Genomic DNA, 111,323 nt, shown 5'->3' with positions numbered 1-111,323 from the left:
CGTTTGAAAGAACGCATTTGGCGTGATGCGATAGCGGTTTTGGTTGATCGTCTCCTCCACGTAGCCTTTCCCGCGGATTGTTTCGAGCACGCCCACGTGGGACACGTCGCTCTCTGTGTCGTTCACGGACCAAATGATCTCGCACGTGTTCGAGCGAGGAACGAGGAGGGCAAGCGACGAAGCAATTTTTTGCCGCTCATTCTCGGCCGGTTTGCTTGTCACAATGGTGATCATCGCATCTCCTGTTGTTGTGGCGCGGATCACCGCGTAACGCAAAAGTCCCGTGTGTGCTTTTCGGTCGTAAAAAGAAAGACCGCAGGAGTGCACCCATTCGCGCACAGCGACAAAGAGCTCCTCAATACGCTCATCCCCAAGAAAACATGTGTGGTTATCAATGACTTTCCACCATTTGCCCTTTTCTCGAAGTCCGACACGGCCCTCGAAGTCAATCACAAAATCCATCCGGTTACGGTAATGCTCGATTTTTGGAGAGGGAAAGATTTCTTCGACACGGGTAGCGAGTTTCTTCAACTTAAACGAGCCATTGATGTCGGAGAGCTTTTGCTGGAGTTGCTTAGGATAGGGAATATGCGCCCACCCGCACGATCCACAGACGTCTGGTTTTGGACAGAAGGGCATAGCGGGTTCAATGCTATACTGTTTATGTCTCTATGCCAACCCTCTCCATTGTTATTCCTGCTTACAATGAGGACCGGGAACTGCCAGAGCTCCTTCAAGGGATCCGCGCGCAGACCTATCAGCCGATCGAGGTAATTGTGGCTGATGCGCATTCAACAGACCAGACGTGCAAGGTTGCCACAGCGTTTGGCGCACGAGTGGTTGACGGAGGGTTGCCGGCGCAAGGACGCAACCGCGGAGCAAAAGCAGCGTCCGGCGACATTCTCCTTTTTCTGGACGCCGACGCAAAATTTCCCGACAAGTTTTTTTTGGAGCGTGCACTCGCGGAGTTTGTCTCTCGACGCCTCGATATTGCCTGTCCCGACATCCAAGCGACACGTGGTCGTCTTGCGCGACTTTTCTTTTCTGCCTACAACACCTATACACACCTCTTGCTCTCGATACATCCTCATGTTATCGGCACATGTATTTTTGTCCGCCGCGTATTTCACGAGGGACTTGGCGGTTTTGATGAGGCTATTAAACTAGCCGAAGACAACGACTATGGGGTTCGAGCCAGCAAACGTGGGTCCTTTGGTTTCCTTCATGAGTTGATTTTCACTCCGCCCCGCCGTTTCGAACGTGATGGGTATCTCCGCTCTGCAGCAGTCTACACTCTTTCTGGCATCCACGTTCTCTTTTTCGGGCCGATCCGCTCGGATCTATTTCATTATCGGTTTGGTTACAAGAAAAAAGTGTAAGAATTTGGTACACTATCACCCATGAGTCAGAACAACGTGAAAGGGAGGAAGTTCATCTGGCACCACATCAACGGACTTGATTCAGCCGATGTGGAATTTTTGCGTACACAGTTTCAATTTCACGTTCTCGACTTTGAAGATCTTGCGCAAACAAACTCTATTCCAAAACTCGATGTCTACAAACATTACTTGTTTGCCGTGTTTCATATTCCACGCTTTTCGGACGGGGGGCGGATCATCACGGACGACATCGAGATTTTTCTCGGGTCAGAATACTTGGTCACTGTCACAAAGCGGCCATTCGATGCTCTGGAGCGCTTTTTCCTACGCGCCTCTCGCAATCCGAAATTTCGCGCGGACGTGATGGGTCGTGATCCTGCCTATCTTCTCTACCGCATTTTGCGCGTACTCTTTACGCAGTCGCATGACGTTGTGGAGGAGCTGATGACACACGTCACAAAGGTGGAGGATGGCGTGTACAACGAGCGGGACCGCGCGACAACGCTGGAGCTGGCGCGCATTCGTCGCAACGTTCTTTTTTTGCGCACAAGCTTGGACCCAGAGCGCGTGATGCTGGGGAATATGATTACGATGGAACGCGAATACCTACCGCCGGAGGCGCATGTGTACTTTGATGACGTACGTGACATTCTCGACTCCATGTGGGCGGCGTCGGATAATATTAAGCAAATCATTGACGGCCTCTTCGAGGTCAACGAAGCTCTTCTTACGCACCGCACAAATGAAGTTATGAGTATTTTTACGGCTATCGCGGCCGCATTCATGCCCCCAACCCTTGTTGCGGGGCTTTACGGCATGAATGTGCCGTGGCTTCCCTTCATCCAGCACCCGCTTGTCGTCGCCCTGCTTCTTATCATTTCCTTTTTCACAACCTTCTGCTTGTTTTATTTATTCCAGCACCGTCCGTATGGGCACACTGTTGCACCAGAGCATTCCCGTTGAAGCTCAGACCCCGCATGTGCACTTGAGCGAGCGGCACGGCCGACTTTTATTTGGGGAAACGCACGCCTTCTCTTTTCTGCGTCCGCGTCCGTATCTTGACGGACAGTTTGTGTATCGTGAAGATGTGCGGGTGGCAGGTCCGAGCGGTATGTTGGCACATGTGACGATCATCGGTCCCGCGTGGGAAGAAACCCAGCTGGAACTTTCTCTTGGGGATGCACGTGTGCTTGGTCTTGAAATTCCCGATCGTGATTCCGGTGACACAAGGAAATCTCCGTCTGTCCGCTTGCAAGGACCGGCAGGTGCCATAGATCTCACGCAGGGTGTACTGATTCCACTTCCGCACCTTCACCTCTCGCCAAACGACGCGGAAGATTTTCATGTACAAAATGGCCAGCGCGTACGCGTCTGCCTTGCGCATGATCCACGCGAGACATTTGACAACGTCCTTGTGCGCATCCATCCCTCTTATCAAAGCGTCTTTCACGTTATGCTGGGTTCAGCTCCTGGGGCATGGCTCTCTCCCGGTGTCCACATTCAACTTGTTCATACCTAACTCGCCAGGTATCCTTGTGCCTATATGCGCATACCCGTTCTTACCGTCCTGTTTCTTGCCTTTCCTTTTTTTGCGCACGCCGCGGCGGAAGTGCAGATCCTCCCGGAGGTGACTTTTTCAAAAGACATTCTGTACGTGGGGGACACCGTGCGTGTCTATGCGACACTGAGAAACACCGGCGATGTGGATGTCACGGGGGATGTGAGTTTTTATATCGGGACGGCGATCAGCGGAACTCCGCAGGTGATCTCGCTTCGTGCCGGTGGCGTGAAGGAGGAGGTGTTTGTGGATCTTCTTATTCCGGAGGGGACGTTTAATGTCCGCGTGGAGGTGACGAACGTAGATCCGCCGGACACGAACAAGAATGATAATGTCGTCATCACGGCGCTTGCGACTCCCGTTCCGGACAAAGACCGTGACGGGGTGCTGGATCAAAATGATAACTGCCCGGCAGCAACGAATGCAGACCAAAAAAACATGGACACAGATACGGATGGAGATGCTTGCGACGCGGATATTGACGGCGACGGACTTTCCAACGAACAGGAGGCCATGAAGGGAACCGACCCGCGTGATGTCGATACCGACGACGATGGAAAATCCGACGCGGTTGACACAACGCCGCTTGGGGAACCGCCACCGGCCCCAAAGCCTGCTCCTGTACCTCCCGCGCCAGCACAATCTCCCGCAAAGACAACGACAACCACGCCGCCCACGAGCGCGGACGCGGCTCCCGCTCTGTCATCTCCTCCTGCACCAGGAGAGGAGCAGGCGGTAGAAGTCACGGGAGACACGGAGGCATCTTTGGCAGAAGAGAGTGACGAGACGACTGCTCAAGAGGAATCTGAAGCAACCCGCGGATCGTCACAGGATACAAAGTTTTCCTTTGAACAGGTGCGCTGGTCTACGTACAACTTCTACGCCGTTGCCCCAAGCCGCGACGAAGGATATGCATACAATTGGGATTTTGGAGACGATACAACGTCACGCCGACGCGAAGTTGTACACACATATGCTGAGTCAGGAGAGTATCTTGTCACGCTGAAGATGACGTCGCCCGAGGGTGACGTTGTAGAAGACCAAGTGGAGATTTTCGTACCATTCTTCGACTTAGAGAACGGCACCGTACGCATGCTGTTGATTGTTCTTGGTCTTGCTATTGTGTTGGGACTTGTGGCTGCGTATCGGAGTGCGCCCACGAGTACGGGAGTGGCCCCTGCGTCAAAACGGCCACGTAAGAAGATAGAGCCACCGCATGCTTAGTTGGTTCCAAAAGCCTATAGAAAGTTTGGCTGGTGGAGCGCTTGTTCTAGGTTTTTTTTCCTTTGTAAGTCGTCTATTTGGACTATGGCGCGATCGTGTCCTGGCAGGGACATTCGGGGCCGGAGATACGCTCGATGTTTACTATGCGGCATTTCGCATTCCCGACCTTCTTTTTGCTCTGCTGATCACGGGTGCGCTCTCCGCAAGCTTCATTCCGCTCTTCGTCCGTCATCTCCGCTCTGATGGAGTGGCAGACGAAGGATGGGCGTTCACAAATCGCATGCTCATTGGGCTTGGGGTACTTTTCGGCGCCGGTGCGCTCCTGGGCATTCTCTTTGCTCCTCTCCTCGCAGAGCTTGTTGCACCAGGTTTTTCGTCTGACAAGCAGCAGCACGTGGCGTTCTTTATGCGCGTGCTCTTTCTCGCGGAAGGACTCATCGCCGTCTCCTCTGTCTTCAGCAACGTTCTTCAGGCGACGCAGCGATTCGCCCTGTTTGCGCTTTCCCCCGTTCTCTACAACATCGGTATTATTCTTGGAGCCGTGTTTTTTGTCCCCGCTGTGGGTGCTATTGGTCTCGCATGGGGTGTAGTGCTTGGCGCCTTTCTCCATATGGCGATTCCCGTGTGGGGATCGTGGAAAATGGGGTATCGCCCTCATTGGCCAAAACCGTGGTTTCACGCCGACGTGTCTTCAGCGCTTCTCTTGTTTGGGCCACGTGTACTCGGCATTGGCATGTCACAGATCCAGTTCATCATTCTTGGCGTTCTCGCCTCGGCACTTGCCGCGGGCAGTGTGACGGTCTTTCAATTTGCCTACAACCTTACCTCGCTTCCGGTCGGCATTCTTGCCGTGAGTTTTGCCATTTCTGCCTTCCCGCTTCTTAGCCGTGCGGGAGTGGAGGGGGACACATCTCGCTTTGCCGATATAATGTCTGAAGCGGTGCGCCAGATTCTCTATCTCATTATTCCTGCCACGCTCTTCCTTCTGCTCTTGCGTGCGCAAACGGTGCGTCTCGTACTTGGCGCGGGAACATTCGGCTGGGAGGAGACGCTTCTGGTCGCTGACACGCTTGCCTTCTTAGTTATGAGCCTTTTTGCGCAAGCACTCAATCTTCTTTTCATCCGCGCATTTTTTGCCTATCGTGATTCTGTCACTCCGCTTGTGGCTGGTGCACTCTCCACGCTGGTACTCCTTTTGAGCGCCGGCCGCCTTACAGAGATGCTGGGTATTGTCGGTCTCGGTATTGCTTTCTCGCTGGCGCAAGTGGTGGAGCTTATCTTGCTTTGGGCAATGCTGCGTGTAAAAGTTGGTGCCATTCATGAATCTAAACTTCTCCGGAGCCTTCTCAAGATGACTGTCGCAGGGCTTTTTATGGCCATCGGTATGCAAGTTTCAAAACCGCTCACCGTCTGGTTCGCGCCCCTGGACACTTTTGCCGGCGTCTTTCTTCAAACAGCCGTCGTTGGAAGCATCGGCACCGCTATCTATCTCTCGCTTTCCTCCCTATTTCATGTCGAAGAGTTTGGCGAACTCCGTGCCCTCGTTCATCGCCATCTTTTCCGTCGCTTCCGCCCCGCCGAGGCCCTGCCTGTTGCCAATAACGAGCAAGTTTTGTAGGGTGAAGAAAGAAGGGAATACGTCATGCAAAAAACCGCGCTTTTTTCCGCTGTCTTCCTCTTTCTTGTCACGCTCTCCCTGCCGCTGCCGGCAGTGAGCGGGGAGGCCGGAAACCCCATCGTCGTCCCTCTCTGGCAGGCCGCAACCGAGGACCTGGCGGCAGAGTTCTTCCGACTGAAGAGCGAGCACGACGCGCTCATCGACAAGGCTGCGGTGATCCGCTCCCGGATGGAGGAGATCGTCATCGAGCTCAAGAAGCGTGAGGCACCGCCGACGGCAAGGAGCAGGCAGCTGATCATTGGGAACACGATCGGAATCGGCCCTCTCGTTCCCAATCTTCTCTCGGGCGATCCGAGAACCGCAGATCCGTTCTACCAGGTTGTGGATAAGGCCGAGAAAAAACTGACGGCCTGCTTCGCCTTCGATCCGGTTGTCGACAGGGTGAGCGGATTCGTCCGTCTCATCATATATCTGCGCATCAGGGTAGACGGTAGTGTAGACGGCGCCAACGTGGAGACGAGCGTGTCCACAACGCCAACGGTCGAGGAGTGCGTCACAGGCATCTTCAAGCAGATGACGTTTCCGACAAGAGCAGAACGTTCCCTGATTGAACTCGTCCTTGCCTACGAATAGGCAAGGAGCAGCTCACCCTTTCTTTTACCACCCCACAGGGTGGTTTCGTCTTGTTAAATGTCCGCAAGATGATAAACTGCCCCTTATTATGACAGCGCAGGAACTTCGAGAGAAATACATTTCTTTCTTTGAATCTAAGGGCCACAAACGTATCCCCTCGGCTTCCCTTATCCCAGAGAATGATCCCACCGTGCTGTTTACGACGGCCGGTATGCACCCGCTGGTGCCGTATCTTTTGGGCGAGCCTCATCCTGCCGGCAAGCGTCTTGTGGATGTACAAAAATGCGTGCGCACGGGCGATATTGACGAGGTGGGAGATAGCACGCACCTCACGTTTTTTGAGATGCTTGGCAACTGGTCTCTTGGAGATTATTTCAAACGTGAAGCTATTGAGTGGAGCTTTACTTTTCTCACGAAGGAGCTCGGCATTCCGCTTGAAAAACTTGCCGTGAGTGTCTTTGCCGGTGAAGAGGGAATCCCGCGCGACGAAGAATCGGCCGGGCTATGGAAGTCGTTTGGTGTGCCGGTGGAGCGTATCGCTTATCTTGGACGGAAAGATAATTGGTGGGGGCCGGCAGGACAAACGGGACCCTGCGGACCAGACACCGAGATGTTTTATTGGACGGGCGCCGAGACGGCACCAGCCACTTTTGACTCAAGCGACAAACACTGGGTGGAGATTTGGAATGACGTATTCATGCAGTACAACAAAACAGCCGACGGACGCTTTGAGCTTCTCGCAAAACCCAATGTAGACACCGGCATGGGTTTTGAGCGCACCCTTGCGGTTCTTAACGGGCACACAAGTGTCTACGAAACAGAGCTTTTTGCTCCCATCTTGAAAACTATCGAGCGCGTAACAGCCGCACGTGCCAAAGGCCATCTGCGCTCTTTGCGCATCATTGCTGACCACCTACGTGCGGCGGTGATGATCGTTGCCGATGGTGTTGAACCTTCGAACAAAGATCAAGGATACATCCTACGACGCCTCATTCGTCGGTCTATTCGTGAAATCTCGCGTCTTGCACACGCTCCTGCAGAAGTTCGCGAAATCCTTGACGCTATTATTGATACGCTTAAGGAACCCTACCCGATGCTTGTCGAAAAAGCTGAGCATATTGTTGGGGTTGTTGAGCAGGAAGGAAAAAAGTTTTCTGGAACACTTCAAAAAGGTCTCAAAGAGTTTGAACGAATCTTCTCCGCAAAAGAATTTGTCAGCGGGGAGGATGCTTTCACTCTCTACACGACCTTTGGGTTTCCTTTGGAGCTTACAGAGGAGCTTGCCCGTGAGAGGGGACAGACGATCGATCGTGCCACCTTCGAGGCCGAGTTTCGTAAACACCAAGACCTCTCCCGTGCGGGATCGGAGCAAAAATTTACTGGTGGACTAGCTGATCATTCGGAGGAATCCAAGCGTCTGCATACTGCAACGCACCTGCTCCATCAGGCCTTGCGTACTGTTCTTGGAGATCATGTAGAGCAGCGTGGGTCTAATATTACCCAAGAGCGACTTCGTTTTGACTTCTCGCACCCGCAAAAAATGACCGAGGAAGAAAAACAGCGTGTCGAAGAAATCGTTAATGAGCACATAGAAAAGACTCTCCCGGTCCGTTTTGAAATGCTTACATTTGAGGAAGCAAAAGCGAGAGGAGCTATTGGGCTGTTCGAGGATAAATACGCACAGATTGGCGAGAAGCTGAAAGTTTACTTTGTTGGAAGTGAGGAGGCCGGACATTTCTCTAAAGAAGTTTGTGGCGGACCGCATGTGGAGAACACAAAAGAATTAGGGCATTTCCGTATCTTAAAGGAGGAGGCTGTTTCGGCTGGCGTTCGCCGTATCAAGGCAATTTTGAGTGCTTGACAGCAGAAAACAGAACGCGTAACCTATCGGCACTTCGCCCTATCCACAACTCTCTTGCATTTTTTGGCTAAAATGATAGACTTCCGCAAGCCTATGGATTCGAACAAGCAGTTTATTGAGGTTCGCGGAGTCGTGGAGGAGCTTTTACCAAGTGCGCAATTCAAGATTCGACTTGAAAGCGGTCAGGTGATCCATGGTCACTTGGCGGGAAAAATGCGTATGCACCGCATCCACCTATTGCCGGGGGATGAGGTCAAAGTTGAAATGAGCCCGTACGACCTAACGAAGGGTCGCGTGGTCTATCGTTTCTAAGGGCAAGACGTGAACATGAAAGTCCGCGCCTCTGTAAAAAAGATTTGTCGTGATTGCAAAGTCGGCCGTCGCAACGGCCGCGTCATTGTTATTTGTAAGAATCCTAAACATAAGCAGCGTCAGGGCTAACCTATGGCAACCGCACGTATCGCCGGCGTCAGTCTTCCTTCCGAAAAGCCCATTCACATTGCGCTTACGGCTATCTATGGAGTCGGCCGAGCAACGGCAGGCCGTGTGCTCTCGCAAGCGGGCGTGGACGCCAAACTCCGCACAAAGGAGCTTACCGACGTGCAGGTGACGAAAATCCGCGACCAGATTGAAAAGAAGCTGCGTGTAGAAGGGGAATTGCGCCGTGAAGTACTCGGCAATGTGAAGCGCTTGCGAGAAATCGGCAGTTATCGCGGCTCGCGCCACGGGAAGAACCTTCCTGTTCGCGGACAACGGACACGAACCAACTCTCGCACCGTGCGTGGAAACGTCCGTAAGACTACCGGATCTGGACGCCGTGTGCTTACCAAGACTTAATCTGTATGTCAGAAACCACACAAGCACAACCAGCAGAGATCAAAGAAGGCAAGGCGAAATCGGCCGCGCCTGCTACACGAGCAAAGGCGCGCAAGAAAACCATGCGCCAGGTGAGCGTTGGAAATATGTATATTCAGGCGACCTTCAACAACACGATTGTGACGGCTACCGATTTGAATGGGAACGCACTTGCGTGGGCGAGCTCTGGGAACTGTGGATTCAAGGGGCCGCGGAAATCCACACCTTATGCGGCAACGGTTATTTTGAAAACACTTGCCGAAAAGCTGAAGGACACCGGACTCAAAGATGTACACGTGTTCGTGAAAGGTATAGGTTCCGGACGCGACTCCGCGGTGCGCAGTATTAATGCACAGGGTTTTAACGTGCTCTCCATTAAGGATCTGACCCCTATTCCGCATAACGGCTGCCGTCCTCCGCGGCCCCGCCGTCTCTAAACCTTATGGCACGCATTCTCAAACCCATTGGAAAGATGAGCCGCCGCGAGGGAGTGGCGCTCGACGATAATCCAAAGAACGCCGCGCGTCGCCGCCCGGGAGGTCCGGGCCAGCATGGGGCTGTGCAGGCACGTCCAAAGCGTTCTTCTGGATACGGCATTCAGTTGCGCGAAAAGCAAAAAGCAAAGCGTCAATACGGTATTCTGGAGCGCCAGTTCCGCAACTATTTTGAGAAAGCAACGCGGAAGAAAGGAAATACGTCAGAGTATTTGGTTCAGGCGCTTGAGATGCGCCTTGACAATGTTATTTATCGTCTTGGATTCGGTCTCTCTCGCCGGCACGCTCGTCAGTTGGTAAATCATGGATTTTTCATGGTGAATGGGAAGAAGGTTGACATCCCGTCCTACCACACGGGTGTTGGAGACACGGTCACCATCAAAGAGAACAAGCGCCAAAAGCCTGTCTTCTCCACGCTCTCTGAGCGTCTTGCAAAGCAGAAAACACCCTCATGGCTTCATGTGGATCCGGCAAGCACTACAGGAAAAGTAACCTCTATCCCTGCGGGCGAAGACCTCAAGCAAATTTTTGACCCAACACTTATCGTGGAATTTTATTCCCGCTAATTTTATGGAGAATATTCTCTTGCCAACCAAGGTGAGCGTAGAGGAAGGCGCCACCCCCCGTGAGGCCCAGCTCGTTGTCGAGCCATGCTTTCACGGCTATGGAACGACTGCAGGCAATGCGCTCCGTCGCGTTCTTCTCTCCTCGCTTGTCGGGGCTGCGGTGACGGCGGTGAAAATTAAGGGCGTGACGCATGAGTTCCAAGCGATTCCGGGCGTGAAGGAAGACGTGCTCCAGATCATTTTGAATTTGAAGCAGCTGCGTGTGCGTTTGCACACGGACGAGCCGGTAAAGCTCATGCTGCGCGCGACAGGAGAAGGAGAAGTGACGGGGGCAAGTATCGAGCCGAATGCCGAAGTGGAAGTCGTTAACCCCGCGCACGTGCTCTGCACCATGACGGAGGCAAAAGCAGGGCTGGAAATGGAAATTACGGTGGAAAAAGGACGCGGATTCCGGCCAACGGAAAAAGTGCGCAAGGGTGGGGAAGATCTGGGCACCATCGCGGTGGACGCTCTCTTTTCGCCCGTCCGCAATGTGTCTTATCGCGTAGAAGCGACTCGCGTAGGGGAGATCACGGATTACGACAAGCTCATCATGACGATTGAGACGGACGGAACAATTTCTCCAAAAGATGCTGTGCGCGACTCCACAAAAATTCTGATGGACTACTTCACAACGGTATCAAACGGTCTTGGGGAAACGGAGGCGACCTCCTAACTATGCGTCATCGAAGCACAAAAGTAACTCTTGATAGAAAAAGCGCCGCGCGCCGCGCGCTCCTTTCCGGTTTAGCGCAAAGCGTTATTCTTTACGAAAGGGTTCAAACAACCCGCGGAAAGGCAAAGGCGGTGCGCCCGTATCTGGAACGTTTGATTGAATACGGAAAAGAAGGCACGCTTGCCGGCCGGCGGAAACTTTTGGCGGAACTCCCAGACGAGCTTGCGGTAAAAAAGACTATTGAAGTCCTCGGTCCGCGGTATATGCAGCGTACGGGCGGATATGTTCGTCTAACAAATCTCCCCCCGCGCAAAGGAGATGGCGCGGAAGTTATGCAAATCGAGCTTCTGTAATTATGAATCGTCCAACGGAAACACATACGATTGATGCCTCCGGACGCGCCATTGGACGCGTGGCATCGGAAGTTGCCCACATTCTCCAGGGTAAGCATCGTCCGGACTACACGCCGCATATAGACAGCAGTGACGTCGTCGTGGTTTTGCATGCAGGCCAAGTGAAGCTTGATGCGAAAAAAGCGGCCGAAACTTTCCATATTCGCCATAGTGGACATCCGGGCGGATTTCGGAAGGTGTCGCTTTCGCGCGTGAAAGAAATGGATCCCACACAGTTGATTTCGCACGCGGTGTACTCGATGCTCCCACAGAATAAATTGCGAACCAATCGCATGAAACGGTTAAAATTTGATTCCTCCGTATGACGACAGCAGTGACCAACAACGATCATGGTATTGGACGGCGCAAGCGCGCGGTTGCGCAGGTGAAGCTTGTCCGAGGAACTACAGGCGCTATTCATGTCAACGGCCGTGACGTCAAAGCGTATTTTCCACAGCTTGCCTACCAAGCTATGATTACTGCGCCTCTGCGGCAAACCGGCATGGAAGGGCAGGTCGAGGTGGCTGTGAAGACCTCCGGCGGAGGTGTTGCCGGACAAGCGGGAGCGATCCGACTTGGTATTGCGCGCGCTCTTATTGCTTGGAATCCGGACTTCCGACCCGTCCTCAAAAAAGAAGGGATGCTCACGCGTGACGCGCGCCGAAAAGAGCGGAAAAAGTACGGTTTGAAAAAAGCTCGCAGAGCTCCGCAGTGGGCAAAACGCTAGAAATTGGGTACCATACGGCCATGAGCCGGCTTGGGAAAAACACCCTGCAATTAACGCTAGCCTCTGTCGTACAGAAAGCGCTGGCGTTTTTGTATTTTCTTTTTCTCGCTCGTCTGGTGGGCACAGAAAACACCGGGGATTACTTCTTGGCGCTTTCTGTTACAACGATGTTCTCTGTTCTTACAGACATGGGTCTTCAGCCGGTCCTGATTCGCACGGTTGCAAAGGGCTCAGAGAGTTGGCGAGAGATGTTCGCACAAACTATTACCCTGAAAGTGGTTTTTTCCCTTCTTGCGGCACTTCTTGTCCTGCTTTTTGTCTCGGCAATGGGTTATGCGGAGTCTGTGCGCGCACTTGTGGGAGTTGCAATCCTTGTCATGCTTGTGGATGCCATTACCCTTACCATGTACGGGCTTCTTCGGGGCGTACAGGTTCTCACATTCGAGTCTGTTGGGATGTTCGTGGGGCAGGGGATCACGGTTGTTGTGGGAGTAATCGCTCTTATCCTCCATGCTCCGCTTGTGTGGCTTGTGGTCGCCCTTCTTGCCGGAAGTGCATGGAACGCTGTTTTTTCGACCGTTATCGTTGTCCGCCGCTTCGGTATTTCTCTTCTTCGTCCCGCCTTGTCTTTGCAGGGTATGAGACACCTCCTTTACCTTGCCGTCCCCTTCGCCCTCTCCGGCATTTTCGTGAAGGGCTATTCCTATCTGGATACGATCCTTCTCTCTACGTACTTTACGGCTACTGACGTAGGGTACTACGCTGTTGCCTACAAGTTGACCTACGCCTTCCAGTTTTTGCCTATGGCCTTTGCGGCGGCGCTTTATCCAGCAATGAGTGCGTATGTAGCAAAGGAGCGCGAAAAACTTTCCGGTGCGTTTGAGGATGCGGTGGAGTATATGATGGTGCTGGCAACCCCCATTGCATTTGGCATCTGGGCGGTTGCGCCAGAGCTTATCGTGCAAACCGTTGGGCAGGAATTTCTTGGCGCTGTCGCCCCTCTGCAAATTCTCGTTTTTGCGACGATCCCACTCTTCTTAGACTTTCCTGTCGGCTCGCTTTTGAATGCTGCGCACCGCCAGACCCTCAAGACAAGTCTTATGGGTGCGACGTTCATCATGAATGCGGCAGCAAACATTTTTCTTGTCCCGCGTTTCGGCACCACCGGAGCTGCCACAGCCGCTCTCGGAAGCTTCCTCTTTCTCTTTTTCTCGGGTCTTTTGTTCGTTCCGCGCATAACTACTCTTCACACGAGACGCCTTCTTGGAAAACTCTCCCGTATCCTGCTGGTTGGAGGAGTAATGGCCTTGATTGTTTACCTCGCCCTCGACACGATAGGACTATTCTTTGCTATTACTTTTGGCGCCATTGTCTACGTAGGGGGTCTTTGGATTGTGCGTGTGCTTTCTCGCGAACGCGTAAAGACTCTCCTTGCCCTCTGCCGCCCTTGAGTTATGCAGCATATTTTGCTCACGCTTGAATACCCTCCGCAAAAAGGCGGCATCGCACGCTATCTTGAAGCCGTGGTGAAATGTTTCCCCCAATCCTTTGAGGTCTGGTCGTCGAGACTTCTCACACACAGAGCATGGCCTGCCTGGCTGCCGGCTCTTTTGCGCACCATTCGGCTGCCTGGCAAAACGACTCTTTGGGTGAGCCATGTGCACCCGATGGGGAGTGTCGCTTTTATCACGCGATTATTTCGCCGAGTCTCGTACATCGTGATTTTACACGGTATGGATTTTCGCCTCGGGACGCGCAATGCCTGGAAGCGATGGCTTACACGGAGAATCCTGCGGGGAGCGCGTCTTGTGGTGTGTAATTCCGAAACGCTCGCAGAGGAAATCCGGCAATTTGATAATTCTTGCGCAGTTCTCCCTGTACGGCCGACTCTTCCCGTGTCTATGGAGCCGCTTCTCTCGCACCCTGTCTCCGCTGCAATGTCCGCGCCTTGCCGGCTTCTCACTGTGTCACGGCTTGTCGCAAGAAAAAATCATGGACGAATCCTTGAGGCACTTGTAGAACTTCCAGACGTCACGTACACCATTGTTGGGGAGGGGCCGGAGCGCGCATCTCTGGAAAAACAGGCGCGTGAGCTGGGTGTTTCTTCGCGGGTACATTTTCTTACCCCAGAGGACGATCGCGCTCTACTGGATGTATGGCGGTCGGCTGATATATTTACCTTTATCCCTTCCTCAACAACGCAGGATGTCGAAGGGTTTGGTATTGTGTATCTCGAGGCTGGAGCCGCCGGCCTTCCTATTATTGCCTCAAACGAGAAAGCGATTGGCGAAGCTGTATCTCCTGACGGGGCTATACACGTCCCCTCGCAGGATACGCGCGCTCTTGTCGATGCCATCCAAGAGCTTTCGTGTGATCCAGAAAGACGCCGAAAGATGGGAGAGGCGAATCGTGCGTTTGTACAAAAAGGGTTCCTTAAAGAACGTCTGTACGAGCAGTTGTCCCCGTATGTCCTCTGACATCAGCATCATCATCCCTACCTATCAACATGCCAGTACCCTGACGGCGTGTCTTGACTCTGTGTTGGCACAAACCCTCCCACCCGCCGAGATTATTGTTGTAGATGACGGATCCACCGACAATACCCGCACGGTTCTTGCTCCCTATAAGGCGAAGGGGGTTATCATCATCGAGCAGACGAATCAAGGAAGCAACCGTGCGCGAAATGTTGGTTTTGATCGTACAAAGAGCCCGTATGTCCTGTTCCTTGATGCAGATATCGTCATGAAGCCAGGCATGCTTGAAAAGCTCCTGCGAGTCCTTAAGAGTGACGCCACAGCCGCCTACGCCTACTCGGGATTTCGTTTTGGGTGGAAGCAATTTAAAAGTTTCCCATTTTCGAGAGAGCGCTTGCGAAAGATGAATTACGTCCATACGTCGGCGCTCATTCGCCGCGAATGGTTTCCGAGATTTGACGAAGAAGTGAAGCGTTTCCAAGATTGGGATGTGTGGCTTTCTATTCTTCAAAAAGGGGGGAGGGGAGTTTATGTTCCCGAGGAGTTGTTTCACGTCCGTGTGGGACATGGGCGACAGGGAATTTCCTCGTGGCGGCCGTCGGGGCTCTATCGGCTTCCCTGGAAGCTCTTCGGCTGGACACCCCGATCGGTTCGCGCATACGAAAGCGCGCGCGATGCTATCATCCACAAGCATGGTCTATGACGGATATAAGCATTATTTCGGTAAATTATCGATCGGCAGATCATCTGCGGCGCATGGTCGCCTCTCTTCTCCGCCACGCGACATCGTTGTCGTGGGAATTGTTTATTATTAACCACTCCAAAGAGGAGGATCTCTCGGACGTCGTTTCGGACGCGCGGATCCACCTCCTTACACAGGAGAACAGAGGATTTGCCAGCGGTTGCAATCGCGGAATTCGTGAAGCCACAGGAAAGTACCTTCTCTTGCTTAATCCCGACATCGAACTCACAGACGACAGTCTTGCGACACTTCTTGGTCACCTTAATCAAGACACGGAGGTGGGTATTGCCGGCGTGCGCCTCTCTAATCCAGACGGTTCGCCACAGCCGTCGGTCCGAGCTTTTCCCACCCCTCTCAATCAACTTGTTGTCCTGCTAAAACTTCCGCACCTTTTCCCAAAGATTCTCAAACACTACCTCAAAACAGACTTCGATTATCGCAAGACACAGGACGTAGACCAAGTCATGGGCGCGTATTTCCTCATTCGGCGCGCGCTCATAGAAGATATTGGGTTGCTCGACGAGGGATTTTTCTACTGGTTTGAGGAAGTGGATTACTGTAAGCGTGCAAAAGACGCGGGCTGGAAAATTCGCTACTATGCAGATGTCCAGGCACGGCACGCGAAGGGTGGATCGTTTAGTCAGGTGCGTACGCGGGAAAAACAAGCTGTCATCCGTCGAAGCCTCCGCCGTTACATCCGCAAGCATTTCGGCTGGGGAGCGTGGGCGATATTTGTCTTCTTCCACCCGCTTCTGTGGATTCTCGGCCGTATCGCCGATTTCGTCAAACGTTATTAATATGGAGCAATTTTTTGGGAAAACAACATGGGTCACGTTCGGCGGGTTAGCGGCGGCCGTCATTCTTTCCATACTGGTGCGGTACACCCCTCTCGCTCTCCCCATTCTTTTCGCTCTGGGTGTGGGGGCAGCGTGGCTCTACATTCGCCGTCCGTCTGCGGCCCTTCTCGTTGCCTTTGCCGAACTTTTCGCTTTTTCCCACGGGCATCTCATCGAGGCGAATATTGGGCCCGTTGTCCTTACGGAGCGCATTGTCATTTTTGCCGGAATCCTTCTTGGGTGGGGCGTACGCGTTCTGTGGAAGCGCGAGGTGCCACATCTGCGTGACCTTATCCTCCAGCCCTGGGTCTTGGTCGCGGGAGCTGTCGTGAGTGGTCTTCTTGTCGGCATGCAGGAAAATAATCCTCTCACGGCTTTGGACGATGCCAACGGATACTTCTTCGCCCTGTACCTTCTCCCTCTTGCGTCTGTGGCCTGGTCACGCGATATGTGCCGGCAACTTCTCCACGTATTCACGGCTACAGCCCTTTGGGTCGCCATCTTTTCGCTTGGTACCCTCTATCTTTTTACTCATCTTGATGGTATAGCCCTCGTTCCTCTGTATAAATTTATTCGTGATGCGCGCATTGGAGAAATTACCCTCATGAGCGGAGGGTACTGGCGCATATTCCTTCAGAGCCAGATCATCCTTATTCCCACACTCTTCCTTCTTGTGGCCTTTGCGTGGGAACGGAGTCGGGCAGAGAGAACGTGGGTGTGGAGCCTTCTACTAGCAGGTATTGTTCTTAGTCTTTCACGAAGTTTCTGGCTTGGTGGAATGGTTGGCGGCACATTTCTTTTCCTCCTGCTTGTACGGAAATCTTTTTCTCGTACGCTCCGCCTCGCTGGTCGTCTTGTTGCACACGTAGGGGGAAGCCTTCTTTTGATTGTCGCGCTGGTCTTTCTCGTTTTTCCCCTTCCCACGCGTGTCTCCAATCTGCAGGATGTATTTACAAAGCGCGGTACGGAATTTGGCGATGCCGCCATCTCAAGTCGGTGGAAGCTTCTCCCCATCATGTGGGATGGTACGCAGGAACATCTGTGGAGAGGAAATGGATTTGGAAAGGGGTTAGAAGTGCAGAGCGATGATCCGCGCATCCGTGCGCAATATCCGGAGGGGCGGTGGACCACCCACGCATTTGAGTGGGGGTGGCTCGACCTTTGGCTAAAGATGGGGGTTCTTGGCCTTGTAGCGTTTCTGTGGCTTTTTGCTGCATATTTCCGAGCTCTCTGGCATGCCGACGATCAACCATTCTGGCTTCGCGCAGGCTTTTCTGCAGGCCTCCTCACCCTTGCTGTCGTCCATGCATTTTCCCCGTATCTCAACCACCCACTTGGTCTTGGATTTTTCCTCTTTATAACACCGTTCATTCTACGCGAGAGCCGACAAAATCCTTATAGCCTCGCAAAAAATCCCGTATCGAAAGAGGCTTTCCCCCTTCGAGCTGGAGCTGCTTAAGAAGAATGGAACCGCGATGACAGGAAATATAAACATACCCCCCTTCTTCATAAACGGTTCCCGCTGGTTTGAGCAGGCTTCCCGCCGCTAACGCTGCGTCGAGAATTTTGAGTCGTTTGCGTTTCCATGTCGTCCACGTTCCCGGCCACGGACGGTACGCGCGGATCGTCCGATCCAATTGTTCCGCGCTTTCTTTCCAGTCAAGCCGGCCCGAGTCTCGTGTAAGAAGCTGACAGTAGGTGGCGCGCTCGTGTGCTTGTTCGCGCGGTTTGAGGTGCCCTTTTCGATAAGCCTCCAGCGTATCAGCGAGGAGCACGGGGCCCTTGTAGGTAACAATCTGTTCAAGAGCCGGTGTGTCCATGTCGGACGTGAGAGGAATTTCCAACTGTGCAAGGATAGGTCCGTGGTCCATCTCGTGATCGAGTTTCATAATACTGATTCCCGTGACTTCATCACCGGCAAGGATCGCCGAAGGCATAGGGGTAGGACCGCGATGTCGAGGAAGAAGGGACGGGTGCACATTAATGACGCCAAAGGGGGGGAGCGCGAGAAGCTCATCGGGAATCATGCTCCCGTAGGCGACAACAACAAACACATCGGCGCCAAGATCGGCAAGTTTTTTTCGGATATTCTTATCGCGCTTGAGAGAGACCGGTTGGAAAAGATTCACCTTGTAGGCAGCGGCCGCTTGGGCAACAGGGCAGGGGTGAGGTATTTTGTGTCTCCCGGAAGCACGGTCTGGTTGCGTGACAACGGCAAGAACCGTAAACCCCTCATGAATCATGAGAGTATTGAGGAAGGGGACGGCAAGATGGGGTGAACCAAAAAAGACAATGGTCACAAAGCGGACGGCGGCGTGGTAATTCGCGTCGCTTTTTCAATAAACAAAATCCCCTCAAGGTGATCCGTCTCATGCTGCGCCACAATGGCAGGAAGTCCTTCCAGACGAACGCGGGCGGGGTTCCCGAAACGATCTGTATACGAAACAGTCACACAACGGTGGCGACGTACGATGCCCCATATTCCTGGCACCGAAAGGCATCCCTCCTCCGAATCAACTTTGCGAAAAGAAGCACGGGTGATTTCGGGGTTAATAAAAACATGGGGCTCGTTTCCCTTAAGGCCAACGAAGACACGCTTGTGTACACCAACCTGTGGAGCGGCGATGCCGACTCCATCGGCCCCGTGCATTGTTTCAAGAAGATCATCCAAAAATACTTGAAACTCGGTCGTGGAAATTTCCGCGGAATCCACAGGAAGACTTTTCTCCTGAAGAGTGGGGGAAGGATTTGTGATAATCGTCCGGCGGCTCATAGAAATATACGTTCTAGAATAATGGAATCGGGAAGCTTCTGCAAGGCTTGCACGGCTTCGGGAGAAAGGGGAGCGAGAGAGACGGCGCCGTCGGACAGAGGCGTAAGCGAGAGCGCGGGCATATCCGCGTGAAGTTTTTCCACAACGGCATCCAACGTCCCGGGCGCGCCTTTAGCAAGACGAAGAGTGACTTCCTCACGAAAGGGGGCAACGTCAAGGTGCCTACGCGCTTCTAATTCGCGCTCGACGCTACTTGTAGGATCTGATCGCCAAAGGTCCGTGAGGCTCGTTTCGTATGTTTGTAATAAAAGACGCGCTCTTAAACGGTACGCCGCGCCTGCGTACTCGCATACGCGAGCAGGACTGCGCGCGAGTTCTTCGTCGAAAGAGACAAGGGCGACAAGGCCTGTCGAACAGAGGGCTGGAGTGAAAAAGTTCTCGAAGAAAAAGTCTGTGGTAAGAAGGATTCCTAGACGTATGGACGGCTGCGCTCCTCCTTTTTGGACGAGGGTGATTGGCGTGTCGGGAAAATGCCGTGCTAACTCCTTCGCAAGCGCCGAAAGGCCTGGAGCAACAAGGCGCACTTCTCCGCCGCACCGTCTGCAGGTTTCCGGGCGGCGCGTGGCACGCACACACGTGTTGCACCACAGGTGTGTGTCATAGACGGCCAGTCGCTTTTTGCATGTACCGCATACCTCCACAAACTGGCAGACACGACATGTCATCGCGCGAGCCACGCCTTTGCGGTTCAACACAAGCCACGCCGTCTTGCGAGACTGCAGGGTTTCACGAACTGCAGAGAGGAGATCATCCGAAAGCAGTGGATGCTTACGCGAAGATGCCGCCATGGGAACAACGATGGCATTAGCGAGAACGGAGAGAATTCCCTCATGCTTCGTCATTGTCTTGTAAGCAAATAGATCTTGGATGCCCGGAAGGGAACCCGAGGAAATGATCGGGCATCGGCGCACGGCAGACCATGCCGCGGCGATGCGGCGCGCGTCGTAGCGCGGATTTCGATCTGTCTGGGCATGCTCTGCAACCGTGCTGCGCGCAACAACAATACTCCCCAGCACACGCGGCGGAGGAAGAAGAGTACTTGCACGTGTGCCCACAAGAATTGGAATATCTCCGCTCCGCCAGAGGGAAGCAATCTTTGCCCGTTGCGAGAGCTTCTGCGAGGTGTCGTAGATGCGCACGCGAGGAAGGGCACCGGCAAGAACGCCAGCGGCAACCCCCGCGTCGTGCGCATGTGGGACAAGAAGAAGGGTGGGGGCACGGCGTTTTTTATGAAGGAGAAGCGCGAGTATGGCGCTTTCCGCGACATCTGCCGTCTGGATAAATCCTGCATTTCCCGAAGCGGCAAGCGCCGAGGTCAAAAGACCGAGCTCGTTGCGCGAAAAACGATGTGTATCAGACTTTATAAGTGAAAGGGCAGACGGTTTTTCAGTAAAAATCCGTGCAGAAAGCAGAACGGAGGAAGGGGACTGGAATGTCCACGCCGCTGCCTCTTCATATACACGCAACTCTTCAGGATTTAAAAAACGCCCGACAAGCCGTTCGATCGGTTTTATCGCACGCGAAGGCGCGGCCCCAGAAAGGCGGGCGACAACAGCTTCTACGCGCCGCCCACGCCAGAGAACCTCCACAAGATCTCCCACGCATACCTGTGTGTCTCCGGCTGGAGGAAGCGCATACGTAAAAGCATGGAGTCTTCGTGGCAGACGCACAAGAGGGTAAACGTCTGCGAACATACTCAACGTATATGAAACTGCGCGACAAGATAACCCACGCCAAGCGGCGCCTGGTAAGAGAGGACTTCCGTTTTGAACAATGTTTTTTCCAGCATCCCGTAGAGGATGAGAAGCGGGCGCAACATACTTTCGTGCGCACGCTCGATGACATTATCGGGAATGGTGAGGAGTTGCGCAGCGCTCCCCTGATTCACCGCCTGTACCAAAGCTGATTCAAACTGTTTCCCCTCAGGCGCGTAGCCTGCGGGCGAGGTGCTCTCAAGTGCGTGGGACAAATCGCCTGCAGCAATGACGGCAATACGCTCAGGCGCTTCATCAAAGACGTCGCGGACAATCTGCCCAAATTGAAAATGTTCTTTGCGGGACAGGTCGCTGAATGCGAGCGGGAGAACGTGCACATCGGGGAGCTTCTCTGCAAGGAGCCGTAAAGCAACACTTGTGCCGTATTCCAAGACAGCGTTTGTCGAAAGAGTGAAAGGAGTATGTTCTTTGCGCACACGCCTCTGAAGGCGATCCGTAAGCGCGTGTGTAGCCGAGAACTTTTGCGGGCTAGAGAGATCTCCAAACGCATGAAGATTCGCCTCGTACCAGGGGGCTGCGTCTATACTAAACGCATCCGTATAGTGCTCACCGTGCCCGGAAAGAATACATAAAACATCCGGCTTCAAAACATAGAGATGCTCGGCAACCTCGCGTACGGCCGCGCGGGTCGGCTCAAGCAGACCTGTATCTTCCGCATGGATGGAAGGTAAAAGAAGAGGGGAGTGAGGGATGCACGCAGCATGGATAAACATAGACTATGGTGTGGCAATACTCACAGCTTGAGTTGAGGATTCAAGCGGCAGACCTTCTGGATGGACACGCAGGGTTTCCGGCAAAACGGTCTTCACAAGCTCCCACTTCCAGCCAAGCGCGCGGAAAGTTTCTTCATCGGGAATAAGCCTGCGCGTACCATCAGAAATCACATATACACGACTATCATCCGAGGATTTAACTAGAAGTCCGTCGGGAAGCTTGACGGCTGCGCGTTCCGGATACGCAACAATGCGGTCCTCACCCACACGATGGACCTCCTTCGTACCCCAGGTAAGTTTGCGAATTTCATCAGTAGCGACCAAATGCCGACGTCCGTTTTGGATGAGGTAATACGTGCCGCTTGTGTCGTGCTGGAAGATCGCACCCTCCGGGTACGAGCTATCAAGCACAATAGGCTCTCCTTTGTCGTAGGGTGCAAGTTCTTCGGCGGTAACCGCAAGAATCTCATCCGAATTGAACCCAAGTCCGCGAAGGACATCCGAGGACGCAAACGGGCGGACGGTGTCATCCACAAGGAGATAGACAGTACCAGCAGCTTCAAGGAGCGCGTAATTTGGAAAGGCTATGGGCAAGCCTGTCTCATACCCAGCAAGGTCAGTAGGGCTTGCGTCAATCACACGCGCCACATCGTAGCGCGACACAAGCGCCGCCAGCGAAAGGAACGGGCGCTTTTTTCCAAATTGAATCAGGTATACACCTCCAGATTCTGGATCGCGCAGAAGTGTTCCCGACGGGTGGCGCTTGGCAAAGTAACGATCAAAAATTGTCACAAAATTTTTATTCCCGTGTAAGTGCGGTGTATACGTGTACAGTGCCGCCGTTGCGTTGTTCTCTGGTACCACCACCGTGTTGTCTACGGTCTTTGCTGTGCCGGGCGCAAAACCAAGAACGGTCTTACCTTTTGAAAGAAGATCTGCCAAATATCCTTCCGCAAGTTGCAGAGTGGCAGAGTTGATCTGCTTGGCGAATCCCTTGAAACGCTGCGCGGAAGGAGTTTCGTACGAGCACGTGTCGCAAATGCCATATCCCATCGCCCAATCAAATTGTGTGGAAGCGGGCGAAGTATCTTCCACGAGGCTCTGCTCTTTTTGCAACATGGTAATGATCACTTTTGGCGAGATCCCGTTTCGTTGCGCCGCACGCCAAATAATATCCGCAGCATAACGGCGGCGGCCGTCAACATCTTCCACAACGTAGCGTGCCAACGTCCCCTTCGCAAGTAAATTCTGAATCGTTCCAAGATCAAGAGCAAATCGATCGGTAAATTCGTGGTCGGAGATAAGATAGTTTGGGTTGAAGGCAAGAAGGGGAGAGGGGGCAAACAAGACAGCGAGAGCAGTAAAAATAGCAAAGAATCGCATAGCAGTCCTATTATACCAGAGGCGGTATGTTATAATAACTTTACTATGAAATTCCCCAACAAATATAGTGCTTTTGCACTCGCGGCAGTGATCCTTATCGGTGCCGGTTGTGCCAGTCAAACGCAGATAACGATTGATTCGAACGAGGAAGAACCAGCAAATGCGATCGTTGTAGAAGATGTTCAGGGAGAAGTTCCTGCCGCAGAAGGGAACGAGGCCGCACCGCCAGAGACCCCTCCAACGAAGCCAGAACCACAACAGGGTCAGGAAAACCAACCCACACAAACTCCTCCTGCAGAACCGGAGCCAGAAGAAACTCGTGTAACGGTGTTGGCGAGGTTTTCTGGGTTCGAACCTTCCACCATTCGGGTAAAGAAGGGCTCCACAGTCACTCTGCAAGCACTGAGTATAGATGGGCTGCACACCTACACGCTCGCGGGATACAACGTGAACCTTACGCTCGGCGCGGGAACGCCTGTGACGACAGAATTTGTCGCAGACACCACTGGTACATTCCCGTTTCGTTGCAACTTCCACGGTTCGATGGGAGGAACATTGATTGTCGAGTAGTATGCACGACGTGAAAAATTACCAGCATCTTATTGGCTCTCTTCCTGGGTTCAACGCGGATCTCATAGAGGAGCACCTGAAACTCTACGAGGGGTACGTAAAAAAGTATAACGAAATTTGCGCGACGCTTCCAAATGTTGAGAAGAAGGGAAATTATTCGTACGCGCCGCACAGCGAGCTTGTACGCAGAAAATCTGTTGCATGGAACGGCGCGAAGCTGCACGAACTCTATTTTGACGCGCTCACCCCAAGCGGATCTGTCATTCCATCGGTTCTTGAGGTCGCGCTTGTGAAAAGTTTCGGCTCGATGGATGCCTGGAAGCAGGATCTCCTGGCCTGTGCTTCTGCGACACCGGGATGGGTGCTTCTCGTCAACAATCGCGGCGAAGAGACACTCGAGCACTATGTCGTCTTTGAGCACGCCAACAACGTCCCCGCCGGCGTCGAAATCCTCCTTGCCCTCGACTGTTGGGAGCACGCCTTCGCGAAGCAATACGGCACGAACAAGTCGGCGTATCTGGAGGCGTTCCTAAATAATATTCATTGGGAGGGGGTAGAAAAGATGATATAGTTCGTTATGGCAAAATATGAGAAATCCTGGGCAGAGCTTAACGACGAAGAGAGGTTGTGTCTGGAACAGCGACGCCAGATCATAGAACTTATAACCCAGTTCGTAAACGAAAATAAACCAAGAGAGGCACTTGCTCTTATTGAGCGAGTAGATTGGTTTAACCCAGACACACTGAAAAATATTATGAAGGTCGTGTTGAGTAACCATGATCTAAAGAGTCGTGCTACGTCTATCTTTCGTAAACATCTTGATAGGGCAGACGAGAGTAATGTCCGGGCATTGTTGCACGTTTATGATTTTTCGAGATCAACTGAAGCACGCGGCCTATATTCGTATCTTTTAGAGAAACGTCTTTCTCAAATTGCACCTGAGTGGGAAAAAACTCAGAAAGAACCAACAAAAGGTTCTACAGGCTTACAGGAGCACCGTGCAGAGCTCATGAACACACCCATAACGGATATCACGAGTCTCGAGGACTGCATCTATCTAGCTAATACATCGCGAAGGGGCGATGATGATATGTATTTTCAGAGATTCTTGGAACTTGGAGGAAATCCAGAAGATGAAGAGTACCTGAAAGCACACGTAAACGTAATTCTGAATAGAAAAACAAACAATCATAGGCCTTTGCTCGGACACCTTCGGAGACTTTCAAAACAGATGTCTGGCAGAGACTTTTTGAAGTTTTTAAGGGAGAAAATTGCAACTAAAGCTGGCCAGCAAACAAAAGGTACAAGGGGTACAAAAGTCGAGCGTGTTTTGTTAGAGAAGTTGTTGGTAGCTTTCGCAGAGTTCGGTCATGATCATCTACAGCGAGAAGATTGGCTCTTTTTAGCAGAATACGCTATCCGTTTAAAGGATAAAGAACTTAAACGTATTTGCTATGAACATTTGAAGATGCTGGTAAGGACTCCTGAGGAGTCAAAAATTTATTCCGCCCTTATGCTCCAAATGGATGATGGGTCTGGGCCGATTCTTTCAAGACCACAGAAAAGCTTCCGAAACCCTATTTTTGGTGACGTCAACCGAAAACCAATTAATAAAGCGGCGGCGCTCGCCCTTTATGGTTGGGCTAGGCATAAAGTACATGACGAGGAAGATGATTCAAACAGTGAGTAGTAAAGCAAAAACGGACCTCACGGTCTGTTTTTTGGTCGGGCCGACCAGACTCGAACTGGCGACCTCTTGCACCCCATGCAAGCGCGCTACCAACTGCGCCACGGCCCGTCAAGACATAAGCATCTCTGGTCGGGCTAGCGGGACTCGAACCCACGGCCTCTACGACCCGAACGTAGCGCTCTACCTACTGAGCTATAGCCCGAAATGCCCCGGCATTGTAAAGGAATTGGCGTAAAGTTTCAATACCAGTAGAATAGGCGCGTATGGATAAGAAAGATCTCATGCGCCAGATACGAGACGAAGTGGTGGCACTCTCGTCAACACTCGCCGATGAGCGGCGACAAAATGGCGTCCTGCCCGTCCTGGGCGAGGGAAATCATGATGCTGAGATCATGTTTGTGGGTGAGGCGCCGGGGAGGAACGAAGCGGCGACGGGACGACCGTTCTGTGGAGCCGCCGGACGTATTTTAGACGAACTCATTGAATCCATCGGCCTCAAACGCGAGGAGGTCTACATCACGAACGTCGTAAAGGATCGCCCACCGCAAAATCGCGACCCATTTCCCGACGAAATTGCCCTCTATGGCCCACTTCTCGAGCGACAAATAGACATCATCCGTCCCAAAGTTCTTGCCACTCTCGGCCGCTTTTCGATGGACTACCTCCTGCGCCGTTTTGGGCTTGAGGCCGAGCTTGCCTCCATCAGTCGCTTGCACGGAAAAACCTTTCGCGTTTCGGCACCATGGGGAAACCTTGCCATCGTTCCCCTCTACCATCCCGCCGTCGCCATCTATAATATCCATCAAAAAACGATCCTTCTTGATGATATAAAAGTTCTTCTCGGTTGTCTTCTCTAGATATGTCGCAATACTACAAGGGCGTCCGGACAAGAAACATTTTCGATCCTGCCTCTCCCGAGCCGTTCAAGCTCTCGCGCTCAAAGCTCGAAAATTTTTTGAATTGCCCACGGTGTTTTTACGTGGATCGCCGGCTTGGTGTAGATCGCCCGCCCGGGTTTCCCTTTAATCTGAACTCTGCCGTAGACACTCTCCTTAAAAAAGAATTCGATCTTCATCGGGCGGCTGGCACTCCACACCCTCTCATGGAGACCTATGGCATCGATGCGGTTCCTTTTGCTCACGATGACTTGGATGCATGGCGAGAAAATTTTGTGGGCGTGCAGTATCATCACGAACCAACAAATTTTATTCTGACTGGTGCTGTAGACGACGTGTGGGTTGGACGAGATGGGAAATTGATTGTCGTAGATTATAAGTCCACGGCAAAAGATGGCGAGGTCGGACTCGATGCCGAGTGGCAGAAGAGTTACAAGAATCAAATGGAAATCTACCAATGGCTACTCCGGCAAAATGGTTTTGTGGTTTCTGATACGGGATACTTCATCTATTGCAACGGAAAGACTGACCGCAAAGCATTCGACGGAAAACTGGAATTCGACGTGAAAGTGATTCCCTATACCGGCAATACCGCTTGGGTAGAGTCAGCGTTGGTCAACGCGCGAGCATGTCTTGATGGCCGCCTGCCAGCCCGATCGAAAGAGTGTGATTATTGCCTTTATACAAGCGCCCTTAAAGCGTCCGGCGAGCTTTGACAGGGGAGGATTTGCATGGATAAGATAGGCCACCGTCAATCCTGACGGTGGCTTTGCATCGGAGGATCTCATGGCCAACCGGCCTCTCATCTTCACGCTAAATGGAGATCAGGCGACGTTCGAAGATGTCGCGGACTCCCGTACGCTCCTCGAGCTCCTTCGCAAGGCGGGGCAGACGGGAACGAAACAGGGGTGCGATAGTGGAACGTGCGGAACGTGCACGGTCCTCGTAGACGGCAAGCCGCGGCTGTCGTGCCTCACGTTGGCTCGCCAGACCGAGGGACATTCGGTCGAGACAATCGAGGGAGCGTTCCGCGATCCGCGCGGCCACGCCCTGCAGACAGCAATGGGTACGTGTCAGGGAACGCAATGTGGCGCGTGCACGCCCGGCATGGTGATGTCGGGGTTGGCGCTTCTGCGTCGTGACACGCGCCCCACGCGCCCGGCCATCAAGCGCGCGCTTTCGGGAAACCTCTGCCGCTGCACGGGGTACAACCCCATCTTCGACGCTGTAGAGGTTGCCGCAGGAATGCGCGAGGCACCCGGTGATGCGATCGTGAAGTTCGACGCGCAGGAGAGGGCCAATGGATCGGCCGGATACACGGACGACGTCCACCTGCCCGGCATGTTGGTAGGCAAGGTTCTGCGTTCGCCTCATGCGCACGCGCGGATCCTGTCGGTGGATACGAAGGACGCACAGGCCATGCCAGGCGTCTTTGCGGTCATCACGGGCAAGGACTTGCTGGTGTCCTACGGGATCATTCCCTGGGCAGCCGACGAGCATGCGCTCGCGCAGCACGAGGTCTTCTACGTGGGCCAGGCCGTCGCGGCTGTCGCAGCCGTGGATGAACAGACGGCGCTTCGTGCATGCGCGGCCATCCATGTGAGCTACGAGCCTTTGCCCGCCGTGCTTACCATGAAGGACGCGCTTGCGGCTGGTGCCCCGCTTGTCCATGCGGTGGATCCTCGCAAGGGAACGCCAAGGGCGGACAACGTGTACAAGGAAGTCGAATTGCCGGACTTCGGTGATGTGGAGGGGGCGTTTCGAGACGCTGCTGTGGTCGTCGAGGGGACATTCACGTACCCCGGCTCCAACCACGCCGCGCTCGAGACGCACGCCGTCATCGCTGTCTGGTCGGGGGAAAAGCTGCACGTCTACTCTGGCACACAGGTGAGTCATTACCTACAGGTTGCTCTGGCGCACGTGCTGGGTGTCGCAGAGGAAAACGTCCGCGTGACCCAGCTCAAAAAGGGCGGGGCATTCGGCGGGGACTCCGACATCTCCGAAATCGACTTGTGCGCGGCCAAGCTGGCGCAGGTCACGGAGAGGCCCATAAAGATGCAGTACACGCGCGAGGAGGTCTTCACCTTCCACCGTGGACGACACACCACGAGCATTCAGATGCGTCTTGCCATGGACGCAGGTGGTCGAGTGCTGGGCGTGGAGTCAGACATCCTGCTCGACGGCGGAGCCTTCGCCTCGTTCGGTCCCATCACGGTCTACTACCTGCTTCAGCTCCTCGGTGCGCCCATCAAGATCGGCGCCTACCGCGCTCGTTCGCGGCGCATCTACACGAACAAGCCGCCGCAAGGTCCCAAGCGAGGGCACGGCACACCCCAACCGCGGTTCGCCTTCGAGACGCTTCTCGACATGGCGGCCTCCAAGCTCGGCTTGGATCCGATCCTGGTTCGCCGGCGCGGCGCCATCGCTGCTGGCGAGGAGATGGTGAACGGCTTCCACGTGCCAAGTTCTGGTATCCTCGAGTGTCTGCGTGTGGTGGAGGAAGCAAGCGGCTGGAAAGATCGCCACGAGCTTCCCTCCGGCTTTGGTCTCGGCTGTGCCGTGGGCGCCTACATCTCGGGCACGGCAGGCGCCATCTTGGGCCAGCGCGACGATGCACAGTCTAACGTCACCATGACGGTGGCGGAGGACGGACGGCTCTACATCTGCACCCAGGCAAACGACATCGGCCAAGGACTCGAGATGATGCTGATCCTCCTCGCAGAGGCAGAGACCGGCATCGCTCGCAAACGGATCACCGTCACTACCGGAGATACGGCCCTGGGTCCAGTGGACCTCGGTGCCTACTCCTCGCGGTGCGCATTCATGCTCGGCACGGCAGCGGTAAACGCCGCGCGTGAAATCCGGCGTGAACTCGACCGCGGAGCGCGCACGCCGTCATGCACAGGCACCTACTTCACCATTCCAGTGAAAGCGCATGGGCACGACTACCGCGGCAACACCATCGGCGCCTCACCCACGTATAGCATGACGGCCGTCGTGGCTCTTGTGCACGTGGACAACGAGACGGGGGAAGTGCGGGTCGAGCGCGTCTGGGCAGCACACGATTGTGGAAAGCCCATCAACCCTTCGGCCGTCCACGGACAGATCCAGGGATCCGTGTCCATGGGTGACTCCGAGGCGCGCTTCGAGTGCATGACATATGGCACGCGGGGACTCCTGGAGCAGCCCAACCTTCTTCTGCATGGCATCGCTACGGCACTCGATGCTCCAGAGGTTGAATCGTTCATCATCGAAACCCACGACCCCATGAGTCCGCATGGGGCAAAGGAAGCGGGGGAGGGGCCGCTCCTTCCCGTGCCGCCCGCCATCGGAAACGCCATCCTGCACGCCACCGGCGGCGCAGTGGCAAGCGACATGCCCTTCACGGGCGCACGTGTTCTCGCCGCCATCCGCAAGAAGGGAGAGACGTAGCATGCTCCCGCTTCCGTTAGGCACTCGGTGTCTTACGCCCCAGTCGATCCCCACTCTCCTTGCCATACGGCAGGAGCATCCGGGATCCATCCTCGTGGCGGGCGGCACCGACGTTCTCTACAACGCAAAGTACGGCCTCTACGGGGAGGCGCCGACCTTCGTGAGTCTCGAGGAAATCCGAGGCTTCCGCGGCACCACGGACGACCCGCGTCAGCCCTTCATTTCCATTGGCGCGCTCACGACACTGGCAGAAGTGGAGTGGTGGTTAACTGACCGACTTCCTCTGCTCGCGAAGAGCGCAGGGCTGGTCGGCGCACCACAGCACAGGAGTGCCGGCACGATCGGCGGCAACATCGCTCTGGATACGCGCTGCGACTGGTACAACAAGGATTCCTTGTGGCGAGCAGCGCTTGGCGGCTGCCTCAAGAAGGACGGGAATACATGCCACGTCACGGGGAGCCAGACAGCCTGCGTTGCCGCTCGTTCGGGCGACACGGTGGGTCCGCTCCTTCTCTACGGTGCCAGCCTCGAAATCCACACACACAAGGGGATCCGTGACGTACGCCTGGCAGATGCCCTCACTTCAAGCGGCTTCTTCCCGGGCCACCTTGCTCTTCCGTCCGAAACGTTCATTCGCAACATTCGCGTGCCGCGCCCAGTCAGAGGGTTCCGTGGGGCGTTCGTGAAGGTCTCTCCACGTCTCGCCATCAGCTTCTCGACCATGACGCTCTCGATCGGAGCATGGTTCCAGAGCACTGTGTGCGAACGGGTGAATATCGTCATCTCCTCGGTGCGGCCACAGCCGCGCGTACTCGAACTGCCCGTGGGACGTGAGATGACCGAAGAGGTCGCGTGCGAGATCGCGGCAAAGGTCGGTCGGGCCACAAAGCCCATGACCAACGTCCACGGCGATCTATCCTTCCAAACGTGGCGCGCGACAAAAGCAGAGGTCGAGGTCCGCCGTGCCCTCATGGACCTGGCCCGTAAAAACTAGTCCTTTCTCCCTCGAGAGCCCCCGGGCTCTCTTTCGTTTACCAAAAATCAGGAGCTAAGCTCCTGATTTTTGGGCATGTGAGGGGCTGAACATTGACATTTCTGAAAAATTGCCCTATGTTTCCTGGTCCTGAACGTGGGTATACTGGATCCACGGGAGGGAAAACCGGACATACGGAGGAACGTACATGTCTAGCCACAGTCTGTCGGCGCTCTGCGCCTTCGTCATCACCAGCGTCACGCTCTTCGCCGGGAGTGCCTTCGCCGCCGAGCCGGAGTCCGGCACCACCACGTCGACGGTGCAGGTGGACGACCCCACCAAGGCCACGGTCGTGGCGCGTCTCGTGACCGAGAAGCCTTCCGGCGAGGTGGGGAATCTGACCTGGGCCGAGGAGGTCATCCGTCGGCGAAGTCTTGCCACGCTGGAAGGCGCCTACATGGTCCGCCGCAACCTTCCGCTGGTCTACCAGTTGAGCAGCGGCGAACTCGCCTGCAACGAACTCAGCGACAAGTTCCAGAAGGCAGGTTTCGCCGACTGGTGCCGCGCCAACGTGACGGTGAGCGCCGGGAGCGCAACCGTGGAAGTCACGACGGACTCCCTCAGCACATGGGAAGTCGCCCTGGTGTACAGCGGCGACCAATACCAGATGGAAGGCCGTAAGTTCGCCGAGGAAGCCGAGGAGTACTCGAACCGGATCCGCTTCCAGACCTACGCCGGTGTGGGAACCATCGTTCTGCGCACGAGCCCCATCGGCCGCTCCATCTACTGGGGCGAGCTCGACAGCTCCACCCTCAAGATCGGCATGGAGAACGTGTTGGAGGTGGTCTTGCACGAAATGCCGGTGGTCGAAGTTGTGACACCAGCCTTCGGCGATCCGGACGAGCACCTGCTCGAATTCGCGTCCGAGCAGATCGTCTTCGAGCGACGGTCGCAGGCACGCGATGCCGCCAACAACCCCCTCTACAACGCCGCGGGCAATCCAGTCGAGTCCAACAGCGCCCTCGCCGGCTACTGGATCGTCTCGCCCGGCACATACCACGTCCGGCCCGAGCTTCTCGCAGAGCTCACCGCCCAGGGCTACCTCGCCATGGGGTCGATGAACGGACGGGTGATGCCCATCACCGCCGACAGCTCCTTCGAGCTCGGAGCCGATTCGCGGCTCGTCCTTTCCGTGGACAAGGCAGTGAGCAAGTAGCTCGCTGCAAACTCGTTCCTTCTCTCTTGAGAGCCTCCGGGCTCTCTTTCGTTTAGGTAAACAATAATGTTCCGTTCTTTGCACTCACACGAACCTTACTGCCGTCTTTGATGTCGCCCGCAAGAATCTCTTTTGCGAGGGGGTTGAGAAGGTATGTCTGTATAGCGCGCTTGAGCGGTCTCGCCCCGTATTTCGGATCAAACCCGTGCTGCGTCAACACTTTCTTCGCTGAATCGGAAACATCGAGCGTCAAGTCGTGGTGCTCATGTAAACGCTTCGCTACGCGAGCGAGCTGAAGTTCCACAATGTGACTGAGGTCCGCCTGTTGAAGAGGATCGAAGACAATCGTGTCGTCAATGCGATTCAAAAACTCCGGTCGGAAATGATCACGCAGCATCTCCTGCAAGCGTGTATGTATTTCCTGGCGTTCTCCTGCCGCTCCTTCGCTCGCCGTAAATCCAATAGCACCGCGCGCGCCAGAAGAAAGGATCAGGTCTGACCCGATGTTGGATGTCATGATGACAATCGTATTCTTGAAATTTACTTTACGCCCTTTCGCATCCGTAAGTCGCCCGTCATCGAGAATCTGCAGGAGAACGTTAAACGTATCTGGGTGCGCCTTCTCTATCTCATCGAATAACACGACCGCGTATGGCCGGCGACGAATAATCTCGGTCAGCTGTCCACCTTCCTCGTAACCGACATACCCCGGCGGGGAACCGAGCATCTTACTTGTGGCATGCTTCTCCATGTACTCGCTCATATCAAGCCGGATGAGTGCGTCCTCGTCGTTAAACATGAATTCCGCAAGCGCCCGCGCCAACTCCGTCTTTCCCACCCCTGTCGGCCCCATAAAAATGAAGGAGCCGATCGGCCGATTTTCTTCGGCGACGCCTGCGCGTGAACGGCGAAGGGCATTCGAGACGGCCACAATGGCATCATCCTGTCCAACCACACGTTTCTTGATCTCCTCTTCCATGCGCACAAGCTTCGCCCGTTCTGATTCAAGCATTTTCGCCACCGGAATATTCGTCCACCGTGAAACAACGACGGCAATATCTTCCTCGGTGACCTCCTCCTTCAGAATACCGCGGTCTTTTTGAAGTTCTCGCAGCGCGCGTCCGGCTTTCTGCAAATCTTTCTCCTTTGCTGGAATCTCTGAATAACGAATGCGCGCAACCTCTTCGAGATTCTGTTGACGCTCGGCAATTTCGGCTTTCAATTTGAGTTTTTCCGTGTCTTCCTTAATACGGTGAATGTCTGTAATTTTTTCTTTCTCATTTTGCCACCGCGCTTCAAGACCCATGACCTTCTCGCGCAAATCGCCAAGCAGCCGTTCAATCTCTTTCCGCCGCGCGGTAGACACCTTGTCTTTCTCGCTTTCGAGAGCCTTCGCTTCAATTTCAAGTCGCATAAGATCGCGCTTCATGCTATCGAGCTCTTCTGGCATCGAATCAATCTGCATGCGCAAACTCGCGGCGGCTTCATCAATCAAATCCACCGCTTTATCCGGCAGTTGGCGATCAGAAATGTAGCGCACCGACAACTCTACCGCCGACACCAGCGCAGGGTCCGTAATGCGCACTCCGTGGTGCACCTCGTACTTTTCTTTGATACCACGCAGAATTGCAATCGTATCTTCCGCATCCGGTTCGTCGACAAACACCGGCTGGAATCGCCGTTCAAGCGCCGGATCCTTCTCGATATATTTTTGATACTCCTTGAGCGTTGTTGCCCCCACCGCACGAAGCTCCCCGCGCGCCAGCGCAGGTTTCAGCATATTGGAGGCGTCCAGCGTGCCGCCTTCCGACGTTCCCGCACCCACAACGGTGTGCAATTCATCAATAAATAAAATGAAACGGTCACCTGATTGGTGAATCTCCTTAAGAACAGCTTTGAGCCGGTCCTCGAACTCTCCACGATACTTTGTCCCCGCCACAAGAGCGCCGAGATCAAGCGAGACGACCTCTTTGTTTTTGAGAAGCTCTGGGACGTCACTGTCCACAATACGCTGGGCAAGTCCTTCCATGATGGCGGTCTTTCCCACGCCCGCCTCGCCGATTAACACAGGGTTGTTCTTCTTGCGGCGCGAAAGTACTTGCATGACGCGGCGAATTTCTGTATCGCGCCCAATCACAGGATCCAAACGCCCTTTACGCGCTTCTTCCGTTAAGTTACGCGAATACTTTTCAAGCGCTTGGTAACGAGATTCAGGCTCTTGTGTATCCACGCGCTGCGACCCGCGAATATCTTTGAGCGCGCGCATCACGGCCTCTTCATTCACGTTATACTTTGCAAGAAAACTTCCCACGTTTTTGTCACGCAGCAGCCCAAGCAACAGGTGCTCGGTAGAAATGAAGTCATCATTGAATTGTTTTGCAAACTCTGCCGCTGCGCCAAAGACATTGGCCATTTCCTGGGAAAGATACACCTGCCCCAGCACATTGGGCCGCGGACCACGTTGGCGGGGAAGGGAATCGAGAATCTCATCAATATCGGCACGCAGGGCAGAGATCACCACCTCCAATTTTTGGAAAAGAGAGACGACCACACCATCGTCCTGACGGAGGAGGGAGGCCAAAAGGTGAATCGGCTCTATGGCTGGCTGACCATTTTCCTGTGCCAGCATATGCGCTTGCTGAATAGCTTCTTGCGACTTGTGGGTAAAATTGTTTGGGAGCATAAACGTTTTAGCACTCGAAAGTATAGAGTGCTAATTGTACCGCGTCAAATATAGTGAAATTATAGCAATTCTGGTATTATTTTCTGGCTCCTATGGGGATAAATGAACAATCTGTGGCTCTTCTTGGCGTAGGGCTCGAGTCTATAACTCGTCAAGAAGTGGGTGGGCGCCTCTTTGGGTTTCTCCAGGGGACGAAAGCCGCGCTTGTCGTCACGCCAAACCCGGAAATGTTAGTTTTGGCCGAAAAAGATCCACATTTCCGCAAGGTGTTGAATTCTGCCGACCTCCGGTTGGTAGACGGTTTTGGTCTTGTCCTCGCCGCATTTTTACTGGGAAAGAAGCTTGTACGCTTTTCAGGTGTTGATGCGCTCCACACTCTTGCTCGTCAATCAGCACGGGGGGGAAAGCGACTTCTGCTTGTCGGTGGGATGCATAATGAGGATGCACCTCGTGCTGCGGAAAATCTCGCCCGAATGTATCCTGGGCTCCTTGCGCGCGGTGTGGGTGGCGGACCTATAACGATGGATGGGGAAGTATGGTCGGGTGGAGAGGAGATTATTCGTACAATCCATGAATGGCAGCCGCATATTCTTGCTGTCTCTCTCGGGCATGGCAAACAAGAGCGGTGGCTCGCGGAGCATCTGAAAAGTTTTTCTTCTGTGCGTGTCGGTATCGGTATCGGCGGAGCTCTGGAATTCCTCTCGGGCCGCCAAACGCGCGCCCCACGTTGGATGCGCGCGTTTGGACTTGAGTGGATGTACCGACTCCTCTGCGAACCACGACGTTTCCGGCGCATCTATCACGCGGTTATTCTCTTTCCAATCCTTGTCATTCGAAGTACACTGCGATCCATATGAAACCGGTTCGCACACGTTTTGCTCCTTCTCCCACGGGCTATCTGCACATTGGCGGACTCCGCACTGCACTCTACGCCTATTTTTTTGCGCGCCAACATCAGGGATCGCTCGTTTTCCGCATCGAAGACACCGATCGCGAGCGCTACATCCCCGGAGCAACCGAAGCGCTTATCCGCACGCTTGACGTGATGGGAATTTCCTACGACGAGGGACCGGTCCTCGACGACAAGGGAGACATCGCAGAGAAAGGATCTTTTGGACCATACATCCAATCAAAACGGCTTGATACCTACAAACAGTGGGCGGAAGAACTGTTGCGCGTGGGCTCGGCGTATCGGTGTTTTTGTTCCGCCGAACGACTAGAGACCATGCGGCGAGAGCAAACGCTGGCAAAGCGCATGACAAAATACGATCGCACATGCCTACACCTCTCAAAAGAAGAATCTGACCGTCGCGCGGGAGCGGGGGAGTCGTATGTCATCCGCCTTCTGGTCCCCGATGGTGAGACAATTTTTGAGGACGTCGTCTACGGCGCCATGAAATTTCCCAACGCCGACGTGGACGACCAAGTTCTCTTAAAATCCGATGGTTTCCCAACCTACCATCTTGCGGTAGTCGTGGATGATCACTTCATGGAGATTTCGCATGTCCTGCGAGGAGAGGACTGGATTTCTTCCACACCTAAGCAAATCATGCTCTACGCGGCTCTTGGGTGGGAGGCCCCGACGTTTGCCCACTTACCGAATTTATTAAATGCCGATCGAACAAAACTCTCCAAACGACAAGGAGACGTGGCGGTGGAGGATTACTTGAAACGCGGGTATCTTCCCGCGGCTTTGAATAACTTTGTCGCCACGCTTGGATTCAATCCAAAATCAGATCAAGAGATTTACTCCACAGAAGAACTTACCGCTCTGTTTGATCTCTCGCGGGTAAACCGCGCCGGCGCCGTTGTGAACTATGAAAAACTCGACTGGGTGAACGCCCACTATCTCCGCCACCTTAATATCGAGGAACTCGCGCGCGCCGTACACCCTTTTTCGGAAACACTGGACTTTCAAAATCCTGTCCTTTTGCGTGCGCTGACAGTCGAGCGCGAACGGGCAACAACCCTTGCCGAATTGCCAGGACGTCTCGGGCCGTATCTTGAACCGCTGGACTACGATCCCGGCCTTCTTGTGTGGAGGAAGTCCACACGTGAGGACGCTGTTGCACAACTCGGAAGACTCGTTGAACATCTTTCCACAGTTGCGGATGAGATATTTTCCGAAGTGTTGGCTCTTGAGAATAACGTGCAGACGTATCTTGCGGCAAACCAGCTTGACCGCGGGGGAGTGCTCTGGCCTATGCGTGTTGCCCTTTCCGGCAAAGCGCAATCCCCAAGCCCGTATGAACTTGCCTGGGTTTTTGGTAAACTAGAGACGCTCTATCGGCTTGAAGAAGCCCGTAAGCGCCTTGCATGATACTTTACCGAGTCTTTTTTGCCTCGATGGTTCTCTCCCTTGTGTTCACGAAGGGAGTTTTTGCGCAGACGGAGGACATCACGGTTATCGAGAACGCTATTCGCGAAAAGCGCGAGAATCTTTCTGGCGTGAACGAACGTATTGAGGCGCTGGAAAAAGAACTCACGACCATTCAAAAGCATGCGCGGACATTAGAGACTCAAATGGCTGTGCTTGAAAACCGGTTGGCAAAAATTGAGCTTGACATTGAGGCAACGGAATTGAAAAAATCCACTCTCACGGACGAGCTTACGTTGATTGAAGAAGAGATTGAACTTTTACGAGAACGCGGGGAAGGAGAGAAGGCATCGCTCCGTGCGACTCTACGAGCTATTCAAGCGTCGGACAAGCAAAGCCGGCTTTTTCTCCTCGTGCAGACAAAGACGTTCTCTGAATTTTTTGAGCGCGTACGGCACTACGAAGAACTTAATCGCCGTCTTGCAGAGACGCTCGAAGAGACAAAAACACTGACAAGCGAGACAGAATCCTACAAAGAGGAGCGGGAAGAACGATTGGGACAGGCACAGAAACTTGCGGAAGACCTTGACGTGCAAAAGGGGAGTTTGGCGCGCGAAGAGATAGCAAAGCAGTCTCTCATCACAGCAACGCGCGATTCCGAATCCGAATACCAGGGACTCATTGCGGAGCTTGCGCGCGAGCAAAATGCCATCGAGCGTGAGATTGCCAGTCTGCAGGACGATATCGAAGCGCGTTTGCGCGGTCAAGATGGCGGCGAGCTTGGAGGCAAGTTCAGCTGGCCTCTCCCGATATCGTCCCGTCGTATCACAACCACATTCCGCGACCCGTCCTATCCCTTTAGACGTCTGTTTGAGCACTCCGGTCTGGATATTGCCACTCCGCAAGGAAGTGACGTGTATGCAGCCGCGCCGGGTGTTGTGGCGTGGACGCGGCAGGGAAGACTCTATGGGAATTACCTTATGATCATCCACACGGACGGTATGGCAACGCTCTATGCGCATCTGTCCGGTTTTGAAGTCGTCGCTGACCAATTCGTTTCACGCGGGCAAGTGATCGCTAAATCCGGTGGCGCGCGCGGGACACGCGGAGCCGGCCTCTCAACAGGCCCGCACCTCCACTTTGAGATTCGCAAAGGGGGAATCCCCATTGACCCGTGGCCGCTCATTGCGGCTCCATAACAGAACGTATCCTATGCCCGAAACTCTCTACTTAGCCGTCGCGTACTTCATTATTGGCGCGTCGCTCCTCACGCTCATTGTCATGCTGTTTTTCTTCATGCGTGACGCCGTCTGGCAGGTGCCACGTTTTGGCGTCGTCCTTAAATATCTTGGCTTCACCATCGCTGCCGGCCTCTTATTTCTCGGAGCAAGCATGCTGGTCTCCTGGTGGCCTATACGGATTTTGGGCATCACGCTTACCGGGTTTCCCCTCATCATCATCTTGTACGTGAGTGGGGGATTCATTAAGGAATCCATCAAGATGCCAAACGCCATCTCGGTTGCTGTCCTCGGATCACTCGGGGGACTCGTACTTGGAATTTTTCTGCTTGTCATACGTAAACTCGTTGAGTCACCGCTGTTGTTTTAAGAATACGTGAGATGGGGGAGTATCTAAAAACAAGCGTAAAGAGAAATATCTAGGGTCGTACAATGCATATTAGACGACCCTCCAATGGCCTAACGATCCTTTACGTACACTCTGTTACCAAATCGCACGTCTATATATTCGTAGACACTTGGGTCACGTGAATCTGTCCGCAGAACCGTTGTGTATCGATCTAACTGCTCCGCTAACGGTGTGGCTGGGTCTACAATGACTTTGTATCCGGGTGGAACGACAATCTGGACGAAGTAGGGTTGATCCTTGTCGTAGAGGATCTCTGAGATGGCCACTCCCCTCTCGCCAAGCACAGAAACGAGCTCAAGAAGATTTATGCTTTCCTCTTCTGACAAAACTCGCTGTCCAACAGAAACGGCCTCCTCTCTCACGTCCACGATGGACACAAGCGGGAGCGGTTCAAGACCTTGTTCACCGACAATCACGCCGTGCTCGTCCATGATGTAGGAAGCCGGCCCGACGCGCCAAAGGGCACGAGAAAGTTTTTCCGAAATGACGACATCAAGAGCCCTCCCCGTTGAACGAAGATCCACTGTGTTTAACAAAAATGCTTCGCCGAGACTTTCGCGGATACGTTCGAGAGGAAGAAAAAAACGGTGGTTGCGAGGAATAATCCACACGTACGCGCCGGAAAGCGCTTCCTCTACACGCGCCTGTACGGTTGCTTCGTCAATATAGCGCACGCCAGAGACACGAACCTCGTCTACGCGAAGAATCGGCGTCCAAAAAAGGCCAAGAAAGAGTGCGACAAACAGCACGAGCCAGAGTCCGACTGTGAGCATCCTCTGAAACGAGAAGCGTGAACCAAGCGGGGCACTGGCATCAAAATACGGATTCTTGTAAGGCGACGACGCCCACTTTTTTCGCCCAAGACGGTGGAGAAAGTTTCGCCTTTGCATACTAAGGCACGATGAGCCGTGGGAGGTGCGAGGAGAGCCGCGCGAGGATTTCCCACGTGATGGTGCCGGAACGTTTGGCAAGTTCATCAGCCCAGACTTTATGCGCTCCACTCGTCCCAAGCAAAGTCACATTCTCTCCGCGGACAGGCGAAGGCACACGGGAGGCATCCACCATCATCATGTTCATGCACACGCGTCCAATGACACGACATCGCTCTCCACGCACCAAAACTTCTCCCTTCGAGGAGAGCCGTCGGTCATACCCATCGTAGTATCCAACCGGAACCACCGCAAGGCGCGTGGGCCGATTCAACACCTCTGAACCCCCGTAACCTACAGGCGTGCCCGCCGGATAATCTTTCACCTGGGCAATGCGAGAGTACCAACTCAAAGCGGGCGTGAGAGTGAGCGACGGATGTTTGAGTCGCACGGACTGCTCAAATGTTTCTTCTGGCCAATAGCCGTAAAGACTAAGGCCAGGGCGCACCGCCGTGCCGTGCGCATGGGGAAATGCCAGAACGGCGGCTGCCGAGGCCGCGTGAACAAACAAGAGGTTTGGCAATCGATCCGCCACCTTCCCCACTGTCGCGTAAAGCACGTCGACTTGCCTTTGTGTCATCGGGTGCCCGATCTCCTCCGCACGAGCCAGATGCGTGTACATCCCTGCCACACGTACATGGGGGCAGAGGGCAAGCGCATCCATCCACGTGGAGATGTCTTCAGGAAAAATTCCCTGTCGAGCTGTCCCCGTTTCAATTTTTATATGCACAGAGACAGACTCCTCCGCTCCCGCCGCAGCCTCCTCGAGCAAACGAACTTGCTCAAGATCATACATACCGATGTGAAGGTGATGGGAGACAACAAGAGGAAGAGAGCTGTCTGGAACGAATCCTAAAATGATAACGGTTGCTTGAGGAAGGCATTCGCGCACAACAAGAGCTTCTTCAAGAGAATCCACTCCAAACACGCGCACCCCTTCCCGCCAAAGCAGTCCTGCGACTTCTCTCAACCCGTGCCCATAGGCATCTGCCTTTACAATCGCAATCATCTGGACATCAGGCGATAAACAAGACGAGAGCGCCCGGACATTGTGCGCGAGCGCCGACGAACTCACTTCTATCCATGTGCGATACGCATGCATGTCTACCCAATAACCTCCTTGCCCACAAATTTCTGAAGCGCGTCTGGCACACGCACTCGCCCATCTTCCTGCTGGCCATTCTCCAAGATGGCGATGAGCATGCGGCCGATAGCAAAAACCGTAGCATCATTCATATGCGCATACGTCATTCCTCCACCATCCTTTACGCGTGTACCGAGCCGTCGCGCTTGGTAATCCGTCATGTAGTCGGCTGAATGCGTCTCACGGTACTTCCCTTCCCCAGGCATCCATACCTCTACATCGAGATGCCGCGCATCCGGTGTGCCTTGATCTCCGGTTGAGCACAGAATGACGCGGTACGGCAGGCCAAGAGAGGTCACGAGATGCTCTTGAATCGCAACAAAAAAATCTTGCTCGGCAAGTCCATCCCCGGGTGCCGTAAACGATTCCATCTCTACTTTGTCGAATTGGTGCACGCGTAAAATGCCGTGCGTATCCTTTCCATACGACCCCGCTTCACGACGAAAACTTGTCGAGTATCCCACGTAACGAAGAGGAAGTTTTTCGACAGGAATTGTTTCATCCATGTGCAGAGGTCCGAGTGTATGCTCTGCACTCCCGATTAAAAACTGATTGTCTGAAGGAATATAGTACCGTTCCTCCTTTGGCTCGAGCCGCCCCATTTTTTGAAACACTTCCGGCTTGATAAACACGGGCGGCACAACGGGAGTAAACGGTGTTGCCAGAACAGATAGCCCCGCCTTTGCGATGATGTCCGCAAGCGCTCTTTGGTTCGTCAGCGTCTCAAAAGCAAACCTCATAAGTGCAAACTGTAAGAGGACGGCATCACCAAAAAGGTAACCAAAACGTGTTCCCGAAATATCCGCGGCGCGCGCGGTATCAATAAGTCCAAGCGATATCCCAAGCTCCATATGATCTTTCGGTTTAAACGAGAGCGCCCTGGGCTCTCCCACCGTACGGAGAACCACATTTGCGGACTCATCCGAACCAATCGGCGTATCATCAGAGGGAAGATTCGGAATAGAAAGTAAAAGCGCTTGGAGTTCCGGCTCAATTTCTTTCAACTCTTTTTCCTTTTGTGAAAGCTGCTCCTTAAGTTCTTTCCCGCGCGCCACGTTCTTTTCCGCCGCGGCCTCTTTACGCAGACGATTACACTCGGCGATTCCGCCTTCCAACTCACGGCGCTCCGCATCCAAATGCAGAAGGCGGTCTACGTCTACCGCAACCCCTTTTTGCTGTGCGACCTCCGCGATGCGCGCTGGGTCTTTTCGGATAAGAGCAATGTCAATCATAGAAGAGAAGATTTGTACTGTTCTGGTTTATAGGCCGACAGTCTCACAAGCCGGATGTCGGGCATGTGCGTTTCTTTCCACCGCGTGAGATCTTCCAGAAGAGTGTCTTGGTCGTACCCAACGGCTACGACACGCGGGTGAACCTCTTTAAGGACAGCGTAGGAGCCAAGCACCGCGTCTCCGAGCCGCACCTCATCCACTGCCGGCTCGCGCCTCACCATCTCCATTCGCGTTTGTTCAGAATACCGTACCGGCCGGCCCTTGAGGAGCTGGACAGTGACGTCTCGCGCAACCACGACCACGAGCCGGTCGGCGCACGCTTTGGCCTCACGAAAGAACGCCCGATGCCCCTCATGGAGACCATCGAACGTTCCAAATACTACCACAGTTTCGGCCATAAGGAGGAGGCCCCCGCGGGTATTAAAGAATCTTCACGATGGTATAGGAGACGTTTCCGGAGGGGATGTCTATGGTGACGTTCTCCCCTACCCTTTTACCCATAAACGCGTGCCCAATAGGCGATTCATTACTGATCTTTCCCTCTACAGGATTCGCTTCGTTCGCCCCAACAATTTCGAATGTCTTTTCGGTTTTCTCTCTTGAGACAACAAAACGGCTGCCGAGTCCAATCCGATCTCCGCCAGATTTTTCCTCTACAAGCACGACGTCGCGAATCATATCTTGAAGCTGAACGACACGCGACTCGTTCTGCGCCTGCTGCTCCTTCGCTTCGTGGTATTCAAAATTCTCGGAAAGATCGCCGAGTTCTTTTGCCGACGCAATACGCTCGGCAATTTCCTTTCTCTGCACGCGCGAGCGATGCTCGAGCTCCTTTTTCATCTCATCAAGTTTTTCTTGGCTAAGGTAGGTGGCCATAGGCTTTTAAAACAGGGACTCGTGGATGTCCACGAGAATAACCATAATCTATCGTCTCTCGAAAATATCGTCAAGATCATTTGAAAACCCGCGGTTGGCGGACCACCAGGCGTAAATATCGCGGGCAAGAGGGGCTGCAACAGCAGAACCTTCTCCGCCCTCCTCAATAAGTACCGTTACAACAAGCTCCGGCGCCTCATAGGGTCCAAACGACGTAAACCACGCATGCGTTGGCTTGTCACCCGGCGTCTGTGCCGTGCCTGTCTTTGCGGCAACAGCCACAGGCAAGCTTTCAAGCATTCTGGCGCTCCCTACTGTCACCGCTTGACGCATCCCCTCTCGAACAACGCGCAGCGCTTCTTCGTATCCCGCAAGGCGTTCCACTACCGCTGGCTCCACGGAGGTCTCTACGCCGTCGCGTTCTAACGAAGATACCACGTGCGGCGCATAACGCACCCCGCCGTTGGCAATCGTCGCTGTGGCAACTGCCATCTGAAGCGGCGTCACAAGAACGTCTCCCTGTCCGATGGCCGCGTGATACGTGTCTCCAATATACCACCGCTCTCCCTTTGCAGATTCTTTCCACGTTTTGCTTGGTAAGAACCCCTCTGCCTCCCCGGGGAGATCCGCTTGAAGCGTCTGCCCAAACCCAAACGCGCGTACCGCTTCCCTCAATCGCTCAATCCCTAGTCCACGAAATTCCCCAAGCCCCCCGCCCACCGCATAGAAGAATGTGTTGACGGATTCGGCAAGAGCTTTGCGCACATCTGTCACCCCATGACCGCCGGCCTTCCAATCCGGGAAAAACCATTCCCCAATACGCACTCCGCCGGTGGAAAGAAAACTTGTGCGCTCGTCAATCACTCCGTCATAAAGCGCCACCGCAGCCACGGTCGGCTTGAATGTTGAACCAGGGGGAAATTCCCCTGATACCGCGCGAGAAAAAAGCGGATGGTCTGGATCAAGGGAAAGCTCGTTATACATATCCGGCGAGACGCGCCCCGAGAAAAGGTTGTTGTCATAACTTGGAAGCGAGACAAGTGCTCGCACCGCGCCGTCCCGAGGATCAAGCGCAATCACCGACGCGCGATTGAGGCCGCTTCGACGGAAAAACTCTTCTAAACGATTCTCGATAAATCCCGTAAGTCCTGCGTCAATCGAGAGAGAAAGGTTGCTGCCATTTTGTGCGGGCTCAAAACGAATCAATCGCGTCTCATTTCCGCGCGCATCCACCTCCACCACACGTGCCCCATGCACTCCGTGCAAAGCCTCCTCATACGTCGCTTCCACCCCTGTTTTTCCGACACGGTCCACGCGCCGATACCCCTGTGACCGCCGCGTTGTATACTCCTCTTGCGAAATGAAACCCGTGTACCCAAGCACATGCGAAAGCGACCGAAGTGCCGATGTCGCATAGGCGCGCCGCGTCTCCATGCGCATGGAAAGGCCGGGGAGGCGCTCCTCGGCCACAAGAAAGCGAACCGCTCGTTCATAGGTAATCTCTCCTGTCACCGGGATGGCCTCGCCTGCCGCGTCGGGAAACTCTGCCAAAGCAAATTCAATCTCCGGTGGCGCAATGCTGACCATCCCTGCTGCCTCTTCAATCACTCGACGCCTCTCCTCAAGGTCCTCCGGAAGGTCATCGGGCGTGACGAAAAGCGTGAAGGAAGGTTCGTTGCGCGCAAGGAGTGTTTTGTCGGCAGAATAAATCACGCCACGCTCCGCCGGAAAGACGATGAGTCGCGTGCGGTTTTCTTCGGCTACAACGCGGAAACTCGCTCCGCGAAAAACTTGCAGATAGGCGGCCCGCCCAAGCAAAACGGCACACGCTACCCCCACAAGCACAAGTGCAAATAGGTACTGCCGAAGACCAAACGCTCGCGGCGCAAGAGAAGCTCCATGCGTATCGCAGAGAACATCCGGAGACAGCGCAAACGCCTCTTGACGCACAACGTCGGCCCCTCCGCCGTGTGATCCAAAACGAAAAAGCGCGCTCATAGGCGTAGACCCAGACGGCGGATGCGCTCCTCAAAAAAGAACAGAAGGACAGAAACCATCAGCGCCATGAGTGTCCGCAGAAGCATGTTTTCTGCAAAACCAAAGAGCGCGACATCGGGAACGGTTGAGGCATTAAAAAGGCGGAAAAGACCCTCCACGAGTGCCCAAGAACCCATACTCAAAAGGGACACGGCAAAAAGCCCCCACAGCGAGCGATGGCTGAAGAGCCGCTCGACCCAAAGCAAAACGCCAAGCCCAATAACCACGCTCACAACAAGCGGCGAAAACCACGGGAAAAGGTTAAGCCACTCCATGGCAAATCCCCAGGCGAGGAGAAACCAAATCCCGAGCGGGCTGTGCCACGTATGATAGATCCATACAGAGACGATCGGGATGAGCGGGGTAAGACTCCACGGCCACGGAAGAGTGTTTAAAAACCCAACCTCAAAGGAAAGCAGAGCAAGGAAGATAACCGCGTAAATAAGTACGCGACTCATAAAGCCGGGGGAATGAAGATACGCACAAGCGAGATGAGACGTGAGTCGAGCAGCGGTTCAATAGATGCGGATCCGAAGGCGGCCGTGTCATCTTGTGTCATATCCGTAATCGTTCCAATAACAAGGTCGGCGGGGATTGTTCCTTCAAGACCAGCGGTAAGAATAAGATCGTCGAGTGCAAGAGGAACTTCTTTTGGAATGAAGGTGAGATTGAGTAAGGATCCGCGTGCACCCTCGCTCACTCCCGCAAGTTGTGAAGTGACGGTCTTTGAAGAAATACGGCTGCGATGGTCCGAGACGAGACGCACGACGGACGTATGTGCGCGAACATCCTCGACGGTACCGATAAGAATACGGTCACCCGCAACAACCGCCGCGCCGTCTTGCACGCCATCGGCCTCTCCACGGTTTACCAGAATAATGGAGCGGCCATCCATGAGGGAACGCGCAATAACAGACCCAAGCACGCTTCCCCACCCCCCCACAACTGTCTCACTTGTAAAAAGCGCGCGCTCTTCTTCGCGCGGTACACGGCTGCGCAGTTCCGCGAGATCTTCGGCACAGGATTGGAGTTGGGATTCTACCCGCGATGTTTCATCTGCAAAGGATCCTAAGCGCAAGATCGACACGCCTATGCGCTGAAGGGCCGACCACGCGGTATGAAGAGGGTTCCAGCCAAGAAGAAAAAGGACGACCAGAAAAAACAGGGCAAACGGCCCTATCCCCTTCCACCGTTGTCCTTCTTTCCTCCAGGGCATAGCTAGACGATAGACGAAGCGCTTGCAGAGGGCAACGTCACATCGGCAAGAAGAGCATCCTGTTCAAGGAGACGCCCGGCGCCGCGCACTGCCGTGGTGAGAGGATCTTCCGCGACACGCACAGGAATCGAGGCGGAGCGGGAAATCAGACGATCAAGCCCGCGCAGGAGTGAGCCGCCACCGCACAGAACAATTCCGCGCTCATAAATATCAGCCACAAGTTCCGGCGGCGTGACCTCAAGGGCGGCTTTGATTTGCTCCAGGATAGTTTGTACAGAACGGGCCAGTGCCTCACGGATTTGCCCGTCCGTCACGATAATCTCTTTAGGAAGCCCTGTAATCATATCGCGCCCGCGCATTTCCATCTCAAGCGGTTCCTCGAGCTCGATAGCACTGCCGATTCTCATTTTAATGCGCTCCGCAACACGTTCGCCAAGCATCATGCTGAAAACATCCCGTGCGTAGTGCGTAATATTTTTGTTCATCTCCTCACCAGCCACAGGGATAGACTTCCAGGTCACAATACCGGCAAGGGACAGCACGGAAATCTCCGTCTTGCCGCCACCGATGTCCACAAGCATCGTCCCCACAGATTCGGAAATCGGAAGACGCGCGCCAAGCGCAGAGACAATAGGGCACTCCACCAAATGCACCTCACGAGCTCCGGCAGAGGCTGCGGCATCTTCCACTGCTTTGCGCTCCACTTCCGTAATATCAAGCGGCACACTCATCACCACGCGCGGACGAGGAATAAGCGTAAATGATTCCTTGTGCACGCGGTCAATAAAAAATTTGAGCATTTTTTCCGTCACCTCAAAGTCCGAAATAAGTCCCTTCTGCAGCGGGCGTGTTGTTTGCACATGTGGAGGCGTCTTCCCAAGCATGTCCTCCGCATCTCGTCCTACGGCCAAAATTTGATTCGTTCGCGTATTGACGGCCACGACAGAAGGTTCGTCAATCACAATCCCCTTCTCACGCACAAAAACGCGAGTATTAGACGTCCCGAGATCGATACCAAGATCGTGGGAGAACCGACCGAAAAATTGATTGAGCATACGCGCGGTCTATGGTAGCGCATGCCCGCTACAAGCTCAAGGCAAAACCTGAACAGTTTTGGTGTTCAAGTTTTTTGCTGCCCTAAACGCCGGCGTTGGAAGAACCACTCAATGAGTCCGATAAGCACAAGGAGGCCAAGAACGCTCCAAACGACAAGAAGCTGGTGGGCCAAGAGAACCAGCGAAACAGTAAGAAGCCCCCCGATCAACACAGATTGACGAAACGAAATACCTACGTGGTGGATAAGGAGCACCGAAGGACGAAGACGTACACGAACCCAGAGCGAAATGATAGCAAGCGTTCCCGTAACGGCAACCCAAAAAATTGCAAAGACCAGGATAAGGTCCGTCCACGTCGCAAACACCGGATTCGTCCGCCAAAGAAGAAGAATCCACACCATCCACAAAAGCGCGGTACTTATGCCGGTCAAGAGAAAGAAAAAGTGTGTTGTCATGGGAGAAAAGCGACAATCCGTGTGCGCAATGCGCGCACGCTCATTTTAGGGACAGCGCGCACTACGTGAGCTTCTAAAAGTTTGTACCTCCCCTCTAAAAATTGGCCCACGGCGCGATTGGTGCACGCAATATGGATCGTCTCATCGTACACGGAGATCGCTTTCGCGGAATTACGTGTTGCTTCCGGGAGCATGACCGTGAGCCACTCTTCCGTGGCAGAAACAACCTGTGCAGCGAGAACGGCGCGCTCAATCCCTGCGCGACGGAGGGCAGGCGTAAGAAGGTTTGAGAGGGAGAGCATAACTAGCTTGCACGATATTCGCAGATAGACGCAAAGTCGCAAAACGCGCACGTGATGGGGTTAGGTTTGGGGGAAAAACGAGAAGACTGGATGTCTTTATACGTCTGTCGAAGACGTTCGCGTACGCGGTCCAAATCATCTTGACCCCCCAAAAAGTCAACATGGGAACCATCCTCCATATAGCGATAGGAGAGCCGCGCGATCGGTTCGTGCCAAAGCTCTTCCGCCGCCCACTGGTAGAGATACAACTGCGCGCGATCTTCTCTGGGGAGAGCATCCGCCGTCTTTGGTGTGCCCGTTTTATAATCTGTAATGTAAAGCCCGTCCGCTCCCCTGTCCACACGATCTATTTGCCCTCGTAGTATACCTCCGCCAAACGCAAGTGTGAACGGCTGCTCGACCGCAAACGGCTCCGGAGGGGAGATGCACCATTCGTCAAAGAGCGTGCGCAGGGCGTGTTCTCCCTTTGCGCGAAAGGCGTTGCGCATGTCGTCGTCTCGATACCACTCATCAATCCAGCACTCGCGATAGAGAGAAAGCAGAAGTTCAACAGGCGGCAAAGCGTTGTTCTTCATCCATTCTCTTGTAAAATTTTCGAGAGCTTTGTGTACGGACTTTCCGTACGAGATGTGCGCATTGCCAAGAACAGGTATGCGAAGGAGATGCGCAAATTTATACTGCAGAGGGCAGCGCTCGAATGCTGCCAGCTGTGTAAAACTCAGGTACTTTGGGATCGTCATCGTCGTCGTTACATTTGGCGGGGTTTGCGCTTCTCCGAAAGCAAAAACTCCCTGGTCTCCGGCACCTATAAGATCCGTCGGGATATTCATTTCCTCAATAAACCTTGAGGGCTTCTTCTTCCGTGCGCCGCCGTAGTCAAGGGCAGAAGTAATATAGAGGCGATCTTTAGCACGTGTGCAGGCAACGTAAAAGAGACGCCGTTCTTCCTCTGCATGCGCATCGTCCGCATACCAAGATGGGGAAAGAAGCTCTGGGGGGAGAGGGATTCCGCTTTCGCGTTCTCGCGTGGGAAAACGGGCATCTACCACATTCACCACAAAGACGGTGTGGAACTCAAGCCCTTTCGCACTGTGAACCGTGAGAAGACGCACGACATCCGGCCCTTCTTCAACATCCCCAGCAAGCGCTCCTGCTTCCCCCGCTTGCCGTTCTTCATCAAATTCCATGAGGAACTCCTGGATGGTTCCCTCGTCACTTTGCCTATCAAAACGTTTGACACGCTCAAACATCTGCGTCAGATAGCTATACGTCTGACGCTTTTGCGCCTCTTCTTCTTTCTCCACTTCTGCGATGATGCCCCCTTTGTGAAGAATATAGATGAACAATTCTTTTATCCGCTTCGTTCGTGCAAGTTCTGCAAGTTCGTTTCGCACCGAAACAATCTGCTCCGATGCTGCGCGCCCACGGAGCGTGAGCTCTGTTGCCCCTCTTTGCATGGTCTCAAACAGATTACGTCCTTGACGCTCCGCTTCAAAACACACGCGTGCTAAATCCTCCGTAGGAATGTCCCAAAAAGAATGCCGCAGCACACGATAAGCTTCCGCGCTCCGAAAAGGCGAGACGACAACGCGCATCCACGCAAGCACATCTAAGATAACGCTTTTTTGATAAAGCCCCTGCATCGCAAAAAAACGAAAAGGAATGCCCCGAGACTCAAGTTCGGCCGCAAACGGGACTGCGTGATCGTTGGCCCGCGCAAGAATTCCCACGTCGCTCCATCGCTCAATGGAGCCAGCGGCCTTCAAGCGGAGAATTTCATCCACAACCGTTCTTGCCTCTTCTGAAAGTGTCGCTCCTTGCCAGTGCACGACCTCTCCCCCGCTGCCGCGCACCGCAGAAAGTTTCTTCGTGAGCCCCGTCTCTGATTCCAAGCGATGAGGATTGTTGTGCTGAATAAAACGATAGGCCGCATCGAGAATATTCTGGCGCGACCGATAATTTTCTGTGAGCACAACGCGCTCTGCCTCCGGATACTCACGATTGAAGGCGAGGATATTTTCCACAGAGGCTCCGCGAAAACGATAAATCGACTGGTCGTCATCACCAACTACCGTCACGCAGTTGTGCGGCTGTGCCAGAAGTTTTACAAGCTTGTACTGTACCGCATTCGTGTCTTGAAATTCATCTACAAGAAGATACGGGAACTGCGACCGAACAGCCTCTAGAATATCCGCTCGTGTTTCAAGAAGCCTGAGCGTAGCGGCAATCAGCCCTGCAAAGTCCAACGCGTGATGTGCATGAAGTAGGTCTTCGTAGGCGCGGTAGACTTTTGCTAATTCCCGAATCCGGGAGGACTCGGCTCTTTCCGCCTCTGTTGTCGCGTGCTCCTCACTCTTTGTGGCACAAGCTTCGTACGCTTCAGCGGTCACTCCTTCATCTCGCGCCCGGGAGATGTGCGTGAGAATATGCCGGAGAAACTTTGTTTCCTTCCCTGTGGGGCGATAACGGTCAAGCGGAAGGGAGCGCATATTACGACGGGCAAAAAGCCACGCGTCCACTTCCGTAAGCACCTCAAAATCCGGGGCAAGCCCGATTTCTATACCAAACTTGCGCAGTACCCATTCACAAAAGCCATGAAATGTGTGGATGTGGAGATCGAGGTGTCCGAGCGGTAAAAGTTGGTCTACGCGCTCCTCGAGCTCCCGCACCGCTTTTTCCGTGAAAGTAAGCGTGAGAATTCCTGAAGAAGGCGCGAGACCCTGCTCCACCAACCAGGCAAATCGCCGGACAATCACCGTAGTTTTCCCCGTGCCAGCTCCCGCAATTATAAGCAAAGGTCCGTCCTTATGAGTCACCGCCTTTCTTTGCGCCTCGTTGAGCCCTTCCAGGAGATCAGCCATAGGGACGTATTGTAGCAAAGGAGCAAGAGAAATCGGTACCTGGTCCGCCCCAGACTTTTCTCACTAAGAGATCACTTAGTGAGAAAGTTGGTCCAGAGATACTGGACGACTGTAAAATGAGAGAAATTTTGACATCACCCCATTAATTTCTCTCTTAGTGACCACTAAGAGAGTTTGTATTTATTTTCGGTGCTTACGTTTCATTGCCACGCGCTCGCGGGCGAGTTCGCGCTCAAGGGCGGCAACAGCGTGAGCGTAATCCACGTCTTCAAGTTTACGTACTCCCGAAAGCGTTTCTTGAGCCCGCGTGCGTGCTTCCCCGATTTTTTGTATATCCAACTCTTCCTCGCGCTCCGCCGTGTCCGCCAGTAACGTCACTGTCCCATTTTCCCGAACCTCAACAAATCCCGTTGATGTTACTAAATATTCCGTTCGGCCTCCTTCCACAACACGCACTTCCCCAGCTCGCAAATTTGCAACAAGCGGAATATGTCCGGGAAGGATGGTAATCTCGCCTTGCTCGGTCATAAGCGTCACCTGGTCCGCCTCTTTTTCCAAAAGCAAGCGCTCCGGCGTGACTAATTTTATGTGAAGCTTTGCTGCCATAGCTATTCTTTTGCCGCCTTCACGACATCATCAATTGTTCCTTTCATGTAAAATGCCGCTTCGGGAATTTCATCGTGTTTCCCCTCCAAAATCTCCTTGAAGCCGCGAATTGTTTCCTCGCGCGGCACATACACGCCAGGAATGTTGCTGAACGACTCGGCCACGTGCACGGGCTGAGAGAGAAACTTTTGGATACGGCGCGCGCGAGCCACGGTTTGCTTATCCTCGGCAGAGAGCTCATCCATGCCAAGAATAGCAATGATGTCTTGCAAATCTTTGTAACGCTGGAGCACTTTCTGGACGGCGCGCGCCACGTTATAGTGTTCCTCGCCCACAATGAGCGGATCTAAAATTGTCGAAGCAGAATCCAGAGGATCCACCGCTGGATACAAACCAAGTTCCGCGAGCCCGCGTGCAAGCACAACAGTTGAGTCCAAGTGCGAGAATGTCGTGGCCGGCGCCGGATCCGTTAAGTCGTCAGCCGGGACATACACGGCCTGGATGGAAGTAATCGAGCCTTTTGTCGTAGAGGTAATGCGTTCCTGAAGTGCGCCCATTTCTGTGGCCAAGTTCGGCTGATACCCCACAGCGGACGGAATGCGGCCCAAAAGCGACGACACTTCCGATCCTGCTTGTGTGAAACGGAAAATATTGTCAATGAAGAGCAGCACGTCACGGCCTTCCTCGTCACGGAAGTATTCGGCAAGCGTCAACCCTGTGAGTCCTACGCGTGCGCGCGCTCCTGGCGGCTCGTTCATCTGTCCAAACACAAGCGCCGTCTTATCGAGCACGCCTGACTCACGCATTTCACGATAGAGATCATTCCCTTCGCGTGTACGCTCCCCCACCCCCGCAAAGACGGAATACCCGCCGTGCTCTTTAGCGATATTGTGGATGAGTTCCTGAATAAGCACCGTCTTTCCAACGCCCGCTCCGCCGAACAATCCTGTTTTGCCGCCACGTAAAAACGGGGCAATGAGGTCAATGACTTTGATACCCGTTTCAAAAATTTCCGCCTTCGTAGACTGCGCGGTAAACTCGGGCGCCGGTCTGTGAATCGGGTACTGTTTCTTTGCCTTGGATTCCCCCTTGCCGTCAATCGGCTCACCCGTAACGCCAAACATGCGCCCAAGCGTTTCTGGCCCAACACCTACAGAAATCGGTGTTCCCATCGCCTCTGCGGACATGCCGCGCTTGAGTCCATCGGTGGAACCCATCGAGATGGTACGCACAAGGCCGCTTCCTACGTGTTGCGCAACTTCAAGTACAAGCGTTGGCGCATCATCACGCTTCACGTGAATAGCCTCCAGAATTTCCGGGAGTTTTCTGTCTTCTCCGCCAGAGGCGGATCCGCCTTCGGTGGAAAATCGGACATCTACAACGGGACCGATGATTTGTGCGATAGTGCCTTGCATAGAAGGGTGTAAGGGGTTGAAAAGGTTTGAAACATTGGAAGGATTATTCGAGGGCGGCTTTTCCGGAAGAAATTTCCGCGATCTCGCGCGTGATACCGGCTTGTCGCGCCTGATTGTACGTGAGCGTGAGGTCATCAATCATCTCGCTTGCCGCATCGCTGGCTGATCGCATGGCCATCATACGCGCCGAATGCTCACTCGCGGAAGATTCGAGCAAAGCCTGGAAGATCATCACCTCCACCACGCGCGGCAAAAGCGCGTGAAGCACTGCCTGGGGCGTCGGCTCGAACGTATAGGATATGCGTCCAACGGCAGGAATGACATCGGCAAGGTATTCCTGCGCAGAAGATGTTATGGGGAGAAGCTGAATCTGGCGCGGCCGCTGGCTCAAAGGAGAGACGAAATCCGTATAGTGCACCATTACCTTCACATACTTCCCGGAAAGGAACGCGTCCGTGACGAGCTTTGCGATAGGCAGAGTATCTGTGAACTTTGGATGATTGGAGAGGTCCACAAACCCTGCGCTCACAAAGACACCCACGCGGTGCATGGCTTGCTCTCCCCGCCGACCCACAGCGATCACCTCATGCTGGTCTGATGAACCACCTACCGCACCAAGAACTTCCTTCAACACCTTCGCGTTAAACCCCCCGCACAACCCACGATCACTCGTAAATACAAGCGAGAGAATCTTCCCCTCCGGGTTTGGACTGTGTAAAAGAGGATGGAGCGACGTATCAATCTTTCCCCCGATGGCGCCAAGCAGTTCCCACGCCAAGCCGGCAAACGGCCGCGTACCAAGTACCGCAGAAATGGCACGGCGCATTTTAGATGCCGCGACAAGCTCCATCGCTTTCGTAATCTTCTTCGTGTTGCGCACGGAGCGAATACGCTTTTTAATAATGCGGGAAGGGATCGCCATACGAACTACTTTTTCATGCTCGCAAACTCATTCATCACCGTTTTAAGCCCTGCCTCCACTTCTTCCGTAATAGCTTTTTCCTTCTGAATAAGCTTCAACAGATCCTCTTTGTTTGCGCGCAGATACCCAAGAAGCCCTTGCTCAAAGTCTCCTACCTTTTCCACGGCTACGTCGTCGAGGTACCCGTTTGTCACGGCGTAAATGACCGAAACCTGTTCTTCAAACGGCATGGGTGAGTACTGTTTCTGCTTAAGCACCTCCGTGAGACGGCGACCACGTTCAATTTGCTTGCGCGTTCCCTCATCCAAATCAGAGGCAAACTGCGCAAAAGCTTCCAATTCGCGGAACTGGGCAAGCTCGAGACGAAGACGTCCGGCAACTTTTTTCATAGCCTTTGTTTGCGCTGCGCCACCGACACGCGACACGGAAAGGCCGACGTTCAGCGCGGGACGGATACCCTTGTAGAACAAGTCGGTTTCAAGATAGATCTGCCCATCTGTTATGGAAATGACGTTTGTGGGAATGTACGCAGAGACATCGCCCGATTGCGTTTCAATAATCGGAAGGGCCGTGAGGGACCCGCCGCCATTTTCTTTGTTAAGGCGAGCGGCGCGCTCAAGCAAGCGCGAGTGGAGGTAGAACACGTCGCCCGGATAGGCTTCGCGTCCCGGCGGACGGCGGAGCAAGAGAGAAATCTCGCGGAACGCCCACGCGTGCTTGGAGAGATCATCATAGATGATGAGCGCGTCCTCGCCTTTTTTCATGAAATACTCACCGATCGCGCACCCGGCATAGGGCGCAATGTAGCTCATGGCCGCAGGGTCAGAAGCACCGGCAATGACAATCGTGGTGTATTCCATAGCCCCTGCTTCCTCGAGCCTCGCCACAAGTTTCGCAATCTTGGATTCTTTCTGTCCGATCGCTACGTAAATACACTTCATGTTCTGCCCCCTCTGGTTGATGATGGCATCGATGGCAATAGCGGTCTTTCCCGTCTGTCGGTCTCCAATAATAAGTTCGCGCTGACCGCGGCCGATCGGGATAAGCGCATCAATCGCTTTCAAACCTGTCTGCATGGGCACGCCCACGGGTTCACGCGTCATAACGCCCGGCGCGATGCGCTCAATGGGCATGAAATCAGTTGCCTTCATGGCCCCCTTTCCGTCTACCGGTTCCCCAAGTGGATTGATCACGCGACCCACCACGGCATCGGAAACAGGAATGGAGAGAATACGCCCCGCAGCCTTCACGGAGTCCCCTTCGTGAATGGCTCTCGTCTCGCCAAAAATGATAGCGCCCACGGTATCCTCTTCAAGGTTGAGTGCCACACCCACGGTACCGTCCTCAAACGTCAGCATCTCCGACGCCGCAACATTCGATAATCCGGAAAGTCGTGCCGTACCATCAGCCACCGACACGACCGTACCGACGTGCTCCGTCTTCGCCGTATGTTCAAATTGCTCGATCTGCTCGCGCAGAGAGGAAATGATGTCTTCTTTTTTTGTTTTGGTCGTCATACGTTTGCCGTAAGGAAGTTGGTAAGAGCTTTGAGTTTCGCACGATCCGTCATGTCTATGCGTCTGTCATCAATCTGGAGGACAGCGCCACCGAGAAGTTCCGAGTCTCTTGTCAGGCGAATTTCCGCGCCGGGGAAAGTTTTCGCCAGGCGGTCCCGCCAGTGGCGATCAGGCTCTTCCACACTCGACAGCTCTACAGTGGCCGCTCCATGTTCCTTCCGCCACACATCTTCGAAGGCTCGAGCAATCTCGCGCCAACGGGAACGCGCGTTGTGACGCTCCAAATGCTGCACGAACACGCGCAGTGCCTCCGTCAACTCCTCGCCTGTTTTCTGCGAGGCAAGGGTGTAGAGAAGCCGTGCCCAATAGACCGCAGGCTTTTTCATAGTCCAGCCTCCTTCATTACTTCTTCGGTCATTGCTTCCGAACGCTTCTTATCAACCGAACTCGCAAGAATTTTCTCGGCGGCCGCCACGACAAGCCCCGCAACTTCCCCACGCACATCGGCGAACATTTTTTCACGCTCCTCGGCAATGTGTGCGCGACTGGCGTAGACAATCTTCTCGGCCTCCTTACGTGTTTTGGCTAAGACTTCCTGTTGCTTCTCTTCCGCCTTCGCTTGAGCCTCTTCAATCAACCGTGTCGCCTCCAGACGTGTTTGCGCCAACGCTTCCTCGCGCGCGCGCTCCGTTTCCTTCAGTTTCCGTTCAATCTCTTCTGCATGCTCCACACTTTTTTTGATCTTCTCCTCGCGCGCTTCAAGCATTGCCACCACCGGCCGATAGACAAATCGCCAAAGCACCACAAGCACGAGAAGAAAGTTCACGAGTTGTGCAAAGAAAATCTTCACATTAAGACCGAAGGCCTCAATGGGGCCAGCGGCTGTGGCGGCTTCAACCGTTTGAGCAATCGTTTGTGGTTCGACAGACATAGAATAAAGAGAGAAGAACATCTCAGCCCTGCTCCGGCATCGGAGCAGAAGGAAACGTCCTAGAGCGTGAAAGAGACAACAAGGGCGTAAATGGCGATGGCTTCCGCGAATGCCATACCAAGCAGCATCGGCACAAAGATTTTGCCGGTGGCTTCGGGATTTCGGCCGATACCTTCTACCGCCTTCATGCCGATAAAACCGATGGCAAGCGCCGGGCCGATACCGCCAACGCCGACGGCGATGGCTTTCGCAAGGAGTGCGACAGATTCAGGGGACATAGAATAATGAAAAATAAATAAGTTATGTTAATCTGCGACCTTCGTGCTCTTCCTCATGAGCACCATGCGATATGGTGGCCATGACCAAAAACGCGAGTGTAAGCATGGAAAATACCGTCGCCTGAATGATGCCGACGAGAATTTCCAAAAAGATGAACGGGATTGGGAGAAAGAGGGAGAAAATGCCCATGATCACCCCGATGAGCACTTCTCCCGCAAAGATGTTGCCGAAAAGCCGCAGCGCAAGCGAAAGGGTTTTCGCAAATTCGCCAATGATTTCAAGAAGTCCCACAAAGAACTCGATGACCGCCACAAGGATTGACATGGGGCCCTTACGAAGCGAGAGGAGAACTCCACGGATATTTATAAACCTGCTGATGTGCTGGAGCGGCCCCACAGTCAAGAGCCCAGTGAGATGAATGAAAATGATGGCGGAAAACGCGATAGCAAAGGTCATGTTGAGATCGCTCGTGGCGGGACGGAAAAGAGGAACAAGTTCGAGTTCACCGTGGATTTCTTTCCACATGCCAAACGACCCGACGCCGGGGATGAGTCCCATCCAGTTGGAGAGGAGAACAAACAAAAAGATCGTGCCGATGAAGGGAAGAAACTTCTTCGCGCGGGCACGATCACTCGTGACTTTCTCAACTTCAATGAGCATGAACTCCACGACAGCCTCGATTACGTTGTAAAAGCCTGATGGAGTCATGCGGATACGACGAGTGCCCACAAAGGCGACGACGAGAAAGAGGGCCACCGCCACCCAGGCGTTGATCAGGGAATTTGTCACCGGAAGAGATCCGATGGAAAAGAGGGGTTCAGCTGCAAGGGGGACGATGGCAAACATATCGAAAAGCGCCGAAAGTATATAGGGAAAGACACTAAAGGTCAAGGGAAGTTTTGAACAGGTAACAAGACGGCGTGTAACCGCTACGTCCACCCCATCCTCCTCGCTCGATGACTCGCTGCGCCCAGCTGAGCTGGGCTGCGGGGTTATGGGGGCCCCGTCCTTGCGACACGCCTTAGATTATCCTTACATACCTTCGAGGGGGAATAAAGGAAAGATACAAAAAAGTCGAAAGCGACCCCGTGGGGTCGCTAGAGAGAAAGAACGAATTGGTCTGTCAGTCGTCGGTGCCGGGTTCCACGCGCGGGGCCTTGCGGGTCGCGGCGGGCTGGGACATGGCGGGGTCGTCCGTCGTGTCGGCGGGCGAGGTCGTCGCGCTGGACGCTTCGCTTGTTGCGGGTGGCGAGTCGGCGGGCTTGTCGCCTTCCGTCTCCTCCACCGGCTCGGCCTTCGGCAGCATCCCCTCGGCCACACCGACCGCGGCTTTGAAGATCTCGAAGTGCTTGTCCTTCATGTACGCGGTGCGATCGCTCTCGGGCATGCCGAGCAGGACGAGGGCGCTGTGGAGGCCCATGGCGCTTCGAGCATCGAAGAGCCTCGGACTGTAGCGCCTGCGCGCCTTCCCGATGCTCTCTGCCGTCGGCGCTTCACCCTCCTTGATGCCGAGGATCGAGAGCGCGTTCCAGACGCGGCCGTCGAAGTCGAACTCGCCCTGCCTGCTGGCCTTGCGCCCGCCGGCACCTCCGTGCGCGATGCGGTCGAGGATCTTCTTGACTTCCTCTTCCGCCGGCTCGTCCGTGGCCACCGCACCTTCGTCCATGACCTGGGCCTGGTAGCCGTCCGCGAACTCGTCCATGTCCACCGGGCAGGGCTGCCCGGGCTGGAAGCCTTCCTCGCCCTCTTTGCCACGGCGCAGGAAGCGCTGCGGGATCACAGCGAGGTAGATCGGCTTCTTCGTGACGGGATGGAAGGCGACGAAGCGCTTGCGGGGGTGCTTGGACACGCTGTTCGGCCGGAAGAGGAAATTGCCCTCCTTCCGGCGGTGCACTGCCTGGCGATCCGTGGTGTAGACCTGGGTGTCGCCCACGCTCACGTCGTCGGTGAAGTTTCCGTCTTTCACCGATGCCTCGAGATTGGCCGGCATGCAGACGTAGACGTACACCGACGTCTCGACGCCCGCCGGGACGTCCTCGCCCATCTCCCGCTTCTCGAAGGCGAGGAGCGCCAACGGGACCGGAACCGCCTTCTCGTGGATGGGGCGGAACGCATCGGTGATGGGGCGGGCCATGCCCTGGTTGTGGGCAGTGAGAACGTTCGTGACCGCCGGGTCGCCGTGCGAGAGCCGGAAGCTGTGGGTGTGCTGGTTCCAGAGCCCCCAGACGATCATGAAGTCGTCGGGGTCCACGAACGTTCCGCGCGCGTACATCCGGTTCACGTACCCCGCGATGGCGGGCAGCTCGCGCGACCGCCACCGCCGTTCGTCCTCCTCGATGATCTGGGTCTGGAAAGCGGCATCGTTGTCGGGCACTTCCCCCTTGTTGCGCGCGATGTCGATCTCCTCGCGGGCGAACTGGAGGGGGTTCCGGCGGTACTTGTCGGGAAGAAGATTGACCGGTTTGCCCGGAATGGCGGGCCGGAGCTCTGCAGGCAGAGCCTTACGGGGACGAGGCATGGCCTCTCTCACTTTCTGCGCCACACGGCGCCGTACACAGGGCGGGATTGCCCAACATCTTGCAAGGAACTTGCCGTCCGTCTTTGGACGGCCCAAGCTCGCGGCAGGATCGCCGCAAACTAAGGGCTTAACCTAGCAGAAAAGTCTGCTGCTGTCAACGCATTGACAGCGACAGGTTTTTTTGCTAAGTTGAGGCGTTTCGGCCTTTTCCTAACCTATACGAAGTGGAGTACCCCATGGCTATCAGCCTTTCTGAACTGAATCCTCAGGAGTACCTGGACCTCGTCGCCCTCCCCTTCGCCGACGCACGTCAGATGGAGGGGGGGAACAACTACGTAGACCGAGAGAAGGACGGCAGCTACGAATTCGCCCCGTTCGTCGAGGGCGCCGTGAGGTTCCTCCCTCGGGGGACCTTCACGAAGAGCGTGGAGAAGCCTGGCGCGCTCGAGCAATGGAAGACCTTGCTCGAAAAGGTCGGCGTGGACGAGAGTCTGCGCGAGGCGATCTACTACGGACTCAAGGCGCTCGACAAGTACCGACACAGTTCCTCCCGCAACCCCGACGAGCCGATGCAGATCGCGCCCGAGGGAGACGATCAGTACGACGAGGTGATCGCGATGGCGCGACAACTCGGCTACACGTCCCCCAACGATGCGCCCGACTGGCCCGACGACAGCGCCTTCTGGAACTCCTCTGTGCGCGATGGCTTCACCGCCTACGCTAGAACGCAGAAGATGGAGCTCGTGAAGACGGCGGAAGAGACGGCGGCGGCGGAAAGCTCCCGGGCGCGCATTCGCGAAGAGCGCCTGCGCGCACAAGTCGTGCAGGCGGGAAGCGGTGTCACGGCGGCGGACATTGAGCAGGCGCAGCGGCAGGCGGCAGAACCGCCTTCGGCAGAGGCCACACCGCGCACCGAGGCCGCCCAACCGCCGCCGCGCACGCTCCCCGCCAACTACATCCGCGTGAGTCCGGAACCGGAGCTCATCGCAGCGTGGGAGCAGGGACGAGACGACGGCGTGTATACGAGCCTCCGGCTCGTCGCGGCACGGAAGAGTCGCGAGGAGATGTCGGCGGAGCTCGCTCGGCGCCTCAAACTGCGCATCAAGCGATTCGAGGGAGAGAAGTCCGAGCCCCGACTGCGCGCACTCTACACCGATCTACTCAACGAGGATTCGGCAATCCGGCGACCACTTCGCCACTGGGACGGCGAGCGCGTGTGGCACCTCACGCGTGCCGACGCCGTGCTCGTGGTGAGCGACATCCACGCCACCATGCGCCGCCTCGGCCACAAGCTCTAGTTCGTTCTTTTCTTCCTAGCCAGGCCTCGTGCCTGGCTTTCGAATTTCAAATGCCAAATACTCTCCTCGTGTTCTCTGTTGTCACCTTTGCAAACTCCTCCAAAGTCACTCCACGCAACTTTGCCAAAAATTCTGCTGTATGACGCACATACGCCGGCTCATTGCGCTTACCCCGCATGGGAATAGGCGCTAAATAGGGGGCGTCAGTTTCGATGAGAATTCGATTCTCCGGAATATCACGCGCCACAAGCGCAAGCGGCGCAAGAGGGGTCTGACCCCCGGAGGGGTCAGACCCCTCTTTACGTGGCGGAAACGTCACGACCCCCGAAAACGAAATATAAAACCCAAGCGCAAGATACCGAAGGGCATCTTCCTTCGTACCCGTAAAACAATGGATCACACCCCGCGCACCCAGCTTTCCCTTTTTGACATACTCTTCAATTATATCTGCCTGTTCTTTGTGCGCGTCGCGGCAATGGATGACCACGGGCTTCCCAAGTTCGGTCGCCAAATCAAACTGCCGCCGCAGCATCTCTTCTTGCGTTCGTATGACGTCCGTTCGATCAAGATGTTCGGGGATGCGATAAAAGTCGAGTCCGCACTCCCCAATCGCCACGCACTTTGGATCTTGCGCAAGCGGACGATACATTTCCGCGTCAAAAACTTCTGTGCGCGTTTTGACTTTCGCTATGGTGTCCTCCTCACTCTCGTCTACAAACTCTTGTGCCGTCGTGTGATTGGGGTGAAGCCCCACCGTCGCCCACACACCTTCATGCGCGTTAGCCACACGCACCGCTTCACGCGACGTATCCGCCTGCGTCCCCACGGTAAGCATGAAAACGCCCTCTTCGGTTGCACGCTTAATAACAGCATCCCTGTCCTCCTTATAAGCACGAAAATGGACGTGGCAGTGGGAATCGAAAAGAGTCATAGATGATGCTCGGAGTCCTGCCAGCAGACTGCCTCGTTGTTAAAACGGTAACAACGGGGTCAGCCAGCCGGTGAGGGCGACAATCCATCCGGCAATTGGCGAAGCCGCTATGGCCGAGAGGAACGCTCCCGAAGGGATGTACGTGTTGATCACATAGATGAGCACGCCAAGCGCAATAACACCTTCCACAAAACCAAACACGCCGCCCAAAAGATGATTAACCGAAGAGAGAAACGGGAGACGCGTCACAATGCCAAGCGTCTCATCGAGAATCCAGAAAACAAATCCCACCAATCGGCTGATGATAAGGAAAAGCACGACAAACAGCACAACCGTAAACGGGGGCGAGAGCGGAATCCACGCAGAAAGCCAACTGCTCACGTAGGGCATGGCATAGCCGGTAGCAAAGATGGAGAAGACGGCGCCCACGAGACTTCCAAGCGTATGGAAGAGCCCAAAGTAGAGCCCGGCAAGTGTGAAGAGACCGAGCACGACAAGAAGAATAAGGTCCATGAGAGAAAAGGTCATAGAGTTTCCATTTTAGGGAAGAGCGGCTCCCCTTTCATTATTGGTTTTCCGGGCTCGGCAAGTGCGCGCTTCATTCGTTCGGCCGTCTCCGGCAAATAGGAAGCCAACATGTCAGCAATTTGTCGGAGAAGATGCAAAAGGTGCGCAAGCTCGTCTTTCACCTCATCGAAACGCCCCTCTTTCGCCATCGCCCACGGTTTCGCGTTCTCAATATCTTGATTGGCGATACGCACCACATCCCACACCAGAGAGAGAGCTTCGCTGAAACGATACTGGTCAGTGAGCTCCTCAAAATAGGCGCGGTCCACGGAAACTTGTTTTCCCTGAGCGGAGGGAGCAGGCGCAATCCCCTCTGCGTACTTCTCTGTCATGGTGAGCACACGATGGAGCAAGTTGCCAAGCTCATCCGCAAGATCACCGTTGTATCGTTCGTCAAACCGTGAAAGCGAAAAATCCCCGTCTGCCCCATAAACAATCTCGCGCAGAAGATAGTACCGCAGGGCGTCTGTGCCATAACGCTCGACCATCGCAAACGGATCCACCACATTTCCAAGCGACTTACTCATCTTCGCCCCATCCGCGGTAATAAAACCATGTATGAAAATTTGTTCGGATGGAGGTAACCCCGCCGACAGCAACATAGCCTGCCACATTGCCGACTGTTGGCGAAGGTTGTCCTTCCCCGCCACCTGCACCCCAGGCCAGAAGGTTTCAAAATCACTTCCCTCCTTGGGCCAGCCAAGCGTAGAGATATAGTTAATGAGCGCATCAAACCAGACATACATCACGTGCGCTTCATCACCCGGCACGCTTACTCCCCACGGCATTTTCTCTTTTAGTCGCGAGATGCTGAAATCCTGCAACCCAGCCTCGACGAAATTTTTGATTTCGGTCAGCCGATAGTCCGGCACGACAAAATCCGGATGTGCCGTATAGAGATCCAGGAGGGGTTTCTGGTAGTTGGAAAAACGGAAAAAATAATTTTCCTCCTCGCGCAGCTCAAGCGCAAGGTTCGGATGAACGGGGCAACGGCCATCGGTCAACTCCGAGTCTTGTTTCTCCAATTCGCACCCGACGCAATACTTTGTCTGATAATTTTTTTTGTAGATGTCGCCGTGCGCATCGCAACGCCTCCAAAATTCCTGTGCCGCCGCGACATGGTCTGGCGATGTCGTACGAATAAAATGCGTGTAGGAGAGGTTAAGCGCCGTCTTCAGCCGATCAAATTTTGCGGCATATTCATTACAGTACGCCTGCGGCTCTTTCCCCTGTTCGAGAGCCTTTTGATAAATCTTCTGGCCATGTTCGTCTGTGCCCGTGTTGAAAATAACTTCCTCTCCCTTTTGGCGATGGAGGCGCGCCACAACATCCGCCTGCACAATCTCAAGAGCGAATCCGATGTGCGGATCGGCATTTACGTAGGGGAGAGTTGTCGTGAGATAAAAACGAGACATATTAAAACCGTGCGGGCGCAAGCACGATCACACACTCACCTTTGATGCTATCACCCAAAAGAGCGTCTGTCACTTGCGCCGGCGTCCCGCGATAGATATGTTCGTGCAGTTTTGTAAGCTCCCGGCAGAGCACCATCTGGCGCTCCGGCAGAAGAGCCGAAAGAGACGCGAGCGCCTTCACAATACGGTGGATAGATTCGTAAAACACTACCGTATGTTCGATGTGAACAAGCGAACGGAAAAAAGCTTCTCGGCCCTTTTTCTGCGGGGGAAAACCGAGAAACGTGAAGGTGTCTGCAGGAAATCCAGAGACACTTAACACTGCCGTAACTGCGGACGGCCCGGGGATAGGAATGATCTTTGCTTCATCCCCAAGAGCGCGAAGAACATCCTCTACAAACCTCCCGCCGGGGTCGGAAATCGCTGGTGTTCCCGCGTCGCTTACAAGCGCGAGCGTCTTTCCTTCGGCAAGCAGCCGGATATACGCTTGGTGTTTCGCATCTGTGGAATGTTGATGCAGGGCGGCAGTGCGTACGTGGATGTCGTACACAGAAAGAAGTTTTGCCGTCACGCGCGTATCCTCGCACAGCACAAGATCGGCCGACGCGAGAATCTCACGCGCCCGCGCAGAAATATCCTGGAGGTTCCCAATGGGCGTCGCCACGACAAAGAGCGTTCCCATAGCTACTCTCCTTCTTGCTGTTCACTTTCCACTTTCTGTTTTTCTCCGAGCGGGTCATAGAGCTCTGTGTCTGGATGGATCGCCGCCCATGCGAACCAATACATAGGACGGAGAAATACATCGCTTGCCACGCCCGCCACATCTTCTCCCCTCGCACGAAGCACACCTGTGTTCTCGTTAAACGTCATGACAACTTTGCGCCCGAGAACCGTGTCGGTGATACTTCCCTCTTCCACCAAATACTCGCGCGGGTACGCTTTCGTCTCGCCTTCCGGTCCTGTATACCCAAAGACGAGTTCCTTTGGGTGGAGACGAATGTCACGACGGGAAAGCGGGAAATACACTAAACGATTTTCTTCGTAGCCAAGATAAGGATTACGCGTATAGTCACGCACAGCCCCGGTGTTTTTAGAGAGCACGCGTCCTGTTGTGCGTTGTGCCTTCCACTTTTTCCAGGTGACGATTTCCGATCCTATCGGTGCAAGATCGCGATCAAGGAATTCCCCATTCACCGCCCGTCCTGTTGTTTGCGGCCAAAGGCTTCCCGTCTCGCGATCAAGCAAGAGAACGTTTGAGTTCCATAATTTTCCACTCACCGAAAACAAGAGGGTGCGGCCCTCCACACGGCGATCGTAGACCATCGCGCTTCCCACAAGAGGATCGTAGGTAACAACAATGGGCACACCGGCAATCATGTCGTTCACAACCATGTGCCACACAAGAATCTGGAAAGGATAGAATTGTGTCTCGCCGCCCAGGGATAGGGAGACACCCTCGCCTTCATCATACAAAAATATATCCGCTTCGCTTGGGGAAATAAACGCGGGGGCGTCAATGGCCGGAATGGACGAGGACGAGAGGCCGGAGTCATACACTTCCTCACGCGGGATACCCCACCCTTCGCTTTGCGCAAACGGCTCGATACGAGGCCCTGCGGTTCGCGCTCGATATTCTGCAATAAAAAGCACGACGGCAAAAACCGCTAAAATCCCAAGAAAAATTCTTCCGCGTCCCTGCATAGTCATGCGTCACTCTACCAAATTGCCTTATTTTTTGCTATGCTGTTTACCTATGATAGACCAAAATACCGAAGATTTCCTTTGCTGCGCACACGCGCAAGTGGGAGAGCAGGCGCCAGACTTTACCCTAGAGGGAGTAGATACGGACGGAGTTACCTTCCGCACCTATCCCCTGAAAAGCCACCGTGGTGAATGGGTTGTCCTTTTCTTCTACCCGCTCGATTTCACATTCATTTGTCCCACGGAGATCACACAGTTCTCCACGCGCTTTGCGGATTTTCAAAAGCTCAATACAATCGTGTACAGCTGCTCAACCGACAGCGTGCATTCGCACAAGCAGTGGCTCAAAGAAATCGGGCCTCTCAAATTCCCCATGCTCTCGGACATGACGCAAGAGATGAGCGACGCGTACGGTGTTCTTGTGCACAGTAAGGGCATCACGCTTCGTGGCACCTTCATCATTGATCCCGAAGGAGTCTTGCGCTACGCCGCATACAACGATCTCGACGTCGGACGATCCGTAGATGAGGTCCTGCGTGTTCTTGCGGCGCTGCAAACCGGCGAACGCTGTCCCGTAGATTGGAAGCCGGGTGAGCAAACGCTTGGAAAATAGACTCGAGCGAGGAAGATAAGGTGGACGTAGCGGTTACACGCCCGAGCCTACTTTTTCAAGAACTCGATGAGTGTTGTTACACCGGCTCCGGTGCCGCCATAACGGGTGTACGCATTTACCGGCCGCTCGGCAAACGCGGGACCGGCAATGTCTAGATGAACCCAGGGAATTTCCGCGTCAACAAATTCTTGCAGGAAGAGACCCGCGGTAATGGCGCCGCCGTATTTCCCCCCGATATTTTTTACGTCGGCAATTTCAGATTTGATGAGATCTTTGTATCTCTTCTCAAGTGGCAGCTCCCACATCTTTTCGCCAGCCGCGGCAGCCGCTTGCAATATTGCTCCTGTCAACTTGTGGTCGTTCCCCATCACCCCTGTTATCTCTTCACCAAGTGCCGCCATGCACGCACCCGTAAGTGTGGCAAGGTCCACAAGAGCGTCGGGCTTCAATTTGGACGCATACGAAAGACTGTCGGCCAGCGTCAAACGTCCCTCGGCATCCGTATTCAACACCTCCATCGTCTTTCCATTGAGCGCTTTGAGTACATCGCCCGGTCGAATGGCGTTTCCCGACGGCATATTTTCACAGGCGCCAAAAATCCCGTGCACTGTAACCTTTGGAGCAACCCGCGTAAGCACCGAGAACAACCCAAGCACCGCCGCGGCACCGGCCATGTCGCACTTCATCGTCATCATGTAGTCGGCCGGTTTGAGAGAAAGACCACCGGAGTCAAACGTGATGCCCTTCCCCACCACCGCAACCGTTTTCTTTGCCCCGCGTGGCTTGTAGATAAGGTGGACAAAATATGGCGGATGAACAGATCCTTGACCAACGCCGGCAACCCCCCCCATACCCATCTTTTCGATCTGCCCTGCTTCAAAAACTTTTATACGAACGGCTCCTTTGCTCACCTTTGCGATGTTTTGCGCCGCGAGCGCCAAATGTCTTGGCGTCATCTGTCCCGCTGGCTCATTCACAAGGTCGCGCGCAAAGATCGTTCCCTCGGCAGAAAGTTCGCCTTCGCCCACCCCCCTTGCCCCCGCACGCACATGAGCAGCATCCGAAGAGACGATAGTCCAGGACTCTACTTTCGGCGTCTTTTTCTCTGGTGCCTTTTTCCGTTTAACAAATTCATATTCGGCAAGCCGTACGCCTTCGGTCTGTGCCTTTGCACACAGAAGCGCCGACAACTTCCCTGCTCCTGCGCCGTGAAGAATCGAGACGACGCGGCGCGCCCCAAGTTTCTTCGCTGTGTTGTACGCAGCAGCGCTCACCTCGCGTACGGTTTCTAGAGAAAAATCTTTTCGTTCACCGAGTCCAACAAGAAGAACCCGTGAGCCGGGAATAACACCCCCCGTCCGCACTAGAAGCGTCTCCCTCTGTCCGCCATTAAACTGCTCCTCCTTCATGAGTTTCTCCAAAAGCCCCCCAAGCGCTTTATTAACAGATCCCGTCGCTCCGCCGGTTTTCTCCACACCAGAGAATTCATTTACCACAAGAAGGTCGGCCTTTTGTTCCTCCAGTCTGCCTTTGACGATAGTGATGTTCATACGGAGCTACCCTAGCAAATCAACCCCCACAGGGCAATGATCGGAGCCCATAACATGGTCAAGAATAAACGCGCGTTTAATTTTTCTCTTGAGCGCCGGCGAGACGATAACATAATCAATGCGCCAACCGACATTGCGCGCACGGGCATTGCTCCAGCGCGCCCACCACGTGTAACGATCTTTTTCGTTTGGGTGGAGCAGACGGAACGTGTCCACGAACCCCGCCTCCACTATGCGCTCAAACCCTTTGCGCTCTTCGGGAGTAAAGCCGGCGTTTTTCACATTCTCTTTCGGTCGCGCAATGTCTATCTCCTCGTGCGCCACATTGAAATCGCCTGTGGCAATCACGGGTTTTTTCTTTTCAAGGGCTTTAAGATATTTCAGAAACGCCGGGTCCCAAACTTTATGTCGGTACGCCAGACGTCCCAAGTCCGGCTTTGCATTTGGTGTATACACGTTGACCAGAAAAAAGTCTCCGTAATCGGCCGTGATCACGCGCCCTTCCCCATTAGCGTCCCCATACTCGTCCGTAAGCACCCCGCCTTTGACAGGTAAATCAAAAGAAACCGAGAGAGGTTTTTGCTTGGAGAAAATCGCGGTGCCAGAATATCCCTTTCTCTTCTTTGCACTATTCCAATACTCCTCATAGTCCGGCAAATCTACGACGGCTTGGCCTTGCTCAGCCTTCGTTTCTTGTAGGCAGAGAATGTCGGGATGGTGTTTTTTTATAAAATCCGAAAGACCCTGCCGCAAGACCGAGCGAATACCGTTGACATTCCAAGAGATAATCGTGCGCGTGCGCTTTGGCATAGATATTGCAGAAATTGTATCACGGACGGAGTCTTCCATTATGTATTGACATTTCGACCGTTTTTTGGTATTCTGTCACCTCCATTCGGCAAGCAAGCCGAGGAGAAAACAGGACATTCCCATGTTATGTAGTTAGATCCTACTTCCAACGTCCACCGTAAAATTGTAGGACGTCGGCCCCCTGAAGGCGTGAAATGCACCTTTCAAGGTAGGGCCGATGGTGGCCCTGCCTTGAAAGGTGCATTTCGCACCAGAAAGGCAGACCGACCATGGACATCGAGCTCAACAGTGAGGAGATGCAGGAAATCCGGAAGGATCTCGAAAATCGCGGGTTCAGCTTCCTCGAGTACCAGCAGGCCCGCGACAAGGCCATCAAGGAGAAGAAGGCACAGAAGACGCGCCAGGCGCGCTTCATGCTGCACCCCGACCTCACGGTTCGCGACGAGACGGGGACGCTCAAGCTGGCGGACATCCTGACCGCGATCGAGCGCGACCGCGAGTGCAACCTCCCCGAGGACATCACGCAGGCCCACGGGCTCTGCTGGGTCCTGCAGAGTCTGGAGCACCTCGGAACGATCCTGCCCGAGGCAGACCGTGCGGCACTCGCACGGGTTCTCACGACGGACACGTCGTGGACCCAGATGACGGAGATCGTGCAGGAGCTGCCGATCCTCTTCGCCTGGCTCCCGATCGAGGAGCGCGTGGAGACGGCGCGGACGCACATCCTCCGCCGCTCCCACGACCCGACGTGGCTCACGGACGTGATCCTGACCCACCGGGACGGCAAGCAGATGATGCGCGAGATCGTGTGGGAGCTCATCACGACGAACACGGATGGCTCGTTCGCCGGGAAGTTCCTCGACTCCTCCGATGGATGGGCCGCCTCCCTCTGGCCCTGCTTCGAGGACGTGAACGACTTCCGCAAGATGGTCACGGAGTGCGCACGGCGGGCTCCGCTGGCGTTCGTTCACCGGTGGTGGCTCGCTACGGCATTCGCGGCGCACCTCCAGGCCGGCAACCCGCCACCTCCGCCCCACAACGCGTTCTACAACAAGGGCATCAAGGAGCTCATGGCGCTCGCCCGGGTCGGCTTCGACTGGGCCCTGCCCATGATCGAGGCGACGACGAGTGCGCTGTCGCAGCCGAACATGACGGCGAAGCACGTCGACACGGAGAGCCTCCGCGCCCTCCCGATCGGCGTGCGCTACGACATCCTGCGCGCGCTGCCCGCGTGCGACTCGTCCTACACGATCGCCACCCACCTGCTGCTCGACATGCACAGGAACACGTGGGGACGGGAGTGCGAGCAGCTGCTCGGCAACCTCCTCCGGCGCCTCACGCCGGAGAACGCCCCCTACCTGTACCGCCACATCCTGGCCGCCGAGATGGAGGAAGGGGGCACCGGCTACGTCAAGTCCGTGAGGCCACAGAAGGGGCGCGAAGACGAGGGCACCAAGACCGTGCCGCGCGAGAGCATCGTGCGCCAGGCATGGTTCTACGAGGCCCTGCAGTCGCGCGTCATCGAGTGCGGCTGGCAGTTCGTGAAGCCCACCTACGATGGCTTCAGCCGCACGAAGCACCGAGAGCTCTACACGGCCACGGTCGTGCAGAGCGGACAGACGCTCCGCTACGAACTCGAGTGGCCCCAGGACCAGATCGACCGCCAGCTCCTCGCCGCGCGGACCGACGTGCTCGTGCCGGGCTTCCCCCCGCGCGATACGCCGCCCGTCGCGCGCGACTGCTGGCGCTTCTACCCGCTCGCGGACGCGCCCTGCACGTTCGACACCCACGCTATGCGGGTGCGCAAGCTCACGGATCCCAACGACTGAACGTTCCTTCTCTCCATCCTCCGTAGCCCATCAAGGCGAAGGAGGACCTAGCGACCCCACGGGGTCGCTTTCGACTTTTATACCTCTCTTATTCTCCCCCTACCTCAGCCGATAGATTTTTTCATTGGCTACAGCCGGATCGGCTTCAACCGTGCGCGCAAAGCACGTGTATCCGGCCCCATGGGTAAAAATGTCTGATGTTTCCGCAATGGGTCGGCCCATATAAGGCGGCGATTCTTTTCCTGTAGAAGCGCGATCAAAAGTTGCACAAAGCTCAAATGACGCAAGGTCGAGTGGCCGATACTCATAGGCAGCACTGGTGCCCGGATCGCGCACAAGCATATCAAGCGTTTCAGGAAGTTCGCCATCCCGTTGGTAGAGAGAAAGCACCTCCCATTGCAAAGAGCGAAGATCGTTTACGCGCCGTTCATCAAGCGACTGTGACCGCCGCACGTTTGGTAAACCAATCACCCAAAATGCGTCAACCACAGAAAGCGCGAGTAAAATATAGACGAGGATAAACATGAAGCGTGCGCGTTTGGACGGGTGAAGCGCGTCATGTTTCAAGTGCCACCATTCGTAAGCAAACACGGAACCGGCAACCACGAGCACAGCCAGTGCTTTCAAAATAAACCGCGTTGTGAGATCCCCACCGGTGAGGTGATATACAAGCGTAGCTAAATCAATCATGGCCGTGACACCCGTCACAAAAAGCGTGAAGTATATGGGGAAATGCGGTCGAATAATGCCCTGGCTCCGAATGAACCGCATCGTCACGACAAAAACAGGGAACGCAATAACCACCGAAGAAATCCCCCACCGCATGGCGCCAAATGTCATGTCTTGATAGATAAGCGGGTCCGGAAAGAGCGCGTTGACAATTTGGAAGTAGAGCGTGATAAGCCCCACGACAGCCCAATAAAAACTGATGAACGCAAGCAAATGCAAAAACGCATTGCGTGTAAAGATAGGAGATGACATAGTGGGAAAATTGTAGCAGTTATTCCACGAATAAGCGACCGCGGCGGCGTACAACAAGTTTATCGGCGATGAGACGCTCGATCATAGCCGTCATCCATGCGGCATCGCGTGGTGTGTAGGCCGGATCAACCACAGAACCCACATGGCGCAGGCCCACCCCACGAATGTGGGCCGCCAGTTTAAGAATACGCCCCCGGTAAATGCGGTCAGGATATTTTTTACCGATGCGAATACGCTCGCGGGATTTCTTAAGAGAACGTTTTGGCGTTTTTACTCCTCCGGAGAGAAATCTTGGCGCCGTTTTGCACTCCGTACGCAACGGACAAATCTCGCACAGCGGTTTCTTCTTACAGATCATTGTGGAAAGATCAAATAACGCTTGCGGAACGTCGTAGAACTGATGCGCTCGTCCAAAAACTATTCTCTTATTCTCACAAATTAGCCGATCTATTTTGGGTGTTGGGTAAGGCTTGCCAAAAAACACACGCCCGAGAACGCGGCGAACGTTCACATCAATCGGCAGAGCCCTCGTGCGCAAAGAGAACACCGCAAGCGCTGCCGCCGTGTACGGCCCAATCCCTTTGAGTTTCTGCCAATCCGTCTCCGACTTCGGCACTCCCTGCCCCACAACAGTTTTTGCCACGTCGCGAAGCATAAGGGCACGGCGATTATACCCAAGCCCCGACCACGCGCGGATGACTTGGGCGTTCGTTGCTTGCGCTAGAGATCTCCACGACGGAAACTGCGTGAGCCATTTTTCGTAGTATAAAAGGACGCGCGGCACCTGCGTCTGCTGAAGCATAACTTCCGAAACGAGAATCTTGTACGGGTCTCGCGTGCGGCGCCAGGGCAACTTCCGGCCGTGTTTTTTATACCAGGAAAGCAGTTTTTCCATGTCCGTAGTATAATCGCTCCATCATTTCTATGAAATGGCTCCGGAAATACACAACCACGTTCTCGTTAGCTCTTTCCGCGCGACTTGTGTATCGTCTCCCTTTTGTTCTCGCATTAATCCAAGACCTTATTATTTTCGGCTCTCTCCTCTTTTTCTTCCAAGCATTTCCTAAAAACGCCGTATCGTTACCGACTCTGTTGACAACCATCATCTTAAACGCCCTTCTTGCTCCGCTTATCATCCACGCCCAAGTCATGCACACCATCGCCGACGAAATCAGCGATGGAGGGCTTGTAAATTATCTCTTGCGCCCAATCCGCTATTTCGGATTTTGGTTTAGCCGCTCTTTAGCCCTCCGGTCTATCAATGCTGTCATTGGCCTTTTCATTATCGGCATTCTTGTCGTTGGTTTTCCCTACATCGAGCTTTTACCACCGGCAAACACCACGTCTTTACTCCTCTTCATCCTTCTTCTTGTCGGCGGCCTTCTTATTGCCGTTCTGCTCGACATGGGGGTAGGCACGGTCGCGTTTTGGACACACCGCTCTTTTGGTCCACGTTGGCTTATGTATGTCGGCATGTACTTCTTGAGTGGTATCTACACTCCTTTCATGCTTTTTCCAGAGTCCGCGCGCGCGATCCTGACGCACACACCGTTCGCCTACATTCTTTACACCCCCATCCAAGCATATCTCGGAAATTACTCCACATGGCCAGAAATTCTCTCTATTCTTTTGACTCAATGGTTTTGGGTCGCACTCATCTTTACCACCCTTTCGCTATCCTGGCGCGCTGGCGTCCGTTCTTATGAAGCTTATGGTCGGTAGATATTTTCGCATCTGGAAAACCTGGAGCGTTTTGCACATGGCTCACCAATCAAGCTCACGGTTGGATATGTTGACCTTCTTTGTCGGAAAACTTCTGCGCATGGGGATTTTCTTTGCCTTCACCGTCGCTCTCTTCACACACACACAAAGTATAGGCGGATTCGGGAAAGGCGAGCTTCTGCTCTTCTTCGCCATCATGAACGCGATTGATGTCATCGTTCAGCTTTTTTGGCGCGGCCTCTCCCACGTGCACGAGCTGATCCATGCTGGGGCGCTCGATACCATTCTTACAAAGCCCCTCTCGCCTCTGTTTTGGGCCGCGTTCCATATGTTCGATCTCTTTGACGTGACGACCCTCCCCGTTGTTGGATGGATGGTATGGTACGCTCTCTCTTCCCTCTCCGTGCAACCTTCCTGGGAGGGATGGCTTGCGGGAGGCGTGTTGTTCCTTTGTGGCATCGTGATCGCGTTTGCCTTCAACCTGATGAGCGCTGCTCTGGGCTTCTGGATGGAGTCCGGTTATGCCACGTGGTTTTTGTATCGCCACTTTCTGGCAAGCGCGCGCATCCCGCCAGAATTTTTCCCCTCCCTGCTTCGCTCCGTCTTACTTTTTGTCATTCCGATTTTCTTGATTGTCGCTTTCCCCGTTCGCGCCCTTCTTGGAGAACTATCTCCGATCCTCGTGGGAGTCGCCATCGGGCTGACCCTGCTATGGTTCTCTGCCTCCGTCATGGTCTGGAACAAAGCCGTGCGGCACTATACTTCCGCCAGTTCCTAACCTTTCAAACCTTTCCCCTATGCCCATCATCGAACTCCATTCTCTCTCCAAGACCTATCGCTCGTATAAAAAACAGGCGGGGTTTTTGGGAACGCTTCGATCACTCGTCCATCGGGAGTCTCTGGAAGTTCCCGCAGTGCAAGATCTCACGTTCTCCATCGAGGAAGGAGAGGTCGTGGGATTCCTCGGCCCAAACGGCGCAGGGAAAACAACAACGCTCAAGATGCTCTCGGGAATCCTCTGGCCCACATCGGGGAGCGCAACCGTCATGGGCTTCGTTCCGTGGGAGCGTAAGGATGCCTTCCGTCGGCAATTCTCCATCGTCATGGGACAGAAAAATCAGCTGTGGTGGGACCTGCCTGCAAAAGACAGTTTCCTTCTCAATAAGGAAATCTATGAGATCCCCGATCAGACGTATCGTAAACGCGTGTCGGAGCTTTCCGAGTTCTTGCGCATTGAAGACGTGCTGGAAATTCCAGTACGCAAACTCTCACTTGGCGAACGCATGAAGTGCGAGTTGCTCAACTCACTCCTGCATAATCCGCGTGTCCTCTTTCTGGACGAGCCGACCATCGGGCTCGATGTCGTCTCCCAACAGTCTATCCGGGACTTCTTGCACACATGGAATCGTGAAAAGAAAACCACCATCGTTCTCACCTCCCATACGATGGCAGACGTAGAGGCGCTCTGCCGGCGCGCCATCGTGATTGATAAGGGTGTTCTCTTTTATGATGGATCGCTCGAAACGCTTGTGGGAAGCGTGATTGACTACAAAGAAGTGACCGTCGTCCTGGAACATCCGCACACGAAAGCGGTACTCGAAGGCTTCGGAAAGTTGGTAGAGTTCCACCCGCAACGAGCCGTGTTTCACATCCCTCATAAGGAGGTCCGCAGCCGCGTGGAAAAAATGCTTGGCGCTCTTCCCCTAAGCGATCTCCTTATTGAAAACGTACCGCTCGAGGAAGCAGTACGTTGTATTTTCGAGCGGCGCAGGGGGAAGGAAAATCATTGAATCCTCTTATAAGTGTAGATGGCGGAGGGCTGATCGAGCGTTACAACAAGCGTCTGCCAATCATCATCCATTTCGTAGGTGTAGCGAACGCCGCTCCCCATCGAACCCGTACGGAGCGGGCCTGTGCCAAGCGGGAGCGTGGGCGTGTTTGACTGTACGACGACATCCGACCCCGGACACTCGACTTCCGGATTTTGACGATCACGCGTCACGTACAAGAGCGTGCTCACGGCACCGGAAGACGGGTCAATATCTCCTGTGTCCCCGACGACGTCGAGATCCACTTCCAGTTCGCTGAAAAACGTGCCGGCGACCATTCCTCCAACGGTGCAGCTCGGCAAACGCTCCGTTCGCTCGGTGCTATAGTCGTGGGAAAGAGTTTTGTCGGCAGAAAATGTCAGATAATGCCCGGCAAACGGATTCGTGACACCGGCAACTTTTTGCTCTGCAAGCACCCACGTTCCCACAAGCGCTTCATCTACCCCATCCGTGATGATGCTGTTGTGTGCCGTCCACGCGGCATCGCTTTCGGGTAAGTCGTCCGGGTCCGCTACGTCCACGCTCGTATCGATCGTCGTGGTTGAAGGGGCGCAACCGGCGCCCAGAAGAAGAAGAATGGCAAGAAGAGAGAGAAGACGTGTCATAAAAATAGAACACCCCGCCCTTCACGAAAGGCGGAGTGTGAAATTATTTGGACTCTTTATAAACCGTGTGTTTGCGGACAAGCGGGTTGAACTTCGAGAGCTCGAGGCGTTCCTTGAGCGTCTTTTTGTTTTTCCGCGAGAAGATGACGTGCCCTTTCCCCGCCCCGGTGTTGTCCCCCTGGGACACAAGTTTGATGAGGTTTTCTTGTGACATATCGTGGCAAATTAAACCACGACACGGTTCTTGTGTCAAGAATCCTATCTGGCAATACTAATATCTGCAGCTGCCTCCGGGTCACATGCACCGACGGTCACCACACCCGCTGCGTTGCGCATAAGGTAGTAATCCGTAAACGCCGCCGTGCCACCGCTCGGATCGGTTGGAACACTCCCCAAGTAGCCCTCCGTTGCAAGGCCCGTAAGGTCCACACAAGCTGCCTGTGTCGTTTGTGCTGTACATCCCGCATTACATCCGGCAGCGTTTGTCCCAATCACATGATAATTTCCTGCCGTCAGTGCCGCAATGGAGGCAAGATATGCGCCGCCGTTGTCCACTTGATCCGTCTTTACGGCCGAAATAAGGGCGCTCACATCACTCCAGCGTTGCGAATCGCGCGCTTCTTGAAACCGCTGTGCCGGATCCAAAGCGACGAACACTCCCGCCGCGATGATCGCAATGACCGCGATCACAATGAGGAGCTCAACAAGGGTAAAACCTCTTTGTTGCATAAAATGAGAAAGATAAAAATTAAGAAATCATGTATACTATAGCAAAATCTGCGTACACAGGTGCGTGCCCTGTGGAAAAATATGCCTACCCGAAAAACAATCGTCAAAGCTAAAGACAAAATCGTCTCGGCGGTAAAAGTTTCTCCTGCGGGAAAAACGCCGGGCCGTGCGAACGTTGAAAGTCTCATTGAGTCCGCAAAGTCGGCCCGGGCCGAAGATGCTGTTGTCCGCTTGTTTGAAACGCTTTCGGCATATGCGTATGGACTCCGCGCCTCAGATATTCATATTGAACCAGATGAAAAGCAGGGGCTTCTGCGGCTTCGTGTGGATGGAATTCTCCGTGATGATTTTACGATTCCCCTGCCCGTGCACGTCCAGCTCATTGCACGCCTTAAAATTCTCACGCGCATGCGCACCGACGAGCATCATGCTCCGCAGGATGGACGGTTTAAATTTTCCGTAGGCGAGGAGACAGTGGATGTGCGCGCTTCCATCATTCCCACCACCCAGGGCGAGAAAGCCGTTCTGCGGCTTCTCTCCAGCCAATCGCACAAACTTTCTCTGGAGCAGCTCGGACTTGCGCCAAACGACCTCGCCCGCGTGCAGCGCGCTATCAAACGCCCGTGGGGTATGATTCTTGCTACCGGACCAACCGGATCGGGAAAAACAACAACGATCTACGCCATCTTGGAAATTCTAAACAAGCGAGAGGTAAACATCTCCACTATTGAAGACCCCGTGGAGTTCGAAATCAAGGGAGTAAACCAGAGCCAAGTGGACCAAGTGGCCAAGCTCACGTTTGCCACAGGCCTCCGTTCCTTGCTGCGCCAAGACCCCGACATCATCATGGTAGGAGAGATCCGCGACCAAGAAACAGCAAAAATCGCCGTTAATGCCTCCATGACCGGTCACAAGCTCCTCTCCACTCTCCACACAAATGATTCCGCCACAACGATCCCCCGCCTTATTGATATGGGAGTCGAGCCTTTTCTTGTCGCTTCCACATTGAACTGTTCTATCGCACAGCGTTTGGTACGCCGCACATGTCCTGACTGTCGTGGGCAGAAATCTTTTTCAAAGAAGGAAGCCGGACAAATTCTGGCAGAGAATGTCATTGAAAAGTTATTTGAAAAGAAAAGTTCCGTTACCGTGGCCGAGGCAAAAGGATGCTCCGCTTGTGGACAAAGCGGGTACAGGGGGCGGCTCGGTATTTATGAGGTGCTGGAAAATTCTGAAGCAATCCAAAAACTTATCATCGGGCGCGCAAGCAGTGCGGAAATTAAAAGGCAGGCACTCGCGGAGGGTATGACAACAATTGAAGAGGACGGCATTCGTAAAATTGTTTCTCTCGATACAACTGTGGAGGAATTTATTCGCGTCATGCAAGAGTAGCTATGGCAAAGAAAAAGGAGGAGAAACCAAAAAGGGCAGTACAGAAGAAATCTACGGGGCGGCGAAAAGTATCTTTGCGTTCGCGTCTGTTTGTGCGTCTTTCACACACCGAGCGCATGTTGCTTACGAAGTATCTTGCGGTACTTCTGCGCTCTGGGGTTGCCATCGATGAAGCGCTCAATATTCTTGTTCAGCAGTCATCCGGACCACTCAAAGCCATCCTCAACGAACTGGAAGACGCCGTAAAAAGTGGGCGCACACTCGCCGACGGGATGGAGCAGTTCCCCCATGTCTTTTCGGCGGTCTACATTAACTTGATCCGCGCGGGTGAATCGTCGGGAACTCTTCAAGCAAACCTCAACCACCTTGCCACGCAGCTGCAAAAACAGCATGAACTCCAACAAAAAGTGCGCGGCGCCATGCTCTACCCCATGATTGTGCTCGCGGGCGCTATCGTAATCGGTGGATTCATCTTTCTGTTCGTCCTTCCTAAAATCATTCCTCTCTTTCAGACGCTTAAAGTCGAGCTTCCCTTCACCACACGCGCCATTCTGTGGACGCTTGGCTTTGTAAAGACCTATCCGCTCTACGTGCTTGCCGGCCTGTTCTTGCTTGTCCTTCTCTTTCTTGTCGTTCCGCGCATCCGGCATCTCCGCCCCATCACACACTGGATCATTTTGCATATGCCGGTTATCCGGCACCTCTCGCGCAATATCAACCTGGCCCGTTTTACGCGACTTATGGGCACGCTTCTCGCAAGCGGTATGCCGATCAACGACGCGCTCACCATTACGCGATCTGTGTTGAAGAACTTTTACTTCCGCAGACTATTTGAGAGCGCGCAGGCGGGGGTGTCGCGCGGAAAAACCCTCACCGACATTCTTGAAAGTATGCCGCATCTCGTGCCACCGATGGCTATTCGGTTAGTGCGCGTTGGGGAAGAAACGGGAACATTGCCAGAGATGCTCGACTACCTCGCGCAATTTTACGAACAGGAGGTAGACGATTCCGTGCGGAATATCTCCTCGCTTATCGAGCCCGTGATGATCTTGAGTATTGGTGTCTTCGTCGGCATTCTTGCTTACTCCATTATCTCTCCCATCTATCAAGTTGTTGGCTCCATATGATGCGCCGGGGCTTCACGCTGTTGGAACTTATTCTCGTCATCGGTCTGTTTGCGCTCCTGGTCACTGCCGCAACAGCGGCGCTTCCTTCCCTGTTTGCTACGGACAGCGATGAGCCAGCTCTGCGCGTGGAAAGTTTGTTGCGCACTTCCGCTCGCCGTGCGCGAGACGGCATGAGTGGCCTTCCGTGGGGTGTGTATCTCCCCTACAACGAAGTGACACGATCGGCAACAGAGGTGGTGCTCTTCGCCGGAACAAGCTATGCCCTACGCGACACAACAAAAGATATTGTGTCGCCTTTCGAGAAAGATGCACACTTCTCCTCCGTCACCCTGAGCGGCGGAGGCCCTTCTAGCGGGAATGATCATGAAATTGCCTTCGGACTGTTTGACGGAGAAACAAGTCAATATGGCTCCATTGCGATAGACTATAAAGATGCGACGTATGTCATTTCTATTTCCGAAACCGGCATGGCAGTACAATGAACGTGGGTCCATCCTCCTCGAAGCTGTCCTTGCGGCAGCGATACTCATCACTTTTTTTGGGGCAGCCGCCGGACTTGCCGTAACAGTCAACCAAGAAACCGGGTCGGCCCTCATTGCACAAGAAGCGCTGTGGAGAACAATGGAGGGAATCGAGGCTATGAAGACGATTCGGTTTGATGATCTCCCCATCACCAACCCCGGCATCGTTGTGTGGAATGGCACTTCGTGGAGTGTCGCCGCGGGCGGACCAGAGAGTCTCCCCGGGGGATTTTCTCGAAGCGTGAGCGTCACCGAAGTTGAGCGCGATAGCAACTGTTTAGTGGTTCCCACTGGCGGGACGGTGGATCCGGACAGCAAGGATGTCGAGGCAACGACCAACTGGACCGACACCGCTGGACGCGTACAGACAGTCTCTCACTCTGCCATTCGCACGCGCTATCAAACGCCGACAAACCCCTGTTTTCTCAATGAACAATCAAGCTCGGTCATTTTGGATGTGAGTGAGGCGGAGTGGTTTGGAGGAAAGCAGTTGCGTGAAATCGAGATCGAAAATACCGGAGGCGCAGACGTCGTCATTGATAAAATAATCTTCACATGGACAAACGCAAGCACCATAAGTCAAGTATTTATCGAATCGGTGAAAGTTTGGTCAGACACGGGGCCGGGAACGCCACCTGGGCCGCAACTGACAGGAACGACCCTCAATATTGCCGACTACACGCTTTCCCCAAGCGATAGGGATGAAATGAATAAAGCACAGTTTGCCGATAACATGGAGGGAACGGTAGTAACACTTACGCTTGTCTTTGGTGATGGGTCCACGCTCACAAGCGATCCGTTTATCCCAGATTAATATGCGTGCTCCCAAAGGTCTCACTCTGCTTGAAGTCGTGCTCTACATTGCCGCATTCATGATCATCGTGCCGGCGGGTGTAAAAGTTTTTTTAACGATCACCCACGCGGCAGAGGCGTACCGCTCGCGCGCCACTATGGAGCAGACCGCGGCTCTCATACTCTCGCATCTTCACACCCAGTTGACGGAAGCGCCGACGCTGTTGGCCACATCGTCAACATTCGGGAACGACAACGGAGTACTCGTGTACCAAAACCCCGCGCTAGAGACGGTCACCATACGCTTGGCGTCGACAACCGTCACGTTTGGCGGAAGTACACACGCGATCAACCGACTGCAAATTCAGATAGATGCAGCTCCTTCTGTGTGGGTAAGCGCCAACACGATTAACGTGACAAAATTTCGATTTGATCCCGTATACGACTCGCTTGCTGTTCTTCGTGGCGTAAATATTTACCTGGAGGCCTTCATGTTGGCACCTAACGCGACAACGCGCAGTGCCTCGTTCGATTCTCAAACGGCGATCGCTCTCCCGCCCTCTCTCATTGTTTTATGAAATCTCAGTCCCCCAAAGGCATCGTGCTTATTCTCCCGCTCCTCATCATGGGTATGGTGAGTGTTGCCGCCCTCGTGCTCTTGAGCCAAACAGGGATCGAGAGCATCGCGGGCTCTTATGAACAGCGGCAAGCACTTGAAACACGCACCGCGCTTTTTGGATGTCTGGATGAGGTGTTCATACAACTCTCTGCAGACCCCGCATGGAATAATCCAACCGTCTACACAAACGCGGCCACATGCACGGTGGCCCTTTCGGCCCCCGCCCCCGGACAAACAAGCGCGCTGGTTACGCTCACAAGCGGAGACATCGTGCGTGGAGTAAAAGCCGTTATCACTCTCTCCCCTGTCATTTTGATTGAGAGTATAGAAGAAACTCTTACGCCATAAAACAAAAAAGAGGCAGAAGCCTCTTTTTTGTGTGCACACGCTTAGAAGCGGGCGCGCTCTTCCTTCGGACGAGCCACGTTCACACGCAGCTGGCGTCCATCGAAGTCTTGCTGGTCAAACATTTGGATGGCCTTTTGAGCCGCCGCATCTGTTTCCATGACAACGAATCCGAATCCGCGAGAACGTCCTGTTTCGCGGTCCGTAAGGATGGTGGCCTCAAGCACGTTACCAGCTTGCGAGAAGTGCGCCTTGAGCGATTCATCGGTGGCTTGGTACGGGAGGTTTCCCACGAACAACTTGTTTTGTTCCATAAGAAAATTTCACTGAATAATGCCCGTGCACGACCTTTCCTGCTCGCACTTAACTCAAGTTACGCACTTGCTAGCCAAGGGAACTGTCACAGACTTGGAAGGAGAGTATCACAAATCCCTAAAAATTGCAAGCCCGCCGGGGTCTGACCCCTAGAAGGACCAGCGAGTAAGGGCAGGGGGGTGGAGGATGAACCGTGTCCCGAACTGGGACTTAAAGGCTGAAAACCCGCGCCACATGACAGGATCTTTTGGGGCCCAAAACGTGTCGAAGTCCAAGAACTTCATGGATTTGTTGAGAGATTCTAAAAACCAGCGCTCCATGAGGCCAAAACCGACGGAATCCATTTTCGCCCGCGGATGGATGAACGAAAGGAGGTGCACGGATTGCCCGATCTCTGGAACATCAAAGACACCGAGCCCTGCCTCAAGCGGAGCACCTGGACGGTCAAGTCGAGCTCCGAACAGGCGCACGTGCACGCCGTGCGCTTGAATCTTCTCGCGAAGCACGTGTGTGAAAAGACGCTTGATGAAGTACGGCTTATCCGTTTTGCGATACGAATGAAGAAACTCTGCGTACGTGACCGGCTCAAGACGCCAGGTACTGGCCGCGTGAAAAGTTTTGAGATGCCGGCGGGCGTGCGCGCTCCATGTTCTCGTCATGTCCCCAGAATCAAGTTCGACAAACCCCGTGAGTCGAGGAACTGTCCACGTTTCTGATAGCTTCCACCCGCTTGGCTGCTCGTTGGAACATATTCTCTGCCAAATGATTTTGCGCGGCCAGCCTCGCCGTTCTATGTACGGTTCCTCATCCGCGACATATTTTTCAAATGCCACAGGCCCGTACCGCCACCGAGCTCCATAAGCCCCCGGCCGTCCGACAAATTGATAATGCTTTTTCGCGGTACACTCCCGCCGTATGTATGCCTCGCTCTGTGTATATCGCCTATAACCATCTGGAAGCGCCGCCCCCACACAAATAGTTTTTCCCAACTCCCCCTCGTACCATAGGTGGTCAGACATACAAACGTTGAATGTTTTCTCGCATGCGCCCCGCCCAACGCACGAGTGGATGCGGTAAATCCATCATCTGCACACCGAACTGTGCCTTGAATCGAGAAAATCCTTTCCAATCTTTTGGCGAACCAGGCGCCCAGAAAACACCGAAGTGAAGAGCGTGGAGTTTCTGGGCCATTGCGCGGTCAAACCACTCCATAATAAGCCCGGTGCCCGCTGAAGATGCGCGTGCGCTTGGAAGCGTGAAGGCAATGTGGTGGAAGGAGAGGCGGCATTCGGGAACATCCACCGTCGCAAGCCCAACCTCAAGGGGCCCGTCTGCGCGCCGGAGCGCCCGAAGGTGAAGCAAACCCCCATGTCCACGTGCGATCCGCCGAAGCGAATCAATAAACATCGCTTTGAAAAGTATATCTTTATCCGTCGCACGCATGCCGGCAATAAACTCTTCAAGGGTCGGCTCGACCATCTGCCATTCCCTCTGCTCTTTCATCCACGCTCGCTCATGGCGCTTCGCCTGCGCACTCCAATATCGGTCACGGCAGTCTCCCACTTCTTGCACATCCACAAAACCGTGCCGGCGGATAATGGGAGCGATGCGCCCTTTTCGCCACCCGGCAGGAACCCTCGCATGCATATGCGTCCTCCATGAAATAGGACGAAATGGACCTTCCTCGATCATTGGTTCGTTATCTCCCTCGTACTCCTCACGCACAATGGGACCAAAAGCCGCGCGGACTCCCGGCGCCTCCTCTGTTCCCACAAAATAAAAACGCCCCCCCTCCCCTATATCTCGCCGGAGAAAATCCGCATTGGATCGGTAACAAATGCTCACAGTCGGGTCCCTGCAAAAACGTAAAGCACAACAAGCAGGAGGATAAGACAGAGGACAAAGGCAAAACGTGTGCGCATACGCCAAAAGTATAGCTCCCGCCCATAAAAAAGAGAAACGCTCCGAGGGAGCGCGGAGCGAAGAAGATCACTTAATGTGAATCACGGCGGGTCGCTCCACGGCGTCCCGGATGGTTGCCACGAAGCTTGCGAGCGTCATATGCCCCATCACAAGATTCCGCAGAGCCTTCGGGTTGGAAGCATCGTAGCCGTTGATGGCCACGTTCTCCAAGTGCAGCCGCTTGAGGTACGCGGCAACCTCCACGCGGGGCGGACGGTCAAGAAGCCAATCCGTGTCCACGTGGATGCCAAGCGTGCTTTCGACCTCGCTCACAATGAGCATGAAGTCGTAGCCATCAAGCCCAACGTCCCCGAAGACGCGGCTCTTGGGCGCCGGTTGCTTCGGCACGCAGAACCCGCGCCGTTCCAAGATAGCCCACACCGTGGCGTAGGCATCGGGCGAACGCAATCGTCGCATAAATGCCCCCGTTCTGTCTCCTTGTGTGGTGGGTCTCCCGCCCCGAGTGATCCTACCTTTCTCCCTCTTTCCCTGCAACCCTATGGCCTCCGTCCAAGATTGCGGGCAGAGAGCGCTAAGAAGCCTGCGGCCACAAGGGCCACAACGCTTGCCCACATTGGCACTTGCCACCCACCAATCTGCGCGCTCCAACCATACACAAGCCGCAAAAGGTGCAGAAGCGCCACGAGCGCAAAGACCGCTTCGCTCACGTGAAAAAACATTCTGTGTGTCATAGAAAAATAGTATAACCCATCTTCAAGCACTTTTCCCTATAGCAAAGAGGATATCGCCTTTGCGCATCGCCGGCGTCTCTTTCCACCACAGAGGTACGCCATCAGAGAGTGCACACACGGGAGAGGTGCGAGATCCGTCCAGAGGGGAATGATGTCCAAGAATACTTCCGCGAGAAACGTGTGTCACCCCCTGTCGGGGAAGCCATCTTCCGTCACAAGGAGCGTGATACATGACGCAGGAGCGTAACACGACCTTCTCTGTCTTTTCTGCCGATGGTGCTTCGATCATCCCAAGCGTCCCCATCATCGTGTGCGCCCAATCAAGATGGCGCGCCACGTCGTCCTCTCCATTGCTTGTGCGACTCCCTGACTCCGCCACGACATACATCTTGCCCTGCCGCGCCAGCGTCTTCGCTTTGCATGGCCACACCGTTTCCTCAAACATCACTACCTCCGCCCTCACGTGCCGGATAAACTGTTGCGCCAGCACATCGACATCCCGCTCTCCCGTACGATGGAGCCACACGAACGGCCGAAGCCCCTCGGTAAGCGCCGCGCCGTGCATGTCATACCACACGTCCGCCTGCTTGAGGGGACCATCTACAAGCCAATGGATGAGCCGCTCGGTTGGTGTGCCGTTTGCCCGGCCCGGAAACATGAACTTCGGAAACTTGTCATCCTCTGGATTGTGGCTGCACTCGGCCCAGAATCCTGCCCTATTCATGATAGGGATAACAACGAGACGGCCGGAAAAACCTCCCGAGTAAAATTCCTGCACGAGACGGCGTGCAGCTTCCATCCCCGCATACTCATCTCCATCCATTCCCGCCGTCACAAGAAGCGTCTTTCCGCCTGGCTTTCCCGCGAGAGTGAAAACACGGGGATTTTTTTGAAATAGGTCTAAAAACATGAGGGAATCATAACAGATGGTGTACAATCACGGAACCCTTATGATAGCGGAAACTCGCGTCGACCTGGCCCAAGATTTCGAGGAGTTACTCTTTTTGGCCCGCTCCGGCAAACAGTCGCTGGAGAAGTTTTTGAAAGACCTTCGCCGGCATCCGGAGTTTGTGCAGGATCACATACGGCCTCTGCTCTTTGAAACCGGTAAGGGGTACGAAAAACGTTACCAGGAAATTGAGAGTGGCCTTCGGCGTGAACTTCGGAGAAAACACGATGGGCAGGATACTTCCTCGTTGATACAGAAAAAATGCCGTACGATGCACGAGCTTCGTGCGTTGGCGGGTTTGCGGGGCGCTCTTTTGTGCTCCGCCGATTGGCAATCCCCTTCGTTCATGCACGCGCTCTTCTCCGAGGCAGGAATGCAAACGGGGAAAATCACCGGCACGATCAACGACTACAAGCGCGATCAAAATCTTGACGCAGCCGGTTATGAGGAGCGGTTCGTGAAGGAGTATATCGAAGCCCCGCTCCACCTCACGCCGCATGCCTACGCGACCTCAAGCGGAATGGCGGCTTTTACCACCGTAGTAAATTACCTCGTGCAGACAGGCGCCATAACCTCTCCCGTACTTGTGGGGCGGGAAAGCTATTTTGAAAATAAAGGTATTCTCCGAAAGACGTTCAGCGGCCTTATGCACTTTGTGGACGAGATGGACACGGATGCCGTCCTAAGAGCCGTCGAAGAGCACGCTCCGGCAGCCATTTTCCTGGACACGATTTGCAACACCGAACGCGTTGCCGCGCCAGACTTTTCTGCCCTCATCCCTCGCTTAGCAAAGGCTGTCAAACGTCCAACTTTTATCGTGCTCGACAACAGCGCGGCGGGCGTGATGTATCAACCATTGCAAGACTTCCCGGTTCTCTTCACAAACCTCCGCTTGATCGTCGTGGAAAGCCTCAACAAGTTTTATCAATTCGGTTTTGATCGCGTTACCGGCGGCATCATCTGGAGCGTGGGGCCATACGTATCTGGACTTTTTTCCGCGCGCGTCCACCTCGGCACAAATCTCCCCGACGCCTCGGCGCGAGCGCTTGCGGAGCCAAACAAGGGACTCCTCGTAAAACGACTAGGGCGTATCAGCCGCAATGCAGAGATGCTGGCGCACACTCTTGATAAGCATCTCGAGACACAGACGAACTCCCCCCTCTCGCACGTTGTATATCCTGGACTCCCCGCACACCCTGCATATGCATGGATGGGAACACGGCCCTTCAAGGGAGCTTTCTTTGTTCTCGTGTGGAAACCTGGCCAACAAACTGTTGAGCAGTATAAGAAATTCCTTCGTCTCGCTATAGAAGAGGCCAAGCGCGCGCATGTGCCACTCATTGCGGGAACAAGTTTTGGGTTCAACACGACACGCGTGTACTTGACCGCTCTCCACGCAGAACAAGACACAAACCCGTTCATCCGCATAAGTCCGGGAACAGAAACAATAGAGGAAATCCACGCTCTCGCCGAAATCTTCAAAAAGGCTATTAATCGGTTGTAAGGGGGCGTAAGAAAATTCCGCATAGGGCGTCGTATAGGGAAAGGTCGAACTAATTCCCTAGTGTTTCATTTGCCCTATGAAAAACATCTATCTAAGTATTCTGGCCGCAGCACTCCTTCTCCCCCCCACAAGCGGGTTTGCGCACGGTGACGACCAGACGAGGGAGAAGGATGAGGTCAAAGCTTCCGTAGAGATACGGGCGGAGGCGAATGGGGATGTCCCCTTCAGGGATGGTGTCCTTCCGCGAGGCGTGCAGAAGCGGCTCGAAAACGGTAAAGGTTTGCCGCCGGGTATTGCAAAAATACTGCATCGTTTGAATGACGACGATGACGATCGAGAGAAACGGGAGGATAAGACAGCGCCTGTTATAAGCAACGTTGTCGCCGAGGCCGACGTTTCGACAGCCGTCATTCGCTGGCAGACAAACGAACTGTCACGCGGGTCAGTAAGTTACCGCGCGGCGAACGATCCAACATCCCCAATACGTGTAAAGACCGCCGACGGATGGTCCATGAGCCATCAGGTAGAACTCACGAATCTGGCACCTGACACCACCTATTCGTTCTTTGTGGGAGCGCGTGATCGCGCAGGCAATGTATCCAACACAGAGAACATGACATTCCACACAAAGGTGAGCGAGCCTGTAAAAGATGTGACGGCTCCCAACATCGTCTATGCCGCGATCAACGCAAGGACGGCAACATCGGCTCGTTTGTTCTGGGTAACAAATGAGGCATCCGACAGTCGCGTGTGGGTGAGTAAAACAAGCCCAGTGGACATAAAAGCGGCACCAGCAGTACAGAAAGTGGAGCTGGCGTTCGTTCACCAATTAGAGTTGACCGGGCTTGAGCCCGACACGCAATACTACGTGGTGATGGGGAGCGCTGACGCGACAGGAAATGTTGGCACGCGCGAAGACCGATTCCACACACGACCGGCCCCCGTGGAAGACACCACCGGACCGGAGATTGTCTACGTGGCGGTAAGCGCAAAGACAGCCACCTCCGCGCATATCATCTGGGTAACGAACGAGGCATCCGACAGCCGCGTGTGGGCCAGCCTCGCCTCTCCGGTGGATACAAGTGGCGCTCCAGCACAACGTTCAGCCGAGCTCTCCTTCTATCACAACGTGGAAGTGACCGGTCTCCAGCCGGATAAGGCGTACCACTTTGTTGTGGGAAGCGCGGACGCAAGCGGCAACCTCACCGTGTCCGGCGAGAAAACGTTCGAGACGCTCGAATAACTCCTTTCATATGACATTCCAAAACAGTCAGTGGCAGAATCCTCCCGAGGCAGACAAAGAACCGGATGCAGGCGACGATAAGAACGGAGGTGGCGAGGAAAAAAGTGATGAGTAGCCAGAACCCCGCGCATGCGGGGTTCTCTGCTATACAGAGAGGAGAAACTGTGATAGCCTCTGTGCGAAACACTTATGACACGCGAAGAACTGGCAGGCGAATCCTTTTTTGGCCTCGGCATTGCCCCGAAATTGTTGGAGCAAATTGAACGGCTGGGCTTCCAGCATCCGACACCCATTCAGTTTAAAGCAATCCCCGTTGCCACCACCGGCGAAGATGTGATTGGTATTGCACAGACAGGCACAGGAAAAACTCTTGCCTTCTCCCTCCCCATGATTCAGCAAATCTCGGCAAAAGGGAAAATGGGATTGGTGCTTCTCCCCACACGCGAATTGGCAGTCCAAGTAGAGGAGACACTACACAAAGTAGGCGGGCCGTTGGGACTGCGCACCGCCGTACTTATTGGCGGGACATCCATGGGGCCACAATTGAAGCAGCTCAAGGCCCGCCCGCATATTATTGTCGCCACTCCAGGACGCTTGCTCGACCACCTGGAACAAAAGAGCACTTCCCTTTCAACCGTGGGCGTCCTGGTGCTTGACGAGGCAGATAGGATGCTCGATATGGGCTTCGCCCCGCAGCTCAAACGTATTCTTGCGCTCGTACCAAAAGAGCGGCAGACCATGCTGTTCTCTGCCACCATGCCCGAAGAGATTGCTTCCATCGCGCGCCAATACATGAAGCAGCCCTTGCGCGTGGAGGTAGCTCCATCGGGAACTGCCGCAGAAAAAGTAGACCAGGAAGTGTACATTGTACCCAAAACAGAAAAGACTGCGCTGCTTGAACGCCTCCTTGCCGAACACAAAGGAACCGTGCTTGTGTTCAGCCGCACGAAACACGGCGCAAAGAAGATTGCCAAGTCTATTAAAAACATGCATCACTCGGTTGCCGAGATTCACTCGAACCGTTCGCAGGCCCAGCGGCAGGATGCTCTACGAGGGTTTTCGAACGGCAAATATCGTATCTTGGTCGCTACCGACATCGCCGCGCGCGGAATTGATGTGAAAGATATTGAACTCGTCGTGAACTTCGATCTGCCGGACCATTCGGAAGATTACGTGCATCGTATCGGCCGCACGGGACGCGCCGGAAAATCTGGGAAAGCCATATCTTTTGCCGCCCCTGAACAGCGCCGCGATATTGGAAATATTGAGCGGCTCATTCGAAAAACTCTCCTTGTGAAAACCCCTTCGGGCGAGACAGTCGAACGGTCCGTCCAGACACAGCCCTCTCGCACGTCGTCACGCTATCCCGCCCCGTTCCGAAAACCCCGTCGCCGATTTACCCGATAGGAAAATGCTCCAAAGCGCTATACACCGGGCCATCTGGCGTAAGTTTGCTTTCAAAAAGGGTAAATCCGCCAATAAGAATCTGCGCAGAGAGCGGGCTGACCTGCTCGGGTTGAAGAACTTCCCCAGAGGAACGTACACGGCCGAGTGTCACGTGCGGATGAAACGCACGTTCACTCATGGTGAGTCCCTGTGAAACAATAACTGTCCCGAGGCGCTGGCGCAGGGCAGATAAAGCCGTATGCGTGTGCGTACGCACGATAATTGTCTCGGGATTTTTTTTGGAAGGAAAAGCATCTACATCTCCGCATGACAGAGAAAAAGCGTCCGGCAGTGAGAGTTTTCTCACCTCCTGGACAAGTTTTAGAATGGAGGCCACGGAGACCTCACCCAAAAAGTGAAGTGTGATGTGCATGTCGCAGGGAGAAACCCATGCGACACGGCTGTGTTGAAGCTGGCGCCGGATGTCGCCCTGCACCAGGGAAAGTCTCTGCTGAATCTCTACGGTAAGTGGGATGGCAAAAAAGATACGCTTCACACCTTCTTCTTCGTCGCGCGCTTCTTCGTCGTCTTCTTTGGCACCACAGGCACCTCGGCTGACGGAATAGTCATTGCGGCAAGTGTGTCCATGATGGCATCGAGCTTTGCATTAATGGCTTTGAGCGCCTCCCCAGAGTGGTCTGTGCGTGGGCGTTCCACCTGGCGCTCCTGCCGAGGCGAAAACTCCCGAGGAGAAAAGTCTCGTGCAGGCTTTTCATCCCCATCCTTTTTAAAACAATTGCGACAAAACACCGGACGGCCATTAACTGGCTTAAACGGCACTTGGCATGCTTCCCCACATGCGTTGCACGTGGCTTGAAACATTGGACGGTCCTCGTGGCGGTGGTCGCTTCCCCCACGATCCCACGGTTTCTTGGCGCCAAACGGTCTTGCCCCGCCAAACTTCTTCGGCCCTCCCCACCCTCCTGCACCTTGCGGGCGAGGCCTGCTTTGATAATTCCTCATAGGACAGTCTTTGTTATTGAGAATCTGGGCATTCTGCGCGCAAACCATGAAAAAAGCAAGTGTCCGTGACTTCGTTGAGCCCTAACTTACCACACGTGCTTTGCAACAAGTCCAATAAGAAGGATGCCGAAAAAGTCGAGCGCAAAGGTGATCGGTACAAACCATCGCGTCTTCATGTTGGAGAGTCCCATCATGGCAAGACCGATCTCATCGGGAAACGGAGAGATAACGACGAGAGCGCCGAGAAACGGGATGAGCCAACGCACATGCTTGATGCCGAAAAGCGCCAAAACTTTTTCACGCCCTGTCTTTCGTAAAAGCCAGCGGACATCCGACGACACGCTGTCTTTCATAAATCGGAAGATGACAAGGTCTCCCACAAGCGACCCTAAGCCCCCGAAGAGCGCAACTTCCCACACCGAGTTCGCAAGCGCCATCTCCACAAGCATGACGGATGCAGGAGCCACAGTGAAGATGGAAACAAAAAAGAGGCCAGCAAGAAAGCTCCCAAGCATGATCCGTCCTTGCGTGCTTGTAAGAAGAGCCTCTAGCGTGCCTGTTTGAGCCAGTACTACGGCAACCAAAACACTCATCGCTACAATTCCCGCGTCGCGCACGATGTTATTGGTTCGAGGCATACCCTACTTCTTCCTCTCTACCTCAATCTTCAAGAGCTTTTTCACGACGACAAAAATGATAAGCGCGAGGATGAGAAAATTGATCAGCTCGGCGAGAAACTCCCCGTAAGCGATATTAATCGGGCCGAGATGAAGCACGGCCGTCTCCCACGATCGCGCCGACATCAACGGTTCCACAATCGGCATCAGAATATCTTTGACGAACGACCCAACAAGCGAGGTCGATGCGGTTCCCATGACAAACCCGATCGCGAGCGACACAATGTTGAACTCTCGCAAAAACGCCGCAAAGTCTTTGATCATACGCCGTCGTGCGCCTGTTTGAGCGCTGCAATATCGAAATCGAACCAAAGATGGGAGATAATTTTTTGCATAGACTACTTGGAGCGGTGAGGGCAGCCGGCCCAGCAACAAGGTCGGCGCATGCCGCTTTTGAGTTTTGAGAGTGCCTTCTTGATGCGGATAGTCCGTGTCTCTTCTTTTTTTCCAGACGTCACCCAGCAAGTCCACTCGTTGCGCGCAAGCGGCGTAATGTCTTCCCAGACGGCTCTTGACGCAGGTGTTGAGAGGAGAGCTTTCCGTAGATCCGCTGGCACCTTGTGCACCATAATGGTGTCACTATAGCACATTCCGTGCTCTAAAAACGAACTGTCCGACACTTAGTGTTGGACAAGCTATTTAATGAGGAAAGCTGATGCCTGCTATACTTCCGGACATATGCGCGTACCTACAAGACGAGGGGAAAAGCTTCGACAAGCTTTGAAAATGGAGGATGATTACGTAACACCAAAGGAGATCGAGCGGATGAGAAAGATCATCCTCCGCCTCAAAAAGACAGACCGGCCAGCGGCAGTTGCGGAAACACAGCGGTTGGCAGAGATGGGCGACTTTTCGGAAAACGTCGGCTACCAGATGGCTAAGGCGAAACTGCGTGGCATCAACGAGCGCCTGTTGATGCTCGAGGAGAAGTTGAAGCGCGCTATCCCAATCGCATCGGGGCCAGACGAGAACGGCTGTGTGCGGATCGGATCCAAAGTCACGCTCGAAGAGAATCGAAAGAAATGGATCTACGAAATTCTCGGTTCGCAGGAAACTGCCCCCGAACGCGGCCGGATTTCCCATCTCTCCCCTCTTGGCCAAGCTCTTCTCGGCAAGCGCGCCGGCGAGAGTGTCGTACTTCAGATAAGAGGGTCGAAGACGGTGTACACTATTACGGCTGTAGCATGAAATGTGAATTGGGATCAGATCCACCCACCCACCCTTGTCGGGGCCATGAGCCTTTTACTATTCGCTTATTCTCACGAATTAGAGCTAATGGAGTGTGGAATTATAACATCTTCACCAGTGGCGAGCGGCGTTTGGCGCGACGAGCGAGGAAGCGGTACCAGAGACTCGTCGAATGACAATCATAAAGCGTGGCGCAGCCTTTGCAGGCGTATGGACCTGTACGAAACGTTTCGCAACAGGTAACTTTCACCGATCGACGGTGAAATAGCACCTGCAGATTTATCCACCAGCGCTCTATGCGCGGTCGGTCTTTGAAGTCAGGAGGGAGAGGACTCACAGGAGATCTCGTAATGTCTTAGCAAACGCGGTTCGCTCCTCTGGTTGAGATCGGGAGGCTTTCCAAAGCTCTTCATGGAAGTGGTCGCCGTTGAATCGAGGGACGACGTGAAGGTGATAGTGAAACGCGTGTTGATCACCCGCCGGCTCATTGCTTTGATGGATCGTTATACCATCGGCTCCACGAATTTTCTTGAGCGCCGTCGCGATGCGCTTAGAGACGTCGAAAATGCGATGTCCGACAATCTCCGAGAGATCATAGAGGTTTTCGTAATGCTCGTTTGGAACCAGCACCGGGTGCCCTTCATTGCCTTTGATGAATTTTGAGCTGATAAATCCGGTTACAAGATCATCGCGGTAAAAGATGTCATCTTGAATAATCCAGGTGTCGTCGCTTTCGATACCTTTGATTGCAAGACAGATGGGACATTTATAATCCTCTGGTGCATGGTTATACATATTGGTTCAACCATTGCTTGAGTGACTCGAGATCGGTGTACAGATGCGTATCCAATCCGAACGAGGCTACAGCATCTATTTTCGGTTGATCATCGTCTATAAAAAGCATTTGTGAGCGTTCAATCAGTTCTTGAAATGGTGGTCGTGATGCCATGTTGACCGTTTCAAAGACATGATCCCAGAATGCAGGTTCCTTCTTGGAACAACCGATTTGAGCTGAATAGAAGACCCGTTTGAAGACCTGATCATTTCCAAGAAGTTTCTCCAGGTGCTCACCGCGATATTTCTCTTGATCTGTAGCCATGTAACAGCGGATGTCACGCCCTCGAATAGACTTCACATATTCCAGCACTTCCTGATCTATCTGAGTACCTTTGGTGAACCAGTATTCCATCAGCTCGTCGACTGTACCGTTCCAGCCCCACTCGCCGATGACCTTCGTGAGTTCATCTTTGAGATCCGCTTTACCGACGGTACATTGTCGAAATACGCCCTTGAAGAACGGAAGCATCTTTTCAATTTCAATACCGAAGTCCTGTTTGAGTTGTTCTGTGAAGAGGAACTTGTTTTTGATGAGAACGCCGTCTGCGTCGAAGAAAATGGCTTTGTAGGTCATACGAAAATAGTCTATCACAAACATAAAACCGACGCGTTTGAACACGTCGGTTCTATGTGGCTCCCGAATTAAAACCTTCGCAAACTTTTGAAATCATTTTGCCGAATCTGATACACAAATCTAAGAAGCGAAATCTGAAGCGATGCGCCCCGCCACTATTTTTCTGGGGCAAAGGAGGCGGGGCGACGGACTCGCCCGCGCGGAGGAGGGGTCTGGGGAGGAATCCGCGCGGGCTTCGGCTTTCTTTTTTGCAAAAATCGGCGGCTAATTTCTTTTAATATCTGCAAAAATCATCTTAACTATTTCAGGAAATTTGATGATGTTGAAATGCCCGCCCTTGCTCTTGTAAATCACAACATGGGCGTTTTTCAATTTCTGCTTGTATTTATCGGCATGAGAGGCGGGCACAACATCGTCGTCTTTTGAAAATAGTAAATGAAGATTTTTGCAGTTCTTCTCAATCAACGACAAATCACTACCAAGCGTGAAGCCACCGACCAAATCTTCGTCTGGCAATGTATTGTCGAAAGGCGGACAAACCAAATATACCGACAAGGCCTTTTTGCGAAGTTTATTTTCAGAAAGATATTTTGCAAGGAAAACTCCACCCAAAGACGAACCGATCAAAATATATTTATTTTTGATAAGAGATAAATATCTCTCAAAAAATATCTTCCAATCTCTGTACTTCGCAAAATCCTGCAAAGGCATTCGTGGCGAAATTATCTCAAACCTTTTACCTAAACTTTTTTCTAAATAATCTCCCGTCCAAGAAATCTTTTTCTTTGTCGTTACTTTTTTGGTTTTTAGGTAATGTAAATAGTCCTTCTCATTTTTGAAGGTCATTCCGCCATGAACTAATAGCACTTGGATCTTACTTTTTGTAGCCATAATTATCTTTCCCAAACTTTATCGTCAGGAGCAAAATCAACTTGATATTCTGGTATGCCGAGCGAAATGCCATAGTGTTTCGCTTCATCATATTGTTCCTTACTTTTTCGGTCTATGTAAAAAACTTTGTCGCGGAAAATAATGTAATGATGAGTTTCATTTTTCAAATCCGCATACCAGTTATGTTTTGAATCCAATGCTTTGCTGATTTTTTCCGCGACACTAGCAACTTGATTTTCTGAAATTTCAACAGTGTGTAAAGTCCATTGTTTTATCCAAGGAGTTTTATGTTCTTCTACAACTTCCTCGACTTTCGTCTCTAAGATTTTGACATCTTTGAGAATATCTTTATTTTCTAAACTTTCTTCAATTATTACGCCTTTGTAGTTCATAAATCTAATGGATGGTTTTTTACAAGTATATTCGAGATGCGCTAAAAAGAAAACACACCTTGCAACGCAAGGTGTGTTATCTGGCTCCGAACTCTACATTTTTACCGAACTGGAGCCGATTTACCGCCAGGTCAGGGTGAGCATGGAGAAAATAGAAGTTTCTTGGAAGTTTCGTGAGCTAGCAACGAATGTGTAGCCTACCAAAAACTAAACTTTGGAGAGGAGCCCGGATTTAAGTAGACAAATCGACATAGCTTGCTCACTCACCCCGTATCGGCTAGCCAAGGACGGAATATCGTATTTCCCGAGCTTCATGTCAGCAACAAGAAAATCTTTGGGCATCAATAACTCGGCGGCCAGGCTGTTTGCCTCTCTTTCTTTTACCGTATCCTTATCAAAGGTATCTTCAACGATTTTTAGGTCGTCATGACCACTAAGAAAATGACCGAGCTCGTGGGCTACGGTGAAGCGTTGTCTCACCTTAGCTTGTTTTGAGTTAAACCCAATATAGATATTTTCGTTGTCTCCATTTTGGTCGCGCACAATCATGCCAGAAACATTGTCTGGGAAGTTATCATACGGAACTAGATTGATTCCAAAGTAAGCCGCCACTTTTTCAATATCAATAGGAGGCTGTGTGATTGCCAGTTTTTCAAGAATGACTCTGATTTTTTCAGTCAGGCCCTCCATAGGATTAGTTACGGCTGTTTTTGAGATTTCGAGCAAACTTTATAAAATCCTCTTCGACTTTTTTCTGGTCTGACGAAGAAATAGAATCCGAGCGAAACTGAACAACAACCCGTGATTGCATATCTTCAACACTAACACCAAGCGCAACGGCAATGCGTGCAATATCTTCTGAAGAGAGTGTCCGGTCCCCACTTTCAACAAGTGAAAGGAAAGACTTCGTATACCCCAAGGCATTGGCTAACTGCTCCTGTGTCATGCCCTTTGTACGACGAATGAGTTTGATATTTTCGCCGATATTCATATAAAGAAATATAGTACATTCGAGCGGTTTTGTCAACTTTATCCCCAAGTTAAAACCCCTTCAAATATTGAACGGAAGATTAGTCTGTAACCAAAGTTGACAGCAAGAAACGAGCGTGAGAAAATAATAGCGCATCGGGGATTACCCATGCGCTATCTCCAACAGTTCGTCGCCCGTGGCAGGTCAATGCTTAGGGGTACGGCCCTTTCATAATATCACGTGGCGACGAACCAGGGTAGCATCTAATCACTTATCGTTAGAGCTATGGTTTATCTGGTTTCCTACGATTTGGGACAGCCAAATCGTGATTACAAAAAGTTGGTCGAGAAGATTAAGAGTTACGGCACGTGGGCAAAACCACTTGAGTCACTTTGGCTCATCAAGACAGATGTAGCCGCTGTGCAGGTCGCTAACGACCTCAAGACGGTTATGGATAAGGATGATGGACTGGTGGTCATTCAAGTGAAGTCCAACTGGTCTACGTTCAACGTATCTCAGGAAGTTACCAAGTGGATGAACGAGAATATCGCTTAGTCCACAGCAAGCCCCTCCGTACGGGGGCTTTTCTATTGTTAAGCATTGTTAAGAGATGATAGAATACTTGCAACTATAAAATCCTGCGAGAATGAATATGCTAAAGCTCCACTTTGAAGCCAACCTCCAGTACCAGCTTGATGCTATCGCTTCGGTGGTTCAACTGTTTGTTGGAGCGCCCTACGTTCGCGCGGAAGACCGGCTCTTTGCCGGCGTTTGTGCCAATGACCTTCGCATCGCACCAGAAGCTGTGCGAGAGAATCGCGACCGTGTAGCAAAACTCAACAACATTCTCGATGCCCGACCGATTGATGAGCTCGATTTTTCCGTTGAGATGGAAACAGGTACAGGTAAAACATATGTCTACCTGCGCACGATTTTTGAACTCAACAAATCCTACGGCCTTTCGAAGTTTATTATTCTTGTACCCTCAATCGCGGTGAAAGAGGGTGTACTCAAGACCCTTGAGATTGCCGCTGACCATTTCAAAACTATCTACGGCGTCAACCACCGTGCCTTTGCCTACGACAGCAAAAAGCCAACAATGATTCGCGGTTACGCACAGTCTGCCGATTTGCAAATCATGGTCATGAACGTGCAGGCGTTCAATACGGATGACCGTATCATCAACCAGGAACGCGATAGCAATGGCGGCGAAAAACTTATTGAACTCATTCGCCAGGTTCAGCCGGTTATTATCATGGACGAACCACAGGAGGGCATGGACTCCCCCAACATGGTGAAGCGTCTTGAGGGACTCAATCCGCTCCTCAAGTTGCGCTACTCAGCCACGCACAAAGTGGTGAAGAACCTCGTCCACCAGCTGACGCCGTTTGATGCGTACAACAAGCGGCTCGTGAAGCAGGTAGAAGTCCTGTCTGTCCATGAAGAAAACAAAGAGAGCACCACAAACATCGTTGTGCATGATGTTGATTTTACTGCTGGTAAACAGCCACATGCAAAAATCGGCGTTATGGTTCGTTTGGCTGGGGGAGGTTTCAAACAAAAGACCATCAAAGTGACGAAGGATGATGACCTCGGCAAGAAGACCAAAAATCCCGCCTACGAAGGTTGGGTTGTCGACCGCGTCTGGAAGGATATGGGTGATGAGGTAGCCCGCATTCGATTCACCAATGGAACCGAGCTCGCGCAAGGTGCCGGTCACGGGCAAGACAAGGAGGCAATCTTCCGCGAACAAATCCGGCTCACGATTGCTCAACATTTCAAAAAGAAGGAACAGTTGGCAGAGATTGGCGTCAAAGTGTTGTCACTCTTTTTCATTGACCGCGTTGCTAACTACGTTGACGAGGAGGGTTTGATTCGTCGTTTGTTCAACGAATGCTACTCAGAGGAATATAAGAAAAAATACGGTAAACTTCCGAGTGACACGAACGCTGTGCACGGTGGATACTTCGCCAAGACCGGCAAGGGCGAATGGACCGACAGCGTTGCCGCGATGCAAAAGAATGATGACGTTTTCGACCTCATCATGCGCGACAAAGAGAGACTCCTTTCGGTTGATGAACCACTCGAGTTTTTGTTCTCCCACTCCGCACTCGGAGTTGGTTGGGATAACCCGAACGTCTTCAACATATGCACCCTCAACGAAACAGAGAGCGTGATTCAGAAGCGTCAAGAGATTGGACGCGGACTTCGTATTTGCGTAGACCAGACCGGCAGCCGTGTACGCGACCCGGAGAAAATGGAGAGTGGTATTCCGGTTAACTTGCTGACCGTTATTCCCAACCAAAGCTACGCCGAGTTTGTTTCGCAATATCAAAATGAGCTCGCAGATGAATACGGAGATAAGGCGCAAGAGATGGTACTAACAGATGCCCGTCGAGCGCTCACTAAAGTGAAGCGCAACAAAGCCGTCTTTGAGAGTTCAGATTTCGACCGGCTCTGGGAGGTTATTTCTCGCAAAACCAAATACACCGTTCATTTCGATGAACAAACCATCGTGAACGATTGTGTAAAAACCCTCAATGGTCTTTCTGTTCCTCCCCCGCGCGTGCAGGCCACGCTCACGCGCATTACTTCCATGCAACAAAATACTCAAAACGGCATCACGTTTAGCGACGACTACAAAGGCGAAGAGATAAAAGATATCGCTGTTGCCTCTGCTCCGAAAGTCGACCTCGTCGCTGAGCTCGCAGAAGAGACATGGCTCTCCATGGGAGCGATTGAAGAGATTCTTCACGGTGTACGCGACCAAAAGAAAGTAGCTCAAAATCCGGTCGCGTTTCTCTCCAAAGCATCCGTAGCCATGAAGAGTATCATCAAGCACGCCATGGTGCGTTGTGTGCGCTACGAACCAAAGAGCGACCGTTACGGCAAGGATGAGTTCAAAGAGGCATTCGAGACGTACCAGGACGCAATCAAGGTGAGCGGAGGCGTGTACGACCACGTTGTCTACAACAGCTCCATCGAGAAACGCTTCGCGCAAGACATTGATGGAGAGAATCGGGTCCGGTGTTTTATCAAACTCCCAGACTGGTACAAAATCCCAACCCCCGTTGGACCCTACAACCCCGATTGGGCGCTGGTCATAGAAAAGCGGTCGATTGATGAGGGGGAGGCTACCACCTACCACTTCGTCGTTGAGACTAAGGGCTTCCAAGAAAATCAACCGGTTCTCGACGATGAGGAACGAGCCAAAATAAGATGTGCCATAGCTCATTTCAAAGCCATTGGCCTGGAGGAATACTACATGACCGATGCCTTCCCACCGATTGCGGATGAAGGCAAACGCCCAGAACGAAAAGCAGAACGCCTTGTGACCGCCTAAATACGCCTATATGACGCACGAACCACAAAACCCAGCATTACAGAGCCCTGACCACCGCCTCGAGCGCCTTGAGGCAATAAAGCGGCTCTATCCTGATTTGTTTACCGATGAGGGAAAGCTGAATGTAGAGGAGGTACATGCTCTCGCACACAACTTTGACGTTTCCCTTGGCGAAAAGTTTGAGTTCCGCTGGCCGGGCAAGATGCACGCTAAGAAGCATGCCTTCACCCCGAGCAAAGCTCGCCTTGCGCCCGACGTGGAGCGCAGCGTTGATTTTGATAAAACACAAAACGTGATTATTGAGGGGGAGAATCTGGAGGTTCTAAAACTTCTTTCGAAGGCGTACTACAACAAAGTGAAGTGTATCTACATTGACCCTCCCTACAACACGGGTCATGACTCTGTCTATTCAGATGATTACTCCGAGGGCAAGCAGGCATACTGGGAGAAAAACGGCCTCTTCCGTGACGGTGTAAAGATGGACACAAACACCGAGAGCGCCGGCCGCTACCACACCAACTGGCTCAATATGATGATGCCACGTCTCTTGTTGGCGCAGATGATGTTGAAAGATGAAGGAGCCGTGTTTATTTCTATTGACGATAACGAAATACACCACCTTCGAAAACTAATGGATGAGATTTTTGGTGAAGAAAACTTTGTCGCACAGCTAACTGTTCTCTGCAATCCAAAAGGTCGTTCGCAAGATAAATATTTTGCTACAAATCATGAGTACGTATTGTGTTATTCGAAAACACAGCTCCCTAAGGGCTATTTCGCGATTGAGAAAGATGCTGAGCAAATAGCAGCGGAATACTCTGAGGAAGACGACGGTGGAAAATATCGTCTTCTCGAACTCCGTAACACACATAGAGAGTTTGGTAAGCATAATCGTCCGAACCTTCATTATCCATTTTTCGTTGACGATAAGTCGGGAGAGATTAGTTTGAGAAAAACACCGGAAGGCATTGCGGTGTATCCAGATTGGGACGACGGCTTCAACGGGTGTTGGGCTTGGGGAAAAGAAAAAAGCGAGAATGAAACGGAGTTTTTGTTAGCAAAGCAAGTAAATGGCCAATGGAAGATATACCGCAAATCATATGCCAGCGGGGCTGAGAAAATGCTCAAAAGCATCTTGAACGATAAGAAGTATTTTACTGAAAAAGGACAAGCAGTATTCAATGATTTATTTGAGACTAAAGCCAAACTGTTCCCATCGCCAAAATCACTTGAGCTCATCAAAGTCATACTGAAAACCATCACAAAAAATGAGGACATTATCGTTGATTTTTTTGCCGGTTCTGGAACTACAGGACATGCAGTAATGGATCTCAACCAAGAAGACGGTGGAAATAGAAAATCCGTAATGGTTCAGATTCCAGAAGCAACCGACGAAAAAAGCGAGGCATTCAAAGCTGGGTATAAAAAAATATCCGATATCACTATCGAGCGTGTAAAACGCGCGGGTGAACGGATTCATTCTGAGAAGCCTGACGTTGATACTGGATTCAAGGTCTTCAAGCTCACAACAAGCATCTTCCCTGAAAACACATACCAACCGGACCCAGAAAAATCGGATGAAGAGAACGTTGAAGCATTTCAAGAACATCTTGCGCGAGCAAAACAGCAACTACTCTTTGACCCAAAAAACAAAGAGACAGACTTGCAATACGAAATGCTCATCAAGCAGGGCTTCACTCTCACGATGAACAAAGAGAAGCTCGACCAGTTTGCAGACAATGCGGTTTGGAAAGTTACGGACGGAGACCGTTCCGCACTCGTTTGTCTTGATGCAGATTTGAAAGAATCAACCATCAAGGCTCTTGAGGGTCAAAAAGATATTCGTTTCATCGGTCTACACCGTGCCGTTGATACGACTCGCAAATGGGAGCTCACACAGATTTTTGGGGAGTCACTCGTGCTGTTCTAACGTATGGCAACCCAAATACCAGACTTCTATCTTGTCTCTGAGCTGGCAGAGAAGCTACGAGTCAGCGAAATGACCATTTACCGTTACATCGAGGCCGGAAAGCTCAAGGCACACAGACTCGGCAAGGGTTATCGGATTCCGAAGGAGGAGTTTGATAAGTTCTTGGATTCGATTGAGACGAAATAGTATGCCAAACACACCACAACATTCTGAATCAGAAATAGAAGCAGTTTTCAAAACGCTAAATATCGAAACAGAAGAATAGTGGAGTGTACAGGGTCCACTCCAATAGTGAAAAACGAGAAATCGTCACGCAGGCGTTTTCCGAACTCATTTTTGCTGACGGGGAGTTTCAGTGTGTACCAAAAGATGGCTTTTCCGCACTATTTGCAAGGCACGAACAAACTAAAACCACCCAGTTTGCACTGAGTGGATTTAGTGGCTCCGGGGGTGGGGATCGAACCCACGACCAATGGATTACACGTATCCTTAAGTTTCCTTAAGGGGTGGACTATATCATCGTCCCGAAGGACGGAGGGCGCTTCCTCCGACATCGTCGGAGTACTCCTTGCGGATAGTCTCTGAACCTTCCCGCCTGCATTGCCTCAGCTATGCGGCGGGCTTGGCTGCTGATTACCGTGCTCGGCCAGCTTAGCTGGTCTTACGCGACGGCTTCCAGCAGTTCACCCTCTTTTCATTCCTGCGTCTCCGCAGGAAGCTGCTATTTGGATCGCTTGATCCTGGTCACAGTCCACTGCTCTGCCGCTGAGCTACCCCGGAATATTTTTACTTACATGTTCGATGAATTGCTTCCGTCTGTGAGCACTCTTTTTCAACGAGTATTCACGCCAGCGCGCTTTTGATCGTGTCTTGTAGGTCTCGTATCCGATCAAGCGAAAGGGGACTCTATTACATGTCGAGGGGACTTCTCCGTTATTATGCTCCTCTAGTCGGGCAGTGAGATCTTGCGTCTGCCCAATGTAATACCTTTGGTCGCTTTCACTTTGTATCAGATAGACAAAGAACATACGAGTGACTCATGCCGCTGAGCCCTCCGGGTCTACGACCCGTAGGGTCGGAGACTACCCCGGAAGGTATGCCTGTGAAGGGCGCGGGTATGATAACATGGAGCGCAAATGGGTCAAGTAAGATATGGTCAAGAAATAACTTATGGAATTTCAAGAAGTCCAGCGTCTCATTGAGGCCAACGCGGAACGCTATAAGAAAAAACACGGGATCGTGATGGATCGCGAGTATCTTTTGCTCAAGCTGATGGAGGAGATGGGAGAATTAGCCGAGGCTCTGCTTTCAAGTCAAGGTAAGTCCCGCATGAAAAAGCTGGGGGAAGAAACTTGCTCTCCAGAGCAGCATCTTGAAGACGAGCTCGCCGATGTTTTCAATATTCTCTTTTTGATAGCTCGGGAGTTGCGCATTGACCCGTTGACGGCTCTTGAACGTAAGGTATTCGTTAAAGCCCGTAAGTATTTATCTGAGTCTTCCTGATCAGACTTCTCGTTTTTATTTCTTCAACCGTGCGCAGAGTTGTTCTGCAGTGGGCATGGCGCCGCGTGAGATGCCTGCGCGGTCCGCATAATTTGCAAGAACGTCTGGTGTTGCTGTCTGGATGCAATCTTCGTAGGTGAATGTGCTGGCGCCTTCGAACGGATTCGGAATCGCTTGAGCTGGTTCAGGCTGGGTGTTCTTTTGCACCGGCTGTACGGGTGGCTGTTCTGTCGGCGGAGTCGATGTTGTAGGTACTGGCGCGGTGTTTTCTTCTCCTTCTTTGTCTTTATCAGGCTTAAATAAGTCCGTAAAAAATCGGAAACCCTCTTTTACACCCTTCACGACTTTGTTCTCACGACAGGAAGTGTGGCCTTTATCAATCCTACTTCCAAAAGGACATCGGCATTTATCTTTTTTGAAGTCAGCGCCAACAGGACAACCGTTTGACGTGTTAAAATTAAGTTGATATTCCACAAGGTCGCGCTTGCTTGCCACGACTCGACAATAAGAAACTGAACTTAATTCTTCCTCCGTGCTCTGAGAGTCTGTACAAAAGCCTCGTTGCTGCTTGGCGGAATCTCGGATCCATTCCTTTGGCTTTCCGATGCACTCATCTGTACACGCGGTAAGCTCGTCATACGTTTTTTTCGTGTCCTTACTTCCCATACATTCAACTGTGCATTCGTATCGAATGTAACGCAAGAGGTTATTTCGATCATCATTTGGCTGTGGCGCTTTGGCGGCAAACACGCTTGTGGCCATGCTCGCAAAAAAGATGTCAAAGACGATGACAAGGTATTTCATACTGAAGGCATCATAACAGAAAAACGACGTGGAAATCTACACGACATTATCCCCAGGCGGAAATAGAGATGTCCGTAAACTATCGTTCATCCTCATGCGTTTTTTATAAGCGTCGAGAGGTCGAGGGTTTGGTCAAAACGGATTTGACGGACGAATTCTTCTGCGTGGCTTACAACAAGGAGGCAACCTTCGTAGGCATCGAGTGCTCGCGCAATCACGGGCAGGTGGCGAAAGTTGATGTGGTTTGTCGGCTCATCGAAGATAAGAAGCCCGGGCTCTTGCAGAACGAACCGCGCAAAACACAGAAGCCCCTTTTGCCCTTCTGAAAGCGCGCCAACCGTCGTTGCAAGCGCGTCGCCGCTCAATAAAAACTGCGCGCCTGTGCGTCGTATCGTCTCATTGTCTGGTTCTTCCATCATGGACGCAAGCGATGCATACGCCGTTTCATTGAAATTGAGCCCAGAGAAATCCTGTCGGTAATACCCCGCCTTCACTCCATCGGCAATCGTTGCGCGATCATCCTTCCCTTCGGCAAGTGTTCGCAAAAGCGTGCTTTTCCCTATCCCATTTGGGCCAGAGATCAGCACGTGATCGCCGCGACGAAACGTGAAATCCACTTCCACCTGGTGCGCTTCGTGGTCTAAAATCACCTTCACCGAGCGCAGATGCGCCACGGGTTCCGGCCACGGCTGTGCGGGAATCACAAAGTCATTGATGGTCCGGTCATCACGCCGCACATCCACCATGTTTTCTTCCGCTTCTTCGACTTGATCTTTTAACTTGCTCGCAAGCTTGCGCATCTTCCCTCCTTTGTGCGCAAAAAAGTTTACTTTGTCCTTGCGATCTTGAATCGTCTTTAGAAGCTGCGCGTTTTTTGCCCGATCGCGTTCGATGCGTACCGCGATCTCTTCCACAACATCTGTGTAATTTCCATCGTACTTCTCGACCTTCCCTGTGTAGACATCAAGGTGCAGCACGCCTTCGGTAAAACTGTTTAAGAAATCCGCGTCGTGCGAAATAACCAAAACTGTTTTTGGATACATGATAAGAAACGTCGTCAGATGATCGATGCCGTCGCGGTCAAGATTATTTGTTGGTTCATCCAACAATAGAATGTCCGGCTCCTGAATCAACGCGTAGGCAAGAAGCAGTCGCGCTTGCTGCCCGCCGGAAAATTCGCCAACAATCTTCTCAAGCGGTGCCGAGAGGTTCACCACCTCAAGAACATCCGCAATGCGCTTGTCCAAATTACGCGGCACCTCCGCAAAAGCATGCGCAAAGTATACGCGAAGCGTCTCTGTGAGATGCTCGCGTGCCATGACTTGCTTGCCTGTGGCAATGCTTACCCCGGCCGGCACATGGATGTTTCCGTGCGTCGGCTTCAATTCAGATGTAATGAGTTTGAAGATCGTACTCTTCCCTGCGCCATTTTGTCCCATGAGCGTGATCTTGGTGTCTTCGCGCACAGAAAAACTCGCCTCATCCAAAATGAGTTCGTCTTGTTTGTAGCCAAAAGAGACGTCTTCGAACCGCAGAACCGTGTTGCCTTGTGCCATAGCGACGAAGGTTATACCATGCAGAGCAACAAAAAGCGACGCGCGAAGAATACTATGGATAAGAGGCCACTATGATCAACCACGATTGGAAGAAAAAACTGACTCCGGAGCAGTATCGCGTGCTGCGCGAGAAAGGCACCGAAGCTCCGTTTACAGGCGAGTTTATCAATCACCACGAGGACGGGACATACGCATGTGCAGGGTGCGGAGCGCCGCTGTTTTCAAGTGAGAAGAAATTCGATAGCGGCTCCGGCTGGCCGAGTTTTACAGACGTAATCGATGCAGGCAACGTGAAACTTCATGTCGACGAATCGCTTGGCATGTCCCGTACCGAGGTCGTGTGCAAATCTTGTGGCGGGCACCTCGGCCACCTCTTTAGCGACGGCCCCGCCGATTGTGGGGGCAAGCGATTTTGCATCAACTCTGCCGCTCTTCAGTTCAAGAAAGATAACTTCCGAACCTCGTGACGTGACAAGTATAGCCGTCGGGATTTCTTTGGAGATAGTCTTGATGGAAGCTTTCGGCAGGATAAAAGGCGGTAAGAGGTTCAAGCGTAGTGACAACGGAACTGCTCCAGCGCCCAGATGCATTTACGATGTCTATAAACGCTTCAGCTTCTTGCTTCTCATCTTCATTCGCATAGAAGATCGCCGAGCGGTACGAAGCGCCGACGTCATTTCCCTGTCGATTACGCGTGGTTGGATCGTGAATGCGGAAAAAGAAATCCAGTAGTTGCCGATAGATGATCTGCGATGGGTCGTAGGTTACTTGGAGCGCCTCGGCGTGTCCGGGATGATTTTCGTATGTTGGATTCGGATTTGCCCCTCCTGTGTACCCCACTTCCGTTCCGACAACACCCGGAAGTTTCCGGAACAGCTCTTCCATCCCCCAAAAACATCCACCGGCAAAAGTCGCTTGCTTCGTTGCCATAGGCGTATACTATACGCAATATGAAATACCCCATCAATCTTTCGGCGTTTGACCGCGCCGTGCGCGCACTCCTCGCCCTCTCTTTCCTCGCTGCTGCTGTATGGCTTTTCGACCGTACGATCGCCCAAGTTCTTTCCGCCCTCGTCGGCGTCGGTGCGCTGCTTGAGGCCGCTCTCGGTCGTTGCCCGTTGGCGCACAGGCTCGGCGTATCTTCCGCGCGCGATCGCATGCGCCCGGAGCAGATTCGCCTTGTAACCCTCGCAGGCATTCAGATCGTCCTCGCCTACGAGTGGCTTGTCGGTGGTATAGGAAAACTGAAAGAGGGAGCGTTTGTCGCGGGGATGCCGGAGACTCTTCAGCGTTTCGCCATCAATAATCCATCCACGTGGTATAGGAACTTTTTGGAAGGATGGGCCGTAGAGAACGCGACCCTTCTGGGGAACCTTGTTGTGTGGGGAGAGATTCTTGCAGGCACCGGGCTCGTCGTCTCTGCCGTCGTCTACATTTATGCGAAACGCGCATCGTGGAAAACCGCCGCTATCGTCCTCGCCGTCGTTTCGCTTCTGGTCGGTGCTTGCATGAACAAGAACTTCTACTTTGCCGCCGGATGGCTCAGTCCGAGCACGCACGGCCTCAACGTCATTATGTTTTGGGTGGAACTCTTGCTCGCCTACAACTGGATTATGGAATGGCGTAGCGCGCGCCAAAAGTCCTAGCGCATGAAAGAGCTAGCAAAACAGTGGGTGCGATACGAACAATGGAAGGCGCTCTACAAGCGCTATGAGCGGATTCTCATCCCCGCCATCCTCTTGTTTGGTGTTGCCGTAGACTTTCTGACATTCCGAAGCATCAATCTGCAGACCTTCATCCTACTCCTTGCGGTCTACACCATCCTCGCTGGAGCGACCATTGCGTACATGCACTTCTACGATGAAAAGCTCGCGAGCCCTACCCGTGGATTTGCTCTGCGCTACATGCGTCTCTCCACCCCCCTCGTTCTTCAGTTCCTCTTTGGTGCCCTCCTCTCCGCCTCTCTCATCTTCTATTGGTTTAGCGGCGCTTTCTCGGTAAGCTGGCCTCTCCTTGTGCTTGTCGCCCTTCTCATGATCGGCAACGACCAATGGAGGCATATCTACCTTCGTCCAACCGTCCAGCTTGGCGTATACTTTTTCACGCTGTTCTCCCTCTTTACTCTTGCTTTGCCATTTTTTCTTAACTCCATCGAGCCGCAGATATTTTTCTTGAGTGGATTTTTGAGTCTCGCCTTAGCAGGCGCGTACCTCCGCGGACTTTCTTCCATTATCAAGCGCATTGACAACATTCGGCGGCGGATCATGACCGTATTCCTCGCTATTTTTCTTTCCATGAACGCCCTGTACATCCTCAACGTCATTCCGCCCATTCCCCTTTCGTTGCGTGAGGCAGGAACCTATCACCGCATCACTCGGATGGGCGACTCGTATACCGTACTTACCGAGAAAACATCTTGGCTCGAAAATATTTTGCCGGGGACAACTCTGCACCTAGAGCGCAATGATCCAGCATACGTCTTTTCTGCTATCTTTGCCCCCACGGAGTTGCGCACGCGCATTGTGCATGTGTGGCAATATTACGATCCGTCCAAACGAGCTTGGATCGAAAAGGATGCACTCTCTTTTTCTGTCGTTGGCGGACGCGATGCGGGATACCGAGGATATTCCATGAAATCTGCTTTGGCCCCAGGCAAATGGCGCGTGGATGTTCAAACGCCAGCGGGCCAGACCCTCGGGCGCGTGCGATTTGATGTAGAAACAGTCTCTGAACTCCCGAAACTCGTCGAGATCAAACAATAAGATGGTAAACCTTGCAATATATTGTTTAGTTGATACGCTAGCCTCTACCTAGAGTACGCCTACTCTAGAAGGAGGAGTGTTCCATGTCTCGTGCGTACCTTCCCCTCTACCTGTGCATCGCCCTCACCCCCCTGTGCTTGCAGAATGCCTGCGTGCCCGGGTGCGGAAGAGGCTCTCTGCGACGGGATGGACACGAACTGCTCCGGCGACTCGTTTCCTTTGGAAGCAGACAACGACGGCGACGGGTATGCCGAGTGCGGGGGCGACTGCAGCGACCTCAATCCGTCCATCCATCCTGGCGGCAACGAGACGTGCGATGGCACCGACAACGACTGCGACGGCGAGACGGACGAGACAGCCGACGACGATGGCGATGGGTACTTGAGCGCGATCTCGTGCGCCACCGGAGATGACTGCGATGACACGAACAGCGCCATCCATCCCGGCGCCTCCGAGTCTTGCAACGGAGTGGACCAGAACTGCAACGGCATGGGCGATGAACCCTACACGACGTACTACTTCGACGGTGACGGCGACGGGTTCGCCGCTAACGGGGCCGCTTCTCAGTCGCTGTGCGCGCCCGCCGGTTCCTACAGTGCACTCGTCACCGGGGACTGCGCGGACGGGAGCGCAAACACCTACCCAGGCGCCTACGAGCTCTGCGATGGCACTGTGGACAATGATTGCGACGGCCTCCTCGACTACTCCGAAGGCTGCAACCTTGCAACCCTGACCTTCTACGACGACGATTGCAACCTGGGCTGCTCAACGACGTGCCCGGTGGGAAGCGGTACTGGTTACCTCGATTTTGTCTCCGTCGAGGATGGGATAGTTACCAATCTCCCCACGAACATCGACAACCAGGCAGCACAGGTAGATGTCCTTGTGAATGTAAGTTGCGCGAGCGGATACGACATCAACATCGAAGTCTACGCGGACGACGCGTGTTCGGTGTTGCTCTACACGTACTTCTTCCCCTGCACGTGGAACAACGCCGCCATCAACCTGAACTGCCCGTCCTCCGCCAACGCGGATGACAACGTGGAGTGCGTCGTCGTCTTCCTCAACTAGGACTGACACGCCTCACTCGTGTTCCTTCTTCTGCGCCGGATTCTTCCGGCGTTTTCGTTTGTATTAATAATCTCGCAACTTCTCGATGAGCGGGCTGGCTTGAATTTTTTCGAGAGCCTTCGCTTCAATCTGGCGAATACGTTCACGCGTGACATCAAATTCTTTCCCCACTTCCTCAAGCGTGTGCGACACGCCATCGGCAAGTCCAAACCGCATTTCTAAAATCTTTTGCTCGCGCGGAGAGAGGTCGCGCATAGCCTCACGCACATAACTGCTCAACAGCTCTCGCGCGGCCGACCGGTCCGGCGAAATCGTCTTCACGTCTTTAATAAAGTCCTCGAGCTTTGAATCGGCATCATCATCGTCCCCCACCGACGTCTCCAGCGAAACAGTGTCTTGGGAGATTTTAATGATATGGCGCACCTTATCCACGTCCTCGTTCATCTCGGCCGCGATCTCTTCAGGCAACGGCTCGCGCCCCAAGTCTTGAATGAGTCGGCGCTCCACTTGCTGGAATCGGTTAATGGTCTCCACCATGTGCACAGGAATACGGATGGTGCGTGACTGATCAGCAAGCGCGCGCGTGATCGCTTGGCGGATCCACCACGTGGCATAGGTGGAAAATTTGTAGCCCTTTCGATACTCAAACTTTTTCACAGCACGGAAAAGGCCGATGTTGCCCTCTTGGATAAGATCAAGAAGGGAGAGCGACTTTCCTACAAACTTCTTTGCAATCGAAACAACAAGGCGGAGGTTCGCCTCGATAAGCCGACGCTCGGCCTCTTTTTCATTGCGTTCCTTACGTTTGGCAAGCCCGACTTCCTGTTCCGCATTAAGAAGAGGGATGCGTCCTATCTCACGCAGATACAGCTGGATAGAATCCTGTGTAAGGTTGGAAAAGTCCACGCCCTTCATCGCAGGCTCGAACGACTGGCGGATTTTTTGGTAGACGTCGTCGCGGTCGGTCTGCCGTCCCAAAATCCCTTCCTTCATTTCCACAAGCACCACGCCCTCACGATCCAGCCGATCGAGAAACTCCTCATAGAGAGGAAGGTAGTCCTCTAAATTTGGAAAAACAAACAGCACCTCTTGCTCCGTAACGAATCCGCGCATGTGGCCTTTGGAAAGAAGGCGTTCTACTTGCGCGGGCATTGGCGCCGGTACGGGAACATACCGCTCGCGCTTTGGGGAAGGCTTCTGTCCTCCCTTCTTGGGTGTACGAGAAAACGGAGGCTTTTTTGAAACAGCCTTGCGCCCACCAGCGCGGCGCGCGTGGGTCTTTTTGGGAGACGGTTTGTGTTTGGCCATACTCGTGTCTTGGCCGGCGGCGCATCCGAGAGACGGGAATCCAGTCTCCAAGGCGGCCGAGGGGGCAAGAGGAAAACGGCTTAAGAAGAAAATTGAGTAAGAATTCTTGAAACGGCTTCGGCATCCCCACGCGCTTCAGCCTGGCGCAGTTCAGCTAAGAGTTCTTTTTTTGCAAAACGCGCGCACCCATCAAGAACCACTTGCAAATGTTCCTTCACATAGGGCTCAAGATGCTCCGACTCCACGCGCTCTGCCACCTCTTCGCCCACCGCGATGAGGCGTCGTGCAAGATGCTCGGGGGTAGGCGCCGCACTCCACGTTTCAAATTTGCCGGAATTATACGCTTCCAACAAAATTCGGTAAAGCTCGTTGAGGGGTCCGTAAGATTCGCTCGGGGCAAGAGTGGCGGCGATGGTGGCACGCTGGCGAGGAAATTGCACGAAAACCCCAAGAATTTGCTCAAAAGCCTTCTCGGCACGAGATTGGGGGGTTTTGGGAGGAAGAGGTACTGGATGTTCGGTGACAGAGGCGGGAGAAGACGGTTTTTGAATAAGCAAAGAACGAAGAACACTGATGTCGGTACGCAAGAGGTCTGAGAGTTTTTGGAGCCAATGCTCACGCTCAATGGCGTCCGAGAGCCGCCCGATTTCGCCAAGCAAGAAATGGCCGACTTCACGTTTGACCACAACATCTTGCAGATTCTTTCCTCGCGTTGCGTGTTCAAAATAATACGGCATGATCGGCACCGGTACGGAAACAATCCGTCGCCAGAGTTCTGGATCTTTTTGCACAACCTCGTCCGGATCTTTCCCTGCTTCGCGAGGAATGAGAAGCACTTCTACGTCGCACCCAAGCTCCGTGGCTAAGTGAATCCCACGCAGCGCGGCCGCAAAACCTGCTGCATCTTGGTCGAAACAAAATATGAGGCGCGTTGTGTAACGCTTGAGAAGTTGAATTTGTGCCTGCGTGAGCGCCGTCCCGGAGCTTGCGACGACGTGCTTCACTCCTGCTTTATGCGAAGCGATAACGTCAAGATTCCCCTCAACAATAATGACCGTGTGTTCACGTTTAATGTCTTGCTTTGCCTTTGAGAGACCGAAAAGAATTTCTCCTTTGTGATAAGCGGCAGTTTCTGGAGAGTTGAGATACTTCGGCCCCGCATCCGCGGTTGCGGAAGGAAGAACGCGCGCCGTAAACCCAACCGTATTACCATGTGCATCTTCAAGCGGGATCATGAGGCGGTTGCGGAAGCGATCAATAAGACCCATGCGGCCACGTTGAGCCAGGCCGGCAGCAAGAAGTTCCTGGTCGGAAAAATCCCGTTTGCGAAGCGCCACCACAAGCCCATCCCATCGATCAGGCGCGTAGCCCAATCCAAAGTCTTGTACGAGTTCCTGGGGAATAGCGCGCTTTGCTACATACTCCCGCGCTTCGAGCGCGAGAGTAGAAGTCTCGAGAACTTTCGCATAAAAGGCGCGCGCCATCGTATTCACTTCCACCACACGCGAACGTTCGTTAGACTCGGTGGAACTGAATCGCGGGATTTCCACGCCAGCACGCTTCCCTAAAAGACGCAGGGCCTCCGGAAACTCAATCCCCTCCATGCGCATAAGAAAGGCGAACACGTCCCCACCTTCCCCGCAGCCGAAACAATGCCAAATTTGTTTTTCTTTCGAGACGTGGAATGACGGGGTCTTCTCGGCGTGAAAAGGACAGACGGCCTTGAAGCTCCCCGCCCCCGCCTTTTTCAATTCTAAATATTCGCCGATGAAGTCTGCAATATCTACTCGATTCCGGATTTCTTCTTTGACATCCACAATCAACTTTTCCTCCCGGTTATGTGTTCCGCAATACGCGCGAGTTCTTCATGCACAGCCGTCCCCGTATATTCCCCCGAATGCATGTGCGTCCCGCCCCCGTAGCTTGGCTGCTTCTGGTCCAAGTGAATATCTACCACGAATCCCTGCGGGTGCGTTTGGAGATACACGTGAAAGCGCGGGTAGAATCCTTGCCCCGGACGGCGGACATAACTGATCTTTCCGGTCTTCGGATCCCGAAATTCGGCATAGCCGCACCTCATAATGAGATTCCTAGAAGAGTCATGGTAGTTCTCCGGGAAGAGCATTTTCATAACAAAAGGCATTGTAGCACGCCCTATAGATTTTCATGTAGAAAAATAAAAGGTTAGGAAATTCAGTACTTAACTCCGGGAGATGGGATATTGCCTATCCTGGAACCTTTGTCTATACTACGCCTGCTTTGGAGGGGTCGCATAGCGGCCTAGCCACCGCCTACGGCGGGGTCCCGCCAAAGGCGGGATGCGCTTGCCTTATATGTTCATCGTCTATATTCTCAAGAGCGAGTCATCTGGGAGGTATTATATCGGGATGACATCGGATCTCGAGGATCGTCTTCGAAGACATAACCGAGGGGATACCACGTCGACAAGAAACCGTGGCCCTTGGCATGTGGTGTGGACCGAACCATTCGTCAAGAAAACTGATGCGTGGAAACGGGAGCAGCAAATAAAAAGTTACAAAGGAGGTGAGGCCTTTAAACAGTTACTACAT

At 53.5% G+C, this 111,323-nt stretch carries 123 protein-coding genes and 2 tRNA genes (1 of these 125 running past the window's edge); 59 read left to right on the top strand and 66 right to left on the bottom strand.

Annotated features, from left to right (window positions below):
• Window positions 1-639: the 5' portion of a 23S rRNA (uracil(1939)-C(5))-methyltransferase RlmD gene (gene rlmD / locus HYW18_03315; GenBank protein ID MBI2485149.1), read on the bottom strand. Its footprint begins 486 nt before the window's first position; only the first 639 of its 1,125 coding nucleotides appear in the window; the start codon lies at window positions 637-639; the stop codon falls past the left edge of the window.
• Window positions 640-671: 32 nt separating this feature from the next.
• Between rlmD and HYW18_03310 the strand changes: the two genes are divergently transcribed.
• From HYW18_03310 to HYW18_03210, 21 genes are all read left to right on the top strand, one after another.
• On the top strand, window positions 672-1,379 hold the full coding sequence (locus HYW18_03310; protein MBI2485148.1) for a glycosyltransferase: 708 nt from the start codon (window positions 672-674) through the stop codon (window positions 1,377-1,379).
• Between the two features lie 21 nt (window positions 1,380-1,400).
• Window positions 1,401-2,342, top strand: coding sequence for a magnesium transporter CorA family protein (locus HYW18_03305; GenBank protein ID MBI2485147.1), 942 nt, complete (start codon window positions 1,401-1,403; stop codon window positions 2,340-2,342).
• On the top strand, window positions 2,308-2,898 hold the full coding sequence (locus HYW18_03300) for a hypothetical protein (GenBank protein ID MBI2485146.1): 591 nt from the start codon (window positions 2,308-2,310) through the stop codon (window positions 2,896-2,898). The genes HYW18_03305 and HYW18_03300 overlap by 35 nt, the downstream gene beginning before the upstream one ends.
• Before the next feature lie 24 nt (window positions 2,899-2,922).
• A complete protein-coding gene (locus tag HYW18_03295; GenBank protein MBI2485145.1) occupies window positions 2,923-4,161 on the top strand; it encodes a PKD domain-containing protein in 1,239 nt (412 codons plus the stop codon).
• A complete protein-coding gene (murJ, locus tag HYW18_03290; GenBank protein ID MBI2485144.1) occupies window positions 4,154-5,779 on the top strand; it encodes a murein biosynthesis integral membrane protein MurJ in 1,626 nt (541 codons plus the stop codon). The genes HYW18_03295 and murJ overlap by 8 nt, the downstream gene beginning before the upstream one ends.
• 24 nt (window positions 5,780-5,803) lie before the next feature.
• Window positions 5,804-6,412: a hypothetical protein gene (locus HYW18_03285; GenBank protein ID MBI2485143.1), complete on the top strand. Its 609-nt coding sequence runs from the start codon at window positions 5,804-5,806 to the stop codon at window positions 6,410-6,412.
• A gap of 88 nt (window positions 6,413-6,500) precedes the next feature.
• Window positions 6,501-8,273 (top strand): alanine--tRNA ligase, encoded by a 1,773-nt coding sequence (locus HYW18_03280; GenBank protein ID MBI2485142.1) that lies wholly within the window; start codon window positions 6,501-6,503, stop codon window positions 8,271-8,273.
• 93 nt (window positions 8,274-8,366) lie between these two features.
• A complete protein-coding gene (gene infA, locus HYW18_03275; protein MBI2485141.1) occupies window positions 8,367-8,585 on the top strand; it encodes a translation initiation factor IF-1 in 219 nt (72 codons plus the stop codon).
• Between the two features lie 15 nt (window positions 8,586-8,600).
• The gene (gene rpmJ, locus HYW18_03270; GenBank protein MBI2485140.1) at window positions 8,601-8,714 is read left to right on the top strand and encodes a 50S ribosomal protein L36; all 114 of its coding nucleotides are present in this window, start codon (window positions 8,601-8,603) and stop codon (window positions 8,712-8,714) included.
• A gap of 3 nt (window positions 8,715-8,717) precedes the next feature.
• Window positions 8,718-9,110 carry a 30S ribosomal protein S13 gene (gene rpsM / locus HYW18_03265; GenBank protein MBI2485139.1) on the top strand — a complete coding sequence of 131 codons (393 nt, stop codon included), beginning with the start codon at window positions 8,718-8,720 and terminating at the stop codon, window positions 9,108-9,110.
• A 5-nt stretch (window positions 9,111-9,115) separates the two neighbouring features.
• Window positions 9,116-9,565 carry a 30S ribosomal protein S11 gene (gene rpsK, locus HYW18_03260; GenBank protein ID MBI2485138.1) on the top strand — a complete coding sequence of 150 codons (450 nt, stop codon included), beginning with the start codon at window positions 9,116-9,118 and terminating at the stop codon, window positions 9,563-9,565.
• Between the two features lie 5 nt (window positions 9,566-9,570).
• Window positions 9,571-10,188 carry a 30S ribosomal protein S4 gene (gene rpsD / locus HYW18_03255; protein MBI2485137.1) on the top strand — a complete coding sequence of 206 codons (618 nt, stop codon included), beginning with the start codon at window positions 9,571-9,573 and terminating at the stop codon, window positions 10,186-10,188.
• Between the two features lie 4 nt (window positions 10,189-10,192).
• Window positions 10,193-10,903, top strand: coding sequence for a DNA-directed RNA polymerase subunit alpha (locus tag HYW18_03250; GenBank protein ID MBI2485136.1), 711 nt, complete (start codon window positions 10,193-10,195; stop codon window positions 10,901-10,903).
• Between the two features lie 2 nt (window positions 10,904-10,905).
• The gene (rplQ, locus tag HYW18_03245; GenBank protein ID MBI2485135.1) at window positions 10,906-11,256 is read left to right on the top strand and encodes a 50S ribosomal protein L17; all 351 of its coding nucleotides are present in this window, start codon (window positions 10,906-10,908) and stop codon (window positions 11,254-11,256) included.
• Window positions 11,257-11,258: 2 nt separating this feature from the next.
• On the top strand, window positions 11,259-11,621 hold the full coding sequence (gene rplM, locus HYW18_03240) for a 50S ribosomal protein L13 (protein MBI2485134.1): 363 nt from the start codon (window positions 11,259-11,261) through the stop codon (window positions 11,619-11,621).
• On the top strand, window positions 11,618-12,022 hold the full coding sequence (gene rpsI, locus HYW18_03235; protein ID MBI2485133.1) for a 30S ribosomal protein S9: 405 nt from the start codon (window positions 11,618-11,620) through the stop codon (window positions 12,020-12,022). The genes rplM and rpsI overlap by 4 nt, the downstream gene beginning before the upstream one ends.
• 20 nt (window positions 12,023-12,042) lie before the next feature.
• Window positions 12,043-13,473, top strand: a complete 1,431-nt coding sequence (locus tag HYW18_03230) for an oligosaccharide flippase family protein (protein MBI2485132.1) — start codon at window positions 12,043-12,045, stop codon at window positions 13,471-13,473.
• A gap of 3 nt (window positions 13,474-13,476) precedes the next feature.
• Window positions 13,477-14,499: a glycosyltransferase family 4 protein gene (locus HYW18_03225; GenBank protein MBI2485131.1), complete on the top strand. Its 1,023-nt coding sequence runs from the start codon at window positions 13,477-13,479 to the stop codon at window positions 14,497-14,499.
• Entirely contained in the window at window positions 14,489-15,199 is a 711-nt protein-coding gene (locus HYW18_03220) for a glycosyltransferase family 2 protein (protein MBI2485130.1), read from the top strand. Before HYW18_03225 ends, HYW18_03220 begins: the two co-directional genes overlap by 11 nt.
• Window positions 15,196-16,035, top strand: coding sequence for a glycosyltransferase family 2 protein (locus tag HYW18_03215; GenBank protein MBI2485129.1), 840 nt, complete (start codon window positions 15,196-15,198; stop codon window positions 16,033-16,035). Before HYW18_03220 ends, HYW18_03215 begins: the two co-directional genes overlap by 4 nt.
• 1 nt (window position 16,036) lies before the next feature.
• On the top strand, window positions 16,037-17,533 hold the full coding sequence (locus HYW18_03210) for an O-antigen ligase family protein (protein ID MBI2485128.1): 1,497 nt from the start codon (window positions 16,037-16,039) through the stop codon (window positions 17,531-17,533).
• Here HYW18_03210 and HYW18_03205 read toward each other — a convergent pair.
• From HYW18_03205 to HYW18_03185, 5 genes are read right to left on the bottom strand one after another with little or no spacing between them, the layout of a single operon-like run.
• Complete coding sequence (locus tag HYW18_03205) at window positions 17,442-18,374, bottom strand: methionyl-tRNA formyltransferase (GenBank protein ID MBI2485127.1); 933 nt, start codon at window positions 18,372-18,374, stop codon at window positions 17,442-17,444. The genes HYW18_03210 and HYW18_03205 overlap by 92 nt on opposite strands.
• The gene (gene def, locus HYW18_03200) at window positions 18,371-18,847 is read right to left on the bottom strand and encodes a peptide deformylase (protein MBI2485126.1); all 477 of its coding nucleotides are present in this window, start codon (window positions 18,845-18,847) and stop codon (window positions 18,371-18,373) included. Before def ends, HYW18_03205 begins: the two co-directional genes overlap by 4 nt.
• Window positions 18,844-20,601 carry a hypothetical protein gene (locus tag HYW18_03195; protein MBI2485125.1) on the bottom strand — a complete coding sequence of 586 codons (1,758 nt, stop codon included), beginning with the start codon at window positions 20,599-20,601 and terminating at the stop codon, window positions 18,844-18,846. The genes def and HYW18_03195 overlap by 4 nt, the downstream gene beginning before the upstream one ends.
• Window positions 20,602-20,603: 2 nt before the next feature.
• Window positions 20,604-21,395, bottom strand: coding sequence for a hypothetical protein (locus HYW18_03190; GenBank protein ID MBI2485124.1), 792 nt, complete (start codon window positions 21,393-21,395; stop codon window positions 20,604-20,606).
• A 3-nt stretch (window positions 21,396-21,398) separates the two neighbouring features.
• The gene (locus HYW18_03185; GenBank protein MBI2485123.1) at window positions 21,399-22,778 is read right to left on the bottom strand and encodes a hypothetical protein; all 1,380 of its coding nucleotides are present in this window, start codon (window positions 22,776-22,778) and stop codon (window positions 21,399-21,401) included.
• 45 nt (window positions 22,779-22,823) lie between these two features.
• Here HYW18_03185 and HYW18_03180 point away from each other — a divergent pair, with 45 nt between their 5' ends.
• From HYW18_03180 to HYW18_03170, 3 genes are read left to right on the top strand one after another with little or no spacing between them, the layout of a single operon-like run.
• Complete coding sequence (locus tag HYW18_03180; protein ID MBI2485122.1) at window positions 22,824-23,348, top strand: cupredoxin domain-containing protein; 525 nt, start codon at window positions 22,824-22,826, stop codon at window positions 23,346-23,348.
• A 1-nt stretch (window position 23,349) separates the two neighbouring features.
• A complete protein-coding gene (locus HYW18_03175; GenBank protein MBI2485121.1) occupies window positions 23,350-23,919 on the top strand; it encodes a superoxide dismutase in 570 nt (189 codons plus the stop codon).
• A gap of 6 nt (window positions 23,920-23,925) precedes the next feature.
• Entirely contained in the window at window positions 23,926-25,038 is a 1,113-nt protein-coding gene (locus HYW18_03170) for a hypothetical protein (protein MBI2485120.1), read from the top strand.
• A gap of 32 nt (window positions 25,039-25,070) precedes the next feature.
• On the opposite strand, the gene HYW18_03165 is transcribed toward HYW18_03170, so the two are convergent.
• Together HYW18_03165 and HYW18_03160 are read right to left on the bottom strand one after the other, a co-directional pair.
• Window positions 25,071-25,146 (bottom strand) — tRNA-Pro (locus tag HYW18_03165).
• An 18-nt stretch (window positions 25,147-25,164) separates the two neighbouring features.
• Window positions 25,165-25,240, bottom strand: a tRNA-Pro gene (locus HYW18_03160).
• A 79-nt stretch (window positions 25,241-25,319) separates the two neighbouring features.
• Between HYW18_03160 and HYW18_03155 the strand changes: the two genes are divergently transcribed.
• From HYW18_03155 to HYW18_03135, 5 genes are all read left to right on the top strand, one after another.
• On the top strand, window positions 25,320-25,895 hold the full coding sequence (locus tag HYW18_03155) for a uracil-DNA glycosylase (protein ID MBI2485119.1): 576 nt from the start codon (window positions 25,320-25,322) through the stop codon (window positions 25,893-25,895).
• A gap of 2 nt (window positions 25,896-25,897) precedes the next feature.
• Window positions 25,898-26,650, top strand: coding sequence for a PD-(D/E)XK nuclease family protein (locus tag HYW18_03150; protein ID MBI2485118.1), 753 nt, complete (start codon window positions 25,898-25,900; stop codon window positions 26,648-26,650).
• Window positions 26,651-26,720: 70 nt separating this feature from the next.
• Window positions 26,721-29,366, top strand: a complete 2,646-nt coding sequence (locus tag HYW18_03145; GenBank protein ID MBI2485117.1) for a molybdopterin-dependent oxidoreductase — start codon at window positions 26,721-26,723, stop codon at window positions 29,364-29,366.
• 1 nt (window position 29,367) lies between these two features.
• On the top strand, window positions 29,368-30,360 hold the full coding sequence (locus tag HYW18_03140; GenBank protein ID MBI2485116.1) for an FAD binding domain-containing protein: 993 nt from the start codon (window positions 29,368-29,370) through the stop codon (window positions 30,358-30,360).
• A 187-nt stretch (window positions 30,361-30,547) separates the two neighbouring features.
• Window positions 30,548-31,555, top strand: a complete 1,008-nt coding sequence (locus tag HYW18_03135) for a hypothetical protein (protein MBI2485115.1) — start codon at window positions 30,548-30,550, stop codon at window positions 31,553-31,555.
• A 52-nt stretch (window positions 31,556-31,607) separates the two neighbouring features.
• On the opposite strand, the gene clpB is transcribed toward HYW18_03135, so the two are convergent.
• Window positions 31,608-34,238, bottom strand: a complete 2,631-nt coding sequence (clpB, locus tag HYW18_03130) for an ATP-dependent chaperone ClpB (GenBank protein ID MBI2485114.1) — start codon at window positions 34,236-34,238, stop codon at window positions 31,608-31,610.
• Window positions 34,239-34,330: 92 nt separating this feature from the next.
• Between clpB and HYW18_03125 the strand changes: the two genes are divergently transcribed.
• Genes HYW18_03125 through HYW18_03110 form a run of 4 tightly spaced genes read left to right on the top strand, consistent with a single transcriptional unit; the run spans window position 34,331 to window position 38,163 of the window.
• Window positions 34,331-35,095 (top strand): WecB/TagA/CpsF family glycosyltransferase, encoded by a 765-nt coding sequence (locus HYW18_03125; GenBank protein ID MBI2485113.1) that lies wholly within the window; start codon window positions 34,331-34,333, stop codon window positions 35,093-35,095.
• Window positions 35,092-36,558, top strand: a complete 1,467-nt coding sequence (locus tag HYW18_03120; GenBank protein MBI2485112.1) for a glutamate--tRNA ligase — start codon at window positions 35,092-35,094, stop codon at window positions 36,556-36,558. The genes HYW18_03125 and HYW18_03120 overlap by 4 nt, the downstream gene beginning before the upstream one ends.
• Entirely contained in the window at window positions 36,555-37,754 is a 1,200-nt protein-coding gene (locus tag HYW18_03115) for a peptidoglycan DD-metalloendopeptidase family protein (GenBank protein ID MBI2485111.1), read from the top strand. Before HYW18_03120 ends, HYW18_03115 begins: the two co-directional genes overlap by 4 nt.
• Window positions 37,755-37,767: 13 nt before the next feature.
• On the top strand, window positions 37,768-38,163 hold the full coding sequence (locus HYW18_03110) for a hypothetical protein (GenBank protein MBI2485110.1): 396 nt from the start codon (window positions 37,768-37,770) through the stop codon (window positions 38,161-38,163).
• A gap of 89 nt (window positions 38,164-38,252) precedes the next feature.
• On the opposite strand, the gene HYW18_03105 is transcribed toward HYW18_03110, so the two are convergent.
• From HYW18_03105 to HYW18_03005, 21 genes are all read right to left on the bottom strand, one after another.
• Window positions 38,253-39,092, bottom strand: a complete 840-nt coding sequence (locus tag HYW18_03105; GenBank protein MBI2485109.1) for a hypothetical protein — start codon at window positions 39,090-39,092, stop codon at window positions 38,253-38,255.
• Between the two features lies 1 nt (window position 39,093).
• Window positions 39,094-40,233, bottom strand: coding sequence for an alanine racemase (gene alr / locus HYW18_03100; protein MBI2485108.1), 1,140 nt, complete (start codon window positions 40,231-40,233; stop codon window positions 39,094-39,096).
• A gap of 2 nt (window positions 40,234-40,235) precedes the next feature.
• Entirely contained in the window at window positions 40,236-41,507 is a 1,272-nt protein-coding gene (gene serS / locus HYW18_03095) for a serine--tRNA ligase (protein MBI2485107.1), read from the bottom strand.
• The gene (locus HYW18_03090; GenBank protein ID MBI2485106.1) at window positions 41,504-41,905 is read right to left on the bottom strand and encodes an adenylyltransferase/cytidyltransferase family protein; all 402 of its coding nucleotides are present in this window, start codon (window positions 41,903-41,905) and stop codon (window positions 41,504-41,506) included. The genes serS and HYW18_03090 overlap by 4 nt, the downstream gene beginning before the upstream one ends.
• A 22-nt stretch (window positions 41,906-41,927) precedes the next feature.
• Window positions 41,928-42,383, bottom strand: coding sequence for a transcription elongation factor GreA (gene greA / locus HYW18_03085; GenBank protein MBI2485105.1), 456 nt, complete (start codon window positions 42,381-42,383; stop codon window positions 41,928-41,930).
• Window positions 42,384-42,431: 48 nt separating this feature from the next.
• Window positions 42,432-44,381: a penicillin-binding protein 2 gene (gene mrdA / locus HYW18_03080; GenBank protein ID MBI2485104.1), complete on the bottom strand. Its 1,950-nt coding sequence runs from the start codon at window positions 44,379-44,381 to the stop codon at window positions 42,432-42,434.
• On the bottom strand, window positions 44,378-44,878 hold the full coding sequence (locus tag HYW18_03075; protein ID MBI2485103.1) for a hypothetical protein: 501 nt from the start codon (window positions 44,876-44,878) through the stop codon (window positions 44,378-44,380). Before HYW18_03075 ends, mrdA begins: the two co-directional genes overlap by 4 nt.
• The gene (locus tag HYW18_03070; protein ID MBI2485102.1) at window positions 44,875-45,636 is read right to left on the bottom strand and encodes a hypothetical protein; all 762 of its coding nucleotides are present in this window, start codon (window positions 45,634-45,636) and stop codon (window positions 44,875-44,877) included. Before HYW18_03070 ends, HYW18_03075 begins: the two co-directional genes overlap by 4 nt.
• A 2-nt stretch (window positions 45,637-45,638) precedes the next feature.
• Window positions 45,639-46,691 carry a rod shape-determining protein gene (locus HYW18_03065; protein ID MBI2485101.1) on the bottom strand — a complete coding sequence of 351 codons (1,053 nt, stop codon included), beginning with the start codon at window positions 46,689-46,691 and terminating at the stop codon, window positions 45,639-45,641.
• Between the two features lie 65 nt (window positions 46,692-46,756).
• On the bottom strand, window positions 46,757-47,146 hold the full coding sequence (locus tag HYW18_03060; protein MBI2485100.1) for a hypothetical protein: 390 nt from the start codon (window positions 47,144-47,146) through the stop codon (window positions 46,757-46,759).
• Window positions 47,143-47,448 (bottom strand): hypothetical protein, encoded by a 306-nt coding sequence (locus tag HYW18_03055; GenBank protein ID MBI2485099.1) that lies wholly within the window; start codon window positions 47,446-47,448, stop codon window positions 47,143-47,145. The genes HYW18_03060 and HYW18_03055 overlap by 4 nt, the downstream gene beginning before the upstream one ends.
• Window positions 47,449-47,450: 2 nt before the next feature.
• Complete coding sequence (locus HYW18_03050; protein ID MBI2485098.1) at window positions 47,451-50,309, bottom strand: ATP-dependent helicase; 2,859 nt, start codon at window positions 50,307-50,309, stop codon at window positions 47,451-47,453.
• 180 nt (window positions 50,310-50,489) lie between these two features.
• Window positions 50,490-50,915 (bottom strand): ATP synthase F1 subunit epsilon, encoded by a 426-nt coding sequence (gene atpC, locus HYW18_03045; protein ID MBI2485097.1) that lies wholly within the window; start codon window positions 50,913-50,915, stop codon window positions 50,490-50,492.
• Window positions 50,916-50,917: 2 nt separating this feature from the next.
• Window positions 50,918-52,330: a F0F1 ATP synthase subunit beta gene (atpD, locus tag HYW18_03040; protein ID MBI2485096.1), complete on the bottom strand. Its 1,413-nt coding sequence runs from the start codon at window positions 52,328-52,330 to the stop codon at window positions 50,918-50,920.
• A gap of 43 nt (window positions 52,331-52,373) precedes the next feature.
• Window positions 52,374-53,252, bottom strand: a complete 879-nt coding sequence (gene atpG, locus HYW18_03035; protein ID MBI2485095.1) for an ATP synthase F1 subunit gamma — start codon at window positions 53,250-53,252, stop codon at window positions 52,374-52,376.
• A gap of 5 nt (window positions 53,253-53,257) precedes the next feature.
• Complete coding sequence (locus tag HYW18_03030; GenBank protein ID MBI2485094.1) at window positions 53,258-54,769, bottom strand: F0F1 ATP synthase subunit alpha; 1,512 nt, start codon at window positions 54,767-54,769, stop codon at window positions 53,258-53,260.
• Entirely contained in the window at window positions 54,766-55,155 is a 390-nt protein-coding gene (locus HYW18_03025) for a F0F1 ATP synthase subunit delta (GenBank protein MBI2485093.1), read from the bottom strand. Before HYW18_03025 ends, HYW18_03030 begins: the two co-directional genes overlap by 4 nt.
• On the bottom strand, window positions 55,152-55,700 hold the full coding sequence (atpF, locus tag HYW18_03020) for a F0F1 ATP synthase subunit B (GenBank protein MBI2485092.1): 549 nt from the start codon (window positions 55,698-55,700) through the stop codon (window positions 55,152-55,154). The genes HYW18_03025 and atpF overlap by 4 nt, the downstream gene beginning before the upstream one ends.
• 59 nt (window positions 55,701-55,759) lie before the next feature.
• Window positions 55,760-55,978, bottom strand: coding sequence for an ATP synthase F0 subunit C (atpE, locus tag HYW18_03015; protein ID MBI2485091.1), 219 nt, complete (start codon window positions 55,976-55,978; stop codon window positions 55,760-55,762).
• 22 nt (window positions 55,979-56,000) lie between these two features.
• A complete protein-coding gene (locus HYW18_03010) occupies window positions 56,001-56,825 on the bottom strand; it encodes a F0F1 ATP synthase subunit A (GenBank protein MBI2485090.1) in 825 nt (274 codons plus the stop codon).
• Window positions 56,826-57,102: 277 nt separating this feature from the next.
• Window positions 57,103-58,497, bottom strand: coding sequence for a hypothetical protein (locus HYW18_03005; GenBank protein MBI2485089.1), 1,395 nt, complete (start codon window positions 58,495-58,497; stop codon window positions 57,103-57,105).
• 389 nt (window positions 58,498-58,886) lie between these two features.
• Here HYW18_03005 and HYW18_03000 point away from each other — a divergent pair, with 389 nt between their 5' ends.
• Entirely contained in the window at window positions 58,887-59,795 is a 909-nt protein-coding gene (locus HYW18_03000; GenBank protein MBI2485088.1) for a hypothetical protein, read from the top strand.
• Window positions 59,796-59,841: 46 nt separating this feature from the next.
• Here HYW18_03000 and HYW18_02995 read toward each other — a convergent pair whose 3' ends face one another.
• Genes HYW18_02995 through HYW18_02975 form a run of 5 tightly spaced genes read right to left on the bottom strand, consistent with a single transcriptional unit; the run spans window position 59,842 to window position 64,409 of the window.
• Entirely contained in the window at window positions 59,842-60,726 is an 885-nt protein-coding gene (locus tag HYW18_02995; protein ID MBI2485087.1) for a TatD family hydrolase, read from the bottom strand.
• A 39-nt stretch (window positions 60,727-60,765) separates the two neighbouring features.
• On the bottom strand, window positions 60,766-61,254 hold the full coding sequence (locus HYW18_02990; GenBank protein ID MBI2485086.1) for a CvpA family protein: 489 nt from the start codon (window positions 61,252-61,254) through the stop codon (window positions 60,766-60,768).
• Complete coding sequence (locus HYW18_02985; protein MBI2485085.1) at window positions 61,251-62,708, bottom strand: methionine--tRNA ligase; 1,458 nt, start codon at window positions 62,706-62,708, stop codon at window positions 61,251-61,253. The genes HYW18_02990 and HYW18_02985 overlap by 4 nt, the downstream gene beginning before the upstream one ends.
• 1 nt (window position 62,709) lies before the next feature.
• The gene (gene rsmI, locus HYW18_02980) at window positions 62,710-63,390 is read right to left on the bottom strand and encodes a 16S rRNA (cytidine(1402)-2'-O)-methyltransferase (GenBank protein MBI2485084.1); all 681 of its coding nucleotides are present in this window, start codon (window positions 63,388-63,390) and stop codon (window positions 62,710-62,712) included.
• Window positions 63,391-63,392: 2 nt separating this feature from the next.
• Window positions 63,393-64,409 (bottom strand): DUF3179 domain-containing protein, encoded by a 1,017-nt coding sequence (locus tag HYW18_02975; protein ID MBI2485083.1) that lies wholly within the window; start codon window positions 64,407-64,409, stop codon window positions 63,393-63,395.
• Between the two features lie 52 nt (window positions 64,410-64,461).
• On the opposite strand from HYW18_02975, the gene HYW18_02970 reads away from it, so the two are divergent.
• Window positions 64,462-65,022 (top strand): peroxiredoxin, encoded by a 561-nt coding sequence (locus HYW18_02970; GenBank protein ID MBI2485082.1) that lies wholly within the window; start codon window positions 64,462-64,464, stop codon window positions 65,020-65,022.
• A gap of 47 nt (window positions 65,023-65,069) precedes the next feature.
• Here HYW18_02970 and HYW18_02965 read toward each other — a convergent pair whose 3' ends face one another.
• Window positions 65,070-66,572, bottom strand: a complete 1,503-nt coding sequence (locus tag HYW18_02965) for a leucyl aminopeptidase (protein MBI2485081.1) — start codon at window positions 66,570-66,572, stop codon at window positions 65,070-65,072.
• 6 nt (window positions 66,573-66,578) lie between these two features.
• The gene (gene xth, locus HYW18_02960; GenBank protein MBI2485080.1) at window positions 66,579-67,382 is read right to left on the bottom strand and encodes an exodeoxyribonuclease III; all 804 of its coding nucleotides are present in this window, start codon (window positions 67,380-67,382) and stop codon (window positions 66,579-66,581) included.
• Between the two features lie 269 nt (window positions 67,383-67,651).
• Between xth and HYW18_02955 the strand changes: the two genes are divergently transcribed.
• Window positions 67,652-69,211, top strand: a complete 1,560-nt coding sequence (locus HYW18_02955) for a hypothetical protein (protein ID MBI2485079.1) — start codon at window positions 67,652-67,654, stop codon at window positions 69,209-69,211.
• Window positions 69,212-69,310: 99 nt separating this feature from the next.
• On the opposite strand, the gene HYW18_02950 is transcribed toward HYW18_02955, so the two are convergent.
• Together HYW18_02950 and HYW18_02945 are read right to left on the bottom strand one after the other, a co-directional pair.
• Complete coding sequence (locus HYW18_02950) at window positions 69,311-70,192, bottom strand: hypothetical protein (GenBank protein MBI2485078.1); 882 nt, start codon at window positions 70,190-70,192, stop codon at window positions 69,311-69,313.
• Between the two features lie 19 nt (window positions 70,193-70,211).
• Window positions 70,212-71,087, bottom strand: coding sequence for an A/G-specific adenine glycosylase (locus tag HYW18_02945; protein MBI2485077.1), 876 nt, complete (start codon window positions 71,085-71,087; stop codon window positions 70,212-70,214).
• A 29-nt stretch (window positions 71,088-71,116) separates the two neighbouring features.
• Here HYW18_02945 and HYW18_02940 point away from each other — a divergent pair, with 29 nt between their 5' ends.
• The 3 genes from HYW18_02940 to HYW18_02930 all read left to right on the top strand — a co-directional run bounded on the left by HYW18_02940 (window position 71,117) and on the right by HYW18_02930 (window position 73,704).
• Window positions 71,117-71,914: an ABC-2 family transporter protein gene (locus tag HYW18_02940; GenBank protein ID MBI2485076.1), complete on the top strand. Its 798-nt coding sequence runs from the start codon at window positions 71,117-71,119 to the stop codon at window positions 71,912-71,914.
• 67 nt (window positions 71,915-71,981) lie between these two features.
• Window positions 71,982-72,692: an ABC-2 family transporter protein gene (locus HYW18_02935; GenBank protein ID MBI2485075.1), complete on the top strand. Its 711-nt coding sequence runs from the start codon at window positions 71,982-71,984 to the stop codon at window positions 72,690-72,692.
• A gap of 19 nt (window positions 72,693-72,711) precedes the next feature.
• Complete coding sequence (locus HYW18_02930; protein ID MBI2485074.1) at window positions 72,712-73,704, top strand: ABC transporter ATP-binding protein; 993 nt, start codon at window positions 72,712-72,714, stop codon at window positions 73,702-73,704.
• Here the strand turns inward: HYW18_02930 and HYW18_02925 are convergent.
• From HYW18_02925 to HYW18_02915, 3 genes are read right to left on the bottom strand one after another with little or no spacing between them, the layout of a single operon-like run.
• Window positions 73,698-74,348, bottom strand: coding sequence for a hypothetical protein (locus HYW18_02925; GenBank protein ID MBI2485073.1), 651 nt, complete (start codon window positions 74,346-74,348; stop codon window positions 73,698-73,700). The two genes, HYW18_02930 and HYW18_02925, sit on opposite strands and share 7 nt — an antisense overlap.
• A 43-nt stretch (window positions 74,349-74,391) precedes the next feature.
• Window positions 74,392-74,562 carry a 50S ribosomal protein L33 gene (gene rpmG / locus HYW18_02920; GenBank protein ID MBI2485072.1) on the bottom strand — a complete coding sequence of 57 codons (171 nt, stop codon included), beginning with the start codon at window positions 74,560-74,562 and terminating at the stop codon, window positions 74,392-74,394.
• 44 nt (window positions 74,563-74,606) lie between these two features.
• Window positions 74,607-75,077 carry a prepilin-type N-terminal cleavage/methylation domain-containing protein gene (locus tag HYW18_02915; protein MBI2485071.1) on the bottom strand — a complete coding sequence of 157 codons (471 nt, stop codon included), beginning with the start codon at window positions 75,075-75,077 and terminating at the stop codon, window positions 74,607-74,609.
• A gap of 81 nt (window positions 75,078-75,158) precedes the next feature.
• Here HYW18_02915 and HYW18_02910 point away from each other — a divergent pair, with 81 nt between their 5' ends.
• From HYW18_02910 to HYW18_02885, 6 genes are read left to right on the top strand one after another with little or no spacing between them, the layout of a single operon-like run.
• Window positions 75,159-76,469: a type II/IV secretion system protein gene (locus HYW18_02910; protein ID MBI2485070.1), complete on the top strand. Its 1,311-nt coding sequence runs from the start codon at window positions 75,159-75,161 to the stop codon at window positions 76,467-76,469.
• Window positions 76,470-76,471: 2 nt separating this feature from the next.
• Entirely contained in the window at window positions 76,472-77,596 is a 1,125-nt protein-coding gene (locus tag HYW18_02905; protein MBI2485069.1) for a type II secretion system F family protein, read from the top strand.
• Window positions 77,593-78,078: a prepilin-type N-terminal cleavage/methylation domain-containing protein gene (locus HYW18_02900; GenBank protein ID MBI2485068.1), complete on the top strand. Its 486-nt coding sequence runs from the start codon at window positions 77,593-77,595 to the stop codon at window positions 78,076-78,078. The genes HYW18_02905 and HYW18_02900 overlap by 4 nt, the downstream gene beginning before the upstream one ends.
• Window positions 78,038-78,931, top strand: coding sequence for a hypothetical protein (locus tag HYW18_02895; GenBank protein MBI2485067.1), 894 nt, complete (start codon window positions 78,038-78,040; stop codon window positions 78,929-78,931). Before HYW18_02900 ends, HYW18_02895 begins: the two co-directional genes overlap by 41 nt.
• 1 nt (window position 78,932) lies before the next feature.
• On the top strand, window positions 78,933-79,487 hold the full coding sequence (locus tag HYW18_02890) for a hypothetical protein (GenBank protein ID MBI2485066.1): 555 nt from the start codon (window positions 78,933-78,935) through the stop codon (window positions 79,485-79,487).
• Window positions 79,484-79,876, top strand: a complete 393-nt coding sequence (locus HYW18_02885) for a hypothetical protein (protein ID MBI2485065.1) — start codon at window positions 79,484-79,486, stop codon at window positions 79,874-79,876. The genes HYW18_02890 and HYW18_02885 overlap by 4 nt, the downstream gene beginning before the upstream one ends.
• Window positions 79,877-79,917: 41 nt before the next feature.
• Here the strand turns inward: HYW18_02885 and HYW18_02880 are convergent, their stop codons facing one another.
• From HYW18_02880 to HYW18_02855, 6 genes are all read right to left on the bottom strand, one after another.
• Complete coding sequence (locus HYW18_02880; protein ID MBI2485064.1) at window positions 79,918-80,187, bottom strand: RNA-binding protein; 270 nt, start codon at window positions 80,185-80,187, stop codon at window positions 79,918-79,920.
• Window positions 80,188-80,337: 150 nt separating this feature from the next.
• Window positions 80,338-81,207, bottom strand: coding sequence for a hypothetical protein (locus HYW18_02875; protein MBI2485063.1), 870 nt, complete (start codon window positions 81,205-81,207; stop codon window positions 80,338-80,340).
• Window positions 81,200-82,033: a hypothetical protein gene (locus HYW18_02870; GenBank protein ID MBI2485062.1), complete on the bottom strand. Its 834-nt coding sequence runs from the start codon at window positions 82,031-82,033 to the stop codon at window positions 81,200-81,202. Before HYW18_02870 ends, HYW18_02875 begins: the two co-directional genes overlap by 8 nt.
• A gap of 144 nt (window positions 82,034-82,177) precedes the next feature.
• Window positions 82,178-82,567, bottom strand: coding sequence for a hypothetical protein (locus HYW18_02865; GenBank protein MBI2485061.1), 390 nt, complete (start codon window positions 82,565-82,567; stop codon window positions 82,178-82,180).
• An 80-nt stretch (window positions 82,568-82,647) separates the two neighbouring features.
• Window positions 82,648-82,842, bottom strand: a complete 195-nt coding sequence (locus HYW18_02860) for a hypothetical protein (protein MBI2485060.1) — start codon at window positions 82,840-82,842, stop codon at window positions 82,648-82,650.
• Window positions 82,843-82,864: 22 nt separating this feature from the next.
• Complete coding sequence (locus HYW18_02855; GenBank protein ID MBI2485059.1) at window positions 82,865-83,752, bottom strand: succinylglutamate desuccinylase/aspartoacylase family protein; 888 nt, start codon at window positions 83,750-83,752, stop codon at window positions 82,865-82,867.
• 40 nt (window positions 83,753-83,792) lie between these two features.
• Between HYW18_02855 and HYW18_02850 the strand changes: the two genes are divergently transcribed.
• From HYW18_02850 to HYW18_02840, 3 genes are all read left to right on the top strand, one after another.
• A complete protein-coding gene (locus HYW18_02850; GenBank protein MBI2485058.1) occupies window positions 83,793-85,295 on the top strand; it encodes a PLP-dependent transferase in 1,503 nt (500 codons plus the stop codon).
• Window positions 85,296-85,371: 76 nt separating this feature from the next.
• Window positions 85,372-86,538: a fibronectin type III domain-containing protein gene (locus HYW18_02845; protein MBI2485057.1), complete on the top strand. Its 1,167-nt coding sequence runs from the start codon at window positions 85,372-85,374 to the stop codon at window positions 86,536-86,538.
• Between the two features lie 189 nt (window positions 86,539-86,727).
• Complete coding sequence (locus tag HYW18_02840; protein MBI2485056.1) at window positions 86,728-87,945, top strand: DEAD/DEAH box helicase; 1,218 nt, start codon at window positions 86,728-86,730, stop codon at window positions 87,943-87,945.
• Here HYW18_02840 and thpR read toward each other — a convergent pair.
• The 5 genes from thpR to HYW18_02815 form a co-directional block, all read right to left on the bottom strand.
• Window positions 87,935-88,480 carry an RNA 2',3'-cyclic phosphodiesterase gene (thpR, locus tag HYW18_02835; GenBank protein MBI2485055.1) on the bottom strand — a complete coding sequence of 182 codons (546 nt, stop codon included), beginning with the start codon at window positions 88,478-88,480 and terminating at the stop codon, window positions 87,935-87,937. The genes HYW18_02840 and thpR overlap by 11 nt on opposite strands.
• Window positions 88,477-88,995, bottom strand: coding sequence for a hypothetical protein (locus HYW18_02830; protein MBI2485054.1), 519 nt, complete (start codon window positions 88,993-88,995; stop codon window positions 88,477-88,479). Before HYW18_02830 ends, thpR begins: the two co-directional genes overlap by 4 nt.
• Before the next feature lie 38 nt (window positions 88,996-89,033).
• A complete protein-coding gene (locus HYW18_02825; GenBank protein ID MBI2485053.1) occupies window positions 89,034-89,585 on the bottom strand; it encodes a hypothetical protein in 552 nt (183 codons plus the stop codon).
• A 3-nt stretch (window positions 89,586-89,588) separates the two neighbouring features.
• The gene (gene mscL, locus HYW18_02820) at window positions 89,589-89,888 is read right to left on the bottom strand and encodes a large conductance mechanosensitive channel protein MscL (GenBank protein MBI2485052.1); all 300 of its coding nucleotides are present in this window, start codon (window positions 89,886-89,888) and stop codon (window positions 89,589-89,591) included.
• A 74-nt stretch (window positions 89,889-89,962) separates the two neighbouring features.
• Complete coding sequence (locus HYW18_02815) at window positions 89,963-90,214, bottom strand: YdeI/OmpD-associated family protein (GenBank protein MBI2485051.1); 252 nt, start codon at window positions 90,212-90,214, stop codon at window positions 89,963-89,965.
• A gap of 88 nt (window positions 90,215-90,302) precedes the next feature.
• On the opposite strand from HYW18_02815, the gene HYW18_02810 reads away from it, so the two are divergent.
• A complete protein-coding gene (locus HYW18_02810) occupies window positions 90,303-90,812 on the top strand; it encodes a GreA/GreB family elongation factor (GenBank protein MBI2485050.1) in 510 nt (169 codons plus the stop codon).
• Between the two features lie 333 nt (window positions 90,813-91,145).
• Here HYW18_02810 and HYW18_02805 read toward each other — a convergent pair whose 3' ends face one another.
• From HYW18_02805 to HYW18_02780, 6 genes are all read right to left on the bottom strand, one after another.
• Window positions 91,146-91,607, bottom strand: coding sequence for an HIT family protein (locus HYW18_02805; GenBank protein MBI2485049.1), 462 nt, complete (start codon window positions 91,605-91,607; stop codon window positions 91,146-91,148).
• Window positions 91,600-92,223: a hypothetical protein gene (locus HYW18_02800; protein MBI2485048.1), complete on the bottom strand. Its 624-nt coding sequence runs from the start codon at window positions 92,221-92,223 to the stop codon at window positions 91,600-91,602. Before HYW18_02800 ends, HYW18_02805 begins: the two co-directional genes overlap by 8 nt.
• Before the next feature lie 264 nt (window positions 92,224-92,487).
• A complete protein-coding gene (locus tag HYW18_02795) occupies window positions 92,488-93,114 on the bottom strand; it encodes an alpha/beta hydrolase (protein ID MBI2485047.1) in 627 nt (208 codons plus the stop codon).
• Window positions 93,115-93,116: 2 nt separating this feature from the next.
• The gene (locus HYW18_02790) at window positions 93,117-93,506 is read right to left on the bottom strand and encodes a hypothetical protein (protein MBI2485046.1); all 390 of its coding nucleotides are present in this window, start codon (window positions 93,504-93,506) and stop codon (window positions 93,117-93,119) included.
• A 207-nt stretch (window positions 93,507-93,713) separates the two neighbouring features.
• The gene (locus HYW18_02785) at window positions 93,714-94,196 is read right to left on the bottom strand and encodes an ImmA/IrrE family metallo-endopeptidase (GenBank protein ID MBI2485045.1); all 483 of its coding nucleotides are present in this window, start codon (window positions 94,194-94,196) and stop codon (window positions 93,714-93,716) included.
• Window positions 94,197-94,200: 4 nt separating this feature from the next.
• Complete coding sequence (locus tag HYW18_02780) at window positions 94,201-94,497, bottom strand: helix-turn-helix transcriptional regulator (protein MBI2485044.1); 297 nt, start codon at window positions 94,495-94,497, stop codon at window positions 94,201-94,203.
• A gap of 264 nt (window positions 94,498-94,761) precedes the next feature.
• Between HYW18_02780 and HYW18_02775 the strand changes: the two genes are divergently transcribed.
• From HYW18_02775 to HYW18_02760, 4 genes are all read left to right on the top strand, one after another.
• The gene (locus tag HYW18_02775; protein MBI2485043.1) at window positions 94,762-95,031 is read left to right on the top strand and encodes a hypothetical protein; all 270 of its coding nucleotides are present in this window, start codon (window positions 94,762-94,764) and stop codon (window positions 95,029-95,031) included.
• A 97-nt stretch (window positions 95,032-95,128) separates the two neighbouring features.
• Window positions 95,129-97,819 (top strand): DEAD/DEAH box helicase family protein, encoded by a 2,691-nt coding sequence (locus tag HYW18_02770; GenBank protein ID MBI2485042.1) that lies wholly within the window; start codon window positions 95,129-95,131, stop codon window positions 97,817-97,819.
• Between the two features lie 10 nt (window positions 97,820-97,829).
• On the top strand, window positions 97,830-99,749 hold the full coding sequence (locus HYW18_02765) for a site-specific DNA-methyltransferase (protein ID MBI2485041.1): 1,920 nt from the start codon (window positions 97,830-97,832) through the stop codon (window positions 99,747-99,749).
• Between the two features lie 3 nt (window positions 99,750-99,752).
• The gene (locus tag HYW18_02760; GenBank protein ID MBI2485040.1) at window positions 99,753-99,935 is read left to right on the top strand and encodes a helix-turn-helix domain-containing protein; all 183 of its coding nucleotides are present in this window, start codon (window positions 99,753-99,755) and stop codon (window positions 99,933-99,935) included.
• A gap of 584 nt (window positions 99,936-100,519) precedes the next feature.
• Here the strand turns inward: HYW18_02760 and HYW18_02755 are convergent.
• Window positions 100,520-100,777, bottom strand: coding sequence for a GIY-YIG nuclease family protein (locus HYW18_02755; protein ID MBI2485039.1), 258 nt, complete (start codon window positions 100,775-100,777; stop codon window positions 100,520-100,522).
• A 142-nt stretch (window positions 100,778-100,919) separates the two neighbouring features.
• Here HYW18_02755 and HYW18_02750 point away from each other — a divergent pair, with 142 nt between their 5' ends.
• Complete coding sequence (locus HYW18_02750; protein ID MBI2485038.1) at window positions 100,920-101,252, top strand: hypothetical protein; 333 nt, start codon at window positions 100,920-100,922, stop codon at window positions 101,250-101,252.
• A 15-nt stretch (window positions 101,253-101,267) separates the two neighbouring features.
• Here the strand turns inward: HYW18_02750 and HYW18_02745 are convergent, their stop codons facing one another.
• Both HYW18_02745 and HYW18_02740 read right to left on the bottom strand, forming a co-directional pair.
• A complete protein-coding gene (locus tag HYW18_02745) occupies window positions 101,268-102,056 on the bottom strand; it encodes a hypothetical protein (GenBank protein MBI2485037.1) in 789 nt (262 codons plus the stop codon).
• 92 nt (window positions 102,057-102,148) lie between these two features.
• Window positions 102,149-103,612 carry an ABC-F family ATP-binding cassette domain-containing protein gene (locus tag HYW18_02740; protein MBI2485036.1) on the bottom strand — a complete coding sequence of 488 codons (1,464 nt, stop codon included), beginning with the start codon at window positions 103,610-103,612 and terminating at the stop codon, window positions 102,149-102,151.
• Between the two features lie 71 nt (window positions 103,613-103,683).
• Between HYW18_02740 and msrB the strand changes: the two genes are divergently transcribed.
• Window positions 103,684-104,079, top strand: coding sequence for a peptide-methionine (R)-S-oxide reductase MsrB (gene msrB, locus HYW18_02735; GenBank protein ID MBI2485035.1), 396 nt, complete (start codon window positions 103,684-103,686; stop codon window positions 104,077-104,079).
• Here the strand turns inward: msrB and msrA are convergent.
• Window positions 104,051-104,542, bottom strand: coding sequence for a peptide-methionine (S)-S-oxide reductase MsrA (gene msrA / locus HYW18_02730; protein MBI2485034.1), 492 nt, complete (start codon window positions 104,540-104,542; stop codon window positions 104,051-104,053). The genes msrB and msrA overlap by 29 nt on opposite strands.
• Before the next feature lie 20 nt (window positions 104,543-104,562).
• On the opposite strand from msrA, the gene HYW18_02725 reads away from it, so the two are divergent.
• From HYW18_02725 to HYW18_02715, 3 genes are all read left to right on the top strand, one after another.
• Window positions 104,563-105,258: a DUF2892 domain-containing protein gene (locus HYW18_02725; GenBank protein ID MBI2485033.1), complete on the top strand. Its 696-nt coding sequence runs from the start codon at window positions 104,563-104,565 to the stop codon at window positions 105,256-105,258.
• Window positions 105,259-105,261: 3 nt separating this feature from the next.
• A complete protein-coding gene (locus HYW18_02720) occupies window positions 105,262-106,374 on the top strand; it encodes a DUF2914 domain-containing protein (protein MBI2485032.1) in 1,113 nt (370 codons plus the stop codon).
• A gap of 144 nt (window positions 106,375-106,518) precedes the next feature.
• A complete protein-coding gene (locus HYW18_02715; protein MBI2485031.1) occupies window positions 106,519-107,445 on the top strand; it encodes a putative metal-binding motif-containing protein in 927 nt (308 codons plus the stop codon).
• Window positions 107,446-107,508: 63 nt separating this feature from the next.
• On the opposite strand, the gene HYW18_02710 is transcribed toward HYW18_02715, so the two are convergent.
• The 3 genes from HYW18_02710 to HYW18_02700 all read right to left on the bottom strand — a co-directional run bounded on the left by HYW18_02710 (window position 107,509) and on the right by HYW18_02700 (window position 110,884).
• The gene (locus tag HYW18_02710; protein MBI2485030.1) at window positions 107,509-108,753 is read right to left on the bottom strand and encodes a sigma-70 family RNA polymerase sigma factor; all 1,245 of its coding nucleotides are present in this window, start codon (window positions 108,751-108,753) and stop codon (window positions 107,509-107,511) included.
• A gap of 80 nt (window positions 108,754-108,833) precedes the next feature.
• Window positions 108,834-110,570: a DNA primase gene (locus HYW18_02705; GenBank protein MBI2485029.1), complete on the bottom strand. Its 1,737-nt coding sequence runs from the start codon at window positions 110,568-110,570 to the stop codon at window positions 108,834-108,836.
• A gap of 2 nt (window positions 110,571-110,572) precedes the next feature.
• Window positions 110,573-110,884, bottom strand: coding sequence for a hypothetical protein (locus tag HYW18_02700; protein MBI2485028.1), 312 nt, complete (start codon window positions 110,882-110,884; stop codon window positions 110,573-110,575).
• Window positions 110,885-111,086: 202 nt separating this feature from the next.
• Between HYW18_02700 and HYW18_02695 the strand changes: the two genes are divergently transcribed.
• Window positions 111,087-111,323 (top strand): GIY-YIG nuclease family protein (locus tag HYW18_02695; protein ID MBI2485027.1); only part of this gene is annotated, 237 nt, incomplete at its 3' end.

It is taken from the genome of Candidatus Uhrbacteria bacterium (genome assembly GCA_016187485.1).
In the GTDB taxonomy this organism is placed as follows: domain Bacteria; phylum Patescibacteriota; class Patescibacteriia; order UBA9934; family UBA10169; genus JACPJO01.
This window is presented reverse-complemented; position numbering and strand designations above follow the sequence as displayed.

Excerpts from the sequence above, each read along its gene's own strand:
- atpC (MBI2485097.1), bottom strand. The coding sequence starts at position 50,915 with ATGGCAGCAAAGCTTCACATAAAATTAGTCACGCCGGAGCGCTTGCTT.
- HYW18_03145 (MBI2485117.1), top strand. The coding sequence starts at position 26,721 with ATGGCCAACCGGCCTCTCATCTTCACGCTAAATGGAGATCAGGCGACG.
- rpmG (MBI2485072.1), bottom strand. The coding sequence starts at position 74,562 with ATGTCACAAGAAAACCTCATCAAACTTGTGTCCCAGGGGGACAACACC.
- HYW18_03155 (MBI2485119.1), top strand. The coding sequence starts at position 25,320 with ATGCGCCAGATACGAGACGAAGTGGTGGCACTCTCGTCAACACTCGCC.
- rpsM (MBI2485139.1), top strand. The coding sequence starts at position 8,718 with ATGGCAACCGCACGTATCGCCGGCGTCAGTCTTCCTTCCGAAAAGCCC.
- HYW18_03190 (MBI2485124.1), bottom strand. The coding sequence starts at position 21,395 with ATGTTTATCCATGCTGCGTGCATCCCTCACTCCCCTCTTCTTTTACCT.
- HYW18_02930 (MBI2485074.1), top strand. The coding sequence starts at position 72,712 with ATGCCCATCATCGAACTCCATTCTCTCTCCAAGACCTATCGCTCGTAT.
- msrA (MBI2485034.1), bottom strand. The coding sequence starts at position 104,542 with ATGGCAACGAAGCAAGCGACTTTTGCCGGTGGATGTTTTTGGGGGATG.
- HYW18_02840 (MBI2485056.1), top strand. The coding sequence starts at position 86,728 with ATGACACGCGAAGAACTGGCAGGCGAATCCTTTTTTGGCCTCGGCATT.
- HYW18_02950 (MBI2485078.1), bottom strand. The coding sequence starts at position 70,192 with ATGTCATCTCCTATCTTTACACGCAATGCGTTTTTGCATTTGCTTGCG.
- HYW18_02890 (MBI2485066.1), top strand. The coding sequence starts at position 78,933 with ATGCGTGCTCCCAAAGGTCTCACTCTGCTTGAAGTCGTGCTCTACATT.
- HYW18_02780 (MBI2485044.1), bottom strand. The coding sequence starts at position 94,497 with ATGAATATCGGCGAAAATATCAAACTCATTCGTCGTACAAAGGGCATG.
- HYW18_03135 (MBI2485115.1), top strand. The coding sequence starts at position 30,548 with ATGTCTAGCCACAGTCTGTCGGCGCTCTGCGCCTTCGTCATCACCAGC.
- HYW18_03250 (MBI2485136.1), top strand. The coding sequence starts at position 10,193 with ATGGAGAATATTCTCTTGCCAACCAAGGTGAGCGTAGAGGAAGGCGCC.
- HYW18_02995 (MBI2485087.1), bottom strand. The coding sequence starts at position 60,726 with ATGACTCTTTTCGATTCCCACTGCCACGTCCATTTTCGTGCTTATAAG.
- HYW18_02945 (MBI2485077.1), bottom strand. The coding sequence starts at position 71,087 with ATGGAAAAACTGCTTTCCTGGTATAAAAAACACGGCCGGAAGTTGCCC.
- rpsK (MBI2485138.1), top strand. The coding sequence starts at position 9,116 with ATGTCAGAAACCACACAAGCACAACCAGCAGAGATCAAAGAAGGCAAG.
- mscL (MBI2485052.1), bottom strand. The coding sequence starts at position 89,888 with ATGATCAAAGACTTTGCGGCGTTTTTGCGAGAGTTCAACATTGTGTCG.
- HYW18_03070 (MBI2485102.1), bottom strand. The coding sequence starts at position 45,636 with ATGCCCTGGAGGAAAGAAGGACAACGGTGGAAGGGGATAGGGCCGTTT.
- HYW18_03170 (MBI2485120.1), top strand. The coding sequence starts at position 23,926 with ATGGCAAAATATGAGAAATCCTGGGCAGAGCTTAACGACGAAGAGAGG.
- HYW18_02715 (MBI2485031.1), top strand. The coding sequence starts at position 106,519 with ATGCCTGCGTGCCCGGGTGCGGAAGAGGCTCTCTGCGACGGGATGGAC.
- atpD (MBI2485096.1), bottom strand. The coding sequence starts at position 52,330 with ATGCAAGGCACTATCGCACAAATCATCGGTCCCGTTGTAGATGTCCGA.
- HYW18_03065 (MBI2485101.1), bottom strand. The coding sequence starts at position 46,691 with ATGCTCAATCAATTTTTCGGTCGGTTCTCCCACGATCTTGGTATCGAT.
- xth (MBI2485080.1), bottom strand. The coding sequence starts at position 67,382 with ATGCCAAAGCGCACGCGCACGATTATCTCTTGGAATGTCAACGGTATT.
- HYW18_02800 (MBI2485048.1), bottom strand. The coding sequence starts at position 92,223 with ATGACCTACAAAGCCATTTTCTTCGACGCAGACGGCGTTCTCATCAAA.
- HYW18_02880 (MBI2485064.1), bottom strand. The coding sequence starts at position 80,187 with ATGGAACAAAACAAGTTGTTCGTGGGAAACCTCCCGTACCAAGCCACC.
- HYW18_02955 (MBI2485079.1), top strand. The coding sequence starts at position 67,652 with ATGGACATCGAGCTCAACAGTGAGGAGATGCAGGAAATCCGGAAGGAT.
- HYW18_02710 (MBI2485030.1), bottom strand. The coding sequence starts at position 108,753 with ATGGCCAAACACAAACCGTCTCCCAAAAAGACCCACGCGCGCCGCGCT.
- HYW18_02805 (MBI2485049.1), bottom strand. The coding sequence starts at position 91,607 with ATGTATAACCATGCACCAGAGGATTATAAATGTCCCATCTGTCTTGCA.
- HYW18_03005 (MBI2485089.1), bottom strand. The coding sequence starts at position 58,497 with ATGCCTCGTCCCCGTAAGGCTCTGCCTGCAGAGCTCCGGCCCGCCATT.
- atpE (MBI2485091.1), bottom strand. The coding sequence starts at position 55,978 with ATGTCCCCTGAATCTGTCGCACTCCTTGCGAAAGCCATCGCCGTCGGC.
- HYW18_03180 (MBI2485122.1), top strand. The coding sequence starts at position 22,824 with ATGAAATTCCCCAACAAATATAGTGCTTTTGCACTCGCGGCAGTGATC.
- HYW18_02785 (MBI2485045.1), bottom strand. The coding sequence starts at position 94,196 with ATGGAGGGCCTGACTGAAAAAATCAGAGTCATTCTTGAAAAACTGGCA.
- HYW18_02975 (MBI2485083.1), bottom strand. The coding sequence starts at position 64,409 with ATGCAGGGACGCGGAAGAATTTTTCTTGGGATTTTAGCGGTTTTTGCC.
- HYW18_03050 (MBI2485098.1), bottom strand. The coding sequence starts at position 50,309 with ATGGCTGATCTCCTGGAAGGGCTCAACGAGGCGCAAAGAAAGGCGGTG.
- HYW18_02815 (MBI2485051.1), bottom strand. The coding sequence starts at position 90,214 with ATGTGCTATAGTGACACCATTATGGTGCACAAGGTGCCAGCGGATCTA.
- atpF (MBI2485092.1), bottom strand. The coding sequence starts at position 55,700 with ATGTCTGTCGAACCACAAACGATTGCTCAAACGGTTGAAGCCGCCACA.
- HYW18_03115 (MBI2485111.1), top strand. The coding sequence starts at position 36,555 with ATGATACTTTACCGAGTCTTTTTTGCCTCGATGGTTCTCTCCCTTGTG.
- alr (MBI2485108.1), bottom strand. The coding sequence starts at position 40,233 with ATGCATGCGTATCGCACATGGATAGAAGTGAGTTCGTCGGCGCTCGCG.
- HYW18_02895 (MBI2485067.1), top strand. The coding sequence starts at position 78,038 with ATGTCATTTCTATTTCCGAAACCGGCATGGCAGTACAATGAACGTGGG.
- HYW18_03300 (MBI2485146.1), top strand. The coding sequence starts at position 2,308 with ATGGGCACACTGTTGCACCAGAGCATTCCCGTTGAAGCTCAGACCCCG.
- HYW18_03055 (MBI2485099.1), bottom strand. The coding sequence starts at position 47,448 with ATGCTCTCCCTCTCAAACCTTCTTACGCCTGCCCTCCGTCGCGCAGGG.
- HYW18_02750 (MBI2485038.1), top strand. The coding sequence starts at position 100,920 with ATGGAATTTCAAGAAGTCCAGCGTCTCATTGAGGCCAACGCGGAACGC.
- HYW18_03310 (MBI2485148.1), top strand. The coding sequence starts at position 672 with ATGCCAACCCTCTCCATTGTTATTCCTGCTTACAATGAGGACCGGGAA.
- HYW18_03105 (MBI2485109.1), bottom strand. The coding sequence starts at position 39,092 with ATGCAAAGGCGAAACTTTCTCCACCGTCTTGGGCGAAAAAAGTGGGCG.
- HYW18_03210 (MBI2485128.1), top strand. The coding sequence starts at position 16,037 with ATGGAGCAATTTTTTGGGAAAACAACATGGGTCACGTTCGGCGGGTTA.
- HYW18_03110 (MBI2485110.1), top strand. The coding sequence starts at position 37,768 with ATGCCCGAAACTCTCTACTTAGCCGTCGCGTACTTCATTATTGGCGCG.
- HYW18_02970 (MBI2485082.1), top strand. The coding sequence starts at position 64,462 with ATGATAGACCAAAATACCGAAGATTTCCTTTGCTGCGCACACGCGCAA.
- HYW18_02725 (MBI2485033.1), top strand. The coding sequence starts at position 104,563 with ATGAAATACCCCATCAATCTTTCGGCGTTTGACCGCGCCGTGCGCGCA.
- infA (MBI2485141.1), top strand. The coding sequence starts at position 8,367 with ATGGATTCGAACAAGCAGTTTATTGAGGTTCGCGGAGTCGTGGAGGAG.
- HYW18_03090 (MBI2485106.1), bottom strand. The coding sequence starts at position 41,905 with ATGGCCGAAACTGTGGTAGTATTTGGAACGTTCGATGGTCTCCATGAG.
- HYW18_02825 (MBI2485053.1), bottom strand. The coding sequence starts at position 89,585 with ATGCCTCGAACCAATAACATCGTGCGCGACGCGGGAATTGTAGCGATG.
- rpmJ (MBI2485140.1), top strand. The coding sequence starts at position 8,601 with ATGAAAGTCCGCGCCTCTGTAAAAAAGATTTGTCGTGATTGCAAAGTC.
- HYW18_03125 (MBI2485113.1), top strand. The coding sequence starts at position 34,331 with ATGGGGATAAATGAACAATCTGTGGCTCTTCTTGGCGTAGGGCTCGAG.
- HYW18_02760 (MBI2485040.1), top strand. The coding sequence starts at position 99,753 with ATGGCAACCCAAATACCAGACTTCTATCTTGTCTCTGAGCTGGCAGAG.
- HYW18_03220 (MBI2485130.1), top strand. The coding sequence starts at position 14,489 with ATGTCCTCTGACATCAGCATCATCATCCCTACCTATCAACATGCCAGT.
- HYW18_02935 (MBI2485075.1), top strand. The coding sequence starts at position 71,982 with ATGTTGACCTTCTTTGTCGGAAAACTTCTGCGCATGGGGATTTTCTTT.
- HYW18_02865 (MBI2485061.1), bottom strand. The coding sequence starts at position 82,567 with ATGCGACGATTGCGTTCGCCCGATGCCTACGCCACGGTGTGGGCTATC.
- HYW18_03185 (MBI2485123.1), bottom strand. The coding sequence starts at position 22,778 with ATGCGATTCTTTGCTATTTTTACTGCTCTCGCTGTCTTGTTTGCCCCC.
- rplM (MBI2485134.1), top strand. The coding sequence starts at position 11,259 with ATGAATCGTCCAACGGAAACACATACGATTGATGCCTCCGGACGCGCC.
- HYW18_02775 (MBI2485043.1), top strand. The coding sequence starts at position 94,762 with ATGGTTTATCTGGTTTCCTACGATTTGGGACAGCCAAATCGTGATTAC.
- HYW18_02910 (MBI2485070.1), top strand. The coding sequence starts at position 75,159 with ATGCCTACCCGAAAAACAATCGTCAAAGCTAAAGACAAAATCGTCTCG.
- HYW18_02940 (MBI2485076.1), top strand. The coding sequence starts at position 71,117 with ATGAAATGGCTCCGGAAATACACAACCACGTTCTCGTTAGCTCTTTCC.
- rsmI (MBI2485084.1), bottom strand. The coding sequence starts at position 63,390 with ATGGGAACGCTCTTTGTCGTGGCGACGCCCATTGGGAACCTCCAGGAT.
- HYW18_03175 (MBI2485121.1), top strand. The coding sequence starts at position 23,350 with ATGCACGACGTGAAAAATTACCAGCATCTTATTGGCTCTCTTCCTGGG.
- rplQ (MBI2485135.1), top strand. The coding sequence starts at position 10,906 with ATGCGTCATCGAAGCACAAAAGTAACTCTTGATAGAAAAAGCGCCGCG.
- HYW18_03295 (MBI2485145.1), top strand. The coding sequence starts at position 2,923 with ATGCGCATACCCGTTCTTACCGTCCTGTTTCTTGCCTTTCCTTTTTTT.
- HYW18_02740 (MBI2485036.1), bottom strand. The coding sequence starts at position 103,612 with ATGGCACAAGGCAACACGGTTCTGCGGTTCGAAGACGTCTCTTTTGGC.
- rpsI (MBI2485133.1), top strand. The coding sequence starts at position 11,618 with ATGACGACAGCAGTGACCAACAACGATCATGGTATTGGACGGCGCAAG.
- HYW18_02905 (MBI2485069.1), top strand. The coding sequence starts at position 76,472 with ATGGCAAAGAAAAAGGAGGAGAAACCAAAAAGGGCAGTACAGAAGAAA.
- atpG (MBI2485095.1), bottom strand. The coding sequence starts at position 53,252 with ATGGCGATCCCTTCCCGCATTATTAAAAAGCGTATTCGCTCCGTGCGC.
- msrB (MBI2485035.1), top strand. The coding sequence starts at position 103,684 with ATGATCAACCACGATTGGAAGAAAAAACTGACTCCGGAGCAGTATCGC.
- HYW18_02845 (MBI2485057.1), top strand. The coding sequence starts at position 85,372 with ATGAAAAACATCTATCTAAGTATTCTGGCCGCAGCACTCCTTCTCCCC.
- HYW18_03305 (MBI2485147.1), top strand. The coding sequence starts at position 1,401 with ATGAGTCAGAACAACGTGAAAGGGAGGAAGTTCATCTGGCACCACATC.
- HYW18_03285 (MBI2485143.1), top strand. The coding sequence starts at position 5,804 with ATGCAAAAAACCGCGCTTTTTTCCGCTGTCTTCCTCTTTCTTGTCACG.
- HYW18_03060 (MBI2485100.1), bottom strand. The coding sequence starts at position 47,146 with ATGACAACACACTTTTTCTTTCTCTTGACCGGCATAAGTACCGCGCTT.
- HYW18_03280 (MBI2485142.1), top strand. The coding sequence starts at position 6,501 with ATGACAGCGCAGGAACTTCGAGAGAAATACATTTCTTTCTTTGAATCT.
- HYW18_03140 (MBI2485116.1), top strand. The coding sequence starts at position 29,368 with ATGCTCCCGCTTCCGTTAGGCACTCGGTGTCTTACGCCCCAGTCGATC.
- HYW18_02765 (MBI2485041.1), top strand. The coding sequence starts at position 97,830 with ATGACGCACGAACCACAAAACCCAGCATTACAGAGCCCTGACCACCGC.
- HYW18_03225 (MBI2485131.1), top strand. The coding sequence starts at position 13,477 with ATGCAGCATATTTTGCTCACGCTTGAATACCCTCCGCAAAAAGGCGGC.
- HYW18_03075 (MBI2485103.1), bottom strand. The coding sequence starts at position 44,878 with ATGAGTCGCGTACTTATTTACGCGGTTATCTTCCTTGCTCTGCTTTCC.
- HYW18_02720 (MBI2485032.1), top strand. The coding sequence starts at position 105,262 with ATGAAAGAGCTAGCAAAACAGTGGGTGCGATACGAACAATGGAAGGCG.
- HYW18_02855 (MBI2485059.1), bottom strand. The coding sequence starts at position 83,752 with ATGTTTTTAGACCTATTTCAAAAAAATCCCCGTGTTTTCACTCTCGCG.
- HYW18_02990 (MBI2485086.1), bottom strand. The coding sequence starts at position 61,254 with ATGACCTTTTCTCTCATGGACCTTATTCTTCTTGTCGTGCTCGGTCTC.
- HYW18_02830 (MBI2485054.1), bottom strand. The coding sequence starts at position 88,995 with ATGGTTTGCGCGCAGAATGCCCAGATTCTCAATAACAAAGACTGTCCT.
- clpB (MBI2485114.1), bottom strand. The coding sequence starts at position 34,238 with ATGCTCCCAAACAATTTTACCCACAAGTCGCAAGAAGCTATTCAGCAA.
- HYW18_03030 (MBI2485094.1), bottom strand. The coding sequence starts at position 54,769 with ATGACGACCAAAACAAAAAAAGAAGACATCATTTCCTCTCTGCGCGAG.
- HYW18_02810 (MBI2485050.1), top strand. The coding sequence starts at position 90,303 with ATGCGCGTACCTACAAGACGAGGGGAAAAGCTTCGACAAGCTTTGAAA.
- HYW18_03025 (MBI2485093.1), bottom strand. The coding sequence starts at position 55,155 with ATGAAAAAGCCTGCGGTCTATTGGGCACGGCTTCTCTACACCCTTGCC.
- HYW18_02885 (MBI2485065.1), top strand. The coding sequence starts at position 79,484 with ATGAAATCTCAGTCCCCCAAAGGCATCGTGCTTATTCTCCCGCTCCTC.
- serS (MBI2485107.1), bottom strand. The coding sequence starts at position 41,507 with ATGATTGACATTGCTCTTATCCGAAAAGACCCAGCGCGCATCGCGGAG.
- HYW18_02745 (MBI2485037.1), bottom strand. The coding sequence starts at position 102,056 with ATGAAATACCTTGTCATCGTCTTTGACATCTTTTTTGCGAGCATGGCC.
- HYW18_02795 (MBI2485047.1), bottom strand. The coding sequence starts at position 93,114 with ATGGCTACAAAAAGTAAGATCCAAGTGCTATTAGTTCATGGCGGAATG.
- greA (MBI2485105.1), bottom strand. The coding sequence starts at position 42,383 with ATGGCCACCTACCTTAGCCAAGAAAAACTTGATGAGATGAAAAAGGAG.
- HYW18_02925 (MBI2485073.1), bottom strand. The coding sequence starts at position 74,348 with ATGACACGTCTTCTCTCTCTTCTTGCCATTCTTCTTCTTCTGGGCGCC.
- HYW18_02790 (MBI2485046.1), bottom strand. The coding sequence starts at position 93,506 with ATGAACTACAAAGGCGTAATAATTGAAGAAAGTTTAGAAAATAAAGAT.
- HYW18_02860 (MBI2485060.1), bottom strand. The coding sequence starts at position 82,842 with ATGACACACAGAATGTTTTTTCACGTGAGCGAAGCGGTCTTTGCGCTC.
- HYW18_03150 (MBI2485118.1), top strand. The coding sequence starts at position 25,898 with ATGTCGCAATACTACAAGGGCGTCCGGACAAGAAACATTTTCGATCCT.
- def (MBI2485126.1), bottom strand. The coding sequence starts at position 18,847 with ATGAGCCGCCGGACGATTATCACAAATCCTTCCCCCACTCTTCAGGAG.
- HYW18_03215 (MBI2485129.1), top strand. The coding sequence starts at position 15,196 with ATGACGGATATAAGCATTATTTCGGTAAATTATCGATCGGCAGATCAT.
- HYW18_02875 (MBI2485063.1), bottom strand. The coding sequence starts at position 81,207 with ATGTCTGACCACCTATGGTACGAGGGGGAGTTGGGAAAAACTATTTGT.
- HYW18_02985 (MBI2485085.1), bottom strand. The coding sequence starts at position 62,708 with ATGTCTCGTTTTTATCTCACGACAACTCTCCCCTACGTAAATGCCGAT.
- murJ (MBI2485144.1), top strand. The coding sequence starts at position 4,154 with ATGCTTAGTTGGTTCCAAAAGCCTATAGAAAGTTTGGCTGGTGGAGCG.
- HYW18_03120 (MBI2485112.1), top strand. The coding sequence starts at position 35,092 with ATGAAACCGGTTCGCACACGTTTTGCTCCTTCTCCCACGGGCTATCTG.
- HYW18_02915 (MBI2485071.1), bottom strand. The coding sequence starts at position 75,077 with ATGCAACAAAGAGGTTTTACCCTTGTTGAGCTCCTCATTGTGATCGCG.
- mrdA (MBI2485104.1), bottom strand. The coding sequence starts at position 44,381 with ATGAGCGCGCTTTTTCGTTTTGGATCACACGGCGGAGGGGCCGACGTT.
- HYW18_03195 (MBI2485125.1), bottom strand. The coding sequence starts at position 20,601 with ATGTTCGCAGACGTTTACCCTCTTGTGCGTCTGCCACGAAGACTCCAT.
- HYW18_02700 (MBI2485028.1), bottom strand. The coding sequence starts at position 110,884 with ATGAAAATGCTCTTCCCGGAGAACTACCATGACTCTTCTAGGAATCTC.
- HYW18_03010 (MBI2485090.1), bottom strand. The coding sequence starts at position 56,825 with ATGTTTGCCATCGTCCCCCTTGCAGCTGAACCCCTCTTTTCCATCGGA.
- HYW18_02965 (MBI2485081.1), bottom strand. The coding sequence starts at position 66,572 with ATGAACATCACTATCGTCAAAGGCAGACTGGAGGAACAAAAGGCCGAC.
- rpsD (MBI2485137.1), top strand. The coding sequence starts at position 9,571 with ATGGCACGCATTCTCAAACCCATTGGAAAGATGAGCCGCCGCGAGGGA.
- HYW18_03230 (MBI2485132.1), top strand. The coding sequence starts at position 12,043 with ATGAGCCGGCTTGGGAAAAACACCCTGCAATTAACGCTAGCCTCTGTC.
- HYW18_02850 (MBI2485058.1), top strand. The coding sequence starts at position 83,793 with ATGATAGCGGAAACTCGCGTCGACCTGGCCCAAGATTTCGAGGAGTTA.
- HYW18_02770 (MBI2485042.1), top strand. The coding sequence starts at position 95,129 with ATGCTAAAGCTCCACTTTGAAGCCAACCTCCAGTACCAGCTTGATGCT.
- HYW18_02900 (MBI2485068.1), top strand. The coding sequence starts at position 77,593 with ATGATGCGCCGGGGCTTCACGCTGTTGGAACTTATTCTCGTCATCGGT.
- HYW18_02755 (MBI2485039.1), bottom strand. The coding sequence starts at position 100,777 with ATGTTCTTTGTCTATCTGATACAAAGTGAAAGCGACCAAAGGTATTAC.